This window comes from Kribbella sp. NBC_01484 (genome assembly GCF_036227145.1).
Classification (GTDB): Bacteria; Actinomycetota; Actinomycetes; order Propionibacteriales; family Kribbellaceae; genus Kribbella.
In genome coordinates this window covers 1538866-1651632 of the sequence record NZ_CP109437.1, presented here as the reverse complement: position 1 = coordinate 1651632, position 112767 = coordinate 1538866, and the positions used below count along the sequence as shown (strand labels likewise).

Sequence of the window (112767 nt, the reverse complement as noted above, 5' to 3'; positions counted from 1 at the left end):
GGCCCGCGTCGAAGATCGCCAGCCCGGGCTCGGGTTGGGACGTGATCCGGACCCACCCGTGCATCGCGGCGACCAGCCGATCGCCGTCCGTCCGGGGCGACTCGCCGAGCGGCGACATCCGGCGATACATGCCGTCGTCGTGCGCGATGTACGCGCCCGACCGGAGCACCACCCGCGCACCGTCCTTGGCCAGCGGAGCGAGCACCTGAGCGACGTCGTCGAAGTACTGGCTGCCTCCGGCGCTCACCACCGGTACGACGTCCTCGTCGTACCAACGCCTCTGCAGCAAGCGGGTGTGGATCCCGGCCAGCGTGCGGAGGTACGCGCGGACCTCCTCGAGATCCGCCTCCGCCACGCCGTGCCCGATCGCGCCCTCGTATCCGGCGACCCCCGCGAGCCGCAGTGATGGCGCGTCCGCGATCGCCTCGCCGACGGCCAGCGCGGTGTCGGCGTCCCGCGCGCCGGTCCGGCCGCCGAGACCACCGACCTCGACCAGTACGTCGAGCTTCCGCGCACCGGGACCGACATGCGCCGAACGGGCCGCCTCCATGAGTTCGACGGTCCGGACCGAATCGGCCCAGACCAGGACCTCGAAGTCCGGGTCGGCCTCGAGCTCGTCGGCGATCCAGCGCAGTTGCAGCGGGGAGATCACCGCGTTCGCGATCAGCACCCGGCGGACGCCGTACGCGCGGGCGACGCCGAGCTGGAACACGTTGGCCAGGGTGATCGCCCAGGCGCCGGCGTCGAGTTGCATGGCCCAGAGCGCGGGCGCCATCGTCGTCTTGCCGTGGGGCGCGAGGTCGACGCCGTGGTGGGCGCTCCAGCGGGCGAGCGTGTCCACGTTGTGCCGCAGGCCGGGCGCGGACAGCGTCATCAGCGGGGTCGGCAGCTGGGAGAGGCGGGGCTTGTCGGCGAGGACCTCGGCGACGGTCCGGCCCCAGAACGCGGGTGGCAGGGCCTTGTCCTGCCAGCTCACCTGCTGGTCGGCGAGAGCGGCGACGGCGTCGGCATCGTAAGCAGGCATCTGTTCTCCTGAGGGATGGAGTTGCAGCATATGCAACGTGCGTTGCGCATACTGACCTCACGGTTGTAGCATCGCGCCCAAAGTTGCGTCAATGACGGGTGTTTCACACCCATCCCATCACCTCACCCCTGTGGAGTGCCGATGCGCGAACCGCTCCCTGAGACGCCCGCCGCGGTCTGCGTCGGCGAGGCGATGATCATGCTCGCCGGGGAGACCGGGGTGCCGCTGGCGGATGTGGAGTCGTTCCGGCGGTCGGTCGGTGGCGCCGAGTGCAACGTGGCCGGCGGCCTGGCGGCCCTGGGGATCGCGACCGGCTGGATCTCGCGGCTCGGCGACGACGGCTTCGGCGCGCACGTACTGCGTGATCTGCAGGGGCGAGGTGTCGAGGTCGGCGGGGTCGAGCTGGACCCGGACCGGCCGACGGCGCTCTACGCGAAGGAGTCCCGGGACGGGCGCACCCGGATGCACTACTACCGCACTGGTTCGGCAGCTGCCGCTATGGATCCGGCGTTCCTGGATCGGCCGGCGGTGCAGAAGCGGCTGGCGAACGCCGAGCTCGTGCACACCACCGGTATCACTGTGGCCATCTCCGACAGCGCGGCGCAGATGGTCGAGCAGTTGGCTGCGCAGCCTCGCAACTACCTGCTGAGCGTCGACCTCAACTGGCGGCCCGTGTTGTGGCGGGACAAGGACCCGGAGCCGCTCTGGCGAGTGCTCCGCGCGGCTGACGTCGTACTGATCGGTGCTGACGAGGCTCTGGTGTTCGCGGGCACCAATGACCCCGCTGAGCTGCACGAACGCCTCGGTAGGGGGTGCACGCTGGTGGTGAAGAACGATGCGCACACTGCGCTCGTGCTGGAGCCGGACGGGCGTCGCACCGAGGTTCCTGCGCTGACGGTCGATGTGGTCGAGCCGGTGGGGGCGGGCGACGCGTTCGCGGCCGGCTTCCTGGCGGGGACGTTGCAGGGCCTGCCGATGAAGCAGCGGCTGCGGCTCGGGCATCTGAATGCTGCGGCGGTGCTGACTGTGCCAGAGGACCACGCCGCGCCGCTGGAGCTCGGTGTTCGCGAGCGCTTGTTGACCTGTTCCGACGAGGAGTGGGCGGCGACGAAGGTCGGCGTGGCATGAGTCAGAGCCTCGGGAGAGCCCTGCAGATCCTCGCCAACCTGGGCGAGGGGGAGCGGTCGCTCGACCAGTTGGCGACGGAGCTCGGCGTACACAAGACGACGGTGCTGCGGCTGCTGCGGACCATGGAGGCAGAGCGGTTCGTACGGCGTGACGCGGCGCACCGGTATCGGTTGGGGTCGCGACTGTTCGCCCTTGCGGACGTTGCCCGCGAGCAACACGTCGTACGAGAGGTCGCGGCACCGCATCTGCGCGAGCTGAACCAGAAGACCGGGCAGACCGTGCATCTGGCCGCGTGGGACAACGGTGAGGTCGTCTACATCGACAAGCTCGACAGTGTGCGGTCGGTGCGGATGTACTCGCAGGTCGGCGTACCGGCGGCACTGCACTGCACCGCGGTCGGGAAGGTGCTGCTGGCTGCACAGCCCGAGCGGCAGCGGGAGGCATTGCTGGCGTCGATCGACTACCACGCCTACACGCCGCACACGATCACCGATCCGGACACACTGCGGGACGAGCTGGACGAGGTCCGGGCGCGTGGCTGGGCGCAGGACCGGGCCGAGCACGAGTCGTTCATGAACTGCATCGGTGCGCCGGTGAAGGACCATGACGGGCGGATCGTCGGGGCCGTGTCCCTGTCGGTTCCCGACGTACTGCTGAACTATGACCAGGTGCTCGAGCTCCTGCCCGACCTGCTCGCCACCGCCGCAGCCATCAGTGCCGACTACAACTGAGAGGTGTCAGACGCGATGTCCGACAAGACCGTCATCTCCACCACCGACGCACCCGCTCCGATGCCGGTGTTCTCGCAGGGAGTGCGCAAGGGCAACATCCTGCAGGTGTCCGGCCAGGGGTCCGTCGACCCGAGCGGTGAGTTCGTCTTCACCGGCGACGTGAAGGGCCAGACCACCCGCGTCCTGCAGAACATCGAGGCGATCCTGAAGGCCGGCGGTGCGAGCATCGACGACGTGCTGATGCTGCGCGTCTACCTCACCACCCGCGACAACTTCACCGCCATGAACGAGGCGTACGCCGAGTTCATGTCCAGCCGCACCCCGAGCGGCGTCCTCCCCTCCCGCACGACCGTCTTCACCGGCCTTCCCCTCCCCGACATGCTGGTAGAAATCGACGCCCTCGCCGTCCTGAGCTGAGTCCGGCAGACGGCAGGTGCCACCTAGTAGCACCAGGTGCTACTAGGTGGCTATCCTGGGTGCATGAGCGGACTTCCGGAGATCACCCAACGCGATCTGCGCACGCGGTCCAGGGAGATCATGGACGCCGTCCAGAGCGGCCAGGTCTTCATCGTCACGCGGGACGGACATCGCATCGGCGAACTGGTTCCGCTGCGCCGCCGGCGGCGGTTCGTTCCGCGGGCCGAGTTCGCCGCGATGTCCCGGACCGCGCCGGACGTCTCGCTGGACGACTTCCGGGCCGATCAGGATGCCCTCGTCGATCAGGAGCCGGACGACCCGTATGCCCGGTGAACACGAGCAGGGTCTACTCGACACCAACATCATGATCTTGCGCAGGTGGATCGATCCGGGCGAGTTGCCGGCCGAGATGGCCATCACCTCGATCACCCTGGCCGAGCTCTCCGCCGGCCCGCATCAGGTGCGCCGTGACAGTGGGTACGACGAACACGTGGAGCGGGCACGCCGGATGGACATTCTCCAGCGGGCCGAGAACGAGTTCGACCCGATCCCCTTCGATGCCGACGCTGCCAGGATCTACGGACGGATCTGCGCGGCCGTCGTCGCCGCGGGCCGGACGCCACGGCGTCGCGTCGCCGACCTGATGATCGCCAGCATCGCGGTCGCCGAGGAACTTCCGCTGTTCACCACCAACCCCGACGACTTCAAGGGCCTCGAGGATCTCCTCACCGTGGTTCGGGTCACCCGCCCGCCCAATCAGTAGCGGCCAGCGGCAGCGAGAAGGTCATCGCCTGCTGGACCTCTGGTCCGGGTGGTGGGATGCGCCTTCCAGGCTTCCCGCATCGCGGGATACGATTTCGCAATGCAGGAAATGTCGGAGCGACGGGGATCGGTGCAGTCGATTGATCGAGCCGTCGCGATCCTGCGGTGCTTCGACGCGCGGACGCATGAGCTGGGGATCAGTGACCTGGCTCGGGCTACCGGTCTGTCGACCAGCACGGTGCATCGGCTGCTGTTGGCGATGCAGGAGAACGGACTGGTGCGGCAGACCGCTCACCGGAGGTATGCGATCGGTCCGCTGGTGGCTCAGTTGGCTCACAGCGGTGGGATCCCGGCGTCCTTGCGTGATGCTGCGATGCCAGTACTGCGGATGCTCCGTGACGACACCGGGGAGACCGCGGCTGTGCACGAGTTGCTGCCGTCCGGCCAGCGCGTTGTGCTCGACCAAGTCGAGAGCCAGCACCAGTTGCGCCGTACTTACACCGAGTTCGGCCTGCCGGTCACGTTGCCGCAAGGTGCGCCCGGGAAGGCGTTGCTGGCCTTCCTGTCGTGGGAGCGGCAACAGGAGGCTCTCGCCGGTCACCTCGAGCAGGTGCTCCCGCAGACCATCACCGATCCGGTCGTGCTGGCCGCCCAGTTCGCCGAGATCCGTGAGCGCGGGTTCGCGCTGTCGATGGCGGAGCGCACGCCGGGGATCCGCAGTGTCGCGGCGCCGGTCTTCGACCACTCCGGTCAGGTGGCGGGCTGCCTGAGTGTCTCCGGTCCCGAGATGCGGATGCCGGTGGAGCGAATGGAGGAGTTCGGAATGAGGATCGTCGCGGCCGCCTGGTCGGTGTCCGAGCTGCTCGGCGCCACCCCAGCCGCCCGGGATCGCAGTACGGCGCTGGCCGGCAGCCGGTGATGTCCCAGGCCAAGGATCTGCTGAAGATCGCGCCCGCGATCTATCTGCCCGCGTTGCTCTACGGCATCGGCCAGGGCGCGATCGCACCGGTCGTAGCGTTGTCGGCCACACACCTCGGCGCCTCGGCGGCCGTTGCCGGGCTGGTCGTCGCGGCCGCCGGGCTCGGGCAGGTGATCGGCGACATCCCCGCCGGTGCGCTGACCAACCGGATCGGTGAGCGACGCGCGATGCTGGGGGCGACTGTCCTCGTCTCGTTGGCCCTGCTGGCCTGTCTGCTGGTGCCGACGGTCTGGGGCCTGGCCATCGCGATCGGCTGCACCGGGCTGGCCGGTGCAGTCTGGGGTCTGGCCCGGCAGGCGTACCTGAGTGAAGCCGTCCCGATCGAGCTACGGGCCCGCGCCCTGTCGACTCTCGGCGGCGTCCAGCGCATCGGCTCCTTCATCGGCCCGTTCCTCGGTGCTGCCGCGATGAAGTTCCTCGGCACCCACGGCGCCTACTGGGTGCACTTCGTGTGCGCGGTGCTGGCCTGCGCGGTCCTGCTCAGCCTGCCCGACGTCGAGTCGGTACGGCGTACGCGCGGAAGCCGACCGGTCGCCGCACAGTCGACCTGGGCCGTGATCCGGGATCACCTCCCGGTGTTGCGGACCCTTGGCGTCGGAGCATTGCTGGTCGGCGCGGTCCGCGCGTCGCGGCAGGTGGTGATCCCGCTGTGGGCGCTGCACATCGGTCTGGATGCGCAGACCACCAGCATCATCTTCGGGCTGTCCGGTGCGGTCGACATGCTGCTGTTCTATCCGGCGGGTTCGGTGATGGACCGCCTTGGCCGCAAATGGGTCGCCGTACCGTCGATGCTCGTCCTCGGGTTCGCACACCTGCTGCTGCCACTCACGCACTCCACCGCGACCTTGACCGCGGTCGCGTTGCTGATGGGCGTCGGCAACGGGCTAGGAGCCGGCGTGATCATGACGCTCGGCGCCGACGCGTCTCCATCCGTCGGCAGAGCCCAGTTCCTGGGGGCGTTCCGGTTGTTCGCCGACACCGGCAATGGCGTCGGCCCACTCCTGCTGGCCGGCGCCACCGCATTGCTCGGGCTCGGCCCAGCGATCGTCATCATGGGCGGCACCGGCTGGGCCGCGGCCGCCGCGATGAGTCGGTGGATTCCACCGCATCCCACGGTCAAGGTGACCAGCTGAGCGCGATACTGCCGGCAGCGCGAATGCTTCCCTGTGTAGTGACTGGCCTCACCAGCGTGGCCCGCGGACAGGAGCCGGGGACGGGTTCATCGAGGTGAGTGCTGACTCCCGGCTGGGGGCTGCCGGCGATCGGAAGCTAGACACTGCGACTGCCTGGAAGACTGCATCGTGCATCCTGGCGGGATTATTGCCATGGGCAAACAATCCATCGGATCGCCTGCCTGTAACAACTTTCCACTCCAATGCCGAAGGCTTGACGATTTGAGTTGATCGAACACATATTCTAATATAGCTGCATGCGAGGGATTGCGATCAGCCGCCAAGACGCCGACCTTTCGGTCAGCGCCGAGACGGCCGTGCTCGGCACTCACTCGTCGTCCCGTCCTCTCCCGGTTCCCGGCATTCCGTCCGGCGCACATTGCGGCACACAGTCCTGGGATGGCGCTGACCCTGCCTATGGTTCGTTGCGGACGGTGGCAGGATGTGGATGTTCGGGCTTCGTGTCCGGGGACGTGGACTGGCCGGACGGCGTCGCGGTGCTGGAAGGCTTCGACATCCCCGAGGACTCCGACGCCCCGGACGGTCCGCGTTTCGTCGGTCAGCAAGACGAGTTGGACGCCGAACTCGACCTGTTCCTGGGCCGTAACAGATCCTCCCGGGTGGACGCGCTGGAATGGGAGTTGTGGGACGGCGTAGACCAAGACGAGGCGGAGCGCGAGATGCTGCGCCGCAAGGCACCGGCCTGGGTGTTGTTGCCGCCCGGCGGCTACCTCGCGACCGCGCTGGAATCGACGCGACCACAGGCGATGTCACCGATGGCGCTGATCGAGTTGATGAAGGCCGGGGACCGCCTGTCCAGCTGGGCGGAATCAATCAAGGCCGCCGCGATGGCATCGTTCCACCGGCAGCGCCAAGCCGAGCACCGTGAGTCGCCTCGTCCGACCCAACTCGATGCGACGGGGCGCCCGATCGACCCGGAACGTTCCTGGTACGGCGAAATCGCGTTGGCGCTCGGCCTGTCGCCCAACACCGTCGGTTGCCGGGTCGACACCGCCTTGCGGCTCACCTCGACCCTGTCGGCAACGCACGCGGCCCTGAAATGCGGGGCGCTCACCTGGGGCAAGGCCCTCGCGATCTCCGAAGCAACCAGCAAACTGCCCGACCGCGAGGCGCAGGCGGTCGAGGCGCACGTCCTGAAACGCGCCGCCGCGCAGACCCACAAGAACCTGCAGGAGTCGCTGCGCCGCCAAGTAGCCAAACACACTAGTCGTGAAGCGGCCGACAGCCACCGCGCCGCCGTCGCGGAGCGCACCTGCAAGATCGTCCCGCTGGCGGACGGCATGGCCGGCCTGTGGATCGTTCACACGTCCGACAAGATCCAGCAGATCTGGGTCGCCATCCAAGCTATGGCCGCCCTCGCCAAACGCGATACCCCCACCACCACCGAACCTGCAATCGGGTCCAGCACCACCATCTCGGCCAACGCCGACACCACCCAAGGCCAGGGCGCCACCCAAGGCCAGGGCGCCACCCAAGGCCAGGGCGCCACCTCAGACCGGGGCGCCACCTCAGACCACGGCACCACCCCAGACGCCGGCTCCTCGCCAGACTCCGGGACCACCACGGATCCCGGCTGCTCGCCGAACGACAGCAACGGACCCTGCGTCGGCGCCGCGACGGCCCCCGCGAACCGGCACGCCACTACGGACTGCTCGCCGGACACCGCAGCAACCACCGCGCCCGCGGGCACCGTGCTACCGGGCACCGTGCCACCGGACTCCGTGCCACCGGACTCCGTGCCACCGGACACCGTGCCACCGGACACCGTGCCACCGGACACCGTGCCACCGGACACCATGGCGTCCACGGATGCCAGAGCGGACCGGGCTACCGAGGACTGCAGCGCCACGGTCACCGCCACTGCCGGCTCGGCTGATGGTGTGGTGAAGGATGCCCGGACCGCCGAGCAGCGGCGCGCCGATGTGGCCGCGGACCTGTTCGAGCACATCCTCCACAAGGGCCTGGACTGGCTGGGCCGTCGCCTACCCGACCAGCACCGCCGCCGCCCCCACATCGAGGTCGTCGTCCCGGCCTCCACCCTGCTCGGCCTTGACGACGACCCCGCCGAACTCACCGGCTACGGCCCGATCACCGCCGACATGGCCCGCCGCATCGCCGCCGACGGGACGTGGCGGCGACTCCTCACCGACCCGGTCAATGGCGCCGTACTGGAAGCCGCCACCACCCGGCACGATCCCAGTACCCTCGTCACCGAGACGTTGCTCGCCCGCCACCCCGTCTGCGCCTGGCCCGGCTGCAACCGCACCTCCCGCGACTGCGACCGCGACCACCTCACCCCGTTCGCCCGCAACGGCACCACCAGCCTCACTGGGCTCGCGCCGTACTGCGAGTACGCTGAGTCGGCCCGGGGCGCGGTGCCGGGATTGCTCCCGGTCCGTTTCCCCGGGCCGCTCGCCGAACCCGCCGTGCGCCTTTCAACGCAACGGGCTCTCCACGGGTCCTGTCGTTATACGGGTTGGGTCCAGGGGTTGGGGATCTTGCCGCCGCGATAGCGATACCGGGTGACCGGTATCGCGGCGATCCGCCGCAGTTCGATCTCGCCCGCGGTGATCGGCCGCCAGTGCCCGGTGGGCGTGGTCAGCCATCGGCGGACGTCCGTCCATCTCCAGTGATGCCGTTGCCTCAGCATGCGGATGACCCGCCACCAGGCGAAGCCGTCCAGCATGCTGAAGATGTTCTTGGCCACGGCGTGCCTGAAGTAGTTGGCCCAGCCGTGCATGACCTGGTTGAGTTTGGTCAGCACGTATCCCAGATCCAGTTGCGATGTCTTGCGTGTCAGGGCACGAATCTTCGCCTTCACCGACCGGATGGGCCGGTCATCGATGAAGGTGTAGACGTACCACTGGGTGGTCCCTCGTTTGCGGCGCCACTGGAGGCGGAACCCCAAGAACTGGAACCCATCGCTGAGATGCACCACTCGGGTCTTGGCCTCCGACAGGCGCAATCCCAAGGTGGCGAGCACCCCGGCGATGTCATCGCGCAGCGCCTCGGTGTCGTGCCGGGTGCCATGCACCACCACCGCGAAGTCATCCGCGTAACGGATGACCCGCCAGTTCGGCAGACCCCTGCGACGGCGGGCAGCGCGCCGTTTGCCGGTGGCCATCGTCCCGCCGGTCTTCCACGGACCGTGCAGGTGCTCATCGAGCACCGACATGGCAATGTTGAAGATCAACGGGGAGATGATGCCACCCTGCGGCGTGCCGGTGTGGGTGTCCCTGTGTTCGCCGAGCTCGGTCAAGACCCCGGCCTTGAGGAACGCCTTCACCAGCGCCAGCACGCGCTTGTCCTTGACCCTGGCCCGCGCCCGATCCATCACGGTCGAGTGCGAGACGTTGTCAAAGGCCGCTTCGATATCTGCATCCAGCACCCATCGATAGCCACGAGTGCCGAAATAGTGGATCTCCGCGACCGCGTCCTGAGCACGCCGCCTGGGCCGGAACCCATACGAAACCGGCTCGAAGTCGGCCTCGAAAATCGGCTCCAGCACCAGCTTCAGCGCCGCCTGAACGACCCGGTCCGCCACGGTAGGAATGCCGAGACTTCGCAGCTTTCCCGACCCACCCGGCTTGGGGATCTTGCGCTCCCGCACCGGCAACGGACGAAACGTGCCCGCCTTCACCTGGGCCCGCAGATCGTCCAGAAACCCCGGAACCCCAAGCCGTTGTTCCACGTCGGCGACCGTCAGGCCGTCCACGCCCGGCGTGCGGGACCCGGTATTGCCCGCGACCCGATCGAACGCCACAAGCAGCGTCGCCGGGTCATGCACGAAGTTGAACAAGTCATCGAACCTGCGGCCCGGATCGGCCACAGCCCAACGATGCAGCTTGGCCTGCATCTCCGATACCCGCCGACGCGGACCCACCGAGTCTGTCCCCGGCACGTCCTCCTCGGGCGCGGCGTCACCATTCGGTGGCGCATCTTTCGGCATTACAGCATCCTTCCCTGCTCGAACCCGCTGCCGCCCTTCCCCATGTGACCGGCTCTCCCGGCCTCGGAGTACTACGACGGCTCCGCCCCACCCGGCCCGTTCAGCGGTCGGTGCGCCTATCCCGGCAGCCCGGACTGGATCCCCGGCGCCGGGAGCCATCACCGGATGGTTCCCGTGTTCACTGTGATTCGCTCGACGAAGGAGGAGCCCGACTGTGTCCCAGCGGCATCGCCACAGGTACGCCGCAGACCTTCCCCATGGCCTCCCGAAGCAGCATGGTGATGCCCCTTCAGGAGTTCCCGCCGGCCTACTTACCCAGCGGGACGCACCGCGCCCGGCCCACATCCACCAGATTCGAGCCGGTCTGAGAGTTGAAGGACGTAACAACGCCGGTTCCTCGCGTACTCCTCTCCATCACGCTCGCCGGACCCGCACCATCTGGCAGTACTGGCACGTCCCGGCTTTGTCAGGGCTGCTCCCACCCTCCCCGGCACCACCCGGATCAGGCTGCCCCCAGCTTCACCGCCTTGCTGCGACAAGACGAAGGCGAAGGTCTCCCACCTCCACTCGAATCAACAGCGCCTCACGGCGCAACACCACGTCATCAAGGACACCCCTGCCTGGGGCTGGAGCACGATCAGCCATCCCGACGGCTCAATCACGTTGACGACCCCCACCGGCCACCGCTACACGACCGTCCCTCCCGCCCGCGGCCCCATCAGCCAGCCAGTCCATTCCGGTCCCGCCATCAGAACGGCTTTCGAAGGACCGGGTGCAGGTCCCGGAGTCGGGCAATCCATCAATGGGGCCTCGAGCGAATCACCCGGCGGCAGCCAACCAGCGTCAGACGGCCGACCGCCGTTCTAGTTGCGGCAGCTGGAACAAGCTGGGAGCCGGCCGGTCTACGCGTGGCCGGGCGGCGCCAATTCGGCGGGACTGAGCTTCAAGAGCCGCAGGAGGCGCGTGTTTTCGCTCCGCAGTCCGGCGACCAGTGCTCGCAGTTCGCTGAGCTCCTGAGCAACCGGAGTTGTCGACCGCTCGTCGTGGCCGGGTGTATCCATCACCCGACTCAGCGTACGGCCGACGCGGGAACTTGCCCGAGCGGTCGAACCGGAGCCACTCGGACGCCGGCTCCTCCCGCATCCGAGGGTGCGGTGCCGAGCTCACGCTGAGGAGGTCGGCCGATTTGGCCGTACTCAACTCTGATGTAAGAATGGCTGTTGCCGAAGACCGCTGGTCGTCACTTTCGAGTGACTGAAGGTCCCACAGATGAGTGGGCGGCCCGCGTAGGTGACTTGGATAGTGTGACAGCAGTTTGTGTTCACGCCCTTGCGCCTGCGCAGGGGCGTTTTCTTATGGAACGGAACCGGCCCGGGGTCGAGGCATGAAGCCGAAAGAAGGAGACCCCCATGGCGAGGCCGGACAAGGCAGCCGCTGTCGCAGAGCTGACGGACGAGTTCCGCAGCTCGAACGGCGCCGTGCTGACCGAGTACCGCGGACTCACCGTGGCGCAGCTGCGGCAACTGCGTACTGCGCTCGGTGACGACGTGAACTACGCCGTGGTGAAGAACACGCTGACCAAGATCGCGGCCAAGGACGCGGGTGTCGAGTCGTTCGACTCGCTGCTCGAGGGTCCGTCGGCCATCGCCTTCATCAAGGGCGACCCGGTGGTCGCGGCCAAGAGCCTGCGTGACTTCGCCAAGGCGAACCCCCTGCTCGTCATCAAGGCCGGAGTGCTGGAAGGCAAGGCACTCGGCACTGACGAGATCAACAAACTCGCTGACCTGGAGTCGCGTGAGGTTCTCCTCGCGAAGCTCGCAGGTGCGATGAAGGCGGCTCCGCAGCAAGCGGTGTCGCTGTTCGCTGCTCCGCTGTCGCAGGCCGCGCGCCTGTTCGCGGCGCTGCAGGACAAGCTGCCGGCCGCGGACGCCACAGCCGTGGCGGACGAGGCGCCGGCCGTGCAGGACACGGTCGAGGCACCTGCCGAGGCGAGCACCGAGGAGACCGCCCCGGCCGAGAGCTGAGGCAGACCTCATCCGCAACAAACCCATCAGTGATCACCAAGCATCACCCTTTAAGGAAGGACCGCCACCATGGCGAAGCTCAGCACCGAAGAGCTCCTCGGCCAGTTCAAGGAACTGACCCTGCTGGAGCTGTCGGAGTTCGTTAAGGCGTTCGAGGAGGAGTTCGGCGTCACCGCCGCCGCCCCGGTCGCCGTGGCCGCCGCCCCGGGCGCCCCGGCCGCCGCTGCCGAAGAGGCCGCGGAGCAGGACGAGTTCGACGTCGTTCTCGAGGCCGCCGGCGAGAAGAAGATCCAGGTCATCAAGGAGGTGCGCGGTCTCACCAGCCTTGGTCTGAAGGAGGCCAAGGACCTGGTCGAGTCGGCCCCGAAGGCGATTCTGGAGAAGGTCGACAAGGCTGCCGCGGAGAAGGCCAAGGAGGCCCTCGAGGGCGCCGGCGCCACCGTCACCCTGAAGTGACCACGGGTTGCGTCCGGACCCGGGCTCGCTAGAGCCCAATGCAAGAAGGACGTAACGAATGTGTGGAGAAGGGCGGTCCCCCGTGGGGGGCCGCCCTTCTGACATTCCGGCTCGCTAGGATCACTTGCAGCCGTGTGCCATCAGCACAGCGTGACGAGGATGACCGGAGCGTGACCGCCCGATCACGATTGCTGGACACGCGGGGGTTACGCAAGACCGTACTCGTGCGTAACCTAGGCCACTGCCCCGTCGTTGGGACGGCAGAACGTCGTCGGTCGGGGGCCGTACAGATGCCGTGATGCAGACCGATTCAGGAGGGCCAGGTGGGCGTCGAAGTCCGCGTCGAGGGTCTCACCAAGTCCTTCGGTAGCCAGCTGATCTGGGGCGACGTGTCCCTGACTCTGCCGGCCGGTGAGATCTGCGTGATGCTCGGCCCGTCCGGCACCGGCAAGTCCGTCTTCCTCAAGACGCTGATCGGTCTGCTCAAGCCCGACAAGGGCCACGTGTTCATCGAGGGCACCGACATCGCCACCTGCTCCGAGCGCGAGCTCTACGAGATCCGGCGGCTGTTCGGCGTGCTGTTCCAGGACGGCGCGATGTTCGGCTCGATGAACCTGTACGACAACGTCGCCTTCCCCCTCCGCGAGCACACCAAGAAGTCCGAGTCCGAGATCCGCTCCATCGTGATGGAGAAGATGGAGATGGTCGGCCTGGTCGGCGCGGAGCGGAAGCTGCCGGGCGAGATCTCCGGCGGGATGCGCAAGCGGGCCGGGCTGGCCCGGGCGCTGGTGCTCGACCCCGAGATCTTGCTCGTCGACGAACCCGACTCCGGTCTGGACCCCGTGCGTACGTCGTTCCTGAACCAGGTGATGATCGATCTCAACGAGGCCTTCGGACCGACGTTCCTGATCGTCACCCACGACGTGAACACCGCGCGGACGGTGCCGGACAACATCGGCATGCTCTACCACAAGCACCTGGCGATGTTCGGCCCGCGCGAGATGCTGCTGTCCAGCGAGGAGCCCGTGGTCCGGCAGTTCCTCAACGCGCAGATGATCGGCCCGATCGGCATGTCGGAGGAGAAGGACGCCGACGAGCTCGCCGCCGAGGCCGGCCAGGAGCTGCCCCCGCTGCCGCCGATCCCGATCCAGCAGCTGCCCAGCAGCGGCATGCTCCGGCCGACGCAGCGCCCGCCCGGCGAATGGTGCCGGGAGAACGGCGTGACCCCGCCGCCGGGCTCCTTCGCCACCGCGACGGTGGGGGCCACGTGACCGTTTCTGCGACCGCCCCGCTGAAGCACGCAGGCAACCTGTTCTCCTTCGCTCTCGACACTGCCCGGGCCTCGGTCCGGCGCCCGTTCCAGGTGCGCGAGTTTCTGCAGCAGGCCTGGTTCGTTGCCAGCGTGACGATCATCCCGACCGCGCTGGTCGCCATCCCGTTCGGCGCGGTGATCGCGCTGCAGGTCGGCGGCCTGATCAAGCAGTTCGGCGCGCAGGCGTTCACCGGCTCGGCCGCCGTTCTGGCCGTGGTCCGGGAGGCGTCGCCGATCGCGACCGCGCTGCTGATCGCCGGCGCCGGCGGCTCCGCGATCTGCGCCGACCTGGGTTCGCGCAAGATCCGCGAGGAGCTCGACGCGATGATGGTGCTCGGCATCGACCCGATCCAGCGGCTGGTGGTGCCGCGGGTGCTGGCCACGATGCTGGTCGCCTTCTTCCTGAACGGTTTCGTCAGCGTGGTCGGCGTGATGGGCGGCTACGTCTTCAACGTCGTCCTGCAGGACGGCACACCGGGCAGCTACATCGCCTCGTTCACCGCGCTCGCCCACCTGCCCGACCTGTGGCAAGGCCAGGCGAAGGCGCTGGTGTTCGGCTTCATCGCCGCGGTGGTCGCGTCGTACAAGGGTGTCAATGCGGGCGGCGGCCCGAAGGGGGTCGGCGACGCGGTGAACCAGTCCGTCGTGATCACCTTCATGCTGCTGTTCGTCGCGAACTTCTCGATGACGGCGATCTACTTCCAGCTCGTCCCGCCGAAGGGGGCCTGACGTGTCGGCCCTGATGGACACCCTGGTCAAGAAGCCGCTCAACTCCCTCGATCGGCTGGGTGAGCAGCTCGCCTTCTACATCAAGGCGCTGGCCTGGTCCGGCAAGTCGATCACTCGGTACCGCAAGGAGATCCTCCGGCTGCTGGCCGAGGTGACGCTGGGCACCGGCGCGCTCGCGGTGATCGGTGGCACCGTCGGCGTGATCACGTTCCTGGCCTTCTTCACCGGCACCGAGGTCGGCCTGCAGGGCTACTCGGCGCTGAACCAGATCGGTACGTCGGCCTTCGCCGGATTCGTCAGCGCGTACATCAACACCCGCGAGATCGGCCCGCTGATCGCCGGGATCGCGCTCGCCGCGACGGTCGGCTGCGGGTTCACCGCGCAGCTCGGCGCGATGCGGATCAGCGAGGAGATCGACGCCCTCGAGGTGATGGCGATCCCGTCGCTGCCGTTCCTGGTCACCACGCGGATCATCGCCGGGCTGGTCGCGGTCATCCCGCTGTACGTCGTCGGCCTGCTGGCGTCGTACTTCGCGACGAGACTCACCGTGACCACGTTCTACGGACAGAGCACGGGCACGTACGACCATTATTTCCATCTGTTCCTGCCACCCGGCGACGTGCTCTGGTCGTTCGGGAAGGTGCTCGTCTTCTCCGTCCTGGTGATCCTGGTGCACTGCTACCACGGCTACCACGCGACCGGCGGCCCGGCCGGAGTCGGCGTCGCAGTCGGTCGCGCCGTACGGACGTCCATTGTCGTGATCAACGTCGTCGACCTGCTGCTCTCGATGGCGATCTGGGGTACGACGACCACTGTCAGGCTGGCCGGGTGACGCGATGAGGAAAGTGATCTCGCACAAGATCCTGGGTGTCGCCTTCATCGGCGTACTGTGCTTCCTGCTCTGGCTGACGTACGCCTTCTACGCCAAGGTCTTCACCGAGACCGTGAACGTCGAGCTCGAGACCAGCCACATCGGCCTGCAGCTGAACGAGCACGCCGACGTGAAGCTGCGCGGCATCATCGTCGGCGAGGTCACCGGGGTCTCCACCGACGGCGACGAGGCGACCGTCAACCTGGCGCTCAAACCCGACCAGGTGGCCGAGATCTCCAGCGCGGTCAGCGCCCGGATCCTGCCGAAGACCCTGTTCGGCGAGAAGTACGTCGCCCTGGTGCCGCCGACCGGCGCGGAGGGACGGCACATCAAGGCCGGCGACGTCATCGCGCGGGACAAGACCGCGGTCGGCATCGAGATCGAGAAGGTGCTGAACGACGCGCTCCCGCTGTTGCAGGCGGTCGATCCGGCCGACCTGAACGCCACCCTGAACACGCTGGCCACCGCACTGGAGGGCCGCGGCGCCGAGATCGCCGGCACGCTGACCCAGCTCGACGGCTATCTGAAGAAGCTGAACCCGAGCGTCCCGAAGCTGATGGACGCGCTGACCAAGCTCACCCAGGTCGCCCAGCTGTACGGCGACGCGACGCCGGATCTCGTCCGTGCGCTGCGCAACCTGACCATCACCGGCAACACGGTGGTGGAGAAACAGGTGCAGCTGCAGACGTTCTTCGTCGACGTGCAGAAGCTGTCCACGAGCGGGAACACGTTCCTGAAGGAGAACGAGGACCGGGTGATCCGGCTCGGCGAGGTGAGCCGGCCGGTGCTGGATCTGCTGGAGCGGTACTCACCTGAGATGCCGTGCTTCCTCAAGGTGATGACGGACACCACGCCGATCCTGAACGACACGTTCCGGAACGGCCGGCTGAACATCAACCTCGAGCTGATCACCAACCAGCCGACGCCGTACGAACCGAACGAGTTGCCGGCCTACAAGGACCACCGCGGGCCGACCTGTGTCGGAAAGAACTACAGTCACCCGGGGTCGAAGCCCGGTCCGTACACGCAGGAGAACCCGGGGCCGTACGTCACCGGTGACGACGGCGTGATCGGGGATCACAACAAGAGCCAGCGCTTCCCGCTGAACCTGCAGCTGAACCGCGCGATGCCCGGCTTCGGCCTGGACACCCAGGGCGTCGGTACGCCGGCCGAGCAGAAGGTCGTCGATTCGATCGTCGCGCCGGAGATGGGTATCCCCGCCACCGACGTCCCCGATCTGACCACCTTGCTGGTCGGGCCCCTCCTTCGCGGCGGGCAGGTGAACCTGAAATGAAGCTCCTGGACAAGAAGACCTCGCTCGACACCGTGCGGCTGGCGATCTTCGTGGTCGTCACCACGGTCGCGACCGCGCTGCTGGCGGTGACGATCGGCAACATCACCTTCAACGCGACCACGAAGTACCGGGCCGTGTTCACCGACGCGGTCGGGCTGAACAAGGGCGACGACATCCGGATCGCCGGTGTGAAGGTCGGCCAGGTCGACAAGATCGCGCTCTACCACGACACCTTGGCGATGGTGACGTTCAGCGTCGACTCCGACCAGATCCTCGACGCCTCCACCCACGCCACGCTGCGCTACCGGAACCTGGTCGGCAACCGCTACATCGCGCTGACCGACGGCGTGGGCGGCGGCGAGCGGCTGAAGAAGAACGGCATCATCCCGAAGGAGCGGACCGCGCCGGCGCTGGACCTGTCGGTGCTGTTCAACGGGTTCAAGCCGTTGTTCACCGCGCTCACCCCGGCGGACGTGAACCAGTTCGCCTTCGAGGTGATCAAGGTGCTGCAGGGCGAGGGCGGCACGATCGAGTCGCTGCTGGCCAAGACGGCGTCGCTGACCACCACGCTGGCCGACGCGGACCAGGTGATCGGCGACCTGATCACCAACCTGACCGCGACCCTGCAGATCGTCTCCCAGCGGCAGCAGAACTTCTCCCAGCTGCTGGTGAACCTGCAGCAGTTCATCACCGGGCTGAGCCAGGACATCAACCCGATCCTGAACTCGCTCGGCTCGATCAACTCGCTGAACACCAAGACGGCCGGCCTGCTGCAGCAGACCCGGGTGCCGATCAAGGCGGACCTGGACCGGCTCCGCACGGTCGCGACCACGCTCGATGACACGCAGGCGATCTGGGTGAAGACGTTGCAGTACATGCCGGAGAAGCTGAACACGATGAGCCGGACCGCGTCGTACGGCTCCTGGTTCAACTTCTACCTGTGCAACTTCGACGGCAACGTCACCCTGCCCACCGGCACTCGCATCCCGGTCGCCTACGACAACAACTCGGCGAGGTGCAAGAAACCGTGAAGCCTTTCCGCGAGCAGAACCAGGTGACCGTGGGCGTGATCGGCCTGACGGTGATCGGGCTGATCATGCTGGCCGCGTTCAAGGCGCAGGACCTGCCGCTGATCGGCGGCGGGACGAAGTACTCCGCGCAGTTCTCCGAGGCCGGCGGGCTCAAGCCGAACGACGAGATCCGGGTGGCCGGCGTACGCATCGGGCAGGTGCGGAAGGTCGAGCTCGAGGGCACCCACGTCCGGGTCGACTTCGTGGTGGACAAGGGCGTGAAGCTCGGCGATCAGACCGGCGCCGAGATGAAGATCAAGACCCTGCTCGGCCAGAAGTACCTGAAGCTGAACCCGGCCGGCTCCGGTCAGCTCAAGGCCGGCTCCGAGATCCCGCTGGCCCGGACGGTTTCGGCGTACGACGTCGTGGACGCCTTCACCGATCTCGCCAACACGACCGAGCGGATCGACACGGCGCAGCTGGCCAAGGCGCTGGACACGCTGTCGGCGACGTTCAAGAACACCCCGGAAGAGGTGCAGGCGTCGCTGACCGGCCTGTCCCGCCTGTCCCGGAACGTGGCCAAACGCGACGAGCAGCTCAAGCTCCTGCTGCAGCACTCGAACGTGGTCACCAAGGTCCTTGCCGACCGCAACCAACAGCTGATCAAGCTGATGAAGGACGGCAACTCCGTCTTCCAAGCCGTGCAGGCCCGGCGGGCGCTGATCCACCAGTTGCTGGTGTCGACCCAGAAGCTGTCCGCGCAGATCACCGCGCTGGTTCGGGAGAACCGCAAGGACCTCAGCCCGACGCTGACGAAGGTGAACGCCGTCCTCGCGGTCCTGCTGAAGAACCAGAACGATCTGGACGCCAGCATCAAGGGGCTGGCGCCGTTCGTCCGGCTGTTCACCAACACGCTCGGTACCGGCCCGTGGTTCGACGTCTACCTGCAGAACCTGGCGCCCGTCCCGGAGATCCCGCTGCCGAAGGCAGGGATACCCGGGCTGCCCGCGATCCTGGGAGGTGGCGGCTGATGCGGCTCGCCTCCGTATCCCGGTTGATCGCGGTCGCGGTGGTCCTGGTGATCCTCGCGGTCAGCGTGGTGACGCTGTGGCCGAAGCCCGCGCGGGTGACGGCGACGGCGTACTTCCCGCGTGCGGTGTCGGTGTACCCGGGCTCCGACGTCCGGATCCTCGGTATCAAGGTCGGCGAGGTGGAGAGCGTCACCCCGGCCGGCCGGAGCGTGCGGGTGAAGTTCTGGTGGGAGTCCAAGCACAAGGTGCCGGCCAACGCCAAGGCGGTGATCGCGTCCCCGTCGATCGTCGCCGACCGGTACATCCAGCTCACCCCGGCGTACTCCAAGGGTGACGTGATGGCCGACGGCGCCGAGATCCCGCTGACGCGAACCGCCGTACCGCTCGAGCTGGACCAGATCTACCAGAGCCTGAACGACCTGTCGGTCGCCCTCGGCCCGAAGGGCGCCAACGACCAGGGCGCGCTGTCCCGGCTGCTGGACGTCTCGGCGAGGAACCTGAACGGCCAGGGCCAGAAGCTGAACCAGACGATCACGGACGTGTCGAAGCTGACCGGCACGCTGGCGGGCAACTCGCAGAGCCTGTTCAGCACGATCCGGCAGTTGCAGACGTTCGTGTCCGCACTGGCCGCCAACGATGCACTGGTCCGCCAGTTCAACAACAACTTCGCCGCCACCTCGTCCACGCTGGCTGGTGAGCGCAAGGACCTTTCGTCGGCGCTGTCGCTGCTGGCGACCGCGCTCGGCGAGGTCGCGACGTTCGTCAAGGACAACCGGACGCTGGTGAAGACCACGGTCTCCAGCGCCACCGCGCTGTCGCAGATCCTGGTCAACGAGAAGGCCGCGCTGACCGAGGTGCTCGACACGGCCCCGCTCGGCCTGGGCAACCTGGCCCGCATCTACAACCCGCAGTACGGGACGCTGGATCAGCGGATCAACGCGGCCCAGCTGGACGACCCGGCGACGTTCATCTGCTCACTCCTGCTGCAGGTGAACCAGCCGATCTCGACCTGCTCGGCGCTGAAGCCGGTGCTCGACGCCCTGCCGAAGCTGCCGCTGCTGAGCCAGCTGACCGGCAGCGCCCCGGCCAGCGGCGGCCCGGCCGGTACGCCGTGGGCCCCGCTCCCGAAGGCGCCGCTGAACAGCCCCGACCCGGTCGACCCAACCCTCGGGGGGCTGGTCCGATGAGGCGCCGTACGACGATCGTGGCCGCGGCCGTGGCGTTCGCGACGCTGCTGACCGGGTGTGATTTCAGCGTGTACTCGTTGCCGTTGCCCGGTGGCGCGAAGATCAAGGGGCCGTCGTACACGGTGACGGTCGAGTTCGCCGACGTGCTGGACCTGGTGCCGAAGTCGTCGGTGAAGGTGGACGACGTCACCGTCGGCACGGTCGAGAAGGTCTGGCTGGACGGGTACGTCGCGAAGGTCCGGATCAAGCTGCCGAAGAGCCTCGACCTGCCGGACAACGCGCACGCGACGATCCGCCAGACCAGCCTGCTCGGCGAGAAGTTCGTGTCGCTGTCCCGGCCGACCGGATCGGAGGAGCCGCGCGGCAAGCTGGACAACGGCGAGGTCATCCCGTTGTCCCGGACCACCAGCAACGTCGAGGTCGAGGAAGTCCTGTCCGCGCTCTCGCTGCTGCTGAACGGCGGCGGCGTGGCCCAGTTGCAGATCATCACTCAGGAGCTGAACAAGGCCCTGACCGGCAACGAGCCGGCCATCCGCAGCGTGCTGACCCAGCTGAACACCTTCGTCGGCACCCTGGACCAGAACAAGCAGCAGATCATCACCGCGATCACCGCGGTCGACGCGCTGGCCAAGAAGCTGAACGCGCAGAAGGCCACCCTGGCGACCGCGATCGACTCGCTGCCGAAGTCGATCGCCACCCTGGACAAGCAGCGCGCGGCCCTGGTCAAGACACTGCAGGCGCTGGCGACCCTGGGCAACACCGCGACGAGGGTGATCACATCCGCGCAGAAGGACCTGGTCGCGAACCTGCAGTCGCTGTACCCGATCCTGACCAAGCTGGCCGAGGCGGGGGAGGACCTGCCGAAGTCGCTCGAGTTGCTGTTCACCTACCCGTTCCCGGATGGGGCCGCCAAGGCGGTCGGCGGTGACTTCACCAACCTGGGCATCACCCTCGACGTGAACACCCAGAAGGCGCTGAAGGGCATCCTCGGGCTGAACCTGCCGACCGTCGGTCCGACGGCGCTGCCGACCAACCGGCTCAGCGTCCCGCTGCACAACCCGACCGGCGGCGGCTTGCCGACGTTGCCGGTGCCGACCGGTACGGCGACGACCTGCATCACGCTGCTCGGGTTGCCGGTCTGTTCGCCGAAGCTCAACCGGTCCGGGTTCGATCCCGACCTGGCCAGGGCGCTGATGCCGGGGGTGGCCAAGTGATCACCAGAGCGGTCCGGATCCAGTTGATGGTGTTCCTCCTGATCACCGTCGTCGGAGTCGCCTTCGTGGGCGCGAAGTACGCCCAGGTGGACAAGCTGTTCTTCGACGAGGACTACACGGTCAGCGCCAGCTTCGCCGAGTCCGGCGGCATCTTCACCGGCGCCGAGGTGACGTACCGCGGCCAGCCGGTCGGTCGGGTCGGTCAGCTCAAGCTGCTGTCCGACGGTGTCGAGGTGAACCTCGACATCGACAAGAAGCAGAAGATCCCGAACGACCTGCTCGCGGTGGTCGCGAACCGGTCCGCGATCGGCGAGCAGTACGTCGACCTGCAGCCGCGGCGCGACACCGGTCCGTACCTGCAGAACAACTCGAAGATCGCCCGCCAGGACACCGCGATCCCGATCGACACGACAGAACTGCTGCTGAACCTCGACCAACTGGTCAATTCGGTCGACAAGGAGAGCCTGCGCACCACGGTCCGCGAGCTCGGGACCGCGCTGAAGGGCAAGGGCACCGACCTGCAGAAGATCATCGACAGCTCCGGCAAGCTGATCGACGACGCGGACGCGAACGTGCTGCAGACGATCAAGCTGATCAACGACGGCGACACCGTGCTCGCCACCCAGGTGGCCAGCGGCGACGCGATCAAGACCTGGGCGAAGAACCTCGCGCTGCTGTCCGACACCCTGGTCAGCTCGGACGCGAACCTGCGCCAGGTGATCGACCAGGGCTCGGCCGCCTCGTCGCAGGTCACCGGCCTGATCGAGGACAACCGTGCGGACATCGCAGTGCTGCTCGGTAACCTGCTGACGGTGAACGAGATAACCGCGGTCCGGCTGGACGCCGTCGAACAGCTGCTGGTGGTGTACCCGGCGGCGGTGATGGGCGGGTACATCGTGCCCGCGAAGGACCCCGGGACCGGGCACTACGACGCGCACTTCGGCCTGGTGCTCGGGCTCACCCCGCCCGCCTGCCGGCCCGGGTACGGCGGGACCGACAAGCGGGTCCCGCAGGACACGTCGATCACCAAGGCCAACACGAAGGCGAGCTGCACCGCGAACTCGTCGACCGGCGTCAACGTCCGCGGCGCGCAGAACAAGCCGAGCCCGTCGTCCCGCGAGCTGAACCGGACCGGATACGGCATCGGGTACGACCCGGCCACCGGCGACGCCGGCGGGTCCGGCGGGATGCCGGAGATCGTCCTCGGCTCCACCGGCGGCCAGGCCGACCTGCTCGGCAGCGACTCCTGGAAAGCCCTGATTCTCGGACCGGTGACCGGCAAGTGACTTCCAAGCGTGGCCCCATGATTCTGGCGTGGGCGCTCAGCGTCCTGCTCGTCATCGCACTGGCCGGAGCGACGCTCGCGGTGATCGCGCTGCGGAAGCAGAGCGCGGACGACTCCGAGCGGGAGGGTGCGATGAAGGCCGGCCGGCAACTGGCCCTCGACTTCACCACCTACGACTACAACACCTGGGACGCCGACTCGAAACGGGTGCTGGACGACTCGACCGGGCAGTTCAAGCAGGAGTTCCAGTCCGGCATCGACGCGGTGAAGACCGACGTGGTGACCAACAAGGCGACGTCCAAGGGTGACGTGAAGGAGGCCGCGGTGGTCTCGAACGACAAGGACTCCGCTCAGGTGCTGGTGATCGTGAACGCGGTCGTGACGAACACGGCCTCGGCCGACGGTGTCGAGCGCCGCTACCGGATCAAGCTGGACATGGTCCGCGAGAAGGACCGCTGGCTGACCGCCGACCTCCAGGTGGTGGGCTGATGCCGGACCGCTCCCGCAACCGCCCGCGCATCGCCGGTCAGCGCCGTACCTCGGGTACGGCGCTCGACGAAGTGACAACGAACGACACCGAAACGACCGAAGAGGCGTTCGCACCGGCTTCGGAGGATGTGACCCCAGCCACATCGACGCCTCCGGAGGCCCCCGCGGAGGAGATTTCCGAGGCGCCGACGGTTACGGACGGTGACACGAAGCGCGGTCTGGGCCGGATGCTGACCGTGGCCCTCGGGGTGGCCGTCGTCCTGGTGCTGACCGTCGCGGTGGTGCTCGGGATCAAGGCATGGCAGGGCAAGCAGGCCGAGGACGCCCGCGACCAGGCCGCCGCGGCCGGTCGGAAGGCGGCCGAGACCGCGCTCAGCTACGACTACCGGGACCTGGACAAGAGCTTCGCCGCGGCCCGGGCGACGATGACCCCGGAGTTCGCCGGCAAGTTCGACGAGACCGCGAAGGTGGCCGGCGAGCTGGCCACCAAGACCAAGGCGACGGTCAAGGCCGACGTCCGCGAGGTCGGGGTCCGCGACGGCGACGCCGACCGGGTCACGCTGATCATCTTCGTGAACCAGACCACCACCAGCACGATCACGCAGGGTAAGCCCCGGGTGGATCTGAACCGGACCCGGTTCACGATGGTCCGAAAGGACGGCCAATGGCTGGTCCAGGAGATCGCCGGACTGTAGTCTCTTTGTGACTCCGCACCAGCAGGACGCCGGGCGGCTCGCGGGTGATCTACCCGCTGGAGACCCCGGGTCGGTCCTTGACGGAGAGGGTGGTCCGACGGCATAGTGTTGGACCCCATTGGACAGGCTTGCCTGGAACATGTAACCTATTGCTTTGCGCTGCCTTTACTTACACCCTGGCTCGGGTCTCGACTTGACTAGGGTGGTTCGGCGTGCGCTCCCAGCACCGAAGTGATTTCTGCGAGCCCGTGGAAGGACGCCCCTTGGTCGCCTCGCGCAACCCCCAGTCCGACAGCATTTCCGACGTTTCCGGCTCACCACGCCGCATCTCCTTCGCAAAGATCTCCGAACCTCTCGAGGTTCCGGATCTGCTTGCGCTGCAGGTGGACAGTTTCGACTGGCTGGTCGGCAACGAAACGTGGCAGGCCCGTGTGGCCGCCGCCGAGGCCGAGGGACGGACCGAACTGTCCGGCCCGTCCGGCCTGGAAGAGATTTTCGAGGAGATCTCCCCGATCGAGGACTTCAGCGGCACCATGTCGCTGTCGTTCCGCGACCACCGCTTCGAGCCTCCGAAGAACACGGTCGACGAGTGCAAGGAGCGGGATGTCACCTACTCCGCGCCGCTGTTCGTCACCGCCGAGTTCATGAACAACGAGACCGGCGAGATCAAGAGCCAGACCGTCTTCATGGGTGACTTCCCGCTGATGACGCGCAAGGGCACCTTCGTCATCAACGGCACCGAGCGTGTCGTGGTGTCCCAGCTCGTCCGCTCGCCCGGTGTGTACTTCGAGCGCACGCCGGACAAGACGTCGGACAAGGACATCTTCACCGCCAAGATCATCCCGTCGCGCGGCGCGTGGCTGGAGTTCGAGGTCGACAAGCGCGACATGGTGGGCGTGCGGCTGGACCGCAAGCGCAAGCAGAACGTCACCGTGCTGCTCAAGGCGCTCGGCTGGACCGACGCGCAGATCCTGGAGGAGTTCGGCGACTACGAGTCGATCCGGCTCACCCTGGAGAAGGACCACACCTCCGGGCAGGACGACGCGCTGCTGGACATCTACCGCAAGCTGCGGCCGGGCGAGCCGCCGACGCGGGAGGCCGCGCAGGCGCTGCTGGACAACTACTACTTCAACGGCAAGCGCTACGACCTGGCCAAGGTCGGCCGCTACAAGATCAACAAGAAGCTCGGCCGCGACGAGGCCCACGACACCGCGGTGCTGACGATCGACGACATCGTCGCCACGATCAAGTACCTGGTGGCACTGCACGAGGGCAAGACCGAGCTGCCCGCGCCGACCGGTGAGATCGTCGTCGAGGAAGACGACATCGACCACTTCGGCAACCGCCGGCTGCGCACCGTCGGCGAGCTGATCCAGAACCAGCTGCGCACCGGCCTGGCCCGGATGGAGCGCGTGGTCCGGGAGCGGATGACGACCCAGGACGTCGAGGCGATCACGCCGCAGACCCTGATCAACATCCGTCCGGTGGTGGCGGCGCTGAAGGAGTTCTTCGGCACCTCCCAGCTGTCCCAGTTCATGGACCAGACCAACCCGATCGCGGGTCTGACCCACAAGCGCCGCCTGTCGGCCCTTGGCCCGGGTGGTCTGAGCCGCGAGCGGGCCGGCTTCGAGGTTCGCGACGTGCACCCGTCCCACTACGGCCGGATGTGCCCGATCGAGACCCCGGAAGGCCCGAACATCGGTCTGATCGGCTCGCTCGCGACGTACGGCCGGGTGAACCCGTTCGGCTTCGTCGAGACGCCGTACCGCAAGGTCGTCGACGGCCAGGTCACCGACCAGGTGGACTACCTGACCGCGGACGAGGAGGACCGGTTCGTCATCGCGCAGGCGAACGCCGCGCTGACCGACGACGACCGGTTCGCCGAGGACCGGGTGCTGGTCCGCCGGCGCCACGGTGAGGTCGAGCTCGTGCTGGTCGAGGACGTGGACTACATGGACGTCTCGCCGCGCCAGATGGTGTCGGTGGCGACCGCGATGATCCCGTTCCTCGAGCACGACGACGCCAACCGCGCCCTGATGGGCTCCAACATGCAGCGCCAGGCCGTTCCGCTGATCACCGCGGACGCCCCCCTGGTCGGTACCGGCATGGAGTTCCGCGGTGCGGTCGACGCCGGTGACGTGGTGGTGGCCGACAAGGCCGGCGTGATCAAGGAGGTGTCGGCCGACCTGATCGAGGTCGCCGCCGACGACGGTACGTACCAGACCTACCGGCTGGCGAAGTTCCGCCGCTCGAACCAGGGCACCTGCATCAACCAGCGCCCGCTGGTCGACGCCGGGCAGCGGGTCGAGGTCGGCACGCCGCTGGCCGACGGTCCGTGCACCGACGAGGGTGAGATGGCGCTCGGCCGCAACATGCTGGTCGCCTTCATGCCGTGGGAGGGCCACAACTACGAGGACGCGATCATCCTCTCCCAGCGCGTCGTCCAGCAGGACCTGCTGACCTCGATCCACATCGAGGAGCACGAGGTCGACGCTCGCGACACCAAGCTGGGCCCGGAGGAGATCACCCGGGACATCCCGAACGTCTCCGACGAGATGCTGGCCGACCTGGACGAGCGCGGCATCATCCGGATCGGCGCCGAGGTCACCACCGGCGACATCCTGGTCGGCAAGGTCACGCCCAAGGGTGAGACCGAGCTGACCCCGGAGGAGCGGCTGCTCCGGGCGATCTTCGGTGAGAAGGCGCGGGAGGTCCGCGACACCTCGCTGAAGGTGCCGCACGGCGAGGAGGGCACCGTCATCGGTGTCCGGGTCTTCGACCGCGACAACGGCGACGAACTGCCGCCGGGCGTCAACCAGCTGGTCCGGGTGTACGTCGCCCAGAAGCGCAAGATCTCGGTCGGCGACAAGCTGGCCGGCAGGCACGGCAACAAGGGCGTCATCTCCAAGATCCTGCCGGTCGAGGACATGCCGTTCCTCGAGGACGGCACCCAGGTCGACATCATCCTGAACCCGCTGGGCGTGCCCGGCCGGATGAACGTCGGTCAGGTGCTGGAGACCCACCTCGGCTGGATCGCCAGCCGCGGCTGGGAGGTCGACCCGGAGAACACCGAGGAGTGGGCCCAGCGGCTGATCAAGATCGGCGCCGGATCCGCGGCTCCGATGACCAATGTCGCCACCCCGGTCTTCGACGGCGCCAAGGAGGAGGAGGTCACCGGCCTGCTCGGCTCCACGCTGCCGAACCGCGACGGTGTCCGGATGGTCGACGGCTCGGGCAAGGCCCGGCTGTTCGACGGCCGTTCGGGTGAGCCGTTCCCGGAGCCGGTCGGCGTCGGCTACATGTACATGCTGAAGCTGCACCACCTGGTCGACGACAAGATCCACGCACGGTCGACCGGTCCGTACTCGATGATCACGCAGCAGCCGCTGGGCGGTAAGGCCCAGTTCGGCGGCCAGCGGTTCGGCGAGATGGAGGTGTGGGCCCTGGAGGCCTACGGTGCCGCCTTCGCGCTGCAGGAGCTGCTCACGATCAAGTCGGACGACGTGGTCGGTCGCGTCAAGGTGTACGAAGCGATCGTCAAGGGCGAGAACATCCCGGAGCCGGGTATCCCGGAGTCCTTCAAGGTTCTGGTCAAGGAAATGCAGTCCCTGTGTCTGAACGTGGAAGTGCTCTCGTCCGACGGAAGCCGGGTCGAGATGCGCGACAGCGAGGAGGACGTCTTCCGTGCAGCGGAGGAACTGGGCATCGATCTGTCCCGGCGTGAGCCGAACAGCGTCGAGGAGGTCTGAGCGGGTTGCCGCTTGAGATCAACAACCAACTCACTCAGACCATTTTTAGCAACGGGAGATAACACATCGTGCTCGACGTGAACTTCTTCGACGAGCTTCGGATCGGCCTGGCGACCGCGGATGAGATCCGCCAGTGGTCGCACGGCGAGGTCAAGAAGCCCGAGACGATCAACTACCGGACGCTCAAGCCCGAGCGTGACGGCCTTTTCTGCGAGAAGATCTTCGGTCCCACCCGGGACTGGGAGTGCTACTGCGGCAAGTACAAGCGCGTTCGCTTCAAGGGCATCATCTGCGAGCGGTGTGGCGTCGAGGTCACCCGCTCCAAGGTGCGCCGTGAGCGGATGGGCCACATCGAGCTGGCCGCCCCGGTCACCCACATCTGGTACTTCAAGGGTGTCCCGTCGCGGCTCGGCTACCTGCTCGACCTCGCCCCGAAGGACCTCGAGAAGGTCATCTACTTCGCGGCGTACATGATCACCGACGTCGACGAGGAGGCGCGGCACCGCGACCTCTCGTCGCTGGAGGGTCGCACCGACGTCGAGCGCAAGCAGCTCGAGAACCGGCGCGACAACGACATCGAGCAGCGGATGAAGAAGCTCGAGGAGGACCTGGCGCAGCTCGAGGCCGAGGGCGCCAAGGCCGACGTACGGCGCAAGGTCAAGGAAGGCGCCGAGCGTGAGGTCAAGCAGCTGCGCGACCGTGCGCAGCGCGAGATCGACCGCCTCGACGAGGTCTGGACCCGGTTCAAGAACCTGAAGGTCCAGGACCTGGAGGGCGACGAGATCCTCTACCGCGCCATGAAGGAGCGGTTCGGCAAGTACTTCGAGGGCGCCATGGGTGCCGCCGCGATCCAGCGCCGGCTGGAGACCTTCGACCTGAAGGCCGAGGCGGACAACCTGCGCGAGACGATCAAGACCGGCAAGGGCCAGCGCAAGACCCGCGCCCTGAAGCGGCTCAAGGTCGTCACCGCGTTCTTGGCCACCAACAACAGCCCGATGGGCATGGTGCTCGACTGCGTTCCGGTGATCCCGCCGGACCTGCGGCCGATGGTCCAGCTCGACGGTGGCCGGTTCGCCACCTCGGACCTGAACGACCTGTACCGCCGGGTGATCAACCGGAACAACCGGCTCAAGCGACTGCTCGACCTGGGCGCGCCGGAGATCATCGTCAACAACGAGAAGCGGATGCTGCAGGAGGCCGTCGACGCGCTGTTCGACAACGGCCGCCGTGGTCGTCCGGTCACCGGCCCGGGCAACCGGCCGCTGAAGTCGCTGTCCGACATGCTCAAGGGCAAGCAGGGTCGCTTCCGTCAGAACCTGCTGGGCAAGCGCGTCGACTACTCGGGCCGTTCGGTCATCGTGGTCGGCCCGCAGCTGAAGCTGCACCAGTGCGGTCTGCCGAAGGCGATGGCGCTGGAGCTGTTCAAGCCGTTCGTGATGAAGCGGCTGGTCGACCTCAACCACGCGCAGAACATCAAGTCCGCCAAGCGGATGGTCGAGCGTCAGCGCGCCCAGGTCTGGGACGTGCTGGAAGAGGTCATCACCGAGCACCCGGTCCTGCTCAACCGTGCACCAACCCTGCACCGGCTGGGCATCCAGGCGTTCGAGCCGCAGCTGATCGAGGGCAAGGCGATCCAGATCCATCCGCTCGTCTGCTCCGCGTTCAACGCGGACTTCGACGGTGACCAGATGGCGGTGCACCTGCCGCTGTCGGCCGAGGCGCAGGCCGAGGCCCGGATCCTGATGCTGTCGACGAACAACATCCTGAAGCCGGCCGACGGCCGTCCGGTCACGATGCCGACGCAGGACATGATCATCGGCATCTACTTCCTGACCATGCTGAAGGAGGGCGCACTCGGCGAGGGCCGGGCGTTCAGCTCGGTGGCCGAGGCGCTGATGGCGTTCGACCGCAACGAGCTGTCGCTGCAGGCCAAGGTCACGCTGCGGCTGGACGAGTCCGGCGTACCGGCCGGTGCCGCCGAGCGTGCCGACGGCGGGTTCGCGCTGGAGACCACGCTGGGCCGGGCGCTGTTCAACGAGGCGCTGCCGCAGGACTACCCGTTCGTGGACGTCGAGGTCGGCAAGAAGCAGCTGGGCGGGATCGTCAACGACCTGGCCGAGCGGTACTCCAAGGTCGAGGTCGCCAACGCCCTCGACGCGCTGAAGGACCTCGGTTTCCGCTGGGCCACCCGCTCGGGTGTCACGGTGTCGATCGACGACTTCAGCACGCCGCCGAGCAAGCCGGAGATCATGGCTCGCTACGAGTCGCAGGCCGAGAAGGTCCAGAAGCAGTTCGAGCGAGGTCTGATCACCTCGTCCGAGCGGCGCCAGGAGCTGATCGAGATCTGGACCGGCGCCAACGCCGAGGTCGGCAAGGCCATGGAGGAGAACTTCGAGAAGGCCAACCCGATCTGGATGATGGTCCACTCGGGTGCCCGAGGCAACATGATGCAGATCCGGCAGATCGCCGGTATGCGTGGCCTGGTGGCCAACCCGAAGGGCGAGATCATCGCCCGGCCGATCAAGTCCAACTTCCGCGAGGGTCTGTCGGTGGTCGAGTACTTCATCGCCACCCACGGTGCCCGGAAGGGTCTGGCCGACACCGCGCTGCGGACCGCCGACTCGGGGTACCTGACCCGTCGTCTGGTGGACGTGTCGCAGGACGTGATCATCCGCGAGGAGGACTGCGGGACCGAGCGGGGTCTGCCGAAGAAGATCGGCGAGAAGGACCCGTCGGGCAAGGTCGTGCACGCCGAGAACGTGGAGACCAGCGCCTACGCACGGACCCTGGCCGGCGACGTCAGCGACGCCGACGGCAACCTCGTCCTCGAGTCCGGCGCCGACCTGGGCGACGTGTCGATCGCCAAGCTGGTCGCGGCCGGGATCGAAGAGGTCAAGGTCCGCTCGGTGCTCACCTGTGACGCCAAGACCGGGACCTGCGCGAAGTGCTACGGCCGTTCGCTGGCGACCGGCAAGCCGGTCGACATCGGCGAGGCCGTCGGCATCATCGCGGCCCAGTCCATCGGTGAGCCGGGTACGCAGCTGACGATGCGTACCTTCCACACCGGTGGTGTCGCGGGTGATGACATCACCCACGGTCTGCCGCGTGTGGTCGAGCTCTTCGAGGCCCGTCAGCCCAAGGGCAAGGCGCCGATCGCCGAGGCCGCGGGCCGGATCGCGATCGAGGACACCGACAAGACCCGGAAGCTGGTGCTCACCCCGGACGACGGTTCCGAGGAGGTCGCCTACCCGGTGTCGAAGCGTGGCCGCCTGCTGATCGAAGAGGGTCAGCACGTCGAGGTCGGCCAGCAGTTGACGCAGGGTACGCCGGACCCGCAGGAGGTGCTGCGGATCCTCGGCGTACGCAAGGCGCAGGAGCACCTGGTGGACGAGGTCCAGGAGGTGTACCGGTCGCAGGGTGTGGCCATCCACGACAAGCACATCGAGATCATCGTCCGGCAGATGCTGCGCCGGGTCACGGTGATCGAGTCGGGCGACGCCCAGCTGCTGCCGGGTGAGCTCGCGGACCGGATCATGTTCGAGGCGGAGAACCGTCGCGTCGTGGCTGAGGGCGGTACGCCGGCCTCCGGTCGTCCGGTGCTGATGGGTATCACCAAGGCCTCGCTGGCGACCGAGTCGTGGCTGTCGGCCGCCTCCTTCCAGGAGACGACCCGCGTCCTCACCGAGGCCGCGATCCACGGCAAGTCCGACTCGCTGGTCGGTCTGAAGGAGAACGTCATCATCGGCAAGCTGATCCCGGCCGGTACGGGCATGGACCGGTACCGCAACATCCGGGTGGAGCCCACCGAGGAGGCGAAGGCCGCGATGTACTCGATGGTCGGCTACGAGTCGTACGACTACGACTTCGGCCCGTCCACCGGTCAGTCGGTCCCGCTCGACGACTTCGACCTCGGTTCCTACCAGAACTGAGCCAAGTCACCCCCTGACCGGGGCGGTGGGGCGGGGAAGAAGCAATACCGAGGGCGGCACTCCCATAGGGGGTGCCGCCCTCGCGGCGTTCCGGGGTTCAAACGCTTGGCTGACAGGGGATTCCGGCGTTCTGGGCGAGCTCGTACGGCGGTCTGCCGAAGACACTCGGGGTGGCGGCTGAAAGTGTCCGGCGGATGCGCCAAGATTGGGGCATGACGGATCTCCCGGCCTATCTGCGGCCCTTTGTCCTGGGAGTTTTGGACGGGCCCGACGTGCGGGTGGACAGACTGGGAGAGATCGACTTCTATCGCCCGGCCGGGACTGCCCGGACCGGGGCGGTGCTGTTCGTGCACGGGGGTCCTGGGCCAGCCGGCCTCGAGGTGATGCCGCGGGACTGGCCGGTCTACCGGGGGTACGCGACCGCAGCCGCCAGGCGAGGCCTGGTGGCCGCTGTCGTCGACCACAGCCTGATCCACGGCCTCGACCGCCTGGTCACCGCCGCGGACGAGGTGGAGGCCGCGGTCGGCGTCCTGCGTTCCGATCCACGCGTCGACCCCGATCGGGTCGGCCTGTGGTTCTTCTCCGGCGCCGGCCTGCTGGCGGGGGAGTGGCTGGACAGCCGCCCCGACTGGCTGCGGTTCGTCGCCCTGTCCTATCCCCTGCTCGCCACCCCGCCCGGTGTCGACGATCTGGTAAACGCCGCCGAAGTGATCGGCAAACACAAGGATCTGCCGGTGCTGCTGACCAGAGCCGGGCTCGAGCGCGAGGAGCTCGCCGGCCCGGTCGCGGAGTTCGTTTCCGCGGGTGGCAGCTCGCTGGACATCATCGACGTACCGAAAGGGCACCACGGGTTCGACATGCTCGACCACACCGAAGAGTCACGCGCCGCCGTCACCAAGGCTCTGGACTGGGCGATCGCCCACCTGGGCGAGGAGCCCGGCGGCGAGGAGAAGTTGCTCGTCCCACCCCCGCCGCCGGCCAAGAAGACCACGACCACCCGCCGCAGGACACCTGCCGCCAAGCCCGCCGCGGCGGTCAAGGAAGCACCGGCAGTTGCTGAACCCGCCAGTCAGCAGGTGCCCACTCCTACTCCCACCCCTGCCGCGACCATGGCCCCGCTGGCCGACGTGGGCGCCGCCACCATCGCCGCTGTCACGGCGGATACGCCCGCCGCGCGCGTCGTCGGGCGCGAGCACGCCGCGTACGCCGCTCACGACCTGGAGGCGTTCCTGGCGATGTACTCGCCGACCGCGCGGATCCAGCTCGTGGACGGGACCGAGCTGAAGGGCCGCCGGTTCCTGCGCGAGCACTACCGGCCGCGGTTCGACGCCGGACGCTGCAAGACCGAGGTGGTGCAGAAGCTGATGCTCGGCGATTGGGTGGTCGAGCACGTCCTGGCCTACGACACCGGCGAACCGGCCGCCCAGCTCGCGCTCTACCGCGTCGCCGACGGATTGATCACCGAAGTCGAGTTCCGTGCCTGAACCGATCGACCATCTCTCCGAGTTCGAGCGGACGGCCGCGGAGGTCGCGGCCGTGCTCGACCGGGTGGACCCGGCCGCTATGGTGCCGAACTGCCCGGGCTGGACGCTCGCCGACCTGGCCATGCACCTCGGTTCGGGGCAGCGCTGGGCCGCGTCGATCGTGCTCAGCGGCATCTCCCAGAAGCGCCCGGAAGTCCTGCGTACGACGATCTCCTGGTCCGACTGGTATGCCGGTACGACCGCCGCACTGGCCGCCGCGCTCCGGGCGGTCGATCCGGACGAACCGTGCTGGAACTTCGCGCCGGTGGATCAGCGGGCGGGATTCTGGTCCCGTCGGCGCATGCATGAGACGGTCATCCATCTCGTGGACGCCGTACAGGCTGAAGCCCGGGAGGCCACTGGTCTGGACGTGATACCTGCCGAGATCGCGGCCGACGGGGTGGACGAGGTGTTCGGGGTGTTCCTGCCCCGGATGCTGGCCCGCGGTGCGAAGCCGGCGGTCACCCGCCAGGTCGGCGTACGCGCGATCGACACGGGCGACGAATGGACGCTGACGCCTGTGTCTGAAGGGGATCGGCCGCAGGTGAAGCGGGGGAAGGCAGCCGGCGAGGCGGTCCTCTCGGGGACCGCGGCAGGGCTGGACCTCTGCCTCTGGAAGCGCTTGCCCGCGGACGTTCTGGAGGTCGAGGGGGACCACTCGGTGGCAGCCGCTTTCCTGGCTGGTAAGACCACTCCGTAGAGCCTGTAGACTGAAGAAGCGGAATGGCCTCTGCGCCGGTCGGGTAGTCATTTTGACCGTGCTTGAGGCAGCCGCTAGTCTTAACGATCGTGCCCGGGTCATCCTGGGCCGTCATGCGTGCCCCTCGTCGAACCGGGTCTGCGCGCGTGGCACGGGACTCCTGCCGACAGTCTGGAAGATTACGGCTTCGGTACGCCCGTGCGCACGCGACACACCCGACCGCGGGGGTCAGGCAAGCAACAGCAGAGAGATAGCCGGACGACAGAAAGAGACCTACGCGGTGCCCACCATTCAGCAGCTGGTCCGCAAGGGCCGCCAGGACAAGGTGTCCAAGAACAAGACGCCCGCCCTGAAGGGTTCCCCTCAGCGTCGCGGTGTGTGCACGCGCGTCTACACGACTACGCCGAAGAAGCCGAACTCGGCGCTTCGGAAGGTCGCGCGTGTCCGCCTGACCAGCGGCATCGAGGTCACCGCGTACATCCCCGGCGTCGGCCACAACCTGCAGGAGCACTCGATCGTGCTCGTCCGCGGCGGTCGTGTGAAGGACCTGCCCGGTGTCCGGTACAAGATCATCCGCGGTTCGCTCGACACCCAGGGTGTGAAGAACCGCAAGCAGGCCCGCAGCCACTACGGCGCGAAGAAGGAGAAGAGCTAATGCCGCGCAAGGGCCCCGCCCCGAAGCGCCCGGTCATCATCGACCCGGTCTACAGTTCGCCGCTCGTCACCCAGTTGATCTCCAAGATCCTGGTCGACGGCAAGAAGCAGATCGCGCAGAGCATCGTCTACAACGCGCTCGAGGGCACCCGCACCAAGACCGGCACGGACCCGGTGATCACGCTGAAGCGTGCGCTGGACAACGTGAAGCCGAGCATCGAGGTGAAGAGCCGCCGCGTCGGTGGCGCCACCTACCAGGTGCCGATCGAGGTCAAGCCCGGTCGCTCGACCACGCTCGCCCTGCGCTGGCTGACGTCGTACTCCCGTGCGCGTCGCGAGAAGACCATGTCCGAGCGACTGATGAACGAGATCCTGGATGCCTCCAACGGCCTGGGAGCCTCGGTGAAGCGCCGCGAGGACACGCACAAGATGGCCGAAGCCAACAAGGCTTTCGCCCACTACCGCTGGTGATCCGGGGTCCGATCCGGACCCCAGCGCTCACCCCTTTGACGCAGTACAGAATCGAGAGGTAGACCACCGAGGTGGCCGTACAAATCACCACCGACCTGGCCAAGGTCCGCAACATCGGGATCATGGCTCACATCGACGCCGGCAAGACGACGACGACCGAGCGGATCCTCTTCTACACCGGTATCACCTACAAGATCGGTGAGGTCCACGACGGCGCCGCCACGATGGACTGGATGGAGCAGGAGCAGGAGCGCGGCATCACGATCACGTCCGCCGCGACGACCTGCACCTGGAAAGACCACACCATCAACATCATCGACACCCCGGGCCACGTCGACTTCACCGTCGAGGTGGAGCGTTCGCTGCGCGTCCTCGACGGTGCCGTCGCGGTGTTCGACGGTGTCGCCGGCGTGGAGCCGCAGTCGGAGACCGTATGGCGCCAGGCGGACCGGTACGGCGTACCGCGGATCTGCTTCGTGAACAAGCTGGACCGGACCGGCGCGGAGTTCATGCGCTGCGTCGACATGATCGTCGACCGGCTGGCCGCGGTGCCGCTGGTGCTGCAGCTGCCGATCGGTGCGGAGGCGGACTTCATCGGCGTCGTCGACCTGATCGGGATGCGCGCGCTGACCTGGCGCGGCGAGACCACGATGGGTGAGGACTACACCGTCGAGGAGATCCCGGCCAGCCACACCGAGATCGCCGCCGAGTGGCGCGACAAGCTGATCGAGACGCTGGCCGAGGCCGACGACGAGATCATGGAGATGTACCTGGAGGGCGACGAGCCGAGCCAGGAGCAGATCGTTGCGGCCATCCGGCGGGCGACCATCGCCAGCAAGCTGACCCCGGTGCTGACTGGTACGGCGTTCAAGAACAAGGGCGTCCAGCCGCTGCTCGACGCGATCAACGCGTTCCTGCCGAGCCCGCTCGACGTTCCGGCCATCGAGGGCCACGACGTCAAGGACAGCGACAAGGTCGTCCTGCGCAAGCCGGACGACAGCGAGCCGTTCTCGGCGCTGGCGTTCAAGATCGCGGCGGACCCGCACCTGGGCAAGCTGACCTTCATCCGGGTCTACTCCGGCAAGCTGGAGACCGGCACCCAGGTCCTGAACCCCACCAAGGGGCGCAAGGAGCGGATCGGCAAGATCTACCGCATGCACGCGAACAAGCGTGAGGAGATCGCGTCGATCGGCGCCGGCCACATCGTCGCCGTGATGGGTCTGAAGGACACCACCACCGGTGAGACGCTGGCCGACCCGGCCAAGCCCGTCGTGCTGGAGTCGATGCAGTTCCCGGCCCCGGTCATCTCGGTCGCCATCGAGCCCAAGTCGAAGGGCGACCAGGAGAAGCTGGGCGTCGCGATCCAGCGGCTCGCCGAGGAGGACCCGACCTTCCAGGTCCGGACCGACGAGGACACCGGCCAGACCATCATCGCCGGTATGGGCGAGCTGCACCTCGAGGTGCTGGTCGACCGGATGAAGCGCGAGTTCCGGGTCGAGGCCAACGTCGGCAAGCCGCAGGTCGCCTACCGCGAGACCATCAAGAAGAAGGTCGAGAAGGTCGACTACACGCACAAGAAGCAGACCGGTGGTTCGGGTCAGTTCGCGCGCGTGATCATCGACATCGAGCCGACCAGCGTCGAGGCCGGTGGTGAGGGCGGGTACGAGTTCGTCAACGCCGTCACCGGTGGCCGCATCCCCCGGGAGTACATCCCGTCGGTCGACGAGGGCGCCCAGGAGGCGATGGAGTTCGGCGTACTGGCCGGCTACCCGATGGTGGACGTCAAGGTGACGCTGCGAGACGGCGCCTACCACGACGTCGACTCCTCCGAGCTCGCGTTCAAGATCGCCGGTTCGATGGCCTTCAAGGATGCCGCCCGCAGGGCGACCCCGGTCATCCTGGAGCCGATGTTCGCGGTCGAGGTCATCACGCCCGAGGACTACATGGGTGAAGTGATCGGCGACCTCAACTCACGCCGCGGCCAGATCCAGTCGATGGACGAGGGCCCCGGTGGCAGCCGGGCCATCAAGGCCCTGGTGCCGTTGTCCGAGATGTTCGGGTATGTCGGTGACCTGCGGTCCAAGACCCAGGGCCGCGCGTCCTACTCGATGCAGTTCGATTCCTACGCCGAGGTTCCGAAGAACGTGGCGGAAGAGATCATCAAGAAGGCCCGGGGCGAGTAGTCTCTCGCATCCGGACCAACCACCCACAGCGCGTCGGCGTACGGCGTAGTCAACATTTACTAGGAGGGCCCCAGTGGCGAAGGCGAAGTTCGAGCGGACTAAGCCGCACGTCAACATCGGCACCATCGGTCACATCGACCACGGTAAGACCACTCTTACCGCGGCGATCACCAAGGTGCTGCACGACAAGTACCCGACCCTCAACGAGGCGTCGGCCTTCGACCAGATCGACAAGGCGCCCGAAGAGCGTCAGCGCGGTATCACCATCTCGATCGCGCACGTCGAGTACCAGACCGAGGCCCGGCACTACGCCCACGTTGACTGCCCGGGGCACGCGGACTACATCAAGAACATGATCACCGGTGCGGCCCAGATGGACGGCGCGATCCTGGTCGTCGCCGCCACCGACGGCCCGATGCCGCAGACGCGTGAGCACGTGCTGCTCGCCCGCCAGGTCGGCGTGCCGGCCATGGTCGTGGCGCTGAACAAGTGCGACATGGTCGACGACGAGGAGATCCTGGAGCTCGTCGAGCTCGAGGTCCGCGAGCTGCTCTCGGAGCAGGAGTTCGACGGCGACAACGCCCCGGTCATCAAGGTCGCGGCGCACCCGGCACTGCAGGGTGACGCGAAGTGGGGCGAGTCGATCCTCGAGCTGATGGACGCGGTCGACTCCTACATCCCGCAGCCGGTCCGCGAGGTCGACAAGCCGTTCCTGATGCCGGTGGAGGACGTCTTCACCATCACCGGTCGCGGCACGGTCATCACCGGCCGGATCGAGCGCGGTGTCGTCAAGATCAACGAGACCGTCGACATCGTCGGCATCCGTCCGGAGAAGCAGACCACCACGGTCACCGGCATCGAGATGTTCCGCAAGCTGCTGGACGAGGGTCAGGCCGGTGAGAACGTCGGTCTGCTGCTGCGTGGCACCAAGCGCGAGGACGTCGAGCGCGGCATGGTCGTCATCAAGCCGGGCACCACGACCCCGCACACCAACTTCGACGCCTCGGTCTACATCCTGTCGAAGGAGGAGGGCGGCCGTCACACGCCGTTCTTCCAGAACTACCGCCCGCAGTTCTACTTCCGCACCACGGACGTCACCGGCGTCGTCACGCTGCCCGAGGGCACCGAGATGGTCATGCCGGGCGACAACACCGACATGTCGGTCGAGCTGATCCAGCCGATCGCCATGGAAGAGGGTCTGAAGTTCGCGATCCGCGAAGGTGGCCGCACCGTCGGCGCCGGCCGGGTCACCAAGATCATCAAGTGATCTCACGAGGTCCGCGAGGGCTCGCACGCTGAGCCCCCGCGGACCTCTGCTTTGCGCCTGATCCGGCGCTCAGGTGGGGCCGGATCAGGCGTGAGGCCACCCGATTGGCGTTCCGGCGCCGATCTCTGGCACAATGTTCAGGTTGCTCAGGCGAGGCCGCCGGGGCGCGCCCCAGACTATGTCTGGCGGGTGCGCCGGACCGGAGACCATGCCGAGGTTCCGGTCCGAGACCGGGCCCCGATCACCAATCCAGGTCGATGAAGCGGTGGGTCACGCGCGTGCCGCGCACGCGACACACCCGACCGCGGGGGTCGGAGCAACGCAACGAAGACGATAGAGAAGGACGAAGCGAAGCGATGGCGGGACAAAAGATCCGCATCCGGCTGAAGGCCTACGACCACGAGGTCATCGACAGCTCGGCGCGCAAGATTGTCGACACGGTGACGCGTACTGGTGCGAAGGTTGCTGGCCCGGTGCCGTTGCCGACGGAAAAGAACGTGTTCTGCGTCATCCGCTCGCCGCACAAGTACAAGGACAGCCGCGAGCACTTCGAGATGCGCACCCACAAGCGGCTCATCGACATCATCGACCCCACGCCGAAGACCGTCGACTCGCTGATGCGGCTCGACCTGCCGGCCGGCGTCGACATCGAGATCAAGCTCTGAGGGACGCGAACAACCAATGAGCCCCACTGTGAACACTTCCAAGAACACGCGCGGTCTGCTGGGCACCAAGCTCGGCATGACCCAGACCTGGGACGAGAACAACCGTGTCGTCCCCGTCACCGTGATCCAGGCCGGCCCCTGCGTCGTGACCGAGGTTCGCACCTCGGACAGCCACGGGTACGACGGTGTCCAGATCGCCTTCGGCGACATCGACCCCCGCAAGGTGACCAAGCCGATGCGCGGTCACTTCGACAAGGCCGGCGTGACGCCGCGGCGCCACCTGCTGGAGCTGCGCACCGCCGACGCCAGCGAGTACACGCTGGGCCAGGAGATCAAGGCCGAGGCCTTCGAGGCCGGTGAGCGGGTCGACGTTTCCGCCACCAGCAAGGGCAAGGGTTTCGCCGGTGTGATGAAGCGGCACGGCTTCCACGGCCTGCGCGCCACCCACGGTGTGCACAAGAAGCACCGCTCGCCGGGCTCCATCGGTGGCTGCGCCACCCCCGGTCGCGTCTTCAAGGGCCTGCGGATGGCGGGCCGGATGGGCGCCGAGCAGATCACCACGCAGAACATCAGCGTGCACGCGATCGACACCGAGCGCGGCCTGATCCTGCTCAAGGGTGCCGTTCCCGGCCCCAAGGGCGGCCTCGTGCTGATCCGCAACGCCGCGAAGGGAGCTGCCAAGTGAGCACCGTCGACGTCGTCGTCGTGAAGGGCGACAAGGTCAGCAAGAAGGGCTCCGCCGAGCTTCCGGCCGAGCTGTTCGACGTCCAGGTCAACATCCCGCTGATCCACCAGGTCGTGGTGGCCCAGCTGGCCGCGGCCCGCCAGGGCACGGCGAAGGCCAAGAGCCGGGGCGAGGTGTCCGGCGGTGGCGCCAAGCCGTACCGCCAGAAGGGCACCGGTCGCGCCCGCCAGGGCTCGACCCGCGCGCCGCAGTTCACCGGTGGTGGCGTCGTCCACGGCCCGGTGCCGCGCGACTACAGCCAGCGGACCCCGAAGAAGATGATCGCCGCCGCGCTCCGCGGTGCGCTGTCCGACCGGGCCCGCGACGGCCGCGTGCACGTCGTGGAGAAGTTCGTCGCCGGCGACAAGCCGTCCACCAAGGCCGCGCTGAACGTGCTGGCCGAGGCCGCCGAGCCGGGCAAGGTCCTGGTCGTGGTCGAGCGTGCCGACGAGCTCACCTGGCTCAGCCTGCGCAACGTGCAGCACGTGCACCTGATCGCCGCCGACCAGCTGAACGCGTACGACGTTCTGGTCAGCGACGCGGTCGTGTTCACCCAGCCGGCGCTGGAGGCCTTCGTGGCCGGTGCGCCGAAGGGCAAGTCCGTCAAGGCCGTCGCCACGTCGACTGAGGCCGAGGAGGTAGAGGCATGAGCCACGGAGTCAACAAGGACCCCCGCGACGTGCTGCTCCGGCCGGTCGTGAGCGAGAAGAGCTACGGCCTGCTGGACGAGCAGAAGTACACGTTCGAGGTCGCACCGGATGCCAACAAGACCGAGATCAAGCTCGCGGTCGAGAAGGTGTTCAAGGTCAAGGTCAACGACGTCAACACCCTCAACCGCAAGGGCAAGCGCCGCCGCACTCGTGCCGGCTGGGGCAAGCGCCCGGACACCAAGCGAGCGATCGTGACCCTCAAGGGCGACGACCGCATCGACATCTTCGGAGGCCAGTCGTAATGGGAATCCGCAAGTACAAGCCGACGACGCCGGGCCGCCGTGGCTCGAGCGTGGCCGACTTCGTCGAGCTCACCCGTTCGACCCCCGAGAAGTCGCTGCTGCGCCCGCTGCCGAAGAAGGGCGGCCGGAACAACACCGGCAAGATCACCACCCGGCACCACGGTGGCGGTCACAAGCGGGCGTACCGGCTGATCGACTTCAAGCGGTACGACAAGGACGGCGTGCCGGCCAAGGTCGCCGAGATCGAGTACGACCCGAACCGCACCGCGCGGATCGCGCTGCTGCACTACGTCGACGGCGAGAAGCGCTACATCCTCGCCCCGTCGAACCTGAAGCAGGGCACGATCGTCGAGAACGGCCCGGCCGCCGACATCAAGATCGGCAACAACCTGCCGCTGCGCAACATCCCGGTCGGCTCCACGGTGCACGCCGTCGAGCTGCGCCCGGGCGGCGGCGCGAAGATGGGCCGCTCGGCCGGTGCCAGCATCCAGCTGGTCGCGAAGGAAGGCCGGATGGCCACCCTGCGGATGCCGTCCGGCGAGGTCCGGATGGTCGACGTGCGCTGCCGCGCCACCCTCGGTGAGGTCGGCAACGGCGAGCAGTCGAACATCAACTGGGGCAAGGCGGGCCGGATGCGCTGGAAGGGCAAGCGCCCGACCGTCCGTGGTGTCGCGATGAACCCGGTCGACCACCCGCACGGTGGTGGTGAGGGCAAGACCTCGGGTGGTCGCCACCCGGTGTCCCCGTGGGGTCAGCCTGAGGGCCGCACCCGCACCCGCAAGGAAAGCGACCGCATGATCGTCCGGCGCCGCAAGGCCGGCAAGAAGCGCTGATAGGAGCCGGCCAGAATGCCACGCAGCCTGAAGAAGGGCCCGTTCGTCGACCACCACCTGGCCAAGAAGGTGGAGGTGCAGAACGAGAAGGGCACCAAGAACGTCATCAAGACCTGGTCCCGCCGATCGATGATCGTGCCGGACATGATCGGCCACACGATTGCGGTGCACGACGGCCGCAAGCACGTGCCGGTGTTCGTGACGGACGCGATGGTCGGGCACAAGCTCGGCGAGTTCGCCCCGACCCGGACGTTCAAGGGTCACGAGAAGGACGACCGGAAGTCACGGCGTCGCTGACCGCGTGTCAGTGACGAAGCGATAGCAACCTACGGAGAGATTCGAACATCATGAGCGTTCAAGAGCGTAGGGCCGTCAGTGCCCGTCGCGAGAGCCTGCTGGGCGACGAGCCCGGGGCCTTCGCGGTCGCGCGCTTCGTCCGCGTGACGCCGATGAAGGCGCGCCGCGTGGGCGACCTGGTGCGCGGTCTGGGCGTCGACGACGCACTCGCCACTCTGAAGTTCGCCCCGCAGGCCGCTGCCGCGACCGTGTACAAGGTCGTCGACAGCGCCGCGGCGAACGCCGAGGGCACCGAGCACCTGAGCCGGGCCGACCTGGTCGTGGCGAAGGTCCTGGTGGACGAGGGTCCGACGCTGAAGCGTCACCGCCCGCGTGCCCAGGGCCGGGCCACCCGGATCGACAAGCGGACCAGCCACATCACCGTCGTGGTCGCGCCGCGGGTCGAGGACGAGCCGGTCGAGAAGAACCCGGCTCCGGCGAAGAAGTCCGCCAAGAAGGCGGACACGGCCAAGAAGGCGCCGGCGAAGAAGGCCGCGGCCGACCAGGCCGAGGCCGCCGAGAAGCCGGCCAAGAAGGCGACCGCCAAGAAGTCGGCCGCCAAGAAGGCCACCGCTGAGAAGAAGGAGTCCTGACTGTGGGACAGAAGGTAAACCCGCACGGGTTCCGTCTCGGCATCAGCACCGATCACAAGAGCCGCTGGTACGCCGACAAGCTGTACAAGGACTACGTGGGCGAGGACGTCAAGATCCGCCGCCTGCTGAGCAAGGGCATGGAGCGCGCCGGCATCTCCCGCGTGGAGATCGAGCGCACCCGTGACCGGGTCCGGGTCGACATCCACACCGCCCGTCCGGGCATCGTCATCGGTCGCCGCGGCGCCGAGGCGGACCGGATCCGGGGCAGCCTGGAGGAGCTCACCGGCAAGCAGGTGCAGCTGAACATCCTCGAGGTGAAGAACGCCGAGGTCGACGCCCAGCTGGTCGCGCAGGGCGTGGCCGAGCAGCTGTCCGGCCGCGTGGCGTTCCGCCGCGCGATGCGCAAGGCGATGCAGACCACCATGCGTGGCGGCGCCCTGGGCATCCGGATCCAGTGCTCTGGCCGGCTCGGTGGCGCGGAGATGTCGCGGTCCGAGTTCTACCGCGAGGGCCGGGTGCCGCTGCACACGCTCCGCGCGGACATCGACTACGGCTTCTACGAGGCCCGCACGACCTTCGGCCGGATCGGCGTGAAGGTCTGGATCTACAAGGGCGACGTCGCCGGCACCCGCGCCGAGCGCGAGGCGCAGGCCGCTGCCCGCGCCGCTACCCAGCAGCGTGGCCGTCCGGCCCGCCGTGACGGTGGCGACCGCGGCGACCGTGGTGGTCGCGGTGGTGACCGTGGCGGTCGTCGTGACGACCGTCGCGACGGCGGCGCCCGGAACGAGGCCCCGAAGGCCGAGGCCGCTCCGGCGGCCGAGAAGCCGGCCGAGACGACCGGAACGGAGAGCTGAACCGTGCTCATCCCCCGCAAGGTCAAGCACCGCAAGCAGCACCACCCGAAGCGCTCCGGCGCGGCCAAGGGCGGTACCACGCTGGCGTTCGGTGACTTCGGTATCCAGGCGCTGGAGAACCACTACGTCACCAACCGGCAGATCGAGGCCGCGCGTATCGCGATGACCCGGCACATCAAGCGTGGCGGCAAGGTGTGGATCAACATCTACCCGGACCGTCCGCTGACCAAGAAGCCGGCGGAGACCCGGATGGGTTCCGGTAAGGGTTCGCCGGAGTGGTGGATCGCCAACGTGAAGGCCGGCCGCGTGCTGTTCGAGCTCTCCGGCGTACCGGAGGACATCGCTCGCGAGGCCATGCGCCGCGCGATTCACAAGTTGCCGATGAAGTGCCGCTTCATCTCCCGAGAGGCAGGTGAGAACTGATGGCTACCACCGTGACCGCAGCCGAACTGCGCAATCTCGGCAAGGACGAGCTGATGTCGAAGCTCGGTGAAGCCAAGGAGGAGCTGTTCAACCTCCGGTTCCAGGCTGCTACGGGTCAGCTGGAGTCCCACGGCCGGCTGCGCGCCGTTCGCAAGGACATCGCCCGCATCTACACGGTGCTGACCGAGCGGGCGCTCGGCATCACCGACGAGGTCGAGGAAACGGTCGAGGCGGCTGACGCCACGCCCGAGGTCGAGACCGACGAGGCGGACGACAGCGAGAAGGCCGAGGCGAAGGCATGACCGAGAACGCGAAGGACGAGACCGTGAGCACGACCACCACCGAGACGCGAGGCCGCCGGAAGACCAAAGAGGGCCTGGTGCTGAGCGACAAGATGGACAAGACCGTCACGGTCGAGGTCGAGGACCGGGTCAAGCACAAGCTCTACGGCAAGGTCATCCGGCGCACCAGCAAGCTGAAGGCGCACGACGAGCAGAACGCCGCCGGTATCGGCGACCGCGTCCTCCTGATGGAGACCCGGCCGCTGTCGGCGACCAAGCGCTGGCGCGTCGTCGAGATCCTCGAGAAGGCCAAGTAGTAGTTCCGGTCCCAGACCGGCAACCAATCGAAATCATTCGTTCCGCAAGGCTCACAGCTTGTGAGAACCAGCGAGACAACCAGGAGATCAACAGATGATCCAGCAGGAGTCGCGACTGAAGGTCGCCGACAACACGGGTGCCAAGGAGATCTTGTGCATCCGCGTTCTCGGTGGCTCCGGTCGGCGCTACGCCGGTGTCGGTGACACGATCGTCGCCACCGTCAAGGACGCGATCCCCGGCGGTGGTGTGAAGAAGGGTGACGTCGTCAAGGCGGTCGTCGTGCGGACCGTGAAGGAGCGCCGGCGTCCGGACGGCTCCTACATCCGCTTCGACGAGAACGCCGCGGTGATCCTGAAGGCCGACGGCGAGCCCCGGGGCACCCGTATCTTCGGGCCGGTCGGCCGGGAGCTGCGGGAGAAGCGCTTCATGAAGATCATCTCGCTCGCCCCGGAGGTGCTCTGAGATGGCGCAGAGGAAACTGCACGTGAAGAAGGGCGATCAGGTCCGCGTGATCGCCGGTAAGTCCAAGGGCCTCGAGGGCAAGATCATCCAGGTCCTACCCGACGCCGAGAAGGTCATCGTCGAGGGCGTGAACCGGGTCAAGAAGCACACCAAGGTGCAGCAGGCCCAGCGCGGCGGCACCACCGGTGGCATCGTCACCCAGGAAGCCCCGATCCACGTCTCGAACGTGATGCTTCTGGTCGAGGTCGACAAGGACGGCAAGAAGCAGAAGGTGACCACCCGCGTCGGCTACAACCGCGTCGAGGTGCAGAAGCGGCGCCCCGACGGCTCGACGTACACCGGTTTCCGGAGCGTCCGGATCGCGCGGCGTACCGGCGAGGAGATCTGATGACCACCGCAGTGAGCGAGACCAGGATCCAGCCGCGGCTGAAGACGAAGTACCGCGAGGAGATCGTCGGCAAGCTGCAGGAGCAGTTCCAGTTCGACAACGTCATGCAGGTGCCCGGCCTCACCAAGATCGTGGTGAACATGGGCGTCGGCGAGGCGGCGCGCGACTCGAAGCTGATCGAGGGCGCGGTCAAGGACCTGGCCGCGATCACCGGGCAGAAGCCGCAGGTGACCAAGGCCCGCAAGTCGATCGCGCAGTTCAAGCTGCGCGAGGGGATGCCGATCGGCGCCCACGTGACGCTGCGCGGCGACCGGATGTGGGAGTTCCTGGACCGGCTGCTGGCGCTCGCGCTGCCCCGGATCCGCGACTTCCGCGGCCTGTCCCCGAAGCAGTTCGACGGCACTGGGAACTACACCTTCGGTCTGACCGAGCAGGTGATGTTCCACGAGATCAACCAGGACCGCATCGACCGGGTCCGGGGCATGGACATCACCGTGGTGACCACCGCGAAGAACGACGACGAGGGCCGGGCCCTGCTGCGGCAGCTCGGTTTCCCGTTCAAGGAGAACTGACGTGGCGAAGACAGCACTCAAGGTCAAGCAGGCCCGGAAGCCGAAGTTCGCGGTGCGCGGTTACACCCGCTGCCAGCGCTGCGGCCGGCCGAAGGCGGTCTTCCGCAAGTTCGGCCTGTGCCGGATCTGCCTGCGGGAGATGGCGCACCGGGGCGAGCTGCCCGGCGTGACCAAGTCCAGCTGGTGACCGTCTCCACCTCCGAACTTCTCCCTACTCACCATCTAGTCACCGTAGGTCGCCGGCCGGCGAAACCACGGCGGGAAAGAGGCCCCAGGCCATGACGATGACCGACCCGATCGCAGACATGTTGACGCGTCTGCGGAACGCCAACCAGGCGTACCACGAGTCGACCACGATGCCGTACAGCAAGATCAAGCAGGGCATCGCCGACATTCTCCAGCAGGAGGGTTACATCTCCTCCTACAAGGTCGAGGAGCCCAAAGAGGGCGCCGTCGGCAAGACCCTGGTCGTCGACCTCAAGTTCGGCCCGAGCCGGGAGCGCTCCATCGCGGGTGTTCGCCGGATCAGCAAGCCGGGCCTGCGGGTCTACGCGAAGTCGACCAACCTGCCCAAGGTCCTCGGCGGACTGGGTGTCGCGATCATCTCGACGTCCCAGGGACTGCTGACCGACCGTCAGGCCAAGAACAAGGGCGTCGGCGGGGAAGTCCTCGCCTACGTCTGGTGACGAAGAACCGGAAGGAGGACCACTCTCATGTCTCGCATCGGTAAGCTCCCGATCTCGGTCCCGTCCGGCGTCGACGTCACGATCGACGGCCAGACGGTCACCGTGAAGGGTCCCAAGGGTCAGCTCTCGCACGTCGTGGCTGAGCCCATCGCGGTCAACCGGGACGAGGACGGCACCATCGCGGTGTCCCGCCCCGACGACCAGCGCAAGAGCAAGGAACTGCACGGCTTGTCCCGCACCCTGATCGCCAACCTGGTGACCGGCGTGACGGACGGCTACGAGAAGAAGCTCGAGATCGTCGGCGTCGGGTACCGCGTCCTGTCCAAGGGACCGACCCAGCTGGAGTTCTCGCTCGGGTACAGCCACACGATCACGGTCGACGCCCCCGAGGGCATCACCTTCGTGGTCGAGGCGCCGACCCGCTTCTCGGTGCAGGGCATCGACAAGCAGTCGGTCGGCGAGGTCGCCGCCAACATCCGCAAGCTGCGCAAGCCCGAGCCGTACAAGGGCAAGGGTGTGCGGTACGCCGGCGAGCAGGTGCGCCGCAAGGTCGGAAAGGCTGGTAAGTAACCATGGCGATCGGACTGCGTCCGCACAAGCACTCCGCCAAGAAGACGGCGTCGCGGCTGCGTCGCCAGATCCGGGTCCGGAAGAAGATCAACGGCACGGCCGACCGGCCGCGGCTGGTGGTCACCAAGTCGTCGCGGCACCTGTTCGTTCAGGTCATCGACGACGTGGCCGGCAAGACGCTGGCGTCCGCCTCCACCATGGAGGCCGACCTGCGTGGCGCGGAGGCGAACAAGACCGACAAGGCCAAGACGGTGGGCGGCCTGATCGCCGACCGGGCCAAGGCCGCCGGCATCGACTCGGTCGTCTTCGACCGGGCCGGGAACAAGTACCACGGCCGCATCGCGGCCCTGGCCGACGCCGCTCGCGAGGGCGGGCTCGGCTTCTGATGGCGACAAGGGAAGAAGGTAACTCGAAATGAGCGGAGGCCAGCAGCGTCGCGGAGGCGGCGCCGGTGGTGAGCGCCGTAACCGCGACGGTGGTCGTGGTGCGGCAGCCGACAAGACCGCCTACATCGAGCGTGTGGTAGCCATCAACCGTGTCGCCAAGGTCGTGAAGGGTGGTCGTCGCTTCAGCTTCACCGCCCTCGTGGTCGTCGGCGACGGTGAAGGCACCGTCGGTGTGGGTTACGGCAAGGCCAAGGAGGTGCCCGCGGCGATCGCCAAGGGTGTCGAGGAGGCCAAGAAGGCGTTCTTCAAGGTGCCGCGGATCCAGGGCACCATCCCGCACCCGGTCCAGGGCGAGAAGGCCGCAGGCGTTGTCATGCTGCGTCCGGCCGCTCCCGGTACCGGTGTGATCGCGGGTGGCTCGGCGCGCGCCGTACTGGAGTGCGCCGGGATCCACGACATCCTCAGCAAGTCGCTGGGTTCGTCCAACGCCATCAACGTGGTGCACGCCACGGTGGCGGCGCTGCGCAGCCTGGAGACCCCGGAGGCTGTGGCCGCGCGCCGTGGCCTGACGGTCGAGCAGGTCGCCCCGGCGGCACTGCTGAAGGCGCGGGCGGAGGTGGCCTCCTGATGGCACGCCTGAAGGTGACCCAGACCCGTTCCGGCATCAGTGGCAAGCAGAACCAGCGCGACACGCTGCGCACCCTGGGCGTCAAGCGGATCGGCGACACCGCCGTCCACGAGGACAAGCCCGAGGTTCGCGGCATGGTGCGTGCGGTTCGCCACCTCATCACCGTCGAGGAGGTCGACTGACATGGCGCTGAAGGTTCATCACCTGCGTCCGGCGCCCGGTGCCAAGACCGCCAAGACCCGCGTGGGTCGTGGTGAGGGCAGCAAGGGCAAGACGGCCGGCCGCGGTACCAAGGGCAGCAAGGCGCGCAACAACATCCCCGAGTGGTTCGAGGGTGGCCAGATGCCGCTGCACATGCGGCTCCCGAAGCTGAAGGGCTTCAAGAGCAGGAACCGGGTGGAGTTCCAGGTCGTTAACCTGGACAAGCTCGGACAACTGTTCCCCGACGGTGGCGAAGTCGGCGTAGCCGAACTGGTCGCCAAGGGTGCGGTCCGTCGTGGTCAGCCGGTGAAGGTGCTGGGTGACGGCGAACTGACCGTGGCACTGCAGGTTTCGGTGCACAAGTTCTCCAAGTCCGCCCAGGACAAGATCCAGGCGGCCGGGGGGACCATCACCGAGGTGTGACGAGGTCCAGGGCTCGACCGGTACGGCGCTTGATATCCTGCGCCGGTCGGACGAGCCCTGGTTCGTCTCTTGCCCAGCTGCTTTGCTAGGCCCCTGCCCTGCCCGGGGCAGAGGAAACATGTGGGAGGACAGGGTGTTAGGCGCCTTTGCCAACGCGTTCAAGACTCCGGACCTGCGCCGGAAGATCTTGTTCGTGCTCTTCATTGTCGTGATCTTTCGGCTCGGCTCGGTCGTGCCGGCACCGGGCGTGAACGTCCAGTCGCTGCACACCTGTATCAAGGTGTCCCAGGGCGGTGCGAACGCGAACCTCTACAACCTGATCAACCTGTTCTCCGGCGGCGCGCTGCTGCAGCTCGCGATCTTCGCGCTCGGCATCATGCCGTACATCACCGCCAGCATCATCCTGCAGCTACTCACCGTGGTGATCCCGCGGCTGGAGTCGCTGAAGAAGGAAGGCCAGGCGGGGCAGGCCAAGATCACCCAGTACACCCGGTTCCTCACCGTCGGGCTGGCGATCCTGCAGTCGACCGCGTTCGTGGCGCTGGCCCGGACGCCGGGCCGGCTGTTCCAGGGCTGCAACGAGCCGCTGCTGTACAAGGACGACTGGTTCACGGTCATGGTGATCGTGCTCACCATGACCGCCGGTACCGGCGTGATCATGTGGCTAGGCGAGCTGATCACCGACCGTGGCGTCGGCAACGGCATGTCGATCCTGATCTTCACCCAGATCGTCGCCACCTTCCCGACCCAGCTGTGGAACATCCGCAAGCAGAAGGGCATCGCCACCTTCCTGGTGGTGATCATCATCGGCCTGGTGATCATGGCCGCGGTCATCTTCATCGAACAGGCGCAGCGCCGGATCCCGGTGCAGTACGCCAAACGGATGGTCGGCCGGAAGATGTTCGGCGGCACCTCGACGTACATCCCGCTGAAGGTCAACCAGGCCGGTGTGATCCCGGTGATCTTCGCCTCGAGCCTGCTCTATCTACCGGTGTTGCTGAGCCAGTTCCAGCAAGGCAAGGGCTGGGCGAACTGGATCCAGGGCAACCTGGTCAAGGGTGACCACCCGATCTACATGGTGACGTACGTCGCCCTGATCATCTTCTTCACGTATTTCTACGTCTCGATTACCTTCAATCCGAAGGAAGTTGCAGACAACATGAAGAAGTACGGCGGCTTCATCCCCGGGATCCGGGCGGGACGGCCGACCGAGGAGTACCTGGGCTACGTGCTGTCCCGTATCACGCTGCCAGGAGCGCTCTACCTCGCGGCGATCTCGATGATCCCGCTGGTCGCGCTCGTCCTGCTGAACGCGAACCAGAACTTCCCGTTCGGTGGTACGTCGATCCTGATCATGGTCGGCGTCGGACTGGACACGGTGAAGCAGATCGAGAGTCAGCTGCAGCAGCGAAACTACGAAGGGTTCCTGCGCTGATGAGAATGTTGCTGATGGGTCCGCCCGGGGCGGGCAAGGGCACGCAGGCAAAGGTGCTTGCGGAACGCCTGAATATCCCGGCCGTGTCCACCGGCGACATCTTCCGTGCGAACGTCAAGGACGAGACGCCGCTCGGGCTCGAGGCGAAGCGCTACATGGACGCCGGTGACTACGTCCCGGACGAGGTCACCAACGCAATGGTGCGGGACCGGTTGTCCGAGGCCGACGCGGGCGAGGGTTTCCTGCTCGACGGCTACCCGCGGACGCTGGCCCAGGTGGGCACGCTGGACGACATCGTGGCCGACCACGGCCACAAGCTGGACGCGGTGGTGGCGCTGGTCGCCGACATCGACGTGCTGGTCAGCCGGATGCTCAAGCGCGCCCAGACCGACGGCCGGACGGACGACTCCGAAGAGGTCGTCCGGCACCGGCAGGACGTCTACACCGCCGAGACCAAGCCGCTGCTGCGGGTGTACGCCCAGCGCGGCCTGCTGGTCGAGGTGGACGGAGTCGGCGAGATCGACGAGGTGAGCGAGCGCGTGCTCGCCGCCCTGAAGACGATCACGGAGTAAGCGCGGGCTGTGATGTTCAGAGACCGCGGGATCGAGATCAAGACCCGCGAACAGATCCTTTCGATGCGGGCGGCCGGCCTGGTCGTCGGCCGCACGCTCGAACTGCTGCGCCGCGAGGTCCGGGCCGGTATCAGCACCGGCGAACTGGACGCGATCGCCGAGGACCACATCCGGTCCTCCGGCGCGGTCCCGTCGTTCAAGGGCTACCACGGCTTCACCGGCTCGATCTGCGCGTCGGTGAACGACGAGATCGTGCACGGCATCCCCGGTGGCCGGGTGCTGGCCGACGGCGACCTGATCTCGATCGACTGCGGTGCGATCGTCGACGGCTGGCACGGCGACGCGGCGATCACGGTGCCGGTCGGCGAGGTCGGCGCCGAGCTGCTCGAGCTGGCCCGGATCTGCGAGGAGTCGATGTGGCGTGGGTTCGCCGCCGCGAAGCTCGGCGGCCGGCTCACCGACATCTCCCACGCTGTCGAGGCCCACGTCCGGGCGACCTCGTCGTACGGGATCGTCGAGGACTTCGTCGGGCACGGGATCGGCTCGGCGATGCACCAGCCGCCGAACGTGCCGAACTTCGGCCGCCCGGGCCGCGGCCCCAAACTGGTCGAGGGGATGGCGCTGGCGGTCGAGCCGATGCTCACGCTCGGCAAGCAGGAGAACCACACGCTCGAGGACGACTGGACGGTCGTCACCGACGACGGTCTGGCCGCCGCGCACACCGAGCACACGTTCACTCTCACTCCGCAGGGTCCCTGGGTGCTGACCGCGCTCGACGGCGGCGAGGCGAAGCTGGCGGAGCTCGGCGTCAAGTGCGGCGCGCTGACCGACTGACGGTGCGCCAGCTGATCGACGGACAGTGGGGGTCCACCCGTCGGGGGACGCGGGCGAACCGCAGCTGAGGCACACTTGAGACATGCCTCAGTACCAGCCGCACCAGCGGTTCACCGAAGCCGACCGGGACAAGATCGCCGGCCGGCTGCGGGACGCGTTCGCGGACGGCCGGCTGGATCAGCCCGAGTTCTCCTCCCGCCTCGACCAGCTGTACGCCGTCCAGACGTACGGCGAGCTGGAGCCGCTGGTGCGGGACCTGCCTCCGGTGCGGACGTACCAGACGCCCGCGATGGTGCAGGACAGCAAGCCGGCGCCCGAGCCGGGCGACTTCCCGGAGCGGAAGAGGGACGCCCGTCCGCATCGGCACGGGATCGCTGCGCTGGGCGGCGGTTTCACCGGTGTCGTCATGATCAACGTGGTGATCTGGTTCGTGATCGGTCTCGGCAACGGCGGTCACTGGCCACACTTCTGGCCGGTCTGGCTGCTGATCCCGTGGGCGATCTTCGCCCTGGGCGGCCTCGGTAGGCGCCGTTGACAGCGGCCCCGGTCACCCGTCGCCCCGCGGATCCGCGTCTACGCCCAGATCTGGCGTGGCAGCTGCGGCGGGGCTCGGCTCTCGTGTACCTGATCTGGTTCGCCGTGGCGATCCCGCTGGTGGTTGTGGGTCTGCTGCTGGAGCCGCGCTGGGTCGGCTGGATGATGCTCGGCTGGTTCCTGGTACTGATCCTGTTCACGGTCTCGATGCGGATCGCCGATGGCCGGCTGCGGAAGTCGTGGGCCGACGCGGCCACCCAGATGGGCTGGCGGATCAAGGCCACCGAGCCGGAGTTGCAGGAGCACTGGCCGTTCCCGCCGTTCTCCACCGACCCGTCCGCCGAGGTGACGGAGGTGACCACCGGCCGGCACCGCGGGCGTGAGTTCTGGACCGGTCGGTTCCAGCACAAGGTCGGACGTCGCGAGCTCGGTTTCGACTTCCTCGATCTGCAGGTGGACCGGCCGCTTCCACCGCTGCAGGTGCTGCCGGCGTCGCTGGCCAAGGTCGCGGCGGCGAGCCTGCTGCCGCTGACGATGACCATCGACGGCCTGCCCGGTCGCTACTGCCTGTTCAACGGTCGCGAGGACCACGCGATGGTGGTGCTGCATCCGCGCGCTGTCGAAGCGCTGGCCCAGGTCGCGCCGTTCGGCTTCAGCTGCGAAGGGCGGCGGTTCGTCGCGATCCTCCCGGCCTACCGCGACACCACCACCGCCCTGGCCCAGCTCGACGCGGCCTGCGACCTGCTCGACCTGATGCCCGAACAACTCTGGCGCGAAGGCGAACAGTGGGCCGCTATGCACTCTCAGTGACCACCGTTGCGCTGCCAAGGCGGCCTACGGAGTCTCGATTGGGTTTCGCGTGGGGGAGTGGCGTACACTCATTCCTTGGCTCTTTGTAGCCTCTGTCTCGTTGTGCCCGCGGCTGCCTGACCTCGTGTCAGGAGGGCATTCGAGCCTGGGTCTGAGCCGGTAGTACCCACCTTTTCAGTACGTCGTCTACAGAAGTGCGAGGACATGCCCAAAAAAGAGGGAGTCATCGAACTCGAGGGCACCATCGTGGAGGCCCTGCCGAACGCGATGTTCCGTGTTGAGCTGTCCAATGGGCACAAGGTGCTCGCGCACATCAGCGGCAAGATGAGGCAGCACTACATCCGGATCCTCCCCGAGGACCGGGTCGTCGTGGAGCTGTCGCCGTACGACCTCACCCGGGGTCGCATCGTCTATCGGTACAAGTAGGACCACCACCAACACCTGTCGAAGAAAGTAGCTCGATGAAGGTCAATCCGAGCGTCAAGAAGATCTGCGACAAGTGCAAGGTGATCCGCCGTCACGGCCGGGTCATGGTGATCTGCGAGAACCCGCGGCACAAGCAGCGGCAGGGCTGACCAAGCCTTTTCGAGCAGTACACAGCACTTTCGCATCACACAGCGCGCACGCTCGTCCAGCAGCAGGATGTACCGCTGCTGGACGTCGCCCCCGGAACAGAGGCCGGGGCCCTGCCGGTGAGCAATTCACCGAGGCGGGCGGGGACGCGGCGCGCCACCACACCTCTGCCGACGAAAGGAACACCGCCACATGGCACGCCTCGTAGGGGTCGACCTGCCGCGCGACAAGCGCATCGAGGTCGCTCTCACCTACATCTTCGGTGTAGGTCGTACTCGCGCCCTGAAGACGCTCGAAGCCACCGGGATCTCCGGTGACAAGCGCGTCCACGAACTGGGCGACGAAGAACTGGTCAAGCTCCGGGACTTCATCGAAGGCAACTACAAGATCGAAGGTGACCTCCGTCGCGAGGTGACCGCGGACATCCGCCGCAAGATCGAGATCGGGTCGTACCAGGGTCGCCGGCACCGCAGCGGCCTCCCGGTGCGTGGTCAGCGCACGCGGACCAACGCCCGTAGCCGCAAGGGTCGTCGCAAGGCGATCGCCGGCAAGAAGAAGAAGTGATGACCCGGATGACCGTCGACCACCCCAGGAGCAGCTGACCTATGCCTCCCAAGAGCCGCACCGCGGCCGGCGCGAAGAAGGTGCGCCGCAAGGAGAAGAAGAACGTGGCCGCCGGCCACGCGCACATCAAGAGCACGTTCAACAACACGATCGTGACGATCACCGACCCGACCGGCGCGGTCATCTCGTGGGCTTCCGCGGGAACCGTCGGCTTCAAGGGTTCGCGCAAGTCCACCCCGTTCGCCGCGCAGATGGCCGCCGAGGCCGCTGGGCGCCGGGCGATGGAGCACGGCATGCGCAAGATCGACGTGTTCGTGAAGGGTCCCGGCTCCGGCCGTGAGACCGCGATCCGTTCGCTGGGTGCCGTCGGCCTCGAGGTCGGCACCATCCAGGACGTCACCCCGACCGCACACAACGGATGCCGCCCGCCGAAGCGGCGCCGGGTCTGATCCCAGAGAGAGGAAGGTAGCGAACCATGGCCCGTTACACCGGACCGATGACCAAGAAGTCGCGCCGTCTCGGGGTCGACCTCGTCGGTGGCGACAAGGCGTTCGAGCGCCGTCCGTACCCGCCGGGTATGCACGGCCGCGGCCGCCCGAAGGAGAGCGAGTACCTGCTCCAGCTCCGTGAGAAGCAGAAGGCCCGCTTCTCGTACGGCGTGCTGGAGAAGCAGTTCCGCCGGTACTACGAGGAGGCCTCGCGGCGCTCCGGCAAGACCGGTGACAACCTGCTGATCATCCTGGAGTCCCGGCTGGACAATGTGGTGTACCGCAGCGGCCTGGCCCGGACCCGTCGGCAGGCCCGTCAGCTCGTCGTCCACGGTCACTTCACCGTGAACGGCGTCAAGGTGAACATCCCGTCGTACCGGGTGGCCGCCCACGACATCATCGATGTCAAGGCGAAGTCGGTCGAGACGACCCCGTTCATCATCGCCCGGGAGGCGCACTCCGAGCGCGTCGTCCCGGCCTGGCTCGAGGTGATGCCCGAGCGGCTTCGCATCCTCGTCCACCAGCTGCCGACCCGGCAGCAGATCGACACCCAGGTCGCCGAGCACCTGATCGTCGAGCTCTACTCGAAGAACTGATCCTGCTCCGGCCGGTGGCCTGTGGTCACCGGCCGGAAACGGTCGGTCCTTCGGGCCTTCGCGACCTCAAATAGTGGTCGTCGCGGAACCAGAAAGAAGAACGAAGTGCTTATTGCGCAGCGCCCCACCCTGACCGAAGAGGTTGTCGGCGAGCACCGCTCGCGGTTCGTGATCGAGCCGCTCGAGCCGGGCTTCGGCTACACCCTCGGCAACTCCATCCGCCGTACCCTGCTGTCGTCCATCCCGGGCGCCGCCGTGACCAGCATCAAGGTCGACGGCGTGCTGCACGAGTTCTCGACGGTTGCCGGGGTCAAGGAAGACGCCACCCAGCTGATCCTGAACCTGAAGGACCTGGTCGTCTCCTCCGAGCACGACGAGCCGGTCACCATGTACCTGCGCAAGCAGGGCCCCGGTGACGTCACCGCCGCCGACATCGCGCCGCCGGCCGGTGTCGAGGTGCACAACCCGGACCTGAAGATCGCCACCCTGAACGAGAAGGGCCGGCTCGAGATGGAGCTGGTCGTCGAGCGGGGCCGCGGTTACGTGTCGGCGATCCAGAACAAGTCCGCCGACGCCGAGATCGGCCGGATGCCGGTCGACTCGATCTACTCGCCGGTCCTCAAGGTCACCTACAAGGTCGAGGCGACCCGTGTCGAGCAGCGCACCGACTTCGACCGCCTCGTGGTCGACGTCGAGACCAAGCCGTCGATGCTGCCCCGCGACGCCGTCGCGTCGGCCGGTAAGACGCTGGTCGAGCTGTTCGGCCTGGCCCGCGAGCTGAACGTCGAGGCCGAGGGCATCGACATCGGCCCGTCGCCGGTGGACGAGCAGATGGCCGCCGATCTGGCCCTGCCGGTCGAGGACCTGCAGCTGACCGTCCGTTCCTACAACTGCCTCAAGCGTGAGGGCATCCACACCGTGGGTGAGCTGATCTCGCGCAGCGAGCAGGACCTGCTGGACATCCGCAACTTCGGCTCCAAGTCGATCGACGAGGTCAAGCTGAAGCTGGCCGAGATGGGCCTGTCGCTGAAGGACTCGCCTCCTGGCTTCGACCTGCGTGCGGCCGCCGAGGCCTACGGCACCGAGGCCGAGGACGAGGACGAGAGCTTCGCCGAGACCGAGCAGTACTGACACCCACCCCGGGCCACCATCGGCCTGAATCCTTCTGGAGTAAGAGATGCCTACCCCCACCAAGGGTGCCCGGCTGGGCGGCAGCCCGGCGCACGAGAAGCTGATCCTCAGCAACCTCGCGACGTCGCTGTTCGAGCACGGCGCCATCACCACCACCGCGGCCAAGGCCAAGCGCTTGCAGCCGCTGGCGGAGTCGATGATCACCAAGGCGAAGCGTGGTGACCTGAACTCGCGCCGCCAGGTGATGAAGCGGATCAAGGACAAGAGCGTCGTGCACGTGCTCTTCACCGAGATCGGCGAGCGGTACGCCGACCGTCCGGGCGGCTACACCCGGATCACCAAGCTCGGCCCGCGCAAGGGTGACAACGCGCCGATGGTGAAGATCGAGCTGGTCGAGGCACTGGCCGACTCGCCGAAGGCGAAGAAGACCGCCGCCAAGAAGGCTCCGGCCAAGAAGGCTGCCGAGAAGCCGGCGGTCGCCGAGGCCGACGACGTCGAGGACGTCGAGGACGAGAAGGTCCAGGACGTTCAGGACGAGAAGGTCGAGGACGTCGTCGCGACGGAGGACGTCCAGGACGTCGTCGAGGACGCCAAGACCGAGGACAAGTAACAGCAGCTGTTGGACAGCGCCCCCTCACTTCACGGTGAGGGGGCGCTGTTGCGTTAGATTGCCGTGTGCGTTGGCGGATAGACCTGAGGTACGACGGAACGGCCTTCCATGGCTGGGCCCGTCAGGAGGGCCTCCGGACCGTGCAGGGTGTGCTGGAGGAGACCCTCCGCGTCGTACTGCGGCTGCCGGAGACTCCTGTGGTGACCTGCGCCGGCCGCACGGACACCGGCGTACACGCTCGCGGTCAGGTCACCCATGTGGACGTCGAAGGCGCTGTAGAGCCGCTGAGGCTCCTGAGAAGCCTGAACGGCGTCCTGCCCGAGGATGTGGCTGTCACGGCTGTCACGGCGGCTCCAGAGGGCTTTGACGCCCGCTTCTCCGCGCTGGCCCGTCGCTACGTCTACCGCCTCTGCGACGACCCGGCCGGCTGGGACCCGCTCACCCGTGGGCACGTACTCCGAGTAGGCCGCCCTCTGGATGCGGTTCGGATGAACGCAGCCGCGGCCGGTCTGCTCGGAGAGCACGACTTCGCGGCGTTCTGCAAGAAGCGTGAGGGTGCGAGCACAGTGCGGGCCCTCCTGGAGTTCTCGTGGCTGCGGACGGCTCCCGGGCTGCTGGAGGGCACAGTGATCGCGGATGCCTTCTGTCACTCGATGGTCCGGGCCCTGGTGGGTTCGATGATCCCGGTGGGTGACGGACGACGTGACGTCGACTGGCCGGCCGCCGTACTGGCCGGCAAGCTCCGGGACTCGGCTGTGTCGGTGCTGCCCGCGCACGGCCTCACACTGGAGGAAGTGCGCTACCCGGCCGATGACGAGCTGGCCGCGCGGGCACTGCAGGCCCGTCAGGTCAGGGGAGAGGTACACCAGCGTGGCTGACCACTACTTCTCGGCGGAGCCCGGTTCCGCGGACGTACGCCGTACTGTCGAGGCCCGGATCTGGGGACGCGAGTACACGTTCACCACCGCGACCGGAGTGTTCTCCAGAGACCGGTTGGACATCGGTACGGCGGTGTTGCTGCGCGAGGTGGATCCGCCAGCCGGCACTGGCACGTTTCTCGACCTGGGGACCGGCTACGGCCCGATCGCCTGTGCACTGGCCGTGGAAGCGCCCGAGGCCGTGGTTTGGGCAGTGGACGTGAACACTCGGGCCCTGGAGCTGACCGGGGAGAACGCGGGTAAGGCCGGCGTGAGTGATCGCGTGCACCCGGCGCTGCCGGACGACGTACCCGCTGACGTGCTCTTCGACCAGATCTGGTCGAACCCGGCAATCCACATCGGCAAGGCCGAGCTGCACAAGATGCTGCTGCACTGGCTGGCCCGGCTTGCCCCCGGCGGCGTGGCATGGTTCGTCGTCGGCAAGAACCTCGGCGGCGATTCGCTGCAGCGCTGGCTGACCGAGCAGGGCTACCCGTGCCGGCGGATCGGCAGCGCGAAGGGATTCCGGGTCCTGTGTGCAACGAACCCGGGTCCATCGCCGTCCTGAGGGTATGGAGGCAGCCTTGGCGGCAGCAGAGGCACAGACCGACGCGCTCGACTTCGAGCAATGGGTGACCGAGAAGGCAGATGCGCTGCTGCGGTTCGCCTACGTCCTCACCGGGGACGGAAACCTGGCCGAGGACGCCGTTCAGGACGCCCTGACCACGGCCTGTGCGCGCTGGAGCCGAGTGAGCCGGGCCGACGACCCCGAGGCCTACGTGAAGCGGATGGTGGTGAACGCACACATCTCCTGGTGGCGCCGGTTCCGCCGCCGCGAGGCACCGGCTCCGGACCCGGTCCGGAGCGCACCGGCCGCCCCGGACGGTGCGGCCGCCCGGGCTGAGTCGGACGCGGTCTGGGCGCTGTGCTCGACGCTGCCGGACAAGCAGCGGGCAGCCGTCGTACTGCGCTTCTACGAGGAGCTCTCGTACGCCGAGATCGGTGTGCTGCTGCACTGCGCGGAGGCGACCGCCCGATCACACGTCCACAGAGCTTTGGCCGCACTGAAGACCACGCTGAGCAAGGAAGGAGCCGAGGATGCCTGAGCACGACCCTGAGCAAGAGCTCGGCCCCAAGATCGCCTCGGCGTTCCAGAGCCAGGCCGATGCCCAGACCGGACTGCGGGACGACGGTCTGGCGCGAGAGGCGCGCCGGCGAGTGCGCAAGCGGCGTCAGAACCTGACCATCGCCGCAGCGGCTGTCGTGGTGGCGGCGGCCATCGGCGGAGTGTGGAATCTGGCGAGCGGTGAGTCTCCGGTCGCGTCGACCGCCAGTGACAGCAGCGGGCACAGCCAGGCATCGGCTCCGGACAAGTCGACCGAGGGCATGGCGCAGCCGAAAGCCGCGGTGAGTTGTCCTCCGGATCATCCGATTCTCCAGGCCGACGGGCCCAACGCCGTACCGGCTGGGACGGGGCTGGACCTGAACACACCGGTGACCGGGCTGCAGGCGTGCCGCTACCAGCTCACTCCGGGATCCACGGCGCTGCTCGGCCAGGAGCGGTTCGGCCCCGAGGTCGCGCAGCAGGTGGTCGATGCGATCAAGGTGCTGCCGGAGCGGAACCCGGCGCTGCCGGTGTTCAAGTGTGCGCCACAGACCGCACAACCGTCGGAGGCGATCGTGCTGCGCTTCGACACCGCGGCCGGCATCCGCGAAGTCTGGGTCCAGTACGACGGCTGCGACTCGGCCGGCTTCTTCACCGGCACCCACACCTACGGCCTGTACGCCGCCCCCCTCAAACTCTTCATGACCGGCTCGGTCCGCCCACCCGGCAGCACCTACCTCGACGCCCTCAAGGACTGGTAGCTCACCGCCGTGGCCCTCGATAACGGTTCGCATGGTGGGGGTTGGGGGGTCAGACTGAGGGGATGGGTCACGTGGATGTCGCCGGGGTGGGGTACGAGCTGCCGGACGGGCGGGTGTTGCTGGACGACATCACCTTCCGGGTCGGGGACGGGGCCAAGGTCGCGCTGGTCGGGGCGAACGGGTCCGGCAAGACCACGCTGACCAGGATCATCGCGGGTGACGTGAAGCCGCACAGCGGCAGCATCTCGCGGTCCGGCGGCCTGGGCGTGATGCGCCAGTTCGTCGGCTCGGTGCGGGACTCCTCGACCGTGCGCGACCTGCTGCTCGGGGTCGCGCCGGAGGCGATCCAGCAGGCCGCGGCCAAGCTCGACAAGGCCGAGCTGAAGATGATGGAGGCCGACGACGAGAAGACCCAGCTCAAGTACGCGCAGGCGGTGGCGGACTGGGGCGAGGTCGGCGGGTACGACGCGGAGGTTCTCTGGGATGTCTGTACGACGTCCGCCCTCGGCATACCGTTCGACCGCTGTCGCTGGCGCGAGGTGAAGACGCTGTCCGGCGGTGAGCAGAAGCGCCTGGTCCTGGAGGCCCTGCTGCGCGGCCCGGACGAGGTCCTGATGCTCGACGAGCCGGACAACTACCTCGACGTACCGGGGAAGCGGTGGCTGGAGGACCAGCTCCGCAGCACCGACAAGACCGTGCTCTACATCAGCCACGACCGCGAGCTGCTGGCCAACACCGCCACCCGGATCGTCACGGTCGAATTAGGTGCCGCAGGCAACACCGCGTGGACGCACGGCGGCGGCTTCCGGACGTATCACGAGGCCCGCCGGCATCGCTTCGAGCGGTTCGAGGAGCTGCGCAAGCGCTGGGACGAAGAGCACGCGAAGCTCCGGGCGCAGATGCTGATGTACAAGCAGAAGGCGGCGTACAACTCCGACATGGCGTCGCGCTACCGGGCGTCGCAGACCCGGCTGCGCAAGTTCGAGGAGGCCGGGCCGCCGCAGGCGCTGCCGCGCGAGCAGAAGGTCAGCATGCGCCTCACCGGCGGCCGCACCGGCAAGCGTGCGGTGGTGTGCACCGGCCTGGAGCTGACGGGTCTGATGAAGCCCTTCGACCTGGAGGTCTGGTACGGCGAACGCGTCGCAGTACTCGGGTCCAACGGCTCCGGGAAGTCGCACTTCCTCCGGATGCTCGCCAACGGCGGCTCCGATCCGGATGTCGAGCACCAGCCGGTAGGCGACGTACAGATCACTCCGGTGGCACACACGGGTAACGCCAAGCTTGGCGCACGGGTCCGGCCGGGGTGGTTCGCGCAGACGCACGAGCACCCGGAATTGGTCGGCCGCACGCTGCTGGAGATCCTGCACCGCGGTGACGACCACCGTGAGGGCATGGGCCGCGAGCTGGCGTCGCGGAAGCTGGACCGGTACGAGTTGGCCCATGCGGCCGAGCAGACCTTCGACAGTCTGTCCGGTGGGCAGCAGGCGCGGTTCCAGATCCTGCTGCTCGAGCTGTCCGGCGCCACGCTGCTCCTGCTCGACGAGCCCACCGACAACCTCGACGTCGAGTCGGCCGAGGCGCTGGAGGATGGTCTCGACTCCTTCGACGGCACTGTCCTGGCGGTCACTCACGACCGCTGGTTCGCCCGCGGCTTCGACCGTCACCTGGTCTTCGGCGCCGACGGCTCCGTCTACGAGTCCGACGAGCCGGTCTGGGACGAGGGCCGCGTCGAGCGCTCTCGCTAGGGCGCCACGCACCAGCCGTCGCGGTACGCCGCCCAGTGGGCCGGGGTGGCGGTGAAGTCGACGTACAGGGCCAGGCCGAAGTTCTGGCGATTCGAGGTGCCCAGTCCGAGGCGTGCGCCTCGGACTGCGGCCGACACAGTCTCAGCGCGGCCCCAGTGGGACGGGTTGCTCTCCCAGTACGCCGGTAGGCCCATGAGGAGGTCCGTCGACGCGGGAGTGACCTTCAGAGCGAGCTCGGTCTGCTTGGCGACGTAGCCGCCGTACAAGGACTCCAGGGGCATCGCGGTGTCGTAGGACATGACCGCGATCTGCTCGACGCGTCGGGCGACCTCACCGAAGTAGTCCTGCGACCACCACTTGCCCAGGACGTTCAAACGCCAGAGCGGGTCGATCTGCGCGGCCGCGACGGACAGGGGTGCGCCGTGCGCAGCCGTGAGCGCATGTGTTTCGTCCAGTACGGCGAGGAAGCCGGCCGACCCGGAGTGCACCGGCTCGAAGTCGAAGTGGATGCCTTGGAACCCCTGGTCGAGTACGGCGGCCGACGAGGCGACCACTCGGCTCCGGACGGCTGGATCGTCCAGATCCATGCCCGGGTTCTTCGCGGGCTGGACGACGTCACCCAGCCATGCCTGCACGCGGACGTCGGGCGCCGCGGCTCGCATGGACGTGACGAACCACCGGGCCCTGGGCGAGACCTTTGCCAACGGCAACGATCCGTCGTGCTCCAACGGGCCTGCATGCACGTACAGATCTCGGATCCCCGTGCCATCCAGCTGCTTGGCCAGTGCAGCCACGTCAGCCGTCGTCTTCCGCCCGTCCACCCAGGCATGGCCCAGCCACAACGCGTCGTGGTTGCGCGTCCGTGCCTCCGCCGAGGGCTCGCCGGCATACGCCAGCCAGAGTGAGATCGGGTACGCCGACAGCAGCAGTACGAAGACCAGCGCGAGAGCCGTCACGACGCGGCGGCGGCGCGACCACGTCCGCCGGCGCCGCCTCACGAACGCGGCTTCAGGCCGTCGTAGATCAGCGCCAGCATCCGGTCCCGGACGTGTGGCTCGAGCGCGGCCGCGGTCGCACCCCGCGAGGCACCGATCAGCAGCGCGTAGGTCTCGGGGAACTGAGCATCCGCCCGTACGGCGCCGGCCTGCTGGGCCCGGGTGAGGAGCCCGTCGAACGCCTCCCGCATGCCCTGGCCCGCCTTCTGCGTGTCCGCGCCGATCGCCGTGCCGGCCGCGGCCAGCGCCTCGGCGATCGCCAGCTTCGACGCGGACTCCGACACGACCTGGGTGAAGAACGCATAGAACGCCGTACCCGGGTCGTCGCTGTCAGCCAGCTCCAGAGCGCGGTCGCGGAGCCGCTCCAAGCGCAGTGTCAGGACCGCCTCGAGCAGCTCGGTCTTGGTCGGGAAGTGCCGGAACACGGTCGCGATCCCGACACCGGCCAGCCGGGCCACATCGTCGGTGGACGCACCGGGCGTGCGCCCGAACACCTCGTCCGCCGCGGTCATGATCCTGGCCCGGTTGTCCCGCGCGTCTGCTCGCACCCCTGGTCCCTTCGTCGCCCCTCAGCCTAGGAGACGCTCCGCGAGCCCCGGGGGTTGTAAACGAAGTTGTGACTCCGTATATTCGGAGTCGCTACTCCATTTAACTCCTGTGAGGAATCCGATGACTCCCGAAGAGGTCTTTCTGAAGCTCGTCCGCGGCATCGGCGACCGCGAGCTCGCCGCGTTGCCCGAGTTGTACGCCGAGCGGACCGACGTACGCCATCCGATGAACCCGTACGGCGACCACCCGCTGCTGTCCCGGGACGCGCTCCGCGAGCACTTCGGCGGCACCGGCGCGCGGGTGACCGAGGTGATCAGGTTCCAGCCGGAGAACATCCGGATCCACCGGACCGCCGATCCCGAGGTGATCGTGGCCGAGTTCGACTATGTCGGCACGGTGATCGCGACCGGCGAGCCCTTCTCCGCGTCGAACGTCATCGTGCTGCGGGTCCGGGACGGCCAGATCGTCGAGTCCCGTGACTACATCGACCACGTCGCGATGACCCGCGCCCGCGGCCTGACCGAGCAATTGATCACTGCCCTGCGGGAACCGGCCGGCGCCCCCGCCGCGTCGTAAATCGGCAGAGGCGCCGGATGGCCCCGGACCGAGGCATCAAGCCCGCCCGGGGCCATCTCCAATCCGTGCCGGCATCGCGGTCAGTGCCTTCACCGCGACCACCAGCCCGGCCGCGGCGAGCACGACGTCCTTCAGCACGTACTGCGCCTCCAGCGTCGGAGCCCCCGGGAACAGATCGCCGAAGAACAGCACCAGCGGCGACAGGATCCCGACCAGCGAGAACCCGAGCACCAGCAGTCCGGTCCGCAGCAACCGGCCGGAGATCAGCGTGATCCCGATGAAGCACTCCATCACCGCGGTCAGCAAGACCGCCGGCCGCCCGTGGATGATTCCGAAGGTGAGTGTGTCGACAGTCCGCATCACCAGCGCCTCCGCCGGGCTGGCTCCGGGGAAGAACTTGAGTACGCCGAACCCGAGAAAGATCAGCCCGAGGCTGACCCGCAGGATGTCGACGCTGCGCCGCCCGAACCAGTCGGCAACCCGATTCCCCCTGTAGATCAAGGCATTCATGATGGTCTCCCTGTTGCGATCGATGTCACAAACAGCGTCGCCGTCCGGCCTCCTCTACCGCGTCGGTCAGGTGACGGCACTTTCGCTACGCCGTCCGCGGTACGTCTCAGGGAGAACCCTGAGGCCCGGGGGAGTAGAGGCTGAACAGTGGAGGCCGTGGCCAAAACACGACAGCCCCCGACCCGGAGGTCGGAGGCTGTGCGCTGATGCGAAGAGGTCAGCGGTCGCCCATGGGGACGTACTGGACGCCGCGGGCGCCGGTGTAGATCTGCTTGGGGCGGGCGATCTTCTGGTCGCCGTCGCCGAGCATCTCCAGCCACTGGGCCAGCCAGCCCGAGGTGCGCGGGATCGCGAACAGGACGGTGAACATCTCCGGCGGGAACGACAGCGCCTCGTAGATCAGGCCGGAGTAGAAGTCGACGTTCGGGTAGAGCTTGCGGGAGACGAAGTACTCGTCCTCCAGCGCGATCTTCTCCAGCTCGACGGCGATCTTCAGCAGCGGGTTGATCCCGGTCACCTCGAACACGTCGTCGGCGGCCTTCTTGATGATCTTGGCCCGCGGGTCGTAGTTCTTGTAGACCCGGTGGCCGAAGCCCATCAGCCGCTCCTCGCCGGCCTTCACGCCCTCGATGAACGACGGCACGTGGTCGACCGAGCCGATCCGGCGGAGCATCTTCAGCACCGCCTCGTTGGCGCCGCCGTGCAGCGGGCCGTAGAGCGCACCGATGCCGCCGGCCACCGCCGTGTACGGGTCGACCTGGGTGGAGCCGATCGCCCGGACCGCGTTGGTGGAGGCGTTCTGCTCGTGGTCGGCGTGCAGGATGAACAGGATCTCCAGCGCCCGCACCAGGCGATCGTCGGAGGCGTACTTGGGCTCGCTCATCTTGAACAGCATCGACAGGAAGTTCGCCGTGTAGCTGAGCTCGTTGTCCGGGTACACGTACGGCTTGCCCTGGGCGTGCCGGAACGCGAACGCGCCGAGCGTCGGCATCTTCGCGATCAGCCGCCGGATCTGCAGCGCCCGGGACTCCTCGTCGAAGACGTTGCGCGACTCGGGATAGAAGGTGGACAGCGCCCCGACCGACGCGAGCAGCATCCCCATCGGGTGCGCGTCGTACCGGAAGCCCTGCATGAAGGTCTTGAGGTTCTCGTGCACGAACGTGTGATACGTCACGTCGTGCGCCCAGGCCTCGTACTCCGCCTTGTTCGGCAGCTTGCCGTTGACGAGCAGGTAGGCCACCTCGAGGTAGTTCGACTGCTCGGCGAGCTGCTCGATCGGGTAGCCGCGATACTCCAGGATGCCCTTGTCGCCATCGATGAAGGTGACCGACGAGCGGCAGGAGGCGGTGTTGACGAAGCCGGGGTCGTAGGTGGCCAGGCCACCGTCGCCGTCTTCGGCGCTGATCTGTTTGAGATCGGCGGCACGGATCGTGCCATCGGTGATGGCAAGGTCGAAGTCCTTGCCGGTCCGGTTGTCCCGGACGGTGAGCGACTGTTCGGTCACAATGCCCTCTTCGGAAGCTGGCGTCATCGCCTGGTGAGTGAGGGTTATCGTCAGCCGGCGGGACGCGGTTCGGACTGCAATCTTCACCGCTAAACTAGTGCTGTCCTCAGCTCCTTCCAAGCTGGGGTCCCCGAACCGCCTGGGCTCGCTTTGACCCCGGGGTGCCGACGCCGGTATTCTGGGCTGCTGTTGTGCGTTCCAGGTCTGGCATCAGCACAGCCACGTCGGCGGACCGCTCGCCGACGTACCAGTTTTGTCAACCTCTGAGAAACGAAGGTCAACGACCGTGCGCACGTACAGCCCGAAGCCTGCTGACGTCACCCGTGAGTGGCACGTGATCGACGCCACCGACGTCACGCTCGGTCGGCTCGCCGTCCAGATCGCCACCCTGCTGCGCGGCAAGCACAAGCCGACGTTCGCTCCCCACGTGGACGGCGGTGACTTCGTCGTCGTCGTCAACGCCTCCAAGGTCGCCCTGTCCGGGACCAAGCGGACGGACAAGCTGGCGTACCGCCACTCGGGTCACCCGGGTGGTCTGACGGCCACGCCGATCGGCGAGATCCTCGACAAGGACCCTCGCAAGGCCGTCGAGAAGGCTGTCTGGGGCATGCTCCCGAAGAACCGCCTGAGCCGGAAGCTGCTGAACAAGCTGAAGGTGTACGCCGGTCCGGAGCACCCGCACACCGCCCAGCAGCCGAAGCCGTTCGAGATCACCCAGATCGCCCAGTAAGCGATCGACGAGCCAGGTAAACGAGGATTCACAGCGTGAGCGACATCACCACCGAGACCGAAGAGTTCGACACCGAGGTCCCCATCGACACCGAGGGCCCGGTCGCCTACACCTCCGAGACGAACCCGACTCCGGAGCAGCGCGCCGAGACGGGTCGTGTCGCGGTCATCAACCCGGCCGGCGCCACTGGCCGCCGCAAGGAGGCTGTCGCCCGCGTCCGCCTGGTGCCCGGCACCGGCCAGTGGACCGTCAACGGCAAGCCGCTGGACGTCTACTTCCCGAACAAGGTGCACCAGCAGCACGTGAACGAGCCGTTCGTCGTCGCGGGCCTGGAGGGCTCGTACGACGTGATCGCCCGGATCAACGGCGGCGGCATCACCGGCCAGGCCGGTGCGCTGCAGCTCGGTGTGGCCCGGTGCCTGAACGCCGCCGACGAGGAGGCGAACCGCCCGGGTCTGAAGAAGGCCGGTCTGCTCACCCGCGACGCGCGGATCAAGGAGCGGAAGAAGGCCGGTCTCAAGAAGGCCCGCAAGGCGCCGCAGTACAGCAAGCGCTGATCACCTGATGGGGCGTTTGTTCGGTACGGACGGAGTCCGTGGCCTGGCGAACGTGGACCTGACCGCGGAGCTGGCGCTCGACCTCTCGGTCGCGGCAGCTCACGTACTCGGCGAGGCCGGTGCCTTCGAAGGGCACCGGCCACGCGCCGTTGTAGGGCGGGATCCACGCGCCAGTGGTGAGTTCCTGGAAGCCGCCGTGGTGGCCGGTCTGGCCAGCGCCGGCGTCGATGTGGTCAAGCTCGGCGTACTGCCGACGCCGGCCGTGGCCTACCTGACCGGCTCGACCGGCGCCGACCTCGGCGTGATGCTGTCCGCCAGCCACAACCCGATGCCGGACAACGGCGTCAAGTTCCTGGCCCGTGGCGGGATCAAGCTCGACGACGTGATCGAGGACGCGATCGAGGCCCGGATGGGCGAGGAGTGGCAGCGTCCGACCGGTGCGGCCGTGGGCCGTGTGCTCGAGGACGGGCGGGGCTTCGAGACGTACGTCTCGCACCTGGTCCGCTCCGCGCCGAACCGGTTCGACGGTCTGAAGGTCGTGATCGACTGCGCCAACGGCGCCGCCTCCGAGACCGCGCCCGAGGCCCTACGCCGGCTGGGTGCCGAGGTGATCACGTACGCCGCCGCACCCGACGGCCTGAACATCAACCTGAACTGTGGATCCACCCACCTGGAGGGTCTGCAGCGCGAGGTGATCGGCCACCGAGCGGATGTCGGCATCGCGCTCGACGGCGACGCGGACCGCTGCCTGGCCGTGGATGCCAACGGCGAGCTCGTGGACGGCGACCAGATCCTCGCGATCCTTGCACTGGCCATGCGCGACAGCGGCCGGCTGTCCAACGACACCGTGGTCGCGACCGTGATGAGCAACCTGGGCTTCGTCCAGGCGATGGTCCGGGAGCGGATCGCGGTCGAGCAGACCAAGGTCGGCGACCGCTACGTGCTCGAGGCAATGAAGGCCGGCGGTCACAAGCTCGGCGGTGAGCAGTCCGGGCACGTGATCCTGTCCGACCACGCCACCACCGGCGACGGCACGCTGACCGCGGTCATGCTGCTCGCCCGGGTCGCCCAGACCGGCAAGAGCCTGAGCGACCTGGCCAGCGCGATGACCCGCCTCCCGCAGGTCCTGGTCAACGTGAAGAACGTCGACAAGTCCCGGGCCGGCGACGACCCGGCGGTCCAGTCCGCCGTCGCCGAAGCGACCACCCGCCTCGGCGACACCGGCCGCGTCCTGCTCCGCCCCTCCGGCACCGAGCCACTCGTCCGCGTCATGGTCGAAGCGGAGTCCTCCGACACGGCCCACGAGATCGCCCACTCCCTTGCCGATGTGGTCGCCACCTCGCTGAAACTCTGAACCTGGGACACCTTCTGGGGCCTGGGACATGGAATTCCATGTCCCAGGCCCCCATTCCATGTCCCAGGCCCCGCTTGCGCCCGAGGCGCTCAGGGTTGCAGACCCACTGCTTTGAGAGGGCTCGGCCAGGACTCCAGGACACCATGCAGGGTTGGGTCCTGAACGGTGGCCAGGGCTTCGGTGTGGGCGTCGGTGATGACGTCGGCGATGCGGACCGGCGTACCCGAGGATGCCGAGCGTACGGCGGCCTCGACCATCGCGACGCTGATGACGTTGGAGTGGACCTCGGACTGCGGGACGGTCGACTCGCGGACCGCGGCGACGAACTCGACCAGCGAGCCGGCGATCTGCTCGGGGTCGTCGACCATGACGGCCGGCAGGGCTTCGCCGGAAGCGAGTTCCGCGACGGGCGGGTTGTCCCCGTCCCAGGTCGCCGTACCGCCGGATGCGCTGGCCCGCCAGCGGCCGTTCCAGGACGTCTCCAGACCCGGTGCGCACCAGCTCCCGGTGAAGGCGAAGCGAGTGCCGTCGGCAAAGGTGAACACCGCGTTGGCCGCCGCGCTGCCGTCGAACCAGCTCCAGTCCGGGTTGTACGACTCGCAGTAGACCGACACCGGCTCGGAGCCGATCAGCTTGCGGCTCAGGTCGAACTGATGGATCGCCATGTCGACCAGCAGCGGCTCGGCCATCCGTTCCCGGAACCCACTGAAATGCGGGGCTTTGAAGAACTCGCACGACAGCGACCCGATCGTGCCGAGCTCGGCGAGCTGCCGCCCGAACGCGGCGCCGGCCCGGAAGTAGCGGCGGGACTGCGAGACCATCAACAGCTTCCCGCTCACCTCCGACGCCGCGACCATCGCCAGGCACTCGCGCACGGTCTCGGCCAGCGGCTTCTCGCAGAGCACCGGAAGCCCACGCAGCAAGGCATCCACGCTGATCTTGGGATGCGCGGCCGGCACGGTGACGTCGATGACCGCGTCGGCGTTGCCGGCCAGTTCGTCGATCGAGGCCGCCACCGGCACGTCGCCGTACCCGTGCTCGTCGGCGGCCGCCCGGGCGACGTCCACGTCGAGGTCGACCAAGCCGATCAGGTCGACATCAGGATTGTCGGCAATCGTACGAAGCCACGCGCGGCCCATCCCGCCGGCGCCGACCTGGAGGAGGCGCAAAGGGTCAGGCATCCGCCGGCTCCTCGATCGGGCCCTGGTAGCCGTGGCCGTTGAAGAAGTCGCCGGTCTCGTACCGCAGCAGCGTCGGCACCGCCCGCTCCGGACGGTCGGACCTGGCCCACGCGACGCCGTTCGCGATCACCTTGCGGACGTCCTTGTGGTGGTAGACCGGGAAGTCCTGGTCGCCGGGCGAGAAGTAGAAGATCTTCCCGTGCCCACGGCGGAACGTGCACCCGGACCGGAACACCTCGCCGCCGGAGAAGGACGACACGAAGATCAGTTCGTCCGGCACCGGGATGTCGAAGAACTCGCCGTACATCTCCTGCTGCTCGATCTCGATCGGGTGCGGCACGCCCTGCGCGATCGGATGCGTCGGGTTCACCGTCCAGACCAGCTCGCGGTCGCGCTCACTGCGCCAGCGCAGCGTGCAAGACGTACCCATCAGCTTGCCGAAGATCTTCGACCAGTGACCGGAGTGCAGGACGACGAGGCCCATCCCGGACAGCACGTGCTGGTACACGCGCTCGACCACCTTGTCCTCGACCTCGCCGTGCGCGGCGTGACCCCACCAGACGAGTACGTCGGTGTCGGCCAGCACCTCCTCGGTGAGTCCGTGCTCGGGCTCCTCGAGGGTCGTCGTGGCGACCTTGGCCTCGTCGCCCAGATTCTCGCTGATGCCGGCGGCAATGGTGGTGTGCATGCCGTCCGGGTAGATCTCGGCGACATGCGGCTCGACCTGCTCGTGCCGGTTCTCGCCCCAGACGAGTACGCGAATCGTCATCTTCAGTCCTTAGGTTTACTTGACGGCTCCGCCGATGGCACCGGCGGCGATGTACTTCTGCGCGGCGACCAGCAGCACGATGGCCGGGATCGCCGAGAGCACCGCGGTCGCCATCACCGCGTTCCAGTTCTGCACCTGGGTGCCCAGGTACTGGTAGATCCCCAGCGTCACCGGCCGCACGCCGCCCTTGGTGGTCAGCGTCAGCGCGAACAGGAAATCGCTCCAGGAGAAGAGGAAACTGAACAACCCGGCGGTGATGAGGGAGTTCTTGCTGATCGGCAACACGATCGCGACGAAGGCCCGGAACAGCCCGGCGCCGTCCACCCGCGCGGCCTCCACCAGTGACGGCGGCAGCGACATCATGAACGAGCGCAGGATCAGGATCGCGAACGGGATCCCGCTGCTGCAGTTGGCCACGATCAGGCCCGGGATCGAGTTCAGCAACCCGATCCGCTCGTACGCCGTGTAGAGCGCGTTGGCGATCACGATCCCCGGGATCATCTGTGAGATCAGGATCGCCAGCAGCCCGACCGACACCCAGCGCGACCGGAACTGCGAGAGCGCGTAGGCACACGGTGTCGCGATCGCCAGGCTGAGTACGACGGTCCCGGCCGCGATCATCATGCTGGTGACCAGGTTGCCGCCCTGCTCGTCGAGGGCACGTTTGTAGCCGGCGAACGTCGGGTGCAACGGCAGGAAGCCCGCGGTCAACGTGTTCCCGGAGGGTTGCAGCGAAGCGTTCACCATCCAGTACACCGGGAACAGCATCACGCACAGGATCAGGACACCGATCACGGTGTACGCCGTACGTCGCATCGTGGCCTCCCTACTCGTCGACAGCGCGGCGGGTGCTGCGCAGGTAGAAGATCGCGAACAGGAACGAGATCGCGATCAGGATGTTGCTCAGCGCCGCGCCTTCACCGAACTTGAAGTCGATGAAGGACCGCTCGTACGACTGGGTCGCGAGCGTCTGCGTCGCATTCGCCGGGCCACCGCCGGTCAGGCCGAGGATGATGTCCAGGACCTTGATCGTGTAGACGACCCCGAGCATCAGCACCACGCCCGCCACCGGTCGCAGGTTCGGCCAGGTGATGTACCGGAACGCACGCCACCCGGTCGCGCCGTCGAGCTGACCGGCCTCGTAGAGCTCGTCCGGGATCTCGCTGAGACCGGAGTACAGCAGCGTCACGTTGAACGGAATGCCGATCCAGATGTTCACCCCGATCACCGCGATCAGCGCGACCGACGGCGAGTTCAGCCACGGCACCGGTTCGTTGATCAGATGCAGCCAGGACAACGTCCGGTTCAGGATGCCGCTGTCCTGCTCGAGGATCGATCGCCAGGTCGCACTCGACACGATCAGCGGCAGCAGCCACGGCAGCAGCAGCAGCGAGCGCAGCAGGCCGCCGAGCGGGAAGCGTTTCCGGAAGAACAGCGCCAGCCCGAGTCCGATCACGAACTGGAACGCGATCGACCCGATGGTGAACAGCGCGGTGTTCAGCATCGCGTCCGAGAACAGCTTGTCCGTCACGACCGTGCTGTAGTTCTTCAGTCCGACCCACGGGGCGTCCCCGGTGAAGAACGTCCGCAGGCCGTAGTCCTGCAGGCTCATCAGCAGGTTCTTCACCACGGGGTAGCCGAACAGCGCGATCATCGCGACCGCGGCCGGCAGGACGAACAGGAGCTTGGTCAGATCCTCCCCCCGGTGGCGCCGGCCACGAGGCCTGCGAGCAGGCTTCGGGCCGGCCACCTTGGTGTCGTCTTGCATCAAGGTCGATGCCGCCATCGCGATCAGCCGCCGGACGCCTGCTTGAAGGCGTCCTGGGGCGAGGCCTTACCGGTCAGTGCCAGCTGGATCGCCTGGTAGATCACCTTCGCCGCGTCCGGCCACTTGTCGCCGAGCTTGCCGGTCCGCGAGCGGGCGGTCTTGACCTGCTCGGTGAAGGCCTTCATCGACGGCACGTCCTTGACGTACTGGTCGAGCAGCGCGGTCTTGGTCGGCACCGTGAACCGGGCCTTCGCCCAGGCCAGCTCGTTCTCGTCCGAGTTCAGGCACTTCACGAAGTCGGCGGCCTTCTGCTGCTTGGCCTGGTCCTTGTTCAGCGGGACCGTCCAGGCCTCACCACCGAGCGGTGCGACCGGGGTCTGGTCCGGCTTGTTCACCGGGAACTTGACCACGTCCCACTTGATGTTCGGGAACTTCGCCAGCGCCGGGATCTGCCACGGGCCGTTCACCATCATCGCGGCCTTGCCGGCCACGAACTGGTCCTTCGCGTCACCCTGGGTCCAGTTGATCACGCTCTTCGACGCCGATCCCGACTTCACCAGATCCGTCCACAACTGCAGGGCTTCGGCCACCTGCGGGCTGGTCAGGTCGGTCTCGTCACCGCCGTTGGTCCACATCGCGGGCAGGAACTGCCAGGAGCCTTCGTACGTCGCGTTGGCGTTGAACGCGATCCCGTACCGGCCGGGCTTGGTCAGCTTCTTGGCCGCTGCCTTCAGCTCCTCCCACGTCTTCGGCGGCTGTATGCCGGCCTCCTGCAACATCTGCGTGTTGTAGAACAGCGCGATCGTGTTCGTCACCGGCGCCAGTCCGTAGAGCTTGCCCTGGTACGACGTCGCGTCGACCATGCCCTGGATGACTCCGTCCCCGGTCAGACCCATGTCGTTCAAGGGCGCCAGCGCACCGGTCGCGGCGATCTGCTGGACATCGGGGTTGTCGAGCATCAGGACGTCGGGCAGCGTCTTGGACGACGCCTGCTGCAGCACCTTCTGGATCAAGGTGTCACCAGGCACCGTCTCCCGCTGGATGCTGATGCCGAGCTGGCTCGCGCAGGTGTCGAGACCCTTCTGCACGAGCGACTTGTCCGGGTCGTTGTTGTAGTAGTCGAGGATGGTCAGACTCTTGACGCTGTCACCGGACGAGGATGACGGCGCGTCGCCACCGTTGCCACCGCAGGCGGCCAGCACGAGCGACAGCGTCGCCGTACCCGCCAGTGCAGCGGTGATCCGCTTGCTGATCATGACATCGGGCTCCTTCGATCAAAGCGTTTAACCACGGGCTGTGGAAGATCGCCGGTCGCTTGCTCTAAGGGGTGGTAAACCGCTTAACTGAGATGTCTCAGGACTATGTTCCTTAGGTCACACTGTTGTCAAGAGTTCAGAGGGGGCGGGATCCGATGGTGACCATGCGGGACGTTGCCGACCGAGCGGGCGTGTCGATCGCGACCGTGTCCTTCCTGCTGAACGACACGAAGCCGGTGACCGCGGCGACGCGGGCGCGGGTCGAGCAGGCGATGGCCGAGCTCGGCTACCGCCGCAACGCGGTGGCCCGGGCGCTGGCCAGCCGGAAGACGCACATCATCGCGATGGCCTACCCGGCGCTCGAGCACCGGTTCGGGATGTCGACCGCGGAGTTCTTCACCGGCGCGGCCGAAGCGGCCCGCAAGGAGTCGTACCACCTGGTGCTGTGGCCGGTCGGCAACGACGGCCTCGAGTTGCGCGAGCTGCTCGGGCAGGGCCTGGTCGACGGCGTCGTCCTGATGGAGGTCCAGCTGGACGATCCGCGCGTCGACGTCCTGCGCGAGACCGGTACGCCGTTCGCGCTGATCGGCCGGACCACGGAGCTCGAAGGGCTGTCCCACGTGGACATCGACTTCGACACGACGGTCCAGGATGCGATCGGGCACCTGTACGACCTCGGCCACCGCGAGCTGGTACTGGTGTCCGGCGATCTGGCCGACCCGCGCTTCCACGCGTACGGTCCCTGGGTCCGGACCGAGGATGCGTACCGGCGGATCGTGGCCGAGTACGGCCTGCGGACCGTCGTCATGCCGTGCAGTGACACCACGCGCGCCGGCCAGGAAGCGGCCGAACGTCTCATCCACGAGCATCCGGAGACCACCGCGATCCTGGTCCTGAACGAGTACGCCGCCCTGGGTGTCGTCAGCGGCCTGCGGCGGCTGGGTCGCGACGTACCGGGAGAGTTCTCGGTCCTGCCGCTCCTGATGGTGCCGGAGACCGCGGCCATGAGCGACCCCGAGCTGACCATCATGCGTACGCCGGGCCCGGAGCTCGGCCAGCTCGGCACCGAGGCCCTCATCCGCCAACTGGAGAACGCCGACCCCCTGCCACCGCAACTGATCCCGGCCAAACTCATCCCCGGCGGAACCGTCGCACCCCCGGGTGGACGGCCAGGCCATCACATCGGGGCTTGACCGCGCCGGCTCCGCTGCGACGGCACTCGAGTGCTGCGAATGTGATGGCCTAGCCGTCCGCGCCAGCCACCATCCGCAGGCAGCCACCCCTGACTCAATCCGCAGCCAAGGTCCTCTGCTGCTGTGGGGAAAGTTTTCGTCGCCTGGTGCAAGTTTGTTTCCCCACAGCTGACCATCCCCGACACCGAAGCGGTGAATCCGGCCGATTGTGGGATGTCAGTCGTGGGCTGGGTCCTGGCGTAGACGCGCGCCTCGACCCCTGCGGAGCCGGCTGCGCAGCGTCACTTAGTAGTTAGCACTTGACCCACCGTGGCGGTGTGGGTAACTTTCGCGTTCGGGGGAGCGCCTGTAATTCAATTACCGATGGGGGTCCGCCGATGGAACTCACCCGACGCCAATCCCTCGGACTCGCGGCGGCCGCCGTCGCCGGGACCACGATCGCGGGTACGACGACCGCACACGCCGGCACCGATCGCTGGGTCCGCGAGACCCTGCGGCGGATGTCGCTGGAGCAGAAGGTCGGCCAGCTGTTCGTCTGCTACGCCTACGGGCCGACGGCGGACACCGCCGACGCGCGCAACACCAGCCTGTACGGCGTCGCGACGCCGGCCGAGGTGGTGCGCAAGTTCCACCTCGGCGGGGTGATCTACTTCGCCTGGACCGACTCGGTGAAAGACCCGCAGCAGATCGCCCGGCTGTCCAACGGACTGCAGGGCGCCGCCCTGGCCGACAGTGGCATCCCACTGCAGATCAGCACCGATCAGGAGTACGGCGTCGTGTTCCGCGTCGGACCGCCCGCGACGCAGTTCCCGGGCGCGATGGCGCTCGGCGCGACCAGGTCGGCGCAGTACGCACGGCTGGCGGCCGCGATCGGCGGCCGGGAACTGAAGGCGGTCGGGATCAGCACCGACTTCGCGCCGGTCGCCGACGTCAACGTCAACCCGCTGAACCCGGTGATCGGCGTCCGCTCCTTCTCGTCCGACCCCGGGCTGGTCGCGGAGCTCACTGCCGAGCAGGTCAAGGGCTACCAGCGGGACGGGCGGATCGTCTCGACCGCCAAGCACTTCCCGGGACACGGCGACACTGCGACCGACAGCCACACCGGCATCCCGGTGATCGATCACTCGCTGGAGGAGTGGACGCGGATCGACCGGCCGCCGTTCGAGGCCGCGATCAAGGCCGGCATCCATGCGATCATGACCGCGCATATCGTGGTCCCGGCGCTCGACCCCTCCGGCGACCCGGCGACGCTCAGCAGGCCGATCCTGACCGGGATCCTGCGTGAGCAACTGCGCTTCGACGGTGTCGTCATCACCGATTCGCTGGGCATGCAGGGCGTCCGGGACAAGTACGGCGACGCCGAGATCCCGCTCCGGGCGATCGAGGCCGGTGTCGACCAGTTGCTGATGCCCGTGGACCCCGGTCTGGCCTACAACTCGGTGCTGTCCGCGGTCCGCGGCGGCCGGATCAGCGAGGCCCGGATCGACCAGAGTGTCGAGCGGATCCTGAAGCTGAAGCTCGAGACCGGAGTCGTCGACCACCCGTACGTCGACCTGGCCCGCGTCGCCAAGGTCGTCGGCACGGCAGCGAACTACGCGGACGCCCAGCGGATCGCCGACCGCAGTACGACCCTGCTGAAGAACGACGCCGGCCTGCTGCCGCTGTCTCCGGCGCCCCGGAAGATCCTCGTCGCCGGCTTCAGCCCGGCGGCTCTCGGTACTGCGTTGCAGAACCGCGGAGCGACCGCGGTCGTCAAGGACACCGGTACGACGCCGACCGATGCGAAGATCGCCGACGCGCTGGCGGCCGCTGGGGACGCTGATCTGACCGTCGTCCTGACGAACAAGGCCTGGGACACCGAGGTCACCGACAAGCAGGCGAAGCAGCAGAAGCTCGTCAACGCCCTGCTGGACACCGGCCGGCCCGTGATCGTGATCCCCGTCCGCGATCCCTACGACGTCGCATACTTCCCGGCGGCACCGACCACGCTGGTCACCTACGGCACCGCGGCGGTGTCGGTGGAGGCACTGGCCAAGGTGCTGTACGGCGAGATCGCACCGGCCGGCAAGCTACCGGTGGCGATCCCCGCCCAGCCGGACCCGGCGCAGACTCTGCACCCGTTCGGCCACGGGCTGACCTTCGATCCGCGGCAGACCCGGATAACCGTTGCCTCGTACAACATTCATGCCGGCGCCGGCGAGGACAACGTGTTCGACCTCGACCGGACCGCCCAGGCGCTGAAGGCCCTCGACGCCGACGTGATCGGGCTGCAGGAGGTCGACGTCCACTGGGATGCCCGCAGCGAGTGGCGCGACACCATCGCCGAGCTGGCCGCGAAGCTCGGGATGTTCGCCGGGTTCGCCCCGATCTACGACTTCGACCCGCCGGCCGCCGGGCAACCACGCCGGCAGTACGGCGTCGGCGTACTGTCCCGGTTCCCGCTGGTGCGGACCGAGAACCATCCGATCACCCGGCTGTCCACCCAGGACCCGAATCCGGTGCCGGCCCTCGCGCCGGGCTTCCTCGAGGCCGAGATCGAGGTCCGCGGCCGCCGGGTGCACGTGTACTGCACGCACCTGGACTACCGCGCGGACCCGTCGGTCCGGGCGCTCCAGGTCGGCGACACGACCAAGATTCTGGCCCGGGACCCTCGCAAGGACCTGCAGATCCTGGTCGGCGACTTCAACGCGGATCCGGCCGCGCCGGAGCTCGCCGGGCTGTGGACCCGGCTCACCGATTCCTGGGCCGTCGCCGAGTCCACCTCCGGCGGTCCGAACACCTATCCGGCGGTCGATCCGGTCAAGCGGATCGACGTCGTCGCCGTCGGCACGGGCCTGCACGTGCGGCGGTTCGCCGTACCTGCGGAGCTTGCCGCCAGTGACCACCGTCCCGTGGTCGCCGACCTGTCGTTCCGTCCCTGACATCCCTGCCCGAAGGAGAGATCTGATGAAGCGCCGCAGTTTGCTCGCGGGTGCCGGTGTGCTCGCCGCCGCCCCGCTGATCGACGTACCGGCCGCCCACGCGACGGATCATCGGAAGGTGATGACCGCTGCGATGGTGCTGGCGGACGACGACTGGCGGGCGCTGGCCGGCCAGAAGGTCGGCGTGATCAGCAACCCGACCGGCATCCTGCCCGACCTGTCCCACATCGTCGACACGATGCACGCGTCCGGGAAGGTCGACATCGTCGCGGTGTTCGGCCCCGAGCACGGCTTCCGCGGTACGGCGCAGGCCGGCGGATCGGAGCAGGACCACGTCGACCCGCGCACCGGGATCATGGTCTACGACGCGTACGGCGCGAACGCGGACAAGCTGGTGAGCCTCTACACCAAGTCCGGCGTGGAGACCGTGGTCTTCGACATCCAGGACGTCGGCGCGCGGTTCTACACCTACATCTGGACGATGTACGAGGCGATGCTGGCCGCGGTCCGCACCGGCGCGCGCTTCGTCGTACTGGATCGTCCGAACCCCGTCGGCGGGTACGCGCGCGGCCCGATGCTGAAGCCTGGTTACACCTCGGGCGTCGGCAAGGAGGAGATCATCCAGCAGCACGGCATGACCGTGGGCGAGCTGGCCCGGCTGTTCAACGCCGAGTACCTGCCGCTCGACGCGGATGGCGCCCGCTTGGAGGAGCTCCAGGTCATCCCGGTGAAGAACTGGAGACGCGACCAGTTGTACGACGACACCGGCCTGACCTGGGTGATGCCGAGCCCGAACATGCCGACCCCGGACACCGCGCTGCTCTACCCGGGACTGTGCCTGTTCGAGGCGACCAACATGTCCGAGGGTCGCGGTACGACGAGGCCGTTCGAGCTGATCGGAGCGCCGTACGTCGACTACAAGTGGGCGGAGGCGCTGCAGACGAAGACGATCCCGGGCGTCGAGTTCCGGGAGGCGTACTTCACGCCGTCGATCAGCAAGAACGCCAACCTGCTCTGCGGCGGTGTCCAGGTGCAGATCACCGATCCACACCGGGTCGAGGCGATCACCGCGGCCACTCACATGATCGTCGAGGCTCGCCGGCTCTACCCGGACTTCGCCTGGCGCGCCGAGACCCCACCCGGCCGGTGGATCGACCTGCTCACCGGGTCCGACCGGTTCCGCACCATGCTCACCGCCGGCGCCACCGCCGAGGAGATCGTCGCGGCCTGGAAGTCCGAGACCGACGCCTGGACGGCCCGCCGGGCGAAGTACCTTCTCTACAAGGGAGCGCACCAGTGAGAAGGTGGGCGACGATCACGATAGCCTCTGCGGTGATGCTGACGATGGCAAGCCCTGCAGTTGCCAATGGCAACAGATCTGGACGGTTCGACCAGCCGTACGACGGCTATGCACCGAAGGGGACGCTGTTGCGTGACACGACCCCGGCGAAGGCCGGCCTCGACCCCGCGCCGATCGACGCCGCGCTGGCCCAGGTGGACGCGTGGACCCGGCCCAGCGGTACGGCGAAACCCCTCTACGCCGGCGCGGTCACGCTGCTCGGCCACGACGGGAAGATCGTCACCCGCACGGCGACCGGGCTGGCGCTCAAGTACACAGTGAATTCAGCCGGGAGCGGGCCTGAAGAACTTCCTGCGGACCAGCAGATCCCGATGCGCACCGACACGATCTTCGACATGGCGTCGGTGTCGAAGCTGTTCACCTCGATCGTGGTGATGCAGCTGATCGAGAAGGGCAAGGTCGGCCTGGACACGCCGATCGCCACCTACGTGCCGGAGTTCGCGGCGAACGGCAAGCAGGCCATCACGGTCCGGCAGGCGCTCACCCACACCACCGGGTTCCCCGCCTGGCTGCCGCTGTGGAGCACCGGCAAGACGCCGGAGGAGCGGCTCCAGCTCGCGCTCACCGCGAAGCTGCAGAACCCACCCGGCAGCACCTACCTGTACAGCGACCTGAACCTGATCTCCCTCGGCGAGGTCGCGCACCGGGTGACCGGCAAGACGCTCGACAAGCTGGTCGCCGACGGCATCACCAAGCCGCTGCAGATGCGCGACACCGGTTACAACCCGGACCCGAAGAAGAAGCCGCGGATCGCCGCGACCGAGTTCCAGACCTCGCCGCCGCGCGGCATGGTGTGGGGTTCGGTCCACGACGAGAACGCCTGGTCGCTCGGCGGCGTCGCCGGGCACGCGGGTGTCTTCAGCACCGCGGACGACCTCGCCGTACTGGCCCAGACGTTCCTGAACGGCGGGAGCTACCGCGGCGCGCGGATCCTCAAGGAATCCTCGGTGACCGCGATGATCACCAACTTCAACCAGGCCTTCCCGGGCAACGACCACGGCCTCGGCTTCGAGCTGAACCAGCGCTGGTACATGGGTGGTCTGTCCGGGCCGCGCACCGCCGGTCACACCGGCTACACCGGGACGTCGATCGTGATCGACTTCGACTCCCGGTCGTTCGCGATCCTGCTGACCAACCGGGTCCACCCGAGTCGCGACTGGGGCAGCAACAACCCGGCCCGTCGGGCGGTCGTGCAAGGCCTCGCCCTGGCGCTCGGCGTCGGACCGCGGCACGGGAAGGACGCCTGGTTCTCCGGTACGACGGACAACGCGACCACGACCCTCTCGACGAAGGTCGCCGTACCGGCGGATGGTGCCAAGCTGGCGTTCGACCTGTTCGTCGACACCGAGGACACGGACCTGCTGTATCTGGAGACGTCCGCCGACGGGACGACCTGGACGAAGGTGCCGTTCACCGTCCGGGACCGTGGATCGGTGATCGACCATGACGGGTCGATCAGCGGCTCCGGCGATCGGCACTGGCACCAGGTGACGGCCGAACTCGGGGCGGGTGAACAGACGATCCGGTGGCGTTATACCTCCGATCCGCTGTATCAGGGCCGCGGTGTCTACGTCGACGGTGTGAAAATCACCAGCGGGACTGGTGAACTTCTCGACGGTGAACGAACGCCTGAATCATTTACCGCAACAGGTTGGAGACTTTCGCGTCGGTGACCCCACTTCGTGCATAGTCGCCGTACCGTGGCTGTCATGAATTCAACAACCTCTCCAGAACCCACGGGGCCGCTGCTGGTCCGGGTCCGCGCGGTGATGCCCGCGCTGGCGCCGGCCGAGCAGCGGGTGGCGAACGCGGTCCTCGCGGACCCGGGCGGAGTGGCTGCGATGACGATCTCCGAACTGGCCGAGGTGGCCTCCACCTCGGAGACCACGGTCATCCGGTTCTGCAAGCAGATCGGCGTCCCCGGCTATCCGCAGCTCCGCCTGCAGCTGGCGGCCCAGTCGGCGCAGGAGAGCATCCGCCCGGAGGTGGGCGGTGACATCGAGCCGGGCGACTCGCTGGCCGATGTGGTCAGCAAGGTCGCCTTCGCCGACGAGCGGGCGGTCCGCGAGACCGCGCAGCAGGTCGACGTCGACGCGCTGGCCAAGGTCGTCGACGCGGTCGTGAAGGCGCCGCGGGTGGACATCTACGGGTTCGCCGCGAGCGCGTTCGTCGCGCTGGACCTGCAGCAGAAGCTGCACCGGATCCGCCGGGTCGCGTTCGCCTGGTCGGACGTGCACATCGCACTGACGAGTGCCGCGCTGCTCGGTGAGGGCGACGTCGCGATCGGTATCTCCCACACCGGTACGACGGTCGAGGTCGTCGAGGCGCTGGAGGAGGCGGCCAAGCATGGCGCTACCACGGTCGCTGTGACGAACTTCCCGCGCTCGCCGCTGGCCAAGACGGCCGATCTGGTGCTGACCACGGCCGCCCGGGAGACGACGTACCGGTCCGGGGCGATGGCCTCGCGGATCGCTCAGCTGACCGTGATCGACTGCCTGTTCATCGGGGTCGCCCAGCAGGTGCTGCCGGACGCCCGGAAGGCGCTCGAGGAGACCGCCAGCGCGGTCCGCGGGCACCGGCTCAAGGGCTCCGAATGATGTCAAACGTTTCCGTCAACGATGAACGGAATTGAAAATCCTTCAGTAGAAAACTAACATCGGACCTGTGACCACACCGACGGAGCAGCGCAACCCCAGGACGCTCGCCATCGATGCCGTGGGCACGACCGAGATCCTCCGGATGGTCAACTCCGAGGACGCTCGGGTGGCCGGTGCGGTCGAGGTCGTGATCCCCGAGCTGGCGCGTGCGGTCGACGCCGGCGTCGAGGCGATCCGCGGCGGCGGCCGGGTGCACTACTTCGGCGCCGGGACGTCCGGCCGCCTCGCGGTCCTGGACGCCGCCGAACTGCTGCCCACGTTCCACGTGCCCGACGGTCTGGTGGTCGCCCACCACGCCGGTGGCATGGAGGCGCTGCTCCGCGCGGTCGAGAACGTCGAGGACTCCGAGGAGGGCGGCGCCGCCGACGCGGCCACCGTCACCGGCCGGGACCTCGTGATCGGCCTCGCCGCCTCCGGGAGTACGCCGTACGTCGCCGGCGCCCTGAAGGCCGCGCGAGCTGCCGGGGCGATCACCGTGCTGGTGACGTCGAACCCGTCCGCCCCGCTCGCGCCGTTGGCCGACATCGTGATCGCCGCGGACACGGGCCCTGAGGTGATCGCCGGGTCGACCCGGCTGAAGGCCGGCACCGCGCAGAAGCTGATCCTGAACGCGTTCTCGACCACGCTGATGATCAAACTCGGCCGCACCTGGTCGAACCTGATGGTCGACCTGGTCGCGACCAACAAGAAACTCCGCGGCCGCATGCTCCGCATCCTCGCCGAAGCCACCGGCGCCGACCCCGACGCCTGCGAAGCCGCCCTCGCCGAAGCCGACGGCGAACTCAAACCGGCCCTGGTTCACCTCCTCACCGGCACCCCCATCCCCGCTGCCCGAGCCGCCCTAGAAGCGGCCCACGGCCGAGTAGCCACAGCCCTAACCGCCCTCGGCACCCCCGCATAGACCCACCCCACCGCCGCCCAAAGGACACCGCCTTCGGCGGCTGTTGCTTGTCGGCGCCTTGGGGCGCGAACTGCTCACCCGCGTCCGGTGATACGTGCCGCGGGAGGTCCGGGCCGCCGAACGTGCTATTCGGGCTACTGCGCCTGAGCCGGTCGCGACGGGGCGTCGACGAGTACCTCGTAGAGGTAGAGGTCACCGTCGGTTCCGGTTTGGCGGAACCCGGCGCGTTCGAGGGTCCGCTGGGAAGCGACGTTGTCCCTGGTTGTGTCGGCGACAACTCGGGACAATCCGTGATCGGCCGCGACGGTCAGCAGGGCGACGAGTGCCTCCGCTGCATAGCCGTGACCACGGGCCGATGGGGAGAGGCCGTACCCGACCTCGACACATCCGTCGTCCGGCTGACCCTTGAAGCCGATTCCGCCGATGGCCTTCCCGTCGGCGGTCCGGGTGATCCGGTAGTGCCCGAAAGGGCGTTGGTCACCGTGGGCGGCCGTTGCTGCGAGAAAAGCCATGACGCCGATGACGTCGCCGTCGAACGGATAGTCCTCGGCCCAGGCATCCCCGGCTCCGGCGTGCCGTCCAACGATGCGTTCACCCTCTGCTGCATCGATGGGGTGCAAGCACAGTCGCGGCGTACGAAGTTCGGTCACGGGCAACAGCGAAGCAGCCCTCGACATCCCGCACAACCCGATTACGCCACCCGGAAAGGCCCGTCGAAGAACCCCTTGGGGCACATCCCCACGATCCGCGCAGCCGATGAGTGCGAACGCTACGCCGAGGGCTCCCTTCTGGATCATTCCAGACAAAGGCAGAAGGGGTGACCTGCAGGGTCCAGGAAGACCCTGTAGGACGTACCGGGCTGGTCCGGATGTTTGGTTGCACCGAGATCGATCACTGCCGCCTCGGCTGCGTCGAGGTCGTCAACGAGCATGTCGAGGTGCATCTGCTTGGGCCGCTCCTGGGTCGGCCACGTCGGCGGCGTGTAATCAGCCACCCGGTGGAAGGCGATGCACTGGCCGTCCTCAGGGCAAACCGAAGCCCGGTCGGTGAAGACGTCGATCTTCCAATCCAGCATCGCGCCGTAGAACCTGGCGAGCGCACCAGGATCGGGACAGTCGATAGCGATGAGAGGCAAGCGAGCGATGGCCATGCCGACCAGGATATCGACGCTCGCGGTCGGCGCACGGCCCGACTCGAGTGGTCCTATGCCGTCACCTCGGTTCTTAGCCTGGCTCAAACGCCAGGTCGATGATCAGGTCGTCGAAGGTCGGGCCACCTGGGCCGGCGCTGGCATGGAGGGTGACCGCGGTATCGCCTTTGGGTTCGACGAGTAGAACGGCGTTCGATATCCCCGCCATCGTGAAGCCCCAGCGGTTGTGCTTCCAGATGTTCCAGACGCGCACTGACAGGTGCTCGCGTCCGCGAAGCGGCTTGACGGCAATCTCGACACATTCGGGAGCGGTCGATGTCCAGAGTGCAAAGAGCTTCGACTTCTCGCCCTTGACGAGCAGCCAGCCGCCATCTGCGCTGATACCGACGCCCTGCTCAAGGTCGCGTGTCGGTCGCATCCTCAGCTTCAGAACACCAGCAGGCAGCGGAGTCATCAGATAAGACGGGTGCACCAGCCGGCCGTCGAGTTCGATCGGCTCACCGTGCGACTCGATGAACCGACTGCCCAGATCGGTCACGACCGCAAGCATCCCACGGTGACGCGCTGCCCCGGGATCGGCGCCGTCCGCTCAGCTGCGATTCGCGCGCTCGTGGCCGATGTGCGCGCCGTACGAGAGGGAGTTCAGATTGCGAAGAACGCCGACAGTTCGCGAGCAAGGGCTGACATCTCGGCACCAGCTTCGACCTCGACGGCAACCGAGGCCCTCCACTTGTCGTAGATGCTGGGCGTGATCCACCAGCGGAGGTCGACGTGTCCGCGTGTGGTCCATGTGGCCTCAACGCAGAGGTCATGATCCGCGCTCTCCCAGGTGCGGATGCCGTCCCAGCCGCGGAAGTCCTCGGCCAGATACTCAATGAACGCAGGCAATCCGCTACCAGCGGTGTCGAGACTCAGCACCAACGCCTCTGCTGTCAGCCCGTTGCCCGACAGACGGACTGTGTACTCGACCATGTCATCCGCTGCCAGGTAGGGATCCGCGGGGTCGCGATAGCGGAACCGTGGGGATACGAACTCGATCCGCGCCTCTCGATCCCCGCTGCTCCATCGCAGAGCGACCGGCGAGCCGTCCCCAGACACGCAGAGCACGGCGCGATGATCGCACGGGTCTCAGATCAAACGCGCGCTCATGCCGATCCGAGCTCACTCACATGCCGATGACAGGGCGTCAGTGCGGCCGCAGCGTACGTCCTCTACGCGGTCGCCGAGATGCGCTCCGCGACGGTGACCGGTAGCGGATAGGGGCGTTCGTCAGGAAGGTGGTCGAGGCCGTGGCGGCGACGTTCTAGCGTGTCGGTGATGTCCTCGATGCTGCGGACCCACTTGGTGGCGTAGCGGGTGACGGCCGACCCAGACAACCCGACCTGCAGCGACCGGTAGGGCAGGGGTTGGCCGCTCAATGTGCGCTCGGGATCCCACTGGACGCGCACCGGGCAGTCCGCGAGCGCGCGCCGCCAGGTTTCCCGGTCCGGGTAGAGCGTGGGGTCGAAGTGGCTCAGGCACGACTCAGCCAACGCGTCCTCGAACCCGGTCCGGCTCATCCGAATTGCGAGCACGCGCTCCTGACCCAGTTTCGACGACCAGCCACAGCGGTACATCATCCACAGGAACGACGGCTTGATCCACGTCATCCGCTTCATGCTGAACGGTGCCACGAACGTGCCAGCGGCCAGGGCGGCGTCGGCGATCTCGTGGCCGTATGCCTGGTAGACGAGGACCGATTCGGCGTCGAATACCGCGCGCACCTGCCGGGCCGCTGGAGTCACTGGCGCATCCATGTCGCCAGGTCCTCTACAGACGCTGCAGCAGGCGGCACTCGGGCGAAAAACGATCCGGACCGCCACTCCCGCGCGCCGGTCTCCGGGTCGCCTATCCACTCGCCTTCGACCCACTCGACCAGATCCATTAGGTCCCGGGACCGAGCGAACTCGGCCGTCACGGCGACCCCCTGCGGGATCAGAAAGACCGAGTCGATGTAGCAGTGCGCATCGAAGTTGACGTTCTTCGCGCGCCAGACCAGTGCAGCGTCCTCGACGTGGCCAATCATGAACAGCAGCCAGCAACACGCCAACAGCACATCGCCGCCGCCTGAGTCCGCATCACCAACCGCGGCGATCTCTTGGCGGGTCAGCTCACGGATCAGGGGCGCGTCCGACGGAGTGAAGCTCGACAGCAGCGCGGCAACCAGTGCCGGGCGGTCCACCCCGTCGGCGGTGCTCGATCCGCCATGCCCGAAGGCCCGAGCAACGTCGGCGTCCGACATCACTCTCGCGTCCAGCAACAGCTCCAAGCCCGATGTCACGGTCTCAGCCTTTCAGGTGCCGGGCAACGTCGCCCAGCAAATGTAATGAGTACCAGCGGACTATAACGACGCCGCATACGACGCCCAACCGCGCCGCCCGCTGACCAACTGAGCGTCGCGCAACTCATGCCACGCACCCACAGCCACCCTTACCGGATCTGCCGCGATCCGCTCGCGCCGATGTGCCGTGCCGGTCAGTCACCTCGCCGTAGATTGGTGAGATGGGTGGGTCATCTCATTGGGCCAAGACGCCACAGCAGAGCGTCCACGAGGAATGCACTCGGCGCGGCGTGGCGTCAGTCGTCGCCGGTTGCGTCGACCTGCTGAACGGAAAGCCGGCAGACGACGACCTGGTCCTGGCACTCGGCGGACCCCCTGCGGACTGGGTCCGTACCGGCGAACCTTCCGGTCCGCCGTACTGGCTGCGGGTATGGGCCGCCCGCGGACTGTTGTACGCCTGGGACGACTCGGCCCGCCCAGCAGTTTTGAAGGCGCTTCATGATGACGCGTGGCGGGTGCGGGAGATGGCCCTGAAGGTGGTTGCCCGCCATCGTCTGCAGGCAGCCTCCGAACAAGTCGATGACCTCCTCAGTGACCCGTCTGCCCGAGTCCGCGCCGCAGCCTGTCGTACAAGCCGAGCCCTCGGCGGCGATTGATCCGTACAAAGACGTCGGGTCTTCGACGCACTGACGTGCCGCTGTCGGTGAAAAGCAGGGATCTTCCGATGATGGGATGCTGCTCGATGCACTTCGGTGGCATCTCGTGCAAGCTGCCGGACAGGTTGCTCAGGCCGGGCTGATCGACGGGCGTAGGAGGAGCAGTCCCTCGGGCAGGCTGTCGGCCCATTCGGCCATCTCGGCGGTGACCCGGAACAGCTCGGTCGTGATGAATGGTTGGGCTTGCGCGTCCGAGCTGGTGCCGAACGATTCCAGGCGCCACTCCCGCCAGTGGGCCCGCAGGGCGTCGCGGACTTCGTCGAGTTGAGCGCGGGTGAACCGGCTGGGCACCACGCAGAGCTGATCTGGCAGGTACTTGGACAACTGCCGGGTCGCCGCGTCGAGGTCGGTGGCGGCGATGACGAGGACTTCCTGGTCGGCGGAGGGACGGAAGACCACCGGGTGGACGATCACCTCGGACGATCTCAGGTCGCCGAAATCCGGGTCCCAGGGCAGCGCGTCGTGTCGCCAGCCACCGGGTGGCGGCGGGCATGGTGGATCCGTCCGGGCCGCGAACCGCTCCCGAGCAGGGAGCTCCGACGACTGCTCCTCGACCTCGATGCTCTCGTCGCGCCATATCCCGACCACCGAAAGATGGCCCGGGACTCGGTTCGCTGCCCAGTTGGTCGGGACTGCCTCGGCGTCGGCCCCGATCAGCCGGATCGACCGATCCGACTTCCAGCCCGCCGGTCTGGAGATCGGAGTGTAGATGCGGGCCAGGTCCAGCCATTCACCGTCCGAACGCGCCACGTATCGACCCCAGGTCCGGACTCGATCCCCTGCCGCGAACACCAAAGCCCTGGCCGCCATGAATCCATGGTCCCTCTTGTCGCACGGGATGGGCTCGGCACGACCCGCAGCCGCCGGCATTGCGCCGCCATAAGTGCCTCAAACTGACCGCAATTGCCGCGAATAGTGAACGTCCAGGATTGCCAGCGAGCGCGCGGGTGGTGCCATGCTCAACGGCGTGAATGTCTCGGCTGCATCGAAGGACCTCGCCGTGGTGGAGTTCTCCCGTGCTCGATCGTGTCGCGCTGGCGATGGTGCCATCGGCCGGACCCATTGCGGAGGCGGGGCGAGGATGAGCGAGAGGTCCGACGACGAAGAGGCCCAGCTCCTGAGAGCGTCAAGGCGGTGGGTTCTGCGGGGGCGGCGCTATCGGCACCTGATGGCCGGGGCGTTCGTGATGCCAAGGTTTCGGCAACGCTGGTTCCAGTGGCGGTTGCGGAGGGCAGGCCGTCGGGCGCCGGCGGAAGATCTGGCTGCGCTACTGGAAGGGGGGTGGCGGGAGCGGCTGGCCGCGACCTGGCTCGTCGCCGCCGGCCGGCGAGCGGAGCTGCGGCCGGTGATAGAACGGGGCCTGCTCGGCGACGTCCCGTCCGGGGACCGCTGGAGCTACTGTCCGGCGTTGGCCTGCCTGGGCACCGAGGACGACGCCCGGATCCTCGTCGCCTACCTGGACCGGGCCCTGTCGCTCGCGCCTGAGGAGGACGGGTTCGCCATCCAGTGCCAGCCTGAGGCTCTTGCCACGCTCATGTACCTCGACCAGCAGCTCGGCACCGACCACGCCCGCCGGTTCCTCGCCGCTGACGGCCCCTGGGAGCGCTGGCTGGGTTCCGTCAACGTCTCGTTGGCGCACTACCAGGACGCCGTCCGGGCTGACGTCGTCTTCGCCGCCGGCGGTGACCCAGGCATACGCCGCATGGTGAAACTCCAGCGCCGATGAGAGGCTAATCAGTATGTCGGCTGGCGATCTCGCCAGCTGGGGAACGCGTTGTTAGGTCATCCACGCCTGTGGGGTCTTCGGACATTCGGGGGCTGCCCGCCCAACCAACTCAGTAATGCCGTTAGTGCAGTTAGCCCCGCACACCGCCCCTGCTATCGCGACCACTTCTGCCGCACAGGGTGATGCGCGGTCATGCCGATGTGACTGCATCAGTTCCGTAGGAAGCCTGCGTGGCTGGCGTCTGCCAGAGTGCTCACATGGAGCGGCCTCTGACCGACCACGAGATGGAAGTGCTGCGAAGGCTCACTGCTGTCGATAAACCCGAGGCTCCCGACGTGCGGGCGTCCCTGAACTACCTCGTCGTCGACGATGAATGCGACTGCGGGTGTGACAGTTTCGGCGTGCGCGACCCCCGCTTCCCCGAACAGGATCATCACCTGCAGTCGTGGGTGGACGCGAGGTCGGTTGACGGCGTGACCACGCTGGGACTCCTCCTGGGTTCAGACGGCAGGTTGAAGTACCTCGACATCTACACGCCTAATCAGGGCCATCTTCCGACTGCTGAGGACCTCGAGATTCTTCCGTGACCGGCCTTCCCGCACATGCGCGATCCGCTCGTTCCGGGTTCGCTCCAGGAGGACTCAGAGCAGGTCGCTATCAGCGTCGTCGCCCCCTTCGAACCCAATGTCACGACGGTCGAGGCCGAAGGCGTCAGCCTGCTGAACGACCAGGCTCACGGCCTCATAGAGGCCCATCTGGCGACCGCGGTCGTACGCATCGCCGGTCTGGTCGGCGTTCGTCTTCGCGCTCGTCGCCAGATCGAGCAGGAGGGGGCCCAAGGTCGCGTAGGTAGTTCGCCGCCGTCGAGTCGGTCATGTCTCGACCGTAGCCACTCGAACGCACTCACATGCCGCGGATAGTAGGGCGCTGCCATGACGGCAGAAGGCGGACGTGCCAGCGTGTGCCTGTGGACCCAGTACCTACCCTCCGGGCAACGACAGAGTCAGGCGAGTGGTTCGCTTCGCAGGTTGCGCCCAATGCCGAACCGACGAACACCACATGCACGCCTGACGCCTCGCGTGACCAGAGCACGCAGGGGGCCCTATCCTCAGCGGGTGCGCCCACAAGACGACAGAGTTCCCGCTGCTGTTGAGGACTACCTCATCGGTTTGTACGGGCAGGCTGGGCAGTTGGGCGGCTCGATCGGCGGCGCCGTCGGGGGAGGCATTCCTGGATCGGCCGGCGGTGGCCGAGGCGGAGCGCGCGGTGCCACACGTGCGGCTCGGATGAGAACCGTCGTTGAAGATCGGACGCTCCCACGTCCATACGTCGGGCCCGACGCGCTCGCCCGCATTGCGGTGGCGTTCCCGAAGTACATCGCCTTACCCAGCTCCGAGTTGGTGCTGCGAATCGCTATCCCGATCGGCATGACCGGCCTGCAACAAGTCGTCGTGGATATCGCGCCGAGTGGCGCAGATTCGCCCGGAGCGAGTGGGACGACGGTGCGGGCGTACGGCAAGGAAGGGCTTCTCAGCCGCAAGCCAACGGCGCGCACCGCAGATCAGATCGTCTCGGTGCTCTCAAGCTGAGCTGGGTACACGGCAAATCCCCGGACGCAGGCGCACTCATCTGCCGCCGACAGGAAAGTTGAGGCGTCTGAGGTCGCACCAAACTAGTCTCTGCCCATGAGCGAAGCCTTCCGGGCCGAAGAAGTCTGGCGGCCGATTGAGTACGCCAAAGCGTGGGCGGCGTTCGACGCTCGCTTCGACTTCAAACCTGACTACTACGAGCGCGCTGTGCCTGCCATCCGGCTGCCTGACGTCTGTGTTGTGATCGACCTCGCTCCTGTCTTTGCCCACGAGGGCGCTCGGTTCGCGGCCGCCGAAGCGGCGATGACTGCAGCTGCTCTCCGGAACTTTGTATGGCTCATCGACGAGGAAGAGTTGACGGCGCTGGACTGGCAGCACACTCCATACCGCTACTCGCCGGCCGCGCACGCTCTCGCGGACCTCGGATGGCCCGTCCCGGTGTTCCCGAACGGCGACTACTACGTCCACACCACGTCGGACTTGCGTTGGGGCACGTTCGCCCACCCGTGGCAGCAGTCGCTGACCGTCTGGGGCGAAGAGCTGGTGCGCACCCTCGGGGCGGAACTGTTGACCTGGCTACCGCGCCACACGCAGAGCCCGTAAACGCACGCACCTGCCGCTGATCGCGCGGTCGCGCCGAGATCCGGTAAACCTGGCGAGGCCTGAACTGCCGATGAGAGGACGTGGGTGTGGCCCGAGGCATCGCGGACTCCGGAACAGTCCGAGGTCTGGCGCGGCCTCAAGGGCCTCGCGGCCTAGTAGCCTGGGAAGACCTTCCGGAGTTCGTCCAGCGTGACGTTGCCGGTCACGCTCACGCCGACGGCGTGCTCGGCGCCGAGGCGTCCGCTCAGCAGCCGCACCACGGCCTCTGCTGGACCGTCGAATGTGGCCGTCGGGTCATCGACCACGTCGGTCACGGTGACGGTGTCGGTGATCTGGATGCCGCCGCCCGGGATCGCCAGGCGGACCTCCCGCTCGACCCGATCGGCCTTGCCGGCAAAGCCCAGAAGGAAGGCCAGCGGCCCGCCGAAGAGCTCGACGAGTAGCTCGGCCGATTCCGGATCCACGGTCGCCGACGGGTCGACGCCGACGCGCACGTCCCAGGAGTGGTTGGCGACCTCGGTGAGCCGCATGCCGAGCGCGACGACCAGCGGCACCGGCTGGGGCAGGATGCCCAGGTCGATCTGACGATCGCGCTGCTCGGCGCTGAGCGCCTGGACGGTGTCGAGGTACGCCGCGTCGTGTTTGACGAACGCGGCCGCTTGGTCGGCCGGAGACGCGGCGTTCCACCGGGCCCAGATCGACTGGTTGTCCTCGGTCTCGACCTGCTCGCCTGCGGCGATCGCGATCGGCTTGCGGGAGATCTCGGCACCGCTTCCGAGGTGCGAGAGCGCCTGCGCGACGGTCCACTCCGCCGCCCCACTGCGGCCCCTCAGCTGTTGTTCGGTCAAGGTCGGCACAAGTGCGGCGAGGGTGTCGTGGTTGGCACGCAGCGCTGCGACGGCGCGGTCGACAAGTGTGGTCATACCGGGCCCAACCTCGCGGGCTGCGGCTTTCTTCCGGCGGCCGAGGATCCCGTCCAGCTCAAGGAGAACGGCTCCACGCCCGGACGTGCCGCGATCCGAGCTCACTCACATGCCGCACATGGTGAGCGTGTGTGTGGTTGACGCGACCTGGCGTGCACCGACCCCGACCTGCGGGGCTATCTGGTGTGGTGCGAGCGGCGGGCCTGGACCCGCTGGCGGCCGGTCGGCCACACATTGAGCTCTATATCCGTTGGTTACAGGAGGTGCGCCGGTACCAGCCATCGACGGTCGCTCAGGTCGTCGCGGGCTTCTGCCGGACCTGCGTGATAGACGGCGTCCTCGAGCACTCCCCAGCCGAATACGTGCGCCCGCACGGACCGGCCCAATCCGAACCACCATGCGCTACGACCGCGCCAGCACCAACCTCGACCGCCACCCCAACTGCATCCTCGCCGCGTGTATGGCCTCCGCAACCTGACAGAACCTTCCGGTCGTGCCGATGTGCGAGTAGAACTCGGTAGCGTCCTGCACGTTGCGAAAGTGTCTGAAGTCGGGCGGTTGTTGCACGTCGGCGAGGTCGTTGCAGAGCTTCACGTGACGTCCGCCGACTTCCCGTGGCTCAACGCACAAGTCGTGCGCCGTCAGGGGTTTCGAGTTCGTCGAGCCGCTCTTCGAAGACGAGCTCAGACATCTCAACTCGTCGCTGGACGAGGAGACTGACGCGTGGACTCAGCATCCTTGAAGGATCCAGCCGGCAACCTTGTCTCGGAGTACCTGCTTCACATGGCCGGGGGCGAAGCCTGGTGGCGTTGGGCGGACGAGCCGTTCCCGACCAGTTGGCCTGACCCGCGGTCCGCCCGGATCTGCCGCCGATCGAGCACAGCACCGGCCGCCGAGGCATGTGCCATGTCAGGGGTGACCCGCCCAATGGGACCACGTACTGTTCGAACGTGACCCCCGAAGAGGTCGGCGAATTCGTGGAGTCCCTGCCGCAAGTGAAGCGTAAGGGCACCGCGGCGCTTCCAGCGTGGTACGTCAACGACCGCCTTGTCGCCCGTCTTCTCGACCCAACCACACTGCTCATTCGGGTACCGCTGGGCAAACGAGACTCCTTGCTCGCCACCTACCCGACCAGCTTCGGTGTGCCACCTCGATTCGAGGCCCATCACAAAGTCGAGGCGTATTTGGACCGAGCTGAGCCGACTGCCATACGTACCGCCGTCGAGCTTGCCTGGGACATGCAACGATCGTAGGGCCAGGCGACTGGGACCAGCCTGGATTTGAACCGAAACGATCGCTCATGGCGCGATCCGGGCATTAATCCGAAGCGGAACCCTCAAGCAACAACCGAAGCACGGATCTGCCGATGTGCGGAAATAGGAAGTGGCGTATCAGCAGTATGTTTTCCGCCATTGGTCTGCGGTACCGAGGATCGTCATGCCTGCGCGCTGGTACACGTCACCGGCGTGGGTTTCGTTGTAGGTGTCGACGTCGACGCCCACGCTGCTGTGTCCGCGCCTGTGGAGCTCGGTGAACGCTGTCGTGAGAAGCTCGGTTGCCAGCCCCTTGCCTCGGTATTGCGGGAGTGTTCCGAGCCAGGCGATCCAGGCTCGGTCGGCGGGTGCGCGGGCGATGAGCGCTGCGGCCGGTTGGTCTGCGACGAAGGCAAGGAGCCATAGCGACGGGTCGTGGCCGTCGCGGTGTTGTTGGTCGGAAAGGAAATCGTCGAAGCTTTGTCGTTGGTGGTTCCAGTGTCCGTCGTTGGCCTCTTCGAGGACGGCATGAACGGTTGCCATCTCAGCCTCAGAGGATGCGGGGCGGATTACCGCTTCGCCTGTCGTCGGTGCCTCGGAGAACCTCGTCAGGTCCGCTTTCATTCGGGTATAGCTGTGCACGATCGTCCAACCCGACGCGACCAACTGCGGGACGGCGAGGGCTTGTGGAAGCTGGAAAACCGTGGCTTCAACAGGTTTCGTCTCGGCACCCTGCAAGATCCACTGGTCAACCAGCGCGAGCAGCATGCGTGCCACCTCGCCACCCCCCTCGCGCGAGTCAACGCGCAATTGGACCCGGAGCTGGCCGGGCCGCGGCGCAGGATGCAGCAACACCAGCCCGTGAATGTCACCCTCATCTATGGCGACCTGGCTACGCCTCGCAAGATCAAGCCCTGGGGCGGCCAGCAGATCAGCGATGTCGGCTCTTGATGTCTCAGCTCGCCCGATCTCTGCAACATCGGCTGAACGGAACAGACGAACAAGCGCATCCGTGTCTTCAACGCACACCGGCCGACGGATCACAGGTCGAACCTCGCACGTCGGCTGCGCAGACAGCAACCGGATTACCCGTCGTTCGAACATCCGCATCTGCCGCGATCCGCGCGATCATGGCGATGAGCGAGTGCCGGGGTCGTGCGGGTCAGTGTCCGTCGAACGCGAAGCGCTCACCCGCCTGCGGGTCATAGAGCGGACAGCTGAGCCCGATCGCCACATTCACGATGCGGTTCATGTCGTCGCCAGACATGCCGCGACAGTCCGCTCGAAGGTGTTGCCTAGACCACGTGACTTCGAGTCCCGCTCGTTGACTCGGGCTGACCCACGTGAGCCACTCACCGGGGCCGTTGGCCGCCCGCGAGGCCCCGGGAAATGAAGCCACCAGTGCCTCTAGGAAAGCATCCACCGGTATGTCGTTGAGACCCGGGACCGATCCTCTCTCGCCCATCAGCTCCTGATAGATCGATTCCGGGTCGACGGTCTGGGAAGCGTTCTGCTGCCAGAAAACGAGTTCGTAACTCACGTCGGGAGTCTGGCATGGGGTCGTCGCGACGTCGGACGCAACAGTCGGTCGCCGTGCACCTCCGTTGGCGTTGACACGGCCGGCCAGCCCCGGCAGGATCGGTGCACGGCGTGGCCGACGCCCAGCCTCATGAGGACCTGCCCCAGCCGGGCCCTCGAGAAGGCGAAGGGGATTCTGCCCTCAAGGTTGCTGCTGTCCAGGCCTGTTTCGAGTGCCGCTTCGCTGGGGGAATGGGGCACGTCGAGGAGGCTTGTCATGACCAAAGAGGGCAGTTTCAAGCGCGCAGTGCGTCAGCGGGCACAAGCGACCGGATTGCGGTACACCGAGGCCCGCGCCGCGCTGGAGAAGGGCCGCATGTCGCCGTTTGCTCGCACTCGCCCCGTCGAGTTCGCGGAGCTGAGGGCGCACCTCGAGACGCGATACGGCATTAGCATCACCTCGATCGCGCCCATCGACGACGACCCCGAGACGCGGCCACACGGGTCCTGGGTGGGCCACTACCCCTGGACGCTGGTCGTCAAGCGAGAGGACGGCTCGCCCTGGATCGCTCGAGTCTTCTCGTCGGCAGCGGACACGGTCGGCCGCGTCGAGGGCGATGCGGAGATCCTGCGGTTCCTGGCCTTACACGACTTCCCCGCCGAACGGCCCGCGCACGACGATCCGGTGTCGGTGCTCGAGGGGAGCGGGGTGATCGTGACCGAGTACGTCGAGGGCGGACGCCCGACCCAGTCGCCGGCGGTGCTCCACGAGCTGGCGAGCCTGCTCGGCCGCCTGCACAAACTGCCCGCGGCCGGTGGTGCGGTCGTGCGGGACGGAGGGTCGGAGGAGCACGACGGCGCCTTCTTCGCGGGACGACCGAAGCAGGATCTCGCGGCGGCGATGAGCTTTCTGGTGAGCGTCGAGGACGCCGTCGCTCCCGAGGGTCGCGAGATGTTCGAGTGGCTCCGCGACAAGGTCGAGCACGCCGACGACGCGGAGGGCCTGCCCGAGGCGTTCACCCACGGGAACTACCACGCATGGGCGGCCGTCGGCAGGCCGGGCAACCTCGCCATCGTCGGCTGGGCAGGGTCCGGGCGCGGACCCCGCCTGCCCGCACTCGCCTGGCTGCTGACGACCGCGGGGGAGGGCGATGGGGAGGGCATCGACGCGGTCGCGCGCGGGTATCGCGAGCACGTTCAGCTCACCGGTGAGGAGTTCGAGCGGCTGCCCGGCGTACTGGCTATGCGACCGCTGTGGCTGGCGTGCCTCGACTACCGGCAGTCGGCGCGCAGCGGGTCCACCCCGACGATGGACGAGGGGTGGATCGGCTGGCTCGCGCGCCCCGAGCACGCCGAACGACTAGCTGCCCGGGCGATCGCGTCGTTGCGAGGCTGAGTCGCGCGCTGCTCGCGCTCTGCGTCACAAGCCTCGCGGCGTGGGGCAACACTGCCGCGAGCTCGGTCGACGGCGGATCAGAGCGGTCGTGGCGAGCTCCTATGCCACCGTCGACGTGATGTTGCCATCTGTCGTCAAGATGTCTGGCTCGCGTTGCCGGAGTGGGCGGACGCGTGGTACCAGCGCAGTACTCGCAGCGCCCTCAAGGTGTTCCACCGGCTAGGCGTGCCGTCGGGTTCCTCGAACCGGAAGTGGACCGCGCCGGGGTGGCTGTTCTCGAGCGGCCAACGCCCGTCGGGTCGGCGCTTTGAGCGGACGTGTTCGATCGCTTCGGCGAGCCGCGGATCCGGAGTGCCCCCACGCCGGGCGAAGTACTCCGTGGCCTTGAGCAGGTCGTAGTGCCAGCGTGGGGGGTAGGAGAACAATGCCCACTGCGGGTTGACCACCTCGCCCGTGCGTAACGACCGGAAGAGGTTGCGCCGGAGCAAGTACTCCTCTCCGTTCCGGCGAGCCTGGCGGACCTCCTCAGATCCGCCGGTATGGCGCTCCCACCCCAGCAGAGCGTCGATCACGTCCAGGGTGCTTGCGAAAGATGCCGGCGCTGGGCGCGTCTCGGCCCAGCAGTTCCAGCCACCATCCGGCATCTGGTCGGCCACGAGCCGCTGCACCACCGGGTCGACGTCGACGCCCAGGTAGGTACCGATCAGGATCGTGCCGGCGTTGATGCAGCAGTCCACCTCGCCGGCGAAGAACGGCAGCCCGTCGTACTCCCAGCGGCAGTTGCGGGCCACCAGGTGCGCGGTCTCTTGCATCACCGGACTGTCCGGGGGTACGCCCAGGTGGCATAGGTCGAGCAGGACCGGGTACGTCGCGGTCCACGGCTGGCCCGGCTCGGCACTCGACCCGTCGGTCGGTGACTCGGCCGGTTCCGGGTCGGGCGATGGGAAAGGCGGCGGTGGCTCACCAGCAGCCAAAGCGCGCGCAGTGGCCGCTGCGAACGCCGCGGTATCCGGAATGTAGGCCCCGTTCGCCCACAGGCCATCAGGGGCCCGCAGCGCCAGTAGCCGAGCACCCCAGCCCTCGTGCTCCACCCGCGCTCGCTCGGTCGCCACCTCGGTCTCCGAGGCGTTGACGAGGTCGCGCAACACCTGCCAGCGGATCGCCGGATCGCCGTGCAGCAGCCACTGCACAACCGGATCGTCCTCGGCCATCGGCGGCGTGCGTGGCTGATAAGGGCCCTGATTCTCCGTCGGCTCCATCCCTGAACCTCACCTACGCCGACGCCACGAACGTCCGAGTCGCCTTCGCTAAGGGCAACCAACGCTTCATGGCGCGGTGGCGCATGCGTTGCTCGACGAGTCGCTCACGGGGGCGTTCAGGACGTCCACCCTCCGAAAGGTAGCGGACCGTCAGGCTGATTAACAGACGTCCGTTCATGCCGCTGTCAGCGCGGACATGCCGATCAGCGCGCACCTGCTCAGGTTGTGACCTCGCCCTTGTGGACCTTAAGCGAGATGTTCCCGAGATCGAACGCCAGGTCTACTCCTACCTGTTCGCCCATCTCCGTTGCGCAGAGATGTCCATGACTCCAGCCGGGAACCCCTGAAGCCCGCAAACGGTGGCTCGTCGGCGGCGTCTCGCATCGTCCATCGCCCACCGTCGATGTCGTACTGGAACGGTGCGAGCCAGGATTCGTCGCCCGCTCTGGTGCCGACAACATCGAACGTCCAGTCCGCGTTGCCGCTGAAGAGCGCTCTTCGGCCACCTTCGAAGTGCATGTGTACGGGACCGACTCGGATGTCGGCTGAGCGGACGGGTTCGTTGTGGCTAATCGGTTGCGACCTGGACGGCGCTCAGGATGGTCGACAGGCTGGCCGGGTGGGCCATCTTCAGGTCTGCGAGATCGCTGGGCCGGAACCAGCGAAGATCGTCGTGCTCCTCGGGTGCGGCGTTGACAGGCTCCCCTTCCCAGCGCGTGACGAGGAACGCGTGTATGTCGAGGGTGGGGTCGCTGACCGTCATAGGAATGGGCTGGGGGTCGTGGACGTGGACACCGAGTTCTTCGAGGCATTCCCGACTGACGGCCTGGTGAGGCAACTCGCCTGACTCGACATGTCCGCCGACGAGGTCCCAGCAGTCGGGATACCAGCGACGCGATGGATGGCGATGCACCAGGAGCACGAGACCGTCCCGCACAAGTGCCGCGACTGAGATCGGAATCTGGGCGACCATGGCGACACACTAGACGCGAACGCACTCTCATGCCGCCGAGAGGGAAGCGCGCGGTCATGTCGATGACAGCGGGTTGGCGTCGACCGAGGCTCGTCGAGCTCGGCAGGCCGGCCGTGCTCCTCGGCCGCGACGGTGCGTACGCTGCCCGGAAACTGAGTTACCGGACGCTGAACGTCCGGAACCGGGGGTACGTTGCTGGCATGTCCGACTTCACGATCAAGGCGCTCACGCCGGAGACGTTCGACGACTTCGCCGCTCTCGTCGAGCGGAACAAGGGCATGTTCGCCAGCTGCTGGTGCACGCATTTCCATCCCGACTGCGCGGAGAAGGGCCAGAGCGCCGAGGGGAACCGGGCGCTCAAGCAACGTCTGGTGGCCGACGGGATCGCGCACGCGTCGCTGGTCTACGACGGCGACCGGGCCGTCGCTTGGGCGGAGTACGGATCACCCGAGGAGCTGCCCAACATCCAGCACCGCAAGGAGTACGTCGCCACTGCCGGGCGACTGCCCGACTACCGGGTCACCTGCATCCTGGTCGAGCGCGGCCTTCGCGGTCAGGGCCTGGCGGCGATTGCGCTGCGCGGAGCCGTCGAGCTGATCGCGCAGGCCGGCGGTGGCCTGGTCGAGGGCTACCCGCACGACACCGGCGGGGTCCGGAAGAAGAACTCGTCGTTCCTCTACAACGGCACCCGCACGATGTACGAGCGCGAGGGCTTCACCTACGACCGGCCCAAGGGCCAGGGCAACTGCGTGATGATGCGCGAGGTGGGCCCGAGCACGCGCGACTGAGCCGGTCCAGCGCTCCACGCGGAGACGACGGCTACCCGGCACCGCCTCGTCTGTACGAGTCGCTCGGCTTCTCCACGATTGCGCGTACGTGCACACTTTCGTGGACCTTATGGCGGGCTCCCGCGACTGATCCGCAAGCGAGGACGACCTTCGTCAGCGGGCGCATGCCATGCTGCGCTTCATGCCGCGCTAGGAAGGAAACGCACTCTCATGCCGCAGGCAGTTAAGGCGCGGGTGCCGATGTGCGGGCAGCAACGCCGCGACGCCGGCCAGCAGCGCCTCGTGAACCTCGATCCGTGATCACGCCGACGCGGTACGACAGGCCGACCGCACACAGTCGAAGTGTGGCGGCCGGCCTGACCGCGGTCAGTTAACCGTCAGGACCTTCGACGCTGTCTGCGTCCCCTGGTGGTCGGCGTCTGCCAGCCATACGACGCGGTACGTGTACGTGCCGCGTGCAGTCGGCTTGATGCTGAACGCAAACTTTCCGTTCGTCGCCAGCTTTCCCGTCGTCACTGCGACCCAACTGGTTCCCGATCGGCGCTGCAAGTAGACGGTCATCCCGGCGTGCGGCGGGTTCAGATACCCGTACAGCACCGACGACTGACCAAGCAGAATCGAGGATGGGGTCAGGTACGCCGACATCGCCGGCTGGACCTGGACCAGCACAGTCGTGCTCCGCGTGCCCAGCAAACCCGTCGTGCCGTTGTAGCCCCACATGTAGTACGTCGACACTCCGGGCTTCTGCGCCGAACTGACCACGCCATTGGCATCAGACGTGAACTGTCCCACCAACGACCACTTCGTCGCGGTCTTCGCCTTCGAGTACAGGTAAACCGGTACGCCGGACAGCTTGCCGCCATCGTTGATCCGCGTCACCGTGGTGCTCACGGTGACCGCCCGGGTGTACATGATCGAGGCGGCACTGGCCGTGATCGTGGCCTTCGTGCCGATCAGACGCACCCCGATGCCCGGCCCGATCTTTCCGGTGCTGTCCTTCACCCAGGCCCGGTAGGCGTAGCTGGCGGAATTCGCCAAACCGGTCACGGTGTAGAGGCTCGCGGTGCCGTTGTAGATCGCCGTACCGGACGACGGCAGCGCCGGCGCGGTATTGCCCGCTGCGCCGCGGACGATGATCTGACCGAGTGTCGTACCGGCCGGACTGGTCCAGCGCAGCGTGGCAGAGCCCACCGAACCGGTCACGCTGAGGATGCTGACAGGTGGCGGCGGTGGAGTGAGGTCCGCCCAGTTCTTGTCGATGTTCATGCTCACGCCGCCGTGGGTCTCGGTGGCGTTGCCGACGTACTGGTGCACCCGCTGGTGGTTCGTCCAGTACGTGCTCGAGATGTACTTGTCGTCGGTGACAGCCGCCACGTTGTTCCAGCGGGCGAACCAAAGGTTGTCCGGACGCGTGTACGCCGTACTGGTGTAGGCGCTGTTCAGGTCGACACCACCCGAACCGGCGGCGACGTAGGCGCCACCGAGGTAGCCGCGGGCGTTGAGCTCCTGAGTCCAACCGCTCAGGTAGGACAGCACTGAGGCCTTGCACGCGGCCGTGGAGGTGTAGCCCTCGACGTCGCTGTAGATCGCGCTCCGCTGCGCGAACCCAAGCGCCTGCGCGGCAGCGACGGCGTTGGCAGCGGCGGTCTTGCCCTGCGCCAGGGCGGTGGCCGGGTCAGTAGACATCTTGCTGCTGAAGTTCGTGCAGGGCGCCTGCATGCCGACGTCGATCAGCAGGAACTGCCAGCCCTTGCTCGCGTTGGCCGACACCCAGTCAGGCGTCAGGTTCGGCTGCGCACAGGCGCGCAAGCCACCGCTGATGTAGATGCCGAGGGCCTTGTAGTCCGGCAGCCAGGCGTCCATCGTCGACTGGCTCGGCGCCGTACAAGCGTCGAACGCCTGACCGGTGAAGTTGCCCGTGGCGACTACCGACGGCGCCACAGCAGCCGGCTGAGCGACCTGGGCGGACTGGGTCTTCGAGACGACGCGACCGGTGGCCAGTACGTCGTCCGCCGCCTGCTCGTCGCCCGGAGCGTAGTAGGCCGTCGCGAGTACGCCGGCATCCTTGACGGCACGACGCAGCAGGCCAGGTGCCGACTGCTGTTCCTTGGTCAACGGCTCGAGAACGAGTCCTTCGCTGCGGCCGACCAGGTGGGCCGGGCAGTTGGCCTGAGCGGTGCTACGGCCCAGGTACACGGCGGGACGGTCGAAACGGACGCAGGTAGAGGGGTTGGCGGCCAGGTCGACGACCGGCCAACTCGCTGGGACAGTGACTTCGTAGCCGCGGTACGAGACCTTCTGGGTCTCGTCCGCGGCGGCCGGGCGGCTGATGGTCACCACGGCGGCGACCCCGGCGACCAGTCCAAGGGCGACAATCAGCGCCCCGGGTCTGTACAGCCTCACAGAAGCTCCTCACTTTCGGCGGACGGCTGGTCCGGCGGAAAGTGCGACCCCCAGTCCCAACCCCTGATCCCCAAGTCAAGACGAGTGCCCGCCGCTCTGTCCAAGAGCGTCCGGCACTCGCCTCGATGCCCGAATGCTATCGATGCAGATCACAGGGGCAGCGGTCAGGGGGCAGCGACTGTGGCAGCATGCGCTGCGGACCAACGGACTGCCGCGATCGCCACGAAGGCGAGACGGTGTCACAAACTGGAGGCCAGCAGGCGATTAGGAACGTCCTGATCTGCCGAGATCAGTACGGCTGATCTTGTTGTGCTGCTGCCGCTAGCATCGTCGGCATGGCAACGCGGCTTGTTCAAATCAACATGAAGGCTCGCGACGACTCCGCGCTGGGCGGTTTCTGGGCGGAGGCGCTCGGCTGGGGAGTCTCCAGCGAGGGACCCGGCGTGACCAACCTCGAACCCGAGGGCTTCGTCTACCCCGACCCCGTCGCCGTCTGCCTCGACCTCATTGCCTCCGCGGAACCCAAGACGGTGAAGAACCGCGTGCACGTCGACCTCGCCACCACCTCGGCGGCCCATCAGGCGGAGGTGGTCACGCGCCTGAAGGATCTCGGCGCAACACCCGCCGACGTAGGCCAGGGCGACGTCCCATGGACGGTCATGGCCGACCCAGAGGGCAACGAGTTCTGCGTGCTGGACTCGCTGTACCAAGACACCGGACCAATCGCCACGGTAGTGGTCGACTGCGCGGATCCGCGAGCCATGGCCCGCTTCTGGGGCAAGGCCATGGACTGGACCCTGCACAAGGTGACCGACAACAACGCGGTACTGCGCTCCGCCAAGGGCGTCGGCCCATATCTGCAGTTCCTCCGCACACCCGACGTGAAGACCGTGTGGAACCGAGTCCATCTCGACCTCCGCCCATACCCAGGTGACGACCTGGAGGCAGAGGCGGCCAGACTGCGGACTCTCGGCGCCACCGCCATCGACCTAGGCCAGAGCGACGTCACGTGGACGGTCTTCGCCGACCCGGAAGGCAACGAGTTCTGCCTCCTCGCCCCAGGCTGAACCCAAACCCTCCTCATCCGCTCACTACGCCACGAGCCCGAACTTGCGACCCTCCAATCTCCGCGAACGCCCGGTACTCCGACTCCGTGAGTGGCGCGTCGAACTCGTACACGTTCTGGGCCAGGTTCTCGAACGCAACTCCGGGTTCGCCGTGGGCCACCAGATCGAGAGAGTCCGCGACTCGCACGTCGAAGGAGTCACCCAATGCGGCCTCGCTGTCATGGGTGGCCCGTCCCCATAGCGAGTGCGCCAGCATCCTCAGGCGTTGCACTGTGTCGCCGTCCACTGGTAGAGGCTATCGCCGTCGCGTCCAACGTCCGCTCGTGCCGCGATGCGCGCTCATGCCGAATTGAGTGCGGTCAGGGTGTTCGGGCCTCCCATGCCGGCTGCTGGGTGTTGCCATTGTGCACGACGATGTCGGCGTGATCGGTCGGGCGGACCGTCGCGAAGTAGAACTGTTGCGAGGGGATGTAGCGCTCGCGCCAGCGGCGCTCGACATCGGCGGCGGACATCACCCCCTGCTCCCGGATCAGGGCGCGATCCACGGTCTCCTCGAATGCAGTCGACACGAAGATGCGCAGGTCCCACCGATCGATCAGTTCCGGGCGCTGGAGGAAGACGCCGTCGAAGACCAGCACGGCGTCGGCGGGGGCCGTCGAGACCTGCGGGGACAGCGCGGTGTCCGTGGTGCGGTCGTAGACCGCGTGCTGGAACCGTCGGTCGCCGCCCGGGCCGAGCGGATCTAGCAGGACTCGGTTCAGCGCGTCGTAGTCGTGGTTGTCGAGGTAGCAGCCTTCGGGCGAGTACTCGCCGCGCCTGTAGCGCTGTGCCTTGGGGAAGAGGAACCCCTCGATCGTCGCGCGGATGACGTCGCGGCCCTGAGCGCGCAGGACGACGGCCAGTTCGTCGGCCAGCGTGGTTTTGCCGGCGGCGGGCGGTCCGTCGACGGCAACCCGCGTCGGGTGCGCGACCGTGACGGACCCGACCGCCTCGGCCAAGCGACTGAGCATCTCGTCGCGGGTGCCGTTGTCCATGTTCTGCCGCCGTCCCTGCCTCGTGAAGACCTGTCGGGGGCCAACCCTAAGCGCACCTGGCCAGTAGCAGCCTGGAGCTACCGCGTCGAGTACGGCAAGAACGCAGCGGGCGAAAGTGGCTCCGGCACGCCGGATCGCAATCGCACGGACATGCCGCGTTTAGTGGATCGCGGACGTCTCCCTACGTCTCGTAGGCCTTTGCGATGTCCTCCCACAAGTCGGCCAAGACCTCTGTCCGCTCGGTCAACTGATCGAGGAGCATCCAGGCGTTCTCCGCACCACTGTGGAAGCACCGATAGGCCTCCGTATTGAACCCGTGGGTGGCCGTGGCGACGGCCCTTGCCTTGACGGCGAGCTGGGAGCGATCCGCGTCGTTGCGGACAGCCGCAAGAAACTGCATCTCTGCGCCCTCGTAATCGTCTGAGAGCAGGTCCAGTTCGGACTTGGTCACCCCAGAAGCCTAGAGGAGTACGGATGCACGCTCAGCTCTGGCGATAGATGGCGATGCTTTCGTCTCCGAGCGTACTGCCGAAGCGGCCGGCGTCGGCGTCCTTGGAGAGACTGCCGCACGGGCAACTCACGGTCTCGTTGGGATCGAGGGCCATCAGTTCGCGGCAGCGGGGACATTCCGCGAAGAGCTCTGGCCGCATGGACCAGCCACCAGAGGACCCCGTGGCAGACGGGCCATGACCCAGCAACACGTATCCATCATGCAAAGTCATGCGTCGACCCTACGCTGATCACCCGGCTGACGGCCTGCCAAGGAACGTTGAACTCGGGACATGCAGCCCACACGTCGTCCCACGATCGAGCTCGCAGTGCCAGACCATCCGGCATCCGCAGGAGTTGAAACGACCCGTCCGACGACCTCGGGCCAACCACGAATCGGTTCCGCGTCACTGCAACACCCTGACATACCGCAGACTGCAAGGCGCGGTCGTGCCGAAGGTGGGACGTTCCTCGGCGGACTCGATCGCGCTCTGATTGGGATTGCGCCGAGTTTCGCTACGTCCGCGCCTCAGTCTCGGGTGAGGCTGGCTGCGGCGTCCAGGCAGATGTCGAACAGCGCTTGCCGGGTCTGGGTGGCGCTGGTCCAGTCGCGGCCGTCCCAGTCGTCCGCGGCGAGGGTGTCGCCGGCGTACAGGAGTTGCCCGACTCGGACGCCGCGGTGCTTGCCGACGGCAAAGAATGCCGACGCTTCCATCTCGACCATGGAGCAGCCTTCCTCGACCCGGCGGTCGATGCGGCTGCGGGTCTCACGGAAGATGGCGTCGGTGGTCCAGGAGTTTCCGCGGCCGACAGCGAGACCGGATCGTTCGCAGGCCGACACGATTGCCTGGGAGACCTCACGATCGGCTTCGACGAATCTGGATGGCGGCAGGTAGTGATGTGAGGTGCCTTCGTCGCGAAGGGCCTGGTCGACGACCATCGCGTGGCCGAGTGCGAGCTCTGGGACGAGTGCGCCGGCGCCCCCGACCGCGATGAAGGTGTGACAGCCGTTAGCGATCATTTCTTCCATGGTGGCGACGGCTGCGGGAGCGCCCAGACCGGGGTAGAAGAAGGCGATGCGCGGGCCGTGGCGGTCGTCTTCGTGGACCGGGCAGCCGCCGTACACGCTGAGGTTGGCGGATTGTTTGGCGCCGGCCTGGCTGATGACCTCCTGGAAGAAGCACATCACCGCGATCTTCGGCAGGCCGGTGATCGGAGGCTGCAGGCCGGCGGGGTCCAGCACCCCGGGCTCGGTGAGATCGGTCTCGAGCAATGGTGATGTCACGGCCGCCAGTCCTACCACAACCGATTCACGCTGGATGTGTGCCCGGTTGTGCCGAACACAAGAGCAGCTCGTGCGCCCCTGAGCTGCCGGGCGGCAGTTGATTCGGTGAACGCGTCCGCGCACTCGCTCATGTCACCGGACGTGCGCGGCGACGTTGTTGGCACGTGACGTAGAGCTTGGTTCTTGCGCCTGGCTTGAAGCCGATGGATTGGTAGAGCGCCCGCGCTTGCGGGTAGCCGTCGTCACCGCGTGGGCAGACTAATGCATCGGTGCCACCTGCCTCGCGCAAGGCGTGCAGTGCGGCTAGGTTGACCGCCTGGCCTAGCCCTCGACGCCTGTACTCCGGGGCGCAGCCGACCGGCTCCACGAGGCCGATGCCGTGCACCCGATCGTGCCAGATCAGCGCGGTGGCGACGAAGTCGCCGGTCGGGGCTCCGCCCATCCCCACGCGACCACCTGGCCGTCGTCCTCCCACAGCGCAGTACGCCAGGTGTCCCCGCGCCGGCCAGAGTCCACGCTGCGTTGCCAGGCCACGTCGCCGATGTGCAACCGCGACCCCGGACTCCAGGTCCGCTGGACCAGGTCCTGCATCAACCGGAGGTCGTCAGGCCCTTCGAAATCTCGTCGTCGCACTGCAAACCTCCCGTGGGTGGATCGGCTCGCCCAGCATCGCTTGAGCTGCACAGCAGCTCAAGCGATTTGGGTCGGGTCCCGACTGCCGGCGGTCCTACTGGCGCGTTGCCTTCCATAGCTCGACGCTGGGCCAAGTCGAGGCCCATTCGGGCGGGACGTAGCCGTAGTCGGAGTGGGCGTTGGCGGGGGCGATGTACTCGGTGAGTTCGTCCAGCTGGAATCCGGATTGCCGGAGGAGCTTGATCATCGGGCCGGTCGGTAGCTGGAAGTGGGTGCCGCCATCGGGCCGGTTGATCCGTGCGACGTCTGCGTACGGTCGGCTGAGGCGGTCTCCTGCAGCTTCGGCATCAGGAGCCGTGCACAGTTCCACGAGGGTGGAGTTGCGCAGGAAGATCAGCTGGCCGCCGGACCGGACAAGCCGGGCGGCTTCTGGAATCCACAGCGTCGGGTCACACCAGCTGCTGGCCCCGTACTCACTGATCGCCACGTCGAAGCTGTTGTCCGGCAGCGGGACCTGCTCCGCGTTGCCGTGGATCAGTGGGAACACCAGGCCGAACTCCTGTTGGAGTGCTTCGGCAGTCGCGAGCTGCTCGGCCGAGTTGTCGATGCCTACCGGACGACCGCCGGCCCGCATCACCCATGCCCCGATGTAGGCAGTCCCGCAGCCCAGGTCGCGATGACGTCCTTCCCGCTCAGTTCCGGGAGCACGTGCAAGTCGGATTCCGGTGTTGCCCAGATCCCCCAATGCGGCTCGGCGGCCCATTGCTGCGCTGCCCGGCTCCCGAACCATGCGCTGTACCGGTCATCCCAGATCGTCTGGTTTCGGGCAGCGTGGCCTGGCGGTGCCTCGTCATCGGACATGACCGGCAGTCAAGCGGTGAGGCCTCCGCGAGCGCAACCGAAATTCCTCATCGCGGGTCCGCCTTTTGCATCGGATCTCTTCGTTTGTTTGGTCCGCGGGTAAACCTGCGGTGGGCGAAATGGCTGGACCGATTACTAACCTCTGCAAGCCTTTGTCCAGGTGTGTTTTGTGCCTCCGGAAACGCGCCGGCGCCGTGACTGCGGGCGGTAATGGAGTCATTACTTCTGGTCCATAGCGCAGTTGGGTGATCGTGTCGTATCGTCGCGTCATCGCCAGGCCTTGGTGGGGGTTCTGGTCTTCGAATCCTTTGTGTGCAAAGAAACTTTGGAGCTCGGATGACCATGGACGGTACTGTCGTGGTGCCCGGAACCAGCCAGGGTGCGGAGTGGGTCGACGATGTCCTGCTGGCCGGTCCGGCCGGTGACATTTGCTTTCGGTTGCCCGATCCTATCGACCGGGACAAATTGCGCGGATTTGTCCGCGATCGGCAAACGGAACTGGCTAGGTCCGGTTTCAGGCCGGGTGGTGCGGTGGCCTTGCGGTTGCCGCCGTCGATGGCTTTCGTCACGCATTTGCTGGCGGTCTGGCGCAGTGGCGGCCAGGCGATCCTGCTGGATCACCGACTGACCGACTACGAGGTCCGGCGCGCGACCGAACGGCTGGTCCCGCAGGTGGTGGTGTCACCGGCGCGGCCGGTGCCGGCGGGGCTGCGGACCTTCGTCGAGGTCGACGCCGACCTGGCCAGCTACTCGGGTCATCCGGCCGGTACGACGCACGCCGTCGTACAACTCAGTTCCGGGTCGACCGGGCCGTCGAAGGTGATCGGCCGGAGTGCCGAGGACCTGGTCGAGGAGGTACTGCGGTACACGCGGATCGACGGCGTACCGCAGCGGGGGGAGCGGTTGATCCTGCTGCCGTCGATGGTGCATGTGCTCGGATTGGTCGGCGGTCTGCTCTACGGCCTGCATGCGGGCGTCGAGCTGGTGCCGCCGGCCCGGCTGACGGGGGATGCGATCGTTCAGGCGATCGGGTCGGCCACCACTCCGGCGACGGTGCTCGGGGTGCCGTTCCACATCGGGCTGCTCGCGTCGGTACAGGATCCGCCGCGGTTGCCGCAGTTCAAGCGGATGACGACCGGCGGCGAGCTGGTGCCGGCGGCGGTGTCGCGGTCCTTCGAGGAGAAGTACGGCGCACCGCTCGGGAACATGTACGGGATGACCGAGGTCGGGGTGATCGGCACCGACCTGTACGGCGAACACCGGCCGGCGATCCGGCCCGCGCCCGGGATCGAGGTCCGCGCGGTCGACGGCGAACTGCAGGTCCGCCGGCCGGAATCGCCGTACCTGGGCCTGTCCGACCCGACCCGCTGGTCCGACGGCTGGTTGCACACCCGCGACGCCGGGGTGGTGGACGAGAAGACCGGACTGGTCAGCATCAAGGGACGGCTCGACTCCCAGGTCTCCGTCGGCGGCCTCAAGGTCGACCTCACCGAGGTCGAGTACACGCTGGCCTCACTCCGCGGCGTCGAGGCGGCGGTCGTGGCCTTCGACGGCGCCATCACCGCCTACGTCCAGGTCAGTGCTCCACAGACGGTCTCCCAGCTGGAGAGCGATCTGGCCCAACTCCTCGCCCCCTACAAACGCCCTCGAACCCTCCACCTCCTCGATCAGTTGCCCCGAACAACCACCGGAAAACTCGTCCGCGACCTGACCACCCTCCGCAAGGCCGTCTCGTGATGCACAGTCACTACCACCTCGGTAGCTGTCGAGGCCAGAGCCACCGCCAGAACCGCCTGCTCCACAGGCACATGGAGAACTGCGAGGCCGGCTTCGCCAGTAACCATGCCGGCAGCCGGGGAGGCGGGGAGTGGCATTCGGCGGCGCAAGCCGGAGTTGCGCAGGCCTTGGCCGAGCGCCTTGCCTACTGCCTCCTTCGCGGTCCAGAGGTGAAGGAAAGCTGTCAGCTCGTCGGGTTGGTCAGTCATCCACGCCAGCTCGGCCGGGTGGAACCAGCGCTCGGCCAGGGCGCGCACTTCCCGCGGGTGCGCCTCCTCCACGTCCACGCCGAGGGGGCCGGCGTACGACGCGGCGACGGCAAGCAGGTGGTGCGTGTGACTGATGCTCACCGCGAGGCCGGGAATGTGCGGCCGGCCGGCCGGGTCGTGGCTGAGGACCGGGCCGGTGACGAGTGTGCTCGCGAGGGCGAGCAGGAGTTCGTGGGCCGTGAGACGCGGCTCGGCGCCGGCCGGCGCCAACCAGACATGTACGGAATCACCCACCGAAAGAAGGTAACCGAATGAAGGACGAGGTTCGCGCGTTCGTCATCGCGCAACTGCAGGACATGAACTACGACACCGAAGGCATCGACGACGACACCACGCTCGGCCCGGCCGGGGTGGACCTGGAGTCGCTCGCGCTGGCGGATCTGTCGGTGCGGGTCGAGGACCGGTTCGGGGTCAGGTTCTCCGACGACGAGTCCGAGCAACTGGCGCTGATGACGGTCGGCGAGTTCACCGCCGAGGTGGCCGGCCGGGTAGCCCAGCAGGTCTGATGATTACGCGGGACGAGATCCTCACCTGGCTGGCCGGTCTCGGCGAGCGCCCACCCGGTGCCGAGCGGCTCGACTCGATGGAACTGGCGTGGCTGGTCCATCAGGTCGAGCAGCGGTACGGCGTCGAGCTCGCCGACGACCAGCTGGAACGCATGGCCACCATCGACGACGCCGTGACCGTGATCGCCGAGGTGCTGACCAGCCATGTCTGAGCCCCGACCGGTCGCCGTCACCGGCCTCTCGATCCTGACCGCGCTCGGCCGCGGATCGGAGGCGCAGCTCACCGGTACGCCGGCCTTCACCGAGGTCAGCCGTTTCGACACCAGCAACGGTCGCGCGCACCACGCCGCGACGGCAGCCGAAACCGGCACGCTGGAAGAAGAACTGGACCAGGCGATCGCGACCGCCTGCGCGCAGGCCGGCGTCGACCGCACCACGACACCGCTCCTGCTCGCCCTCCACACCGCCCCGCCCAGCGACTTCGGCCAGCGCCGCGTCTACACCAGCGCCTGCGTCTCAGCCAGTACGGCGCTGGCCGACGCCGCAACGTTGATCCGCGCCGGCCGGGTCGACCGCATCGTCGTAGCCGCGGCCTACCTCGTCGAGCCCTACCAGTACGCGCTCTTCGACGCCGGTCGAGCACTGTCCACCGACGCCGCCGTCCGCCCCTTCAGCCGCCACCGCCAAGGCACCCTCCTGGGCGACGGCGTAGCCGCAGTAGTCCTGGAGTCTGGCGAAGGCCTGGCCGAACTGGTCGCTTGGTCCCGCAGCGGCGACGCGTACCACGCCTGCCAACCGTCCCCCGACGGCCGAGGACTAGCCGCCGCCATCGAGCGTGCCCTCGCCCGAGCGGGCCTACCACCCGAAGCCATCGGCTACCTGAACGCGAACGCGACCGGCACCGTCTTCAGCGACGCCGCCGAAGCCGCCGCCATCACCCGAGTCTTCAATCCCGCCCACACCACCCCCGCCGATGGGTCAGCCCACAAGCCGGTGGGTTTGCCTACCGGGGACGGGTTGGTCAACCCGCCGTCTGGTGGGCCAACCCATGAGCGGGGGATGCGTGGGGTGGCGGTGAGTTCGACGAAGGGTTTGCACGGGCACGCGTTGGAGGCTTCTGGGTTGGTCGAGTTCGTGGTGACCGTCCAGGCGTTGCGGGAGGGGAAGTTGCCGGTGAACGCCGGGTTCCTCGAGTCGGATCCCGCCTGTCGGCTGGATCTGATTCTGGATGCGCCGCGGCCGCCGGGCTCGCCGTACGGGATGTCACTGAACTCGGCGTTCGGGGGAGCCAATACGGCGTTGGTGGTGCGGGTGGGATGAGCGGGCTGCTGGAAGTTCATGAGCTGGTGGTGCTGGCCGAGGGCTACTGGCCGGACGTGGATGACGCGGGTGAACCGCCGGCGCTGCCTGGGTTTGTGTTGTCGGCGTTCAGTCCGTTGGCGGCGGTGGTTGCGGAGCGGTGCTTGGGGCGGCTGAGCGAGCGTACGGCGCGCACCGGGATCGTGCTGGTGAGCGACGGGGACCGGGTCAGCGCGGAGCATGTGCGCCAAACGGTTGCTGAGGGCAAGAGACTCGGGCCGTTGTTCTTCTTCCAGTCGGTGCCGAACAGCGTGGCGGGATGGATCGCCGCGCGGTGGGACCTGCGCGGCCCGGTGGTGTGTGTGACGGACGGCGGGATCGACGAGGCCGCCTTGCTGATCGGTGACGGGGATGCCGATCAGGTGCTGATCGTGCAGGTGGGGGCCGACCAGGCGTCCGCCGTGATCGTGACTGGGGGAGACCCGACATGAAGAACCTGCGAGCCCGACTCGCCGCGGATCCGGCGATCGGCGCCGGCAACGTCCTCGCCCGGGTGATCGCGCACGGCGCCGACCCGGACGGCCCAGGCCTGACCTTCGACACAGCCGTCGACCACTTCCCGGCCGAGCACCCGTTGACGCTCGGCGAGTTGGACGACCGGGTCCAGGCCCGTACGGCGTGGCTGCACGAGCACGGCATCGGCCGCCGGGACGTGGTTGCGATCTGGGCCACCGAGGCGCAGGACATCGTGCTCAGCTTCCTCGCGCTGACCCGAGTCGGCGCGATTCCCGCTCTGCTCAACGGCAAGATGGCGCCGGCCATCGCGGACGAATACATCCGCCGACTGCGGGTCACCGCGGTCCTGGCCGACGTGGCCCATCGCCCGCTCCTGCAGACCGAGGTCCTCGCCGAGCCGAAGGAGCTCGGCACCGGTGATCCGGCGAAGGCGCCTGAGCACTACCGGCACCACCGCGACGACCCGATCGTGATCACCCACACCAGCGGCACAACCGGCGTACCCAAGGCTGTTCTGCACACCCACACCACCTTGTACGCCGCTCTCAAGCACCTGTTGACCATGCCGCAGGCGCAAGGCACGGATCGGATTCTCAACGCGCTCCCGATCCCGCACACCGCGACGATCCTGATGGTCAACCAGGTGCTCGGGAACCGCGCCGAGATGCTCCTGTTGTCCAGCCAGGACGCGCCGTACGTCCTGCGGCACATCGAGCGGTGGAAGCCGCGGGCCGTCTACGGGTTTGCCGTCACGTGGGCCGGGTTGGCGCGCGAGGAGCTGGGCAAGCACGATCTGGACTCGGTGCGGATGTGGTTCAACACGGGCGACTGTGCGCATGAGCCGCACATCCGCAAACTCGTTGCCGTCGGCACCCGGGAGACCGTCACGCGGGAAGGGCGAGTGACGGTCAAGGGCAGTCACTTCGTCGACGGTCTCGGGTCGAGCGAGATGGGGCACAACGGCTTCCACATCACGCACACGATCGACAGTGATCACTACGGGCGGTGTATCGGGAAGCCGTATCAGTTCGCGGAGGCCGCCGTACTGACGTCGACCGGTGAGGAACTGCCGCTCGGCAAGGTCGGCCTGCTCGGCTTCCGCTCACCGTCGGTGTCACCCGGCTACTGGAACGACTCGGTCACCACGTACCGCTTCCGGCTGAACGGGTGGTTCCTGACCGGTGACTTGGTCTACCGCGATGACACTGGTCACTACTTCCACCTGGACCGAGTCCCGGACGCGGTCGCCGGCTTCGAAGGCCCGCAACTCTTCACGTCGATGTCCGAGGAACGCATCCTCGCGGCTCTTCCGGAGGTTGCCGACTGCACTGTCGTCATCGTGCCGGACAGCGGCAAGTACGTCGCCGACGTACTGCTCGAGCTGTCACCGGACGCCGTGGAAGTGGATCGGTTGGACGCGGTGAAGAAGGCGGTCGGCGAGGAGGTCGCGGCGATCATTCGCCGAGTGAGCGTGGTCGGAGCGGACGACGTCCCGGTCACCGTCACCGGCAAGGTCCGCAAGGTCGCCCTCCGCGCGGAACGCCTGACCGGAGCCGACGCATGAGCCCGGTCGGCGGCGTCACCATCACAGGAATGGGTCTGCTCACCCCGGTCGGCCGTGGCATCGACGAGGTGTACGGCGCCTTCCTGCACGGGCGATCCGGGATCGTGAAGCCGCCACCCGAGCACGCGATCGCCAACTCGATCGAGCTGGCCGGGATCCTGCCGCCCTTCGACGCGGGAAAGATCGCCTCCGGTCCTGACGGCAAGGTGATGGACAGGACGGTCATCCTCGCGCAGTTGGTTGCCGAGGACGCACTCGCGGACGCCGGCCTGACGATCGGGGAGAACGTCGACGCCGACCGCGTCGGTGTGATTGTCGGTGGGGTCGGAGGGATGGCGACCCTCGAGCAGCAGGTGCTCGCGCGGGCCGAGCGTGGGCGGGCGGCCGTCAGTCCGTACCTCTTGACGGGTGTCCTGCCGAACATGCCCGCCGCCCGAGTGGCGATTCGGTTCGGGTTGCGGGGCTACACCTCGGCGGTTGGTACTGCGTGTGCGTCCGGGGCCCAGGCGATTGCGGATGCTGCTCGGTTGATCCGGTGCGGTGAGGCTGACGTGGTGTTGTGCGGGGCGAGTGAGGCGCCGTTGTTTCCGACGTTTGCGGAGACCTTTGCCAACGCGCGGGCGCTGGCCAGAGGGTGGGATGACCCGGCCGAGGCGAGCCGGCCGTTCGATCTGCGGCGCAACGGGTTCGTGCTGAGTGAAGGTGCCGCACTCCTCGTGCTGGAGAGCACCACGCATGCGGCCGCTCGAGGTGCACGTGGCTACGCGGACGTCGCCGGGTACGGCGTCAACTCGGATGCGCATCACCCGACCGCTCCCCGTCCGGATGGGACCGGGGCCGCCGA

General features: G+C 67.4%; 128 protein-coding genes (2 of these 128 cut by a window edge). 93 read left to right on the top strand and 35 right to left on the bottom strand.

The genetic code is table 11. The annotated features are described in order from the left end of the window. Positions 1-1024, bottom strand: partial view of an amino acid deaminase gene (locus tag OG555_RS08035; protein WP_329482173.1) — the 5' portion only. 284 nt of this gene lie to the left of the window's left edge; 1024 of the gene's 1308 nt are visible here — the first part of the coding sequence; the start codon lies at positions 1022-1024; the stop codon falls past the left edge of the window. 141 nt (positions 1025-1165) lie between these two features. Between OG555_RS08035 and OG555_RS08030 the strand changes: the two genes are divergently transcribed. The 8 genes from OG555_RS08030 to OG555_RS07995 all read left to right on the top strand — a co-directional run bounded on the left by OG555_RS08030 (position 1166) and on the right by OG555_RS07995 (position 8747). Next, positions 1166-2152: a sugar kinase gene (locus OG555_RS08030; protein WP_329482172.1), complete on the top strand. Its 987-nt coding sequence runs from the start codon at positions 1166-1168 to the stop codon at positions 2150-2152. Beyond that, complete coding sequence (locus OG555_RS08025; protein ID WP_329482171.1) at positions 2149-2883, top strand: IclR family transcriptional regulator; 735 nt, start codon at positions 2149-2151, stop codon at positions 2881-2883. Before OG555_RS08030 ends, OG555_RS08025 begins: the two co-directional genes overlap by 4 nt. 15 nt (positions 2884-2898) lie before the next feature. Next, positions 2899-3300 carry a RidA family protein gene (locus OG555_RS08020; RefSeq protein WP_328526092.1) on the top strand — a complete coding sequence of 134 codons (402 nt, stop codon included), beginning with the start codon at positions 2899-2901 and terminating at the stop codon, positions 3298-3300. Positions 3301-3363: 63 nt separating this feature from the next. Beyond that, positions 3364-3633, top strand: a complete 270-nt coding sequence (locus OG555_RS08015) for a type II toxin-antitoxin system prevent-host-death family antitoxin (RefSeq protein ID WP_329482170.1) — start codon at positions 3364-3366, stop codon at positions 3631-3633. A 31-nt stretch (positions 3634-3664) separates the two neighbouring features. After that, complete coding sequence (locus OG555_RS08010; RefSeq protein WP_329482169.1) at positions 3665-4063, top strand: type II toxin-antitoxin system VapC family toxin; 399 nt, start codon at positions 3665-3667, stop codon at positions 4061-4063. 99 nt (positions 4064-4162) lie between these two features. Next, on the top strand, positions 4163-4981 hold the full coding sequence (locus OG555_RS08005; RefSeq protein WP_329482168.1) for an IclR family transcriptional regulator: 819 nt from the start codon (positions 4163-4165) through the stop codon (positions 4979-4981). Next, a complete protein-coding gene (locus tag OG555_RS08000; protein ID WP_329482167.1) occupies positions 4981-6174 on the top strand; it encodes an MFS transporter in 1194 nt (397 codons plus the stop codon). The genes OG555_RS08005 and OG555_RS08000 overlap by 1 nt, the downstream gene beginning before the upstream one ends. A 500-nt stretch (positions 6175-6674) precedes the next feature. Then, entirely contained in the window at positions 6675-8747 is a 2073-nt protein-coding gene (locus OG555_RS07995) for an HNH endonuclease signature motif containing protein (RefSeq protein ID WP_329482166.1), read from the top strand. Here the strand turns inward: OG555_RS07995 and ltrA are convergent. Both ltrA and OG555_RS07985 read right to left on the bottom strand, forming a co-directional pair. Then, positions 8702-10183, bottom strand: coding sequence for a group II intron reverse transcriptase/maturase (gene ltrA, locus OG555_RS07990; RefSeq protein ID WP_329474530.1), 1482 nt, complete (start codon positions 10181-10183; stop codon positions 8702-8704). The two genes, OG555_RS07995 and ltrA, sit on opposite strands and share 46 nt — an antisense overlap. Before the next feature lie 902 nt (positions 10184-11085). Continuing rightward, positions 11086-11247: a hypothetical protein gene (locus tag OG555_RS07985; protein WP_329482165.1), complete on the bottom strand. Its 162-nt coding sequence runs from the start codon at positions 11245-11247 to the stop codon at positions 11086-11088. Positions 11248-11592: 345 nt separating this feature from the next. Here OG555_RS07985 and rplJ point away from each other — a divergent pair, with 345 nt between their 5' ends. The 59 genes from rplJ (at position 11593) to OG555_RS07690 (ending at position 61226) form a co-directional block, all read left to right on the top strand. Next, positions 11593-12207, top strand: coding sequence for a 50S ribosomal protein L10 (gene rplJ / locus OG555_RS07980; RefSeq protein WP_328526095.1), 615 nt, complete (start codon positions 11593-11595; stop codon positions 12205-12207). A gap of 69 nt (positions 12208-12276) precedes the next feature. Then, the gene (rplL, locus tag OG555_RS07975) at positions 12277-12663 is read left to right on the top strand and encodes a 50S ribosomal protein L7/L12 (RefSeq protein WP_328526096.1); all 387 of its coding nucleotides are present in this window, start codon (positions 12277-12279) and stop codon (positions 12661-12663) included. A gap of 323 nt (positions 12664-12986) precedes the next feature. After that, positions 12987-13934, top strand: coding sequence for an ABC transporter ATP-binding protein (locus OG555_RS07970; RefSeq protein ID WP_329482164.1), 948 nt, complete (start codon positions 12987-12989; stop codon positions 13932-13934). Continuing rightward, a complete protein-coding gene (locus tag OG555_RS07965) occupies positions 13931-14704 on the top strand; it encodes an MlaE family ABC transporter permease (protein WP_329482163.1) in 774 nt (257 codons plus the stop codon). Before OG555_RS07970 ends, OG555_RS07965 begins: the two co-directional genes overlap by 4 nt. Before the next feature lie 13 nt (positions 14705-14717). Next, entirely contained in the window at positions 14718-15536 is an 819-nt protein-coding gene (locus OG555_RS07960; protein WP_329484784.1) for an MlaE family ABC transporter permease, read from the top strand. Between the two features lie 4 nt (positions 15537-15540). After that, positions 15541-16869, top strand: coding sequence for an MCE family protein (locus tag OG555_RS07955; RefSeq protein WP_329482162.1), 1329 nt, complete (start codon positions 15541-15543; stop codon positions 16867-16869). Next, on the top strand, positions 16866-17900 hold the full coding sequence (locus OG555_RS07950) for an MlaD family protein (protein ID WP_329482161.1): 1035 nt from the start codon (positions 16866-16868) through the stop codon (positions 17898-17900). The genes OG555_RS07955 and OG555_RS07950 overlap by 4 nt, the downstream gene beginning before the upstream one ends. Further along, positions 17897-18910, top strand: a complete 1014-nt coding sequence (locus tag OG555_RS07945; protein ID WP_329482160.1) for an MCE family protein — start codon at positions 17897-17899, stop codon at positions 18908-18910. Before OG555_RS07950 ends, OG555_RS07945 begins: the two co-directional genes overlap by 4 nt. Next, on the top strand, positions 18910-20097 hold the full coding sequence (locus OG555_RS07940; protein WP_329482159.1) for an MCE family protein: 1188 nt from the start codon (positions 18910-18912) through the stop codon (positions 20095-20097). The genes OG555_RS07945 and OG555_RS07940 overlap by 1 nt, the downstream gene beginning before the upstream one ends. Further along, positions 20094-21311, top strand: coding sequence for an MCE family protein (locus OG555_RS07935; protein ID WP_329482158.1), 1218 nt, complete (start codon positions 20094-20096; stop codon positions 21309-21311). Before OG555_RS07940 ends, OG555_RS07935 begins: the two co-directional genes overlap by 4 nt. Further along, positions 21308-22597 carry an MlaD family protein gene (locus OG555_RS07930; RefSeq protein ID WP_329482157.1) on the top strand — a complete coding sequence of 430 codons (1290 nt, stop codon included), beginning with the start codon at positions 21308-21310 and terminating at the stop codon, positions 22595-22597. The genes OG555_RS07935 and OG555_RS07930 overlap by 4 nt, the downstream gene beginning before the upstream one ends. Before the next feature lie 17 nt (positions 22598-22614). After that, positions 22615-23085, top strand: coding sequence for a hypothetical protein (locus OG555_RS07925; RefSeq protein ID WP_329482156.1), 471 nt, complete (start codon positions 22615-22617; stop codon positions 23083-23085). Further along, positions 23085-23780 carry a hypothetical protein gene (locus OG555_RS07920; RefSeq protein ID WP_329482155.1) on the top strand — a complete coding sequence of 232 codons (696 nt, stop codon included), beginning with the start codon at positions 23085-23087 and terminating at the stop codon, positions 23778-23780. Before OG555_RS07925 ends, OG555_RS07920 begins: the two co-directional genes overlap by 1 nt. 263 nt (positions 23781-24043) lie before the next feature. Further along, complete coding sequence (rpoB, locus tag OG555_RS07915) at positions 24044-27529, top strand: DNA-directed RNA polymerase subunit beta (protein ID WP_329482154.1); 3486 nt, start codon at positions 24044-24046, stop codon at positions 27527-27529. Positions 27530-27597: 68 nt separating this feature from the next. Continuing rightward, a complete protein-coding gene (locus OG555_RS07910; protein WP_329482153.1) occupies positions 27598-31458 on the top strand; it encodes a DNA-directed RNA polymerase subunit beta' in 3861 nt (1286 codons plus the stop codon). Between the two features lie 212 nt (positions 31459-31670). After that, positions 31671-32942 carry a nuclear transport factor 2 family protein gene (locus OG555_RS07905; RefSeq protein ID WP_329482152.1) on the top strand — a complete coding sequence of 424 codons (1272 nt, stop codon included), beginning with the start codon at positions 31671-31673 and terminating at the stop codon, positions 32940-32942. Then, complete coding sequence (locus tag OG555_RS07900; RefSeq protein ID WP_329482151.1) at positions 32935-33681, top strand: maleylpyruvate isomerase family mycothiol-dependent enzyme; 747 nt, start codon at positions 32935-32937, stop codon at positions 33679-33681. The genes OG555_RS07905 and OG555_RS07900 overlap by 8 nt, the downstream gene beginning before the upstream one ends. Before the next feature lie 280 nt (positions 33682-33961). Continuing rightward, entirely contained in the window at positions 33962-34336 is a 375-nt protein-coding gene (gene rpsL / locus OG555_RS07895) for a 30S ribosomal protein S12 (RefSeq protein WP_328526112.1), read from the top strand. Next, positions 34336-34806 carry a 30S ribosomal protein S7 gene (rpsG, locus tag OG555_RS07890; protein ID WP_130384648.1) on the top strand — a complete coding sequence of 157 codons (471 nt, stop codon included), beginning with the start codon at positions 34336-34338 and terminating at the stop codon, positions 34804-34806. The genes rpsL and rpsG overlap by 1 nt, the downstream gene beginning before the upstream one ends. Before the next feature lie 122 nt (positions 34807-34928). Further along, positions 34929-36989: an elongation factor G gene (gene fusA / locus OG555_RS07885; RefSeq protein ID WP_329484783.1), complete on the top strand. Its 2061-nt coding sequence runs from the start codon at positions 34929-34931 to the stop codon at positions 36987-36989. Positions 36990-37062: 73 nt separating this feature from the next. Continuing rightward, positions 37063-38256: an elongation factor Tu gene (gene tuf, locus OG555_RS07880; RefSeq protein WP_329482150.1), complete on the top strand. Its 1194-nt coding sequence runs from the start codon at positions 37063-37065 to the stop codon at positions 38254-38256. Between the two features lie 356 nt (positions 38257-38612). Next, positions 38613-38921 carry a 30S ribosomal protein S10 gene (gene rpsJ, locus OG555_RS07875; protein WP_012923688.1) on the top strand — a complete coding sequence of 103 codons (309 nt, stop codon included), beginning with the start codon at positions 38613-38615 and terminating at the stop codon, positions 38919-38921. Positions 38922-38949: 28 nt separating this feature from the next. Beyond that, the gene (gene rplC / locus OG555_RS07870) at positions 38950-39606 is read left to right on the top strand and encodes a 50S ribosomal protein L3 (RefSeq protein WP_442914489.1); all 657 of its coding nucleotides are present in this window, start codon (positions 38950-38952) and stop codon (positions 39604-39606) included. Then, positions 39603-40295, top strand: coding sequence for a 50S ribosomal protein L4 (gene rplD / locus OG555_RS07865; protein WP_329482148.1), 693 nt, complete (start codon positions 39603-39605; stop codon positions 40293-40295). The genes rplC and rplD overlap by 4 nt, the downstream gene beginning before the upstream one ends. Next, positions 40292-40597, top strand: coding sequence for a 50S ribosomal protein L23 (rplW, locus tag OG555_RS07860; RefSeq protein WP_329003464.1), 306 nt, complete (start codon positions 40292-40294; stop codon positions 40595-40597). The genes rplD and rplW overlap by 4 nt, the downstream gene beginning before the upstream one ends. Further along, complete coding sequence (gene rplB / locus OG555_RS07855; RefSeq protein WP_328526116.1) at positions 40597-41430, top strand: 50S ribosomal protein L2; 834 nt, start codon at positions 40597-40599, stop codon at positions 41428-41430. The genes rplW and rplB overlap by 1 nt, the downstream gene beginning before the upstream one ends. 15 nt (positions 41431-41445) lie before the next feature. Next, positions 41446-41727, top strand: a complete 282-nt coding sequence (rpsS, locus tag OG555_RS07850; RefSeq protein WP_130441496.1) for a 30S ribosomal protein S19 — start codon at positions 41446-41448, stop codon at positions 41725-41727. A 50-nt stretch (positions 41728-41777) separates the two neighbouring features. Beyond that, complete coding sequence (gene rplV, locus OG555_RS07845) at positions 41778-42359, top strand: 50S ribosomal protein L22 (RefSeq protein ID WP_405069308.1); 582 nt, start codon at positions 41778-41780, stop codon at positions 42357-42359. A 2-nt stretch (positions 42360-42361) separates the two neighbouring features. Next, entirely contained in the window at positions 42362-43213 is an 852-nt protein-coding gene (rpsC, locus tag OG555_RS07840) for a 30S ribosomal protein S3 (RefSeq protein ID WP_328526117.1), read from the top strand. Positions 43214-43216: 3 nt separating this feature from the next. Continuing rightward, entirely contained in the window at positions 43217-43636 is a 420-nt protein-coding gene (gene rplP / locus OG555_RS07835) for a 50S ribosomal protein L16 (RefSeq protein WP_134107178.1), read from the top strand. Next, entirely contained in the window at positions 43636-43938 is a 303-nt protein-coding gene (gene rpmC, locus OG555_RS07830; RefSeq protein WP_329482147.1) for a 50S ribosomal protein L29, read from the top strand. The genes rplP and rpmC overlap by 1 nt, the downstream gene beginning before the upstream one ends. Before the next feature lie 23 nt (positions 43939-43961). Then, positions 43962-44234, top strand: coding sequence for a 30S ribosomal protein S17 (gene rpsQ / locus OG555_RS07825; RefSeq protein WP_442914521.1), 273 nt, complete (start codon positions 43962-43964; stop codon positions 44232-44234). A 94-nt stretch (positions 44235-44328) separates the two neighbouring features. Then, the gene (gene rplN, locus OG555_RS07820; RefSeq protein ID WP_012923677.1) at positions 44329-44697 is read left to right on the top strand and encodes a 50S ribosomal protein L14; all 369 of its coding nucleotides are present in this window, start codon (positions 44329-44331) and stop codon (positions 44695-44697) included. A 1-nt stretch (position 44698) separates the two neighbouring features. Then, positions 44699-45085 (top strand): 50S ribosomal protein L24, encoded by a 387-nt coding sequence (gene rplX / locus OG555_RS07815; protein ID WP_328526121.1) that lies wholly within the window; start codon positions 44699-44701, stop codon positions 45083-45085. After that, on the top strand, positions 45085-45657 hold the full coding sequence (gene rplE / locus OG555_RS07810; RefSeq protein ID WP_328526122.1) for a 50S ribosomal protein L5: 573 nt from the start codon (positions 45085-45087) through the stop codon (positions 45655-45657). The genes rplX and rplE overlap by 1 nt, the downstream gene beginning before the upstream one ends. Position 45658: 1 nt before the next feature. Then, positions 45659-45844, top strand: a complete 186-nt coding sequence (locus tag OG555_RS07805) for a type Z 30S ribosomal protein S14 (protein WP_012923674.1) — start codon at positions 45659-45661, stop codon at positions 45842-45844. A 91-nt stretch (positions 45845-45935) separates the two neighbouring features. After that, positions 45936-46343, top strand: a complete 408-nt coding sequence (gene rpsH / locus OG555_RS07800; protein WP_328526123.1) for a 30S ribosomal protein S8 — start codon at positions 45936-45938, stop codon at positions 46341-46343. 27 nt (positions 46344-46370) lie between these two features. Further along, entirely contained in the window at positions 46371-46913 is a 543-nt protein-coding gene (gene rplF, locus OG555_RS07795) for a 50S ribosomal protein L6 (RefSeq protein WP_328526124.1), read from the top strand. Between the two features lie 2 nt (positions 46914-46915). Further along, positions 46916-47299 carry a 50S ribosomal protein L18 gene (gene rplR / locus OG555_RS07790; protein ID WP_131360993.1) on the top strand — a complete coding sequence of 128 codons (384 nt, stop codon included), beginning with the start codon at positions 46916-46918 and terminating at the stop codon, positions 47297-47299. Positions 47300-47327: 28 nt separating this feature from the next. Beyond that, positions 47328-47927, top strand: a complete 600-nt coding sequence (gene rpsE / locus OG555_RS07785; protein WP_328526125.1) for a 30S ribosomal protein S5 — start codon at positions 47328-47330, stop codon at positions 47925-47927. Continuing rightward, positions 47927-48109: a 50S ribosomal protein L30 gene (rpmD, locus tag OG555_RS07780; protein ID WP_329482145.1), complete on the top strand. Its 183-nt coding sequence runs from the start codon at positions 47927-47929 to the stop codon at positions 48107-48109. Before rpsE ends, rpmD begins: the two co-directional genes overlap by 1 nt. A 1-nt stretch (position 48110) precedes the next feature. Continuing rightward, positions 48111-48551: a 50S ribosomal protein L15 gene (gene rplO, locus OG555_RS07775; RefSeq protein ID WP_329482144.1), complete on the top strand. Its 441-nt coding sequence runs from the start codon at positions 48111-48113 to the stop codon at positions 48549-48551. 133 nt (positions 48552-48684) lie between these two features. Continuing rightward, on the top strand, positions 48685-49986 hold the full coding sequence (secY, locus tag OG555_RS07770) for a preprotein translocase subunit SecY (protein ID WP_329482142.1): 1302 nt from the start codon (positions 48685-48687) through the stop codon (positions 49984-49986). Then, the gene (locus tag OG555_RS07765) at positions 49986-50558 is read left to right on the top strand and encodes an adenylate kinase (RefSeq protein ID WP_329482141.1); all 573 of its coding nucleotides are present in this window, start codon (positions 49986-49988) and stop codon (positions 50556-50558) included. Before secY ends, OG555_RS07765 begins: the two co-directional genes overlap by 1 nt. A gap of 12 nt (positions 50559-50570) precedes the next feature. After that, entirely contained in the window at positions 50571-51392 is an 822-nt protein-coding gene (map, locus tag OG555_RS07760; protein ID WP_442914520.1) for a type I methionyl aminopeptidase, read from the top strand. A gap of 82 nt (positions 51393-51474) precedes the next feature. Continuing rightward, complete coding sequence (locus OG555_RS07755) at positions 51475-51927, top strand: DUF1707 SHOCT-like domain-containing protein (protein WP_329482139.1); 453 nt, start codon at positions 51475-51477, stop codon at positions 51925-51927. Positions 51928-52010: 83 nt separating this feature from the next. Then, complete coding sequence (locus tag OG555_RS07750) at positions 52011-52736, top strand: hypothetical protein (protein ID WP_329482138.1); 726 nt, start codon at positions 52011-52013, stop codon at positions 52734-52736. A 204-nt stretch (positions 52737-52940) separates the two neighbouring features. Then, entirely contained in the window at positions 52941-53162 is a 222-nt protein-coding gene (gene infA / locus OG555_RS07745; protein ID WP_012923661.1) for a translation initiation factor IF-1, read from the top strand. Between the two features lie 35 nt (positions 53163-53197). Next, entirely contained in the window at positions 53198-53311 is a 114-nt protein-coding gene (rpmJ, locus tag OG555_RS07740) for a 50S ribosomal protein L36 (protein WP_008361054.1), read from the top strand. A 190-nt stretch (positions 53312-53501) separates the two neighbouring features. After that, positions 53502-53873: a 30S ribosomal protein S13 gene (rpsM, locus tag OG555_RS07735; RefSeq protein ID WP_020388083.1), complete on the top strand. Its 372-nt coding sequence runs from the start codon at positions 53502-53504 to the stop codon at positions 53871-53873. Positions 53874-53914: 41 nt separating this feature from the next. Next, entirely contained in the window at positions 53915-54322 is a 408-nt protein-coding gene (gene rpsK / locus OG555_RS07730; RefSeq protein ID WP_012923659.1) for a 30S ribosomal protein S11, read from the top strand. Between the two features lie 26 nt (positions 54323-54348). Beyond that, positions 54349-54957, top strand: a complete 609-nt coding sequence (gene rpsD / locus OG555_RS07725) for a 30S ribosomal protein S4 (RefSeq protein ID WP_329482137.1) — start codon at positions 54349-54351, stop codon at positions 54955-54957. Between the two features lie 105 nt (positions 54958-55062). Beyond that, positions 55063-56088 (top strand): DNA-directed RNA polymerase subunit alpha, encoded by a 1026-nt coding sequence (locus OG555_RS07720; RefSeq protein WP_131360975.1) that lies wholly within the window; start codon positions 55063-55065, stop codon positions 56086-56088. A 46-nt stretch (positions 56089-56134) separates the two neighbouring features. Further along, a complete protein-coding gene (rplQ, locus tag OG555_RS07715; RefSeq protein ID WP_329482136.1) occupies positions 56135-56698 on the top strand; it encodes a 50S ribosomal protein L17 in 564 nt (187 codons plus the stop codon). A 65-nt stretch (positions 56699-56763) separates the two neighbouring features. After that, positions 56764-57576, top strand: coding sequence for a tRNA pseudouridine(38-40) synthase TruA (truA, locus tag OG555_RS07710; protein ID WP_329482135.1), 813 nt, complete (start codon positions 56764-56766; stop codon positions 57574-57576). Continuing rightward, on the top strand, positions 57569-58183 hold the full coding sequence (locus OG555_RS07705) for a class I SAM-dependent methyltransferase (protein ID WP_329482134.1): 615 nt from the start codon (positions 57569-57571) through the stop codon (positions 58181-58183). Before truA ends, OG555_RS07705 begins: the two co-directional genes overlap by 8 nt. 16 nt (positions 58184-58199) lie before the next feature. Then, positions 58200-58721, top strand: coding sequence for an RNA polymerase sigma factor (locus OG555_RS07700; protein ID WP_329482133.1), 522 nt, complete (start codon positions 58200-58202; stop codon positions 58719-58721). Beyond that, entirely contained in the window at positions 58714-59481 is a 768-nt protein-coding gene (locus tag OG555_RS07695; RefSeq protein WP_329482132.1) for a hypothetical protein, read from the top strand. Before OG555_RS07700 ends, OG555_RS07695 begins: the two co-directional genes overlap by 8 nt. Before the next feature lie 62 nt (positions 59482-59543). After that, positions 59544-61226, top strand: coding sequence for an ABC-F family ATP-binding cassette domain-containing protein (locus OG555_RS07690; protein ID WP_329482131.1), 1683 nt, complete (start codon positions 59544-59546; stop codon positions 61224-61226). Here OG555_RS07690 and OG555_RS07685 read toward each other — a convergent pair. Together OG555_RS07685 and OG555_RS07680 are read right to left on the bottom strand one after the other, a co-directional pair. Then, on the bottom strand, positions 61223-62224 hold the full coding sequence (locus OG555_RS07685) for a hypothetical protein (RefSeq protein ID WP_329482130.1): 1002 nt from the start codon (positions 62222-62224) through the stop codon (positions 61223-61225). The two genes, OG555_RS07690 and OG555_RS07685, sit on opposite strands and share 4 nt — an antisense overlap. Beyond that, the gene (locus OG555_RS07680; protein ID WP_329482129.1) at positions 62221-62769 is read right to left on the bottom strand and encodes a TetR/AcrR family transcriptional regulator; all 549 of its coding nucleotides are present in this window, start codon (positions 62767-62769) and stop codon (positions 62221-62223) included. Before OG555_RS07680 ends, OG555_RS07685 begins: the two co-directional genes overlap by 4 nt. A 121-nt stretch (positions 62770-62890) precedes the next feature. Between OG555_RS07680 and OG555_RS07675 the strand changes: the two genes are divergently transcribed. Next, positions 62891-63346, top strand: coding sequence for a nuclear transport factor 2 family protein (locus OG555_RS07675; RefSeq protein WP_329482128.1), 456 nt, complete (start codon positions 62891-62893; stop codon positions 63344-63346). Between the two features lie 36 nt (positions 63347-63382). Here OG555_RS07675 and OG555_RS07670 read toward each other — a convergent pair whose 3' ends face one another. Further along, positions 63383-63856, bottom strand: coding sequence for a DoxX family membrane protein (locus OG555_RS07670; protein WP_329482127.1), 474 nt, complete (start codon positions 63854-63856; stop codon positions 63383-63385). A gap of 217 nt (positions 63857-64073) precedes the next feature. Then, on the bottom strand, positions 64074-65360 hold the full coding sequence (locus OG555_RS07665; protein ID WP_328526144.1) for a citrate synthase: 1287 nt from the start codon (positions 65358-65360) through the stop codon (positions 64074-64076). A 286-nt stretch (positions 65361-65646) separates the two neighbouring features. On the opposite strand from OG555_RS07665, the gene rplM reads away from it, so the two are divergent. The 3 genes from rplM to glmM are packed head-to-tail and all read left to right on the top strand — an operon-like array spanning position 65647 to position 68001. Then, a complete protein-coding gene (gene rplM / locus OG555_RS07660) occupies positions 65647-66090 on the top strand; it encodes a 50S ribosomal protein L13 (RefSeq protein WP_329482126.1) in 444 nt (147 codons plus the stop codon). A 35-nt stretch (positions 66091-66125) separates the two neighbouring features. Next, entirely contained in the window at positions 66126-66647 is a 522-nt protein-coding gene (gene rpsI / locus OG555_RS07655; RefSeq protein ID WP_328526145.1) for a 30S ribosomal protein S9, read from the top strand. A gap of 7 nt (positions 66648-66654) precedes the next feature. Beyond that, positions 66655-68001 carry a phosphoglucosamine mutase gene (glmM, locus tag OG555_RS07650; RefSeq protein WP_329482125.1) on the top strand — a complete coding sequence of 449 codons (1347 nt, stop codon included), beginning with the start codon at positions 66655-66657 and terminating at the stop codon, positions 67999-68001. 89 nt (positions 68002-68090) lie between these two features. Here glmM and OG555_RS07645 read toward each other — a convergent pair whose 3' ends face one another. Genes OG555_RS07645 through OG555_RS07625 form a run of 5 tightly spaced genes read right to left on the bottom strand, consistent with a single transcriptional unit; the run spans position 68091 to position 72975 of the window. Continuing rightward, on the bottom strand, positions 68091-69182 hold the full coding sequence (locus OG555_RS07645; RefSeq protein WP_329482124.1) for a Gfo/Idh/MocA family protein: 1092 nt from the start codon (positions 69180-69182) through the stop codon (positions 68091-68093). Then, positions 69175-69951, bottom strand: coding sequence for a ThuA domain-containing protein (locus tag OG555_RS07640; RefSeq protein ID WP_329482123.1), 777 nt, complete (start codon positions 69949-69951; stop codon positions 69175-69177). The genes OG555_RS07645 and OG555_RS07640 overlap by 8 nt, the downstream gene beginning before the upstream one ends. A 15-nt stretch (positions 69952-69966) precedes the next feature. Continuing rightward, complete coding sequence (locus tag OG555_RS07635; RefSeq protein WP_329482122.1) at positions 69967-70767, bottom strand: carbohydrate ABC transporter permease; 801 nt, start codon at positions 70765-70767, stop codon at positions 69967-69969. A 10-nt stretch (positions 70768-70777) separates the two neighbouring features. After that, a complete protein-coding gene (locus OG555_RS07630; RefSeq protein WP_329482120.1) occupies positions 70778-71737 on the bottom strand; it encodes a carbohydrate ABC transporter permease in 960 nt (319 codons plus the stop codon). A 5-nt stretch (positions 71738-71742) separates the two neighbouring features. Continuing rightward, positions 71743-72975, bottom strand: coding sequence for a sugar ABC transporter substrate-binding protein (locus OG555_RS07625; protein WP_329482119.1), 1233 nt, complete (start codon positions 72973-72975; stop codon positions 71743-71745). 164 nt (positions 72976-73139) lie between these two features. On the opposite strand from OG555_RS07625, the gene OG555_RS07620 reads away from it, so the two are divergent. From OG555_RS07620 to murQ, 6 genes are all read left to right on the top strand, one after another. Further along, the gene (locus OG555_RS07620) at positions 73140-74168 is read left to right on the top strand and encodes a LacI family DNA-binding transcriptional regulator (protein ID WP_329482118.1); all 1029 of its coding nucleotides are present in this window, start codon (positions 73140-73142) and stop codon (positions 74166-74168) included. A gap of 377 nt (positions 74169-74545) precedes the next feature. Next, entirely contained in the window at positions 74546-77089 is a 2544-nt protein-coding gene (locus tag OG555_RS07615) for a glycoside hydrolase family 3 N-terminal domain-containing protein (RefSeq protein WP_329482117.1), read from the top strand. A 25-nt stretch (positions 77090-77114) separates the two neighbouring features. Continuing rightward, positions 77115-78389, top strand: a complete 1275-nt coding sequence (locus OG555_RS07610; RefSeq protein WP_329482116.1) for an exo-beta-N-acetylmuramidase NamZ family protein — start codon at positions 77115-77117, stop codon at positions 78387-78389. A gap of 35 nt (positions 78390-78424) precedes the next feature. Next, positions 78425-80122, top strand: coding sequence for a serine hydrolase (locus OG555_RS07605; protein WP_329482115.1), 1698 nt, complete (start codon positions 78425-78427; stop codon positions 80120-80122). A gap of 36 nt (positions 80123-80158) precedes the next feature. Continuing rightward, the gene (locus tag OG555_RS07600) at positions 80159-81046 is read left to right on the top strand and encodes a MurR/RpiR family transcriptional regulator (RefSeq protein ID WP_329482114.1); all 888 of its coding nucleotides are present in this window, start codon (positions 80159-80161) and stop codon (positions 81044-81046) included. A gap of 67 nt (positions 81047-81113) precedes the next feature. Further along, positions 81114-82007: an N-acetylmuramic acid 6-phosphate etherase gene (gene murQ / locus OG555_RS07595; RefSeq protein WP_329482113.1), complete on the top strand. Its 894-nt coding sequence runs from the start codon at positions 81114-81116 to the stop codon at positions 82005-82007. A 134-nt stretch (positions 82008-82141) separates the two neighbouring features. Here the strand turns inward: murQ and OG555_RS07590 are convergent, their stop codons facing one another. The 6 genes from OG555_RS07590 to OG555_RS07565 all read right to left on the bottom strand — a co-directional run bounded on the left by OG555_RS07590 (position 82142) and on the right by OG555_RS07565 (position 85465). Then, positions 82142-82657, bottom strand: a complete 516-nt coding sequence (locus OG555_RS07590; protein ID WP_329482112.1) for a GNAT family N-acetyltransferase — start codon at positions 82655-82657, stop codon at positions 82142-82144. A 143-nt stretch (positions 82658-82800) separates the two neighbouring features. Then, the gene (locus OG555_RS07585) at positions 82801-83157 is read right to left on the bottom strand and encodes a VOC family protein (protein WP_329482111.1); all 357 of its coding nucleotides are present in this window, start codon (positions 83155-83157) and stop codon (positions 82801-82803) included. A gap of 73 nt (positions 83158-83230) precedes the next feature. Further along, entirely contained in the window at positions 83231-83695 is a 465-nt protein-coding gene (locus OG555_RS07580; protein WP_329482109.1) for a hypothetical protein, read from the bottom strand. A 104-nt stretch (positions 83696-83799) separates the two neighbouring features. Beyond that, on the bottom strand, positions 83800-84264 hold the full coding sequence (locus OG555_RS07575) for a DUF6228 family protein (RefSeq protein ID WP_329482108.1): 465 nt from the start codon (positions 84262-84264) through the stop codon (positions 83800-83802). 104 nt (positions 84265-84368) lie between these two features. Next, complete coding sequence (locus OG555_RS07570; protein ID WP_329482107.1) at positions 84369-84953, bottom strand: DUF4291 domain-containing protein; 585 nt, start codon at positions 84951-84953, stop codon at positions 84369-84371. Next, positions 84938-85465, bottom strand: coding sequence for a hypothetical protein (locus OG555_RS07565; protein ID WP_329482106.1), 528 nt, complete (start codon positions 85463-85465; stop codon positions 84938-84940). Before OG555_RS07565 ends, OG555_RS07570 begins: the two co-directional genes overlap by 16 nt. 233 nt (positions 85466-85698) lie before the next feature. Here OG555_RS07565 and OG555_RS07560 point away from each other — a divergent pair, with 233 nt between their 5' ends. Next, positions 85699-86133: a HEAT repeat domain-containing protein gene (locus OG555_RS07560; RefSeq protein ID WP_329482105.1), complete on the top strand. Its 435-nt coding sequence runs from the start codon at positions 85699-85701 to the stop codon at positions 86131-86133. Between the two features lie 129 nt (positions 86134-86262). Here OG555_RS07560 and OG555_RS07555 read toward each other — a convergent pair whose 3' ends face one another. After that, a complete protein-coding gene (locus tag OG555_RS07555; protein ID WP_329482104.1) occupies positions 86263-87003 on the bottom strand; it encodes a hypothetical protein in 741 nt (246 codons plus the stop codon). 376 nt (positions 87004-87379) lie between these two features. Between OG555_RS07555 and OG555_RS07550 the strand changes: the two genes are divergently transcribed. Together OG555_RS07550 and OG555_RS07545 are read left to right on the top strand one after the other, a co-directional pair. Beyond that, the gene (locus tag OG555_RS07550) at positions 87380-87919 is read left to right on the top strand and encodes a DUF6000 family protein (protein WP_329482103.1); all 540 of its coding nucleotides are present in this window, start codon (positions 87380-87382) and stop codon (positions 87917-87919) included. A 257-nt stretch (positions 87920-88176) separates the two neighbouring features. Next, entirely contained in the window at positions 88177-88506 is a 330-nt protein-coding gene (locus OG555_RS07545) for a hypothetical protein (RefSeq protein ID WP_329482102.1), read from the top strand. A 54-nt stretch (positions 88507-88560) separates the two neighbouring features. On the opposite strand, the gene OG555_RS07540 is transcribed toward OG555_RS07545, so the two are convergent. Continuing rightward, positions 88561-88758, bottom strand: coding sequence for a hypothetical protein (locus OG555_RS07540; RefSeq protein ID WP_329482101.1), 198 nt, complete (start codon positions 88756-88758; stop codon positions 88561-88563). A gap of 447 nt (positions 88759-89205) precedes the next feature. On the opposite strand from OG555_RS07540, the gene OG555_RS07535 reads away from it, so the two are divergent. After that, positions 89206-89508, top strand: coding sequence for a hypothetical protein (locus OG555_RS07535; protein ID WP_329482100.1), 303 nt, complete (start codon positions 89206-89208; stop codon positions 89506-89508). A gap of 96 nt (positions 89509-89604) precedes the next feature. Beyond that, positions 89605-90111 carry a DUF2716 domain-containing protein gene (locus OG555_RS07530; RefSeq protein WP_329482099.1) on the top strand — a complete coding sequence of 169 codons (507 nt, stop codon included), beginning with the start codon at positions 89605-89607 and terminating at the stop codon, positions 90109-90111. Positions 90112-90263: 152 nt separating this feature from the next. On the opposite strand, the gene OG555_RS07525 is transcribed toward OG555_RS07530, so the two are convergent. Then, the gene (locus OG555_RS07525) at positions 90264-91034 is read right to left on the bottom strand and encodes a maleylpyruvate isomerase family mycothiol-dependent enzyme (protein ID WP_329482098.1); all 771 of its coding nucleotides are present in this window, start codon (positions 91032-91034) and stop codon (positions 90264-90266) included. 950 nt (positions 91035-91984) lie between these two features. Here OG555_RS07525 and OG555_RS07520 point away from each other — a divergent pair. Next, on the top strand, positions 91985-92287 hold the full coding sequence (locus OG555_RS07520) for a hypothetical protein (protein WP_329482097.1): 303 nt from the start codon (positions 91985-91987) through the stop codon (positions 92285-92287). A 138-nt stretch (positions 92288-92425) separates the two neighbouring features. Here OG555_RS07520 and OG555_RS07515 read toward each other — a convergent pair whose 3' ends face one another. Further along, positions 92426-93331, bottom strand: coding sequence for a GNAT family N-acetyltransferase (locus tag OG555_RS07515; protein WP_329482096.1), 906 nt, complete (start codon positions 93329-93331; stop codon positions 92426-92428). A gap of 118 nt (positions 93332-93449) precedes the next feature. Then, positions 93450-93827, bottom strand: coding sequence for a hypothetical protein (locus tag OG555_RS07510; RefSeq protein ID WP_329482095.1), 378 nt, complete (start codon positions 93825-93827; stop codon positions 93450-93452). A 255-nt stretch (positions 93828-94082) separates the two neighbouring features. On the opposite strand from OG555_RS07510, the gene OG555_RS07505 reads away from it, so the two are divergent. After that, positions 94083-95201 (top strand): phosphotransferase enzyme family protein, encoded by a 1119-nt coding sequence (locus tag OG555_RS07505; protein ID WP_329482094.1) that lies wholly within the window; start codon positions 94083-94085, stop codon positions 95199-95201. A gap of 134 nt (positions 95202-95335) precedes the next feature. Here OG555_RS07505 and OG555_RS07500 read toward each other — a convergent pair whose 3' ends face one another. Together OG555_RS07500 and OG555_RS07495 are read right to left on the bottom strand one after the other, a co-directional pair. Beyond that, positions 95336-96460: a squalene cyclase gene (locus tag OG555_RS07500; protein ID WP_329482093.1), complete on the bottom strand. Its 1125-nt coding sequence runs from the start codon at positions 96458-96460 to the stop codon at positions 95336-95338. 568 nt (positions 96461-97028) lie between these two features. Then, a complete protein-coding gene (locus OG555_RS07495) occupies positions 97029-97433 on the bottom strand; it encodes an NUDIX domain-containing protein (protein WP_329482092.1) in 405 nt (134 codons plus the stop codon). A 200-nt stretch (positions 97434-97633) separates the two neighbouring features. Between OG555_RS07495 and OG555_RS07490 the strand changes: the two genes are divergently transcribed. Further along, a complete protein-coding gene (locus OG555_RS07490; protein ID WP_329482091.1) occupies positions 97634-98221 on the top strand; it encodes a GNAT family N-acetyltransferase in 588 nt (195 codons plus the stop codon). Positions 98222-98587: 366 nt separating this feature from the next. Here OG555_RS07490 and OG555_RS07485 read toward each other — a convergent pair whose 3' ends face one another. Then, positions 98588-100624 (bottom strand): DUF1906 domain-containing protein, encoded by a 2037-nt coding sequence (locus OG555_RS07485; protein ID WP_329482090.1) that lies wholly within the window; start codon positions 100622-100624, stop codon positions 98588-98590. Between the two features lie 335 nt (positions 100625-100959). Between OG555_RS07485 and OG555_RS07480 the strand changes: the two genes are divergently transcribed. Further along, positions 100960-101691, top strand: a complete 732-nt coding sequence (locus tag OG555_RS07480) for a VOC family protein (protein ID WP_329482089.1) — start codon at positions 100960-100962, stop codon at positions 101689-101691. 13 nt (positions 101692-101704) lie between these two features. Here OG555_RS07480 and OG555_RS07475 read toward each other — a convergent pair whose 3' ends face one another. From OG555_RS07475 to OG555_RS07445, 8 genes are all read right to left on the bottom strand, one after another. Continuing rightward, entirely contained in the window at positions 101705-101977 is a 273-nt protein-coding gene (locus OG555_RS07475; protein WP_329482088.1) for a MafI family immunity protein, read from the bottom strand. Positions 101978-102050: 73 nt separating this feature from the next. Next, positions 102051-102725, bottom strand: a complete 675-nt coding sequence (locus OG555_RS07470; RefSeq protein ID WP_329482087.1) for a uridine kinase — start codon at positions 102723-102725, stop codon at positions 102051-102053. Positions 102726-102906: 181 nt separating this feature from the next. After that, positions 102907-103176 (bottom strand): hypothetical protein, encoded by a 270-nt coding sequence (locus OG555_RS07465; protein ID WP_329482086.1) that lies wholly within the window; start codon positions 103174-103176, stop codon positions 102907-102909. Positions 103177-103207: 31 nt separating this feature from the next. Continuing rightward, entirely contained in the window at positions 103208-103447 is a 240-nt protein-coding gene (locus OG555_RS07460; RefSeq protein WP_329482085.1) for a hypothetical protein, read from the bottom strand. A gap of 296 nt (positions 103448-103743) precedes the next feature. Then, positions 103744-104499: a nucleoside phosphorylase gene (locus OG555_RS07455; protein ID WP_329482084.1), complete on the bottom strand. Its 756-nt coding sequence runs from the start codon at positions 104497-104499 to the stop codon at positions 103744-103746. 127 nt (positions 104500-104626) lie between these two features. Further along, positions 104627-104941, bottom strand: coding sequence for a GNAT family N-acetyltransferase (locus OG555_RS42770; RefSeq protein ID WP_442914519.1), 315 nt, complete (start codon positions 104939-104941; stop codon positions 104627-104629). Continuing rightward, a complete protein-coding gene (locus OG555_RS07450) occupies positions 104899-105132 on the bottom strand; it encodes a hypothetical protein (RefSeq protein WP_329482083.1) in 234 nt (77 codons plus the stop codon). The genes OG555_RS42770 and OG555_RS07450 overlap by 43 nt, the downstream gene beginning before the upstream one ends. Before the next feature lie 94 nt (positions 105133-105226). Beyond that, positions 105227-105766: a class I SAM-dependent methyltransferase gene (locus tag OG555_RS07445; protein WP_329482082.1), complete on the bottom strand. Its 540-nt coding sequence runs from the start codon at positions 105764-105766 to the stop codon at positions 105227-105229. A 758-nt stretch (positions 105767-106524) separates the two neighbouring features. On the opposite strand from OG555_RS07445, the gene OG555_RS07440 reads away from it, so the two are divergent. Beyond that, positions 106525-107730 (top strand): class I adenylate-forming enzyme family protein, encoded by a 1206-nt coding sequence (locus OG555_RS07440; protein WP_329482081.1) that lies wholly within the window; start codon positions 106525-106527, stop codon positions 107728-107730. Here OG555_RS07440 and OG555_RS07435 read toward each other — a convergent pair. Then, positions 107661-108272: a 4'-phosphopantetheinyl transferase family protein gene (locus OG555_RS07435; protein WP_329482080.1), complete on the bottom strand. Its 612-nt coding sequence runs from the start codon at positions 108270-108272 to the stop codon at positions 107661-107663. The genes OG555_RS07440 and OG555_RS07435 overlap by 70 nt on opposite strands. 17 nt (positions 108273-108289) lie before the next feature. Between OG555_RS07435 and OG555_RS07430 the strand changes: the two genes are divergently transcribed. The 6 genes in view from OG555_RS07430 to OG555_RS07405 are tightly spaced (each overlapping or abutting the next) and all read left to right on the top strand, a layout consistent with a single transcriptional unit that may run on beyond the window. Next, positions 108290-108544, top strand: a complete 255-nt coding sequence (locus tag OG555_RS07430; RefSeq protein ID WP_328526176.1) for an acyl carrier protein — start codon at positions 108290-108292, stop codon at positions 108542-108544. Continuing rightward, the gene (locus OG555_RS07425; protein ID WP_329482079.1) at positions 108544-108756 is read left to right on the top strand and encodes an acyl carrier protein; all 213 of its coding nucleotides are present in this window, start codon (positions 108544-108546) and stop codon (positions 108754-108756) included. The genes OG555_RS07430 and OG555_RS07425 overlap by 1 nt, the downstream gene beginning before the upstream one ends. Further along, the gene (locus OG555_RS07420; protein WP_329482078.1) at positions 108749-109864 is read left to right on the top strand and encodes a beta-ketoacyl-[acyl-carrier-protein] synthase family protein; all 1116 of its coding nucleotides are present in this window, start codon (positions 108749-108751) and stop codon (positions 109862-109864) included. Before OG555_RS07425 ends, OG555_RS07420 begins: the two co-directional genes overlap by 8 nt. Further along, positions 109861-110334, top strand: coding sequence for a hypothetical protein (locus OG555_RS07415; protein WP_329482077.1), 474 nt, complete (start codon positions 109861-109863; stop codon positions 110332-110334). Before OG555_RS07420 ends, OG555_RS07415 begins: the two co-directional genes overlap by 4 nt. Further along, complete coding sequence (locus OG555_RS07410; protein WP_329482076.1) at positions 110331-111923, top strand: class I adenylate-forming enzyme family protein; 1593 nt, start codon at positions 110331-110333, stop codon at positions 111921-111923. The genes OG555_RS07415 and OG555_RS07410 overlap by 4 nt, the downstream gene beginning before the upstream one ends. Continuing rightward, positions 111920-112767 carry the 5' portion of a beta-ketoacyl-[acyl-carrier-protein] synthase family protein gene (locus tag OG555_RS07405; protein WP_329482075.1) on the top strand. It continues 424 nt past the right edge of the window, so only the first 848 of its 1272 coding nucleotides appear in the window; the start codon lies at positions 111920-111922; the stop codon falls past the right edge of the window. The genes OG555_RS07410 and OG555_RS07405 overlap by 4 nt, the downstream gene beginning before the upstream one ends.

Bases quoted from the DNA above. Each gene is read 5' to 3' on its own strand.
- OG555_RS07585 (WP_329482111.1), bottom strand. From the start codon at position 83,157: ATGGCCATCGCTCGCTTGCCTCTCATCGCTATCGACTGTCCCGATCCT.
- OG555_RS08015 (WP_329482170.1), top strand. From the start codon at position 3,364: ATGAGCGGACTTCCGGAGATCACCCAACGCGATCTGCGCACGCGGTCC.
- OG555_RS07950 (WP_329482161.1), top strand. From the start codon at position 16,866: ATGAAGCTCCTGGACAAGAAGACCTCGCTCGACACCGTGCGGCTGGCG.
- OG555_RS08030 (WP_329482172.1), top strand. From the start codon at position 1,166: ATGCGCGAACCGCTCCCTGAGACGCCCGCCGCGGTCTGCGTCGGCGAG.
- rpsM (WP_020388083.1), top strand. From the start codon at position 53,502: ATGGCACGCCTCGTAGGGGTCGACCTGCCGCGCGACAAGCGCATCGAG.
- OG555_RS07445 (WP_329482082.1), bottom strand. From the start codon at position 105,766: ATGCGGGCCGGCGGTCGTCCGGTAGGCATCGACAACTCGGCCGAGCAG.
- OG555_RS07415 (WP_329482077.1), top strand. From the start codon at position 109,861: ATGAGCGGGCTGCTGGAAGTTCATGAGCTGGTGGTGCTGGCCGAGGGC.
- OG555_RS07545 (WP_329482102.1), top strand. From the start codon at position 88,177: ATGGAGCGGCCTCTGACCGACCACGAGATGGAAGTGCTGCGAAGGCTC.
- OG555_RS07605 (WP_329482115.1), top strand. From the start codon at position 78,425: ATGCTGACGATGGCAAGCCCTGCAGTTGCCAATGGCAACAGATCTGGA.
- OG555_RS07560 (WP_329482105.1), top strand. From the start codon at position 85,699: ATGGGTGGGTCATCTCATTGGGCCAAGACGCCACAGCAGAGCGTCCAC.
- rplF (WP_328526124.1), top strand. From the start codon at position 46,371: ATGTCTCGCATCGGTAAGCTCCCGATCTCGGTCCCGTCCGGCGTCGAC.
- rpmD (WP_329482145.1), top strand. From the start codon at position 47,927: ATGGCACGCCTGAAGGTGACCCAGACCCGTTCCGGCATCAGTGGCAAG.
- rplQ (WP_329482136.1), top strand. From the start codon at position 56,135: ATGCCTACCCCCACCAAGGGTGCCCGGCTGGGCGGCAGCCCGGCGCAC.
- rplV (WP_405069308.1), top strand. From the start codon at position 41,778: ATGAGCGTTCAAGAGCGTAGGGCCGTCAGTGCCCGTCGCGAGAGCCTG.
- OG555_RS07640 (WP_329482123.1), bottom strand. From the start codon at position 69,951: ATGACGATTCGCGTACTCGTCTGGGGCGAGAACCGGCACGAGCAGGTC.
- OG555_RS07460 (WP_329482085.1), bottom strand. From the start codon at position 103,447: ATGACTTTGCATGATGGATACGTGTTGCTGGGTCATGGCCCGTCTGCC.
- OG555_RS07490 (WP_329482091.1), top strand. From the start codon at position 97,634: ATGTCCGACTTCACGATCAAGGCGCTCACGCCGGAGACGTTCGACGAC.
- OG555_RS07430 (WP_328526176.1), top strand. From the start codon at position 108,290: ATGAAGGACGAGGTTCGCGCGTTCGTCATCGCGCAACTGCAGGACATG.
- OG555_RS42770 (WP_442914519.1), bottom strand. From the start codon at position 104,941: ATGGGCGGAGCCCCGACCGGCGACTTCGTCGCCACCGCGCTGATCTGG.
- OG555_RS08025 (WP_329482171.1), top strand. From the start codon at position 2,149: ATGAGTCAGAGCCTCGGGAGAGCCCTGCAGATCCTCGCCAACCTGGGC.
- OG555_RS07645 (WP_329482124.1), bottom strand. From the start codon at position 69,182: ATGCCTGACCCTTTGCGCCTCCTCCAGGTCGGCGCCGGCGGGATGGGC.
- OG555_RS07500 (WP_329482093.1), bottom strand. From the start codon at position 96,460: ATGGAGCCGACGGAGAATCAGGGCCCTTATCAGCCACGCACGCCGCCG.
- fusA (WP_329484783.1), top strand. From the start codon at position 34,929: ATGGCTCACATCGACGCCGGCAAGACGACGACGACCGAGCGGATCCTC.
- OG555_RS07525 (WP_329482098.1), bottom strand. From the start codon at position 91,034: ATGACCACACTTGTCGACCGCGCCGTCGCAGCGCTGCGTGCCAACCAC.
- rpmC (WP_329482147.1), top strand. From the start codon at position 43,636: ATGGCTACCACCGTGACCGCAGCCGAACTGCGCAATCTCGGCAAGGAC.
- OG555_RS07625 (WP_329482119.1), bottom strand. From the start codon at position 72,975: ATGATCAGCAAGCGGATCACCGCTGCACTGGCGGGTACGGCGACGCTG.
- rpsJ (WP_012923688.1), top strand. From the start codon at position 38,613: ATGGCGGGACAAAAGATCCGCATCCGGCTGAAGGCCTACGACCACGAG.
- rpsG (WP_130384648.1), top strand. From the start codon at position 34,336: ATGCCGCGCAAGGGCCCCGCCCCGAAGCGCCCGGTCATCATCGACCCG.
- rpsD (WP_329482137.1), top strand. From the start codon at position 54,349: ATGGCCCGTTACACCGGACCGATGACCAAGAAGTCGCGCCGTCTCGGG.
- OG555_RS07535 (WP_329482100.1), top strand. From the start codon at position 89,206: ATGAGAACCGTCGTTGAAGATCGGACGCTCCCACGTCCATACGTCGGG.
- infA (WP_012923661.1), top strand. From the start codon at position 52,941: ATGCCCAAAAAAGAGGGAGTCATCGAACTCGAGGGCACCATCGTGGAG.
- OG555_RS08010 (WP_329482169.1), top strand. From the start codon at position 3,665: ATGATCTTGCGCAGGTGGATCGATCCGGGCGAGTTGCCGGCCGAGATG.
- rpsK (WP_012923659.1), top strand. From the start codon at position 53,915: ATGCCTCCCAAGAGCCGCACCGCGGCCGGCGCGAAGAAGGTGCGCCGC.
- OG555_RS07635 (WP_329482122.1), bottom strand. From the start codon at position 70,767: ATGCGACGTACGGCGTACACCGTGATCGGTGTCCTGATCCTGTGCGTG.
- rplL (WP_328526096.1), top strand. From the start codon at position 12,277: ATGGCGAAGCTCAGCACCGAAGAGCTCCTCGGCCAGTTCAAGGAACTG.
- OG555_RS07960 (WP_329484784.1), top strand. From the start codon at position 14,718: ATGGACACCCTGGTCAAGAAGCCGCTCAACTCCCTCGATCGGCTGGGT.
- map (WP_442914520.1), top strand. From the start codon at position 50,571: ATGTTCAGAGACCGCGGGATCGAGATCAAGACCCGCGAACAGATCCTT.
- ltrA (WP_329474530.1), bottom strand. From the start codon at position 10,183: ATGCCGAAAGATGCGCCACCGAATGGTGACGCCGCGCCCGAGGAGGAC.
- OG555_RS07425 (WP_329482079.1), top strand. From the start codon at position 108,544: ATGATTACGCGGGACGAGATCCTCACCTGGCTGGCCGGTCTCGGCGAG.
- OG555_RS07505 (WP_329482094.1), top strand. From the start codon at position 94,083: ATGACCAAAGAGGGCAGTTTCAAGCGCGCAGTGCGTCAGCGGGCACAA.
- rplW (WP_329003464.1), top strand. From the start codon at position 40,292: ATGAGCCACGGAGTCAACAAGGACCCCCGCGACGTGCTGCTCCGGCCG.
- OG555_RS07955 (WP_329482162.1), top strand. From the start codon at position 15,541: ATGAGGAAAGTGATCTCGCACAAGATCCTGGGTGTCGCCTTCATCGGC.
- OG555_RS07935 (WP_329482158.1), top strand. From the start codon at position 20,094: ATGAGGCGCCGTACGACGATCGTGGCCGCGGCCGTGGCGTTCGCGACG.
- OG555_RS07905 (WP_329482152.1), top strand. From the start codon at position 31,671: ATGACGGATCTCCCGGCCTATCTGCGGCCCTTTGTCCTGGGAGTTTTG.
- rplN (WP_012923677.1), top strand. From the start codon at position 44,329: ATGATCCAGCAGGAGTCGCGACTGAAGGTCGCCGACAACACGGGTGCC.
- OG555_RS07615 (WP_329482117.1), top strand. From the start codon at position 74,546: ATGGAACTCACCCGACGCCAATCCCTCGGACTCGCGGCGGCCGCCGTC.
- OG555_RS07495 (WP_329482092.1), bottom strand. From the start codon at position 97,433: ATGGTCGCCCAGATTCCGATCTCAGTCGCGGCACTTGTGCGGGACGGT.
- OG555_RS07480 (WP_329482089.1), top strand. From the start codon at position 100,960: ATGGCAACGCGGCTTGTTCAAATCAACATGAAGGCTCGCGACGACTCC.
- OG555_RS07570 (WP_329482107.1), bottom strand. From the start codon at position 84,953: ATGGATGCGCCAGTGACTCCAGCGGCCCGGCAGGTGCGCGCGGTATTC.
- OG555_RS07410 (WP_329482076.1), top strand. From the start codon at position 110,331: ATGAAGAACCTGCGAGCCCGACTCGCCGCGGATCCGGCGATCGGCGCC.
- OG555_RS08000 (WP_329482167.1), top strand. From the start codon at position 4,981: ATGTCCCAGGCCAAGGATCTGCTGAAGATCGCGCCCGCGATCTATCTG.
- OG555_RS07420 (WP_329482078.1), top strand. From the start codon at position 108,749: ATGTCTGAGCCCCGACCGGTCGCCGTCACCGGCCTCTCGATCCTGACC.
- OG555_RS07470 (WP_329482087.1), bottom strand. From the start codon at position 102,725: ATGGACAACGGCACCCGCGACGAGATGCTCAGTCGCTTGGCCGAGGCG.
- OG555_RS07940 (WP_329482159.1), top strand. From the start codon at position 18,910: ATGCGGCTCGCCTCCGTATCCCGGTTGATCGCGGTCGCGGTGGTCCTG.
- OG555_RS07530 (WP_329482099.1), top strand. From the start codon at position 89,605: ATGAGCGAAGCCTTCCGGGCCGAAGAAGTCTGGCGGCCGATTGAGTAC.
- rpsS (WP_130441496.1), top strand. From the start codon at position 41,446: ATGCCACGCAGCCTGAAGAAGGGCCCGTTCGTCGACCACCACCTGGCC.
- OG555_RS07925 (WP_329482156.1), top strand. From the start codon at position 22,615: ATGATTCTGGCGTGGGCGCTCAGCGTCCTGCTCGTCATCGCACTGGCC.
- rplR (WP_131360993.1), top strand. From the start codon at position 46,916: ATGGCGATCGGACTGCGTCCGCACAAGCACTCCGCCAAGAAGACGGCG.
- glmM (WP_329482125.1), top strand. From the start codon at position 66,655: ATGGGGCGTTTGTTCGGTACGGACGGAGTCCGTGGCCTGGCGAACGTG.
- rplO (WP_329482144.1), top strand. From the start codon at position 48,111: ATGGCGCTGAAGGTTCATCACCTGCGTCCGGCGCCCGGTGCCAAGACC.
- rpsH (WP_328526123.1), top strand. From the start codon at position 45,936: ATGACGATGACCGACCCGATCGCAGACATGTTGACGCGTCTGCGGAAC.
- rpsE (WP_328526125.1), top strand. From the start codon at position 47,328: ATGAGCGGAGGCCAGCAGCGTCGCGGAGGCGGCGCCGGTGGTGAGCGC.
- OG555_RS07755 (WP_329482139.1), top strand. From the start codon at position 51,475: ATGCCTCAGTACCAGCCGCACCAGCGGTTCACCGAAGCCGACCGGGAC.
- OG555_RS07690 (WP_329482131.1), top strand. From the start codon at position 59,544: ATGGGTCACGTGGATGTCGCCGGGGTGGGGTACGAGCTGCCGGACGGG.
- OG555_RS07695 (WP_329482132.1), top strand. From the start codon at position 58,714: ATGCCTGAGCACGACCCTGAGCAAGAGCTCGGCCCCAAGATCGCCTCG.
- rplB (WP_328526116.1), top strand. From the start codon at position 40,597: ATGGGAATCCGCAAGTACAAGCCGACGACGCCGGGCCGCCGTGGCTCG.
- rpmJ (WP_008361054.1), top strand. From the start codon at position 53,198: ATGAAGGTCAATCCGAGCGTCAAGAAGATCTGCGACAAGTGCAAGGTG.
- OG555_RS08005 (WP_329482168.1), top strand. From the start codon at position 4,163: ATGCAGGAAATGTCGGAGCGACGGGGATCGGTGCAGTCGATTGATCGA.
- OG555_RS07620 (WP_329482118.1), top strand. From the start codon at position 73,140: ATGCGGGACGTTGCCGACCGAGCGGGCGTGTCGATCGCGACCGTGTCC.
- OG555_RS07920 (WP_329482155.1), top strand. From the start codon at position 23,085: ATGCCGGACCGCTCCCGCAACCGCCCGCGCATCGCCGGTCAGCGCCGT.
- OG555_RS07610 (WP_329482116.1), top strand. From the start codon at position 77,115: ATGAAGCGCCGCAGTTTGCTCGCGGGTGCCGGTGTGCTCGCCGCCGCC.
- OG555_RS07555 (WP_329482104.1), bottom strand. From the start codon at position 87,003: ATGGCGGCCAGGGCTTTGGTGTTCGCGGCAGGGGATCGAGTCCGGACC.
- OG555_RS07550 (WP_329482103.1), top strand. From the start codon at position 87,380: ATGCCAAGGTTTCGGCAACGCTGGTTCCAGTGGCGGTTGCGGAGGGCA.
- OG555_RS07765 (WP_329482141.1), top strand. From the start codon at position 49,986: ATGAGAATGTTGCTGATGGGTCCGCCCGGGGCGGGCAAGGGCACGCAG.
- OG555_RS07630 (WP_329482120.1), bottom strand. From the start codon at position 71,737: ATGGCGGCATCGACCTTGATGCAAGACGACACCAAGGTGGCCGGCCCG.
- OG555_RS07670 (WP_329482127.1), bottom strand. From the start codon at position 63,856: ATGAATGCCTTGATCTACAGGGGGAATCGGGTTGCCGACTGGTTCGGG.
- OG555_RS08020 (WP_328526092.1), top strand. From the start codon at position 2,899: ATGTCCGACAAGACCGTCATCTCCACCACCGACGCACCCGCTCCGATG.
- rplE (WP_328526122.1), top strand. From the start codon at position 45,085: ATGACCACCGCAGTGAGCGAGACCAGGATCCAGCCGCGGCTGAAGACG.
- rplJ (WP_328526095.1), top strand. From the start codon at position 11,593: ATGGCGAGGCCGGACAAGGCAGCCGCTGTCGCAGAGCTGACGGACGAG.
- OG555_RS07675 (WP_329482128.1), top strand. From the start codon at position 62,891: ATGACTCCCGAAGAGGTCTTTCTGAAGCTCGTCCGCGGCATCGGCGAC.
- OG555_RS07600 (WP_329482114.1), top strand. From the start codon at position 80,159: ATGAATTCAACAACCTCTCCAGAACCCACGGGGCCGCTGCTGGTCCGG.
- rplX (WP_328526121.1), top strand. From the start codon at position 44,699: ATGGCGCAGAGGAAACTGCACGTGAAGAAGGGCGATCAGGTCCGCGTG.